This window comes from Blautia sp. AF19-1, assembly GCF_003479155.1.
Classification (GTDB): domain Bacteria; phylum Bacillota; class Clostridia; order Lachnospirales; family Lachnospiraceae; genus Fusicatenibacter; species Fusicatenibacter saccharivorans.
In genome coordinates this window covers 20,497-135,839 of record NZ_QUGQ01000009.1, presented here as the reverse complement: position 1 = coordinate 135,839, position 115,343 = coordinate 20,497, and the positions used below count along the sequence as shown (strand labels likewise).

General features: G+C 48.8%; 106 protein-coding genes and 1 tRNA gene. 9 read left to right on the top strand and 98 right to left on the bottom strand.

Annotated features, from left to right (window positions below):
- Nucleotides 1-93: 93 nt before the first annotated feature.
- The 17 genes from smpB to DWX26_RS08115 form a co-directional block, all read right to left on the bottom strand.
- Complete coding sequence (smpB, locus tag DWX26_RS08195) at nt 94-564, bottom strand: SsrA-binding protein SmpB (protein WP_022463315.1); 471 nt, start codon at nt 562-564, stop codon at nt 94-96.
- A 19-nt stretch (nt 565-583) separates the two neighbouring features.
- Nucleotides 584-2,413, bottom strand: coding sequence for a ribonuclease R (gene rnr, locus DWX26_RS08190; protein WP_055226555.1), 1,830 nt, complete (start codon nt 2,411-2,413; stop codon nt 584-586).
- Nucleotides 2,414-2,636: 223 nt separating this feature from the next.
- Nucleotides 2,637-2,873, bottom strand: coding sequence for a preprotein translocase subunit SecG (secG, locus tag DWX26_RS08185; RefSeq protein WP_055226503.1), 237 nt, complete (start codon nt 2,871-2,873; stop codon nt 2,637-2,639).
- An 85-nt stretch (nt 2,874-2,958) separates the two neighbouring features.
- Nucleotides 2,959-4,302, bottom strand: a complete 1,344-nt coding sequence (eno, locus tag DWX26_RS08180) for a phosphopyruvate hydratase (RefSeq protein WP_118601218.1) — start codon at nt 4,300-4,302, stop codon at nt 2,959-2,961.
- Between the two features lie 577 nt (nt 4,303-4,879).
- Nucleotides 4,880-6,421 carry a 2,3-bisphosphoglycerate-independent phosphoglycerate mutase gene (gene gpmI, locus DWX26_RS08175; RefSeq protein ID WP_117760394.1) on the bottom strand — a complete coding sequence of 514 codons (1,542 nt, stop codon included), beginning with the start codon at nt 6,419-6,421 and terminating at the stop codon, nt 4,880-4,882.
- A gap of 180 nt (nt 6,422-6,601) precedes the next feature.
- Entirely contained in the window at nt 6,602-7,891 is a 1,290-nt protein-coding gene (locus DWX26_RS08170; RefSeq protein WP_055267016.1) for a homoserine dehydrogenase, read from the bottom strand.
- 15 nt (nt 7,892-7,906) lie between these two features.
- Complete coding sequence (locus DWX26_RS08165) at nt 7,907-8,290, bottom strand: RidA family protein (protein WP_055218381.1); 384 nt, start codon at nt 8,288-8,290, stop codon at nt 7,907-7,909.
- Nucleotides 8,291-8,637: 347 nt separating this feature from the next.
- Nucleotides 8,638-10,146, bottom strand: coding sequence for an ATP-binding protein (locus DWX26_RS08160; RefSeq protein WP_117814072.1), 1,509 nt, complete (start codon nt 10,144-10,146; stop codon nt 8,638-8,640).
- Nucleotides 10,147-10,230: 84 nt separating this feature from the next.
- Nucleotides 10,231-11,511, bottom strand: a complete 1,281-nt coding sequence (locus DWX26_RS08155; RefSeq protein WP_442857767.1) for a type I restriction endonuclease subunit R, EcoR124 family — start codon at nt 11,509-11,511, stop codon at nt 10,231-10,233.
- A 247-nt stretch (nt 11,512-11,758) separates the two neighbouring features.
- Nucleotides 11,759-12,511: a triose-phosphate isomerase gene (gene tpiA / locus DWX26_RS08150; protein WP_022463322.1), complete on the bottom strand. Its 753-nt coding sequence runs from the start codon at nt 12,509-12,511 to the stop codon at nt 11,759-11,761.
- An 81-nt stretch (nt 12,512-12,592) separates the two neighbouring features.
- Nucleotides 12,593-13,786 carry a phosphoglycerate kinase gene (locus DWX26_RS08145; RefSeq protein WP_022463323.1) on the bottom strand — a complete coding sequence of 398 codons (1,194 nt, stop codon included), beginning with the start codon at nt 13,784-13,786 and terminating at the stop codon, nt 12,593-12,595.
- A gap of 214 nt (nt 13,787-14,000) precedes the next feature.
- A complete protein-coding gene (gap, locus tag DWX26_RS08140) occupies nt 14,001-15,014 on the bottom strand; it encodes a type I glyceraldehyde-3-phosphate dehydrogenase (protein WP_022463324.1) in 1,014 nt (337 codons plus the stop codon).
- Between the two features lie 264 nt (nt 15,015-15,278).
- Nucleotides 15,279-16,079, bottom strand: a complete 801-nt coding sequence (locus tag DWX26_RS08135; RefSeq protein WP_022463325.1) for a histidinol-phosphatase HisJ family protein — start codon at nt 16,077-16,079, stop codon at nt 15,279-15,281.
- The gene (mnmA, locus tag DWX26_RS08130; RefSeq protein ID WP_118601216.1) at nt 16,076-17,170 is read right to left on the bottom strand and encodes a tRNA 2-thiouridine(34) synthase MnmA; all 1,095 of its coding nucleotides are present in this window, start codon (nt 17,168-17,170) and stop codon (nt 16,076-16,078) included. Before mnmA ends, DWX26_RS08135 begins: the two co-directional genes overlap by 4 nt.
- Before the next feature lie 2 nt (nt 17,171-17,172).
- Nucleotides 17,173-17,610, bottom strand: a complete 438-nt coding sequence (gene nifU / locus DWX26_RS08125; RefSeq protein WP_022463327.1) for a Fe-S cluster assembly scaffold protein NifU — start codon at nt 17,608-17,610, stop codon at nt 17,173-17,175.
- Nucleotides 17,611-17,717: 107 nt separating this feature from the next.
- Nucleotides 17,718-18,899, bottom strand: coding sequence for a cysteine desulfurase NifS (gene nifS / locus DWX26_RS08120; RefSeq protein WP_022463328.1), 1,182 nt, complete (start codon nt 18,897-18,899; stop codon nt 17,718-17,720).
- A gap of 6 nt (nt 18,900-18,905) precedes the next feature.
- Complete coding sequence (locus tag DWX26_RS08115; RefSeq protein ID WP_022463329.1) at nt 18,906-19,361, bottom strand: RrF2 family transcriptional regulator; 456 nt, start codon at nt 19,359-19,361, stop codon at nt 18,906-18,908.
- 158 nt (nt 19,362-19,519) lie between these two features.
- Here DWX26_RS08115 and DWX26_RS08110 point away from each other — a divergent pair, with 158 nt between their 5' ends.
- Nucleotides 19,520-20,881, top strand: coding sequence for a polysaccharide biosynthesis protein (locus DWX26_RS08110; protein ID WP_055218215.1), 1,362 nt, complete (start codon nt 19,520-19,522; stop codon nt 20,879-20,881).
- Nucleotides 20,882-21,092: 211 nt separating this feature from the next.
- The gene (locus DWX26_RS08105) at nt 21,093-22,127 is read left to right on the top strand and encodes a 3-deoxy-7-phosphoheptulonate synthase (RefSeq protein ID WP_118601215.1); all 1,035 of its coding nucleotides are present in this window, start codon (nt 21,093-21,095) and stop codon (nt 22,125-22,127) included.
- A gap of 115 nt (nt 22,128-22,242) precedes the next feature.
- Here the strand turns inward: DWX26_RS08105 and DWX26_RS08100 are convergent, their stop codons facing one another.
- From DWX26_RS08100 to DWX26_RS08055, 10 genes are all read right to left on the bottom strand, one after another.
- Entirely contained in the window at nt 22,243-23,589 is a 1,347-nt protein-coding gene (locus tag DWX26_RS08100) for a glycoside hydrolase family 30 protein (protein ID WP_118601214.1), read from the bottom strand.
- 38 nt (nt 23,590-23,627) lie between these two features.
- Nucleotides 23,628-24,452, bottom strand: a complete 825-nt coding sequence (locus DWX26_RS08095; RefSeq protein ID WP_118601213.1) for an MBL fold metallo-hydrolase — start codon at nt 24,450-24,452, stop codon at nt 23,628-23,630.
- Between the two features lie 332 nt (nt 24,453-24,784).
- Nucleotides 24,785-26,323: an ABC transporter substrate-binding protein gene (locus tag DWX26_RS08090; RefSeq protein WP_118601212.1), complete on the bottom strand. Its 1,539-nt coding sequence runs from the start codon at nt 26,321-26,323 to the stop codon at nt 24,785-24,787.
- 46 nt (nt 26,324-26,369) lie between these two features.
- On the bottom strand, nt 26,370-27,278 hold the full coding sequence (locus DWX26_RS08085; RefSeq protein ID WP_118601211.1) for a carbohydrate ABC transporter permease: 909 nt from the start codon (nt 27,276-27,278) through the stop codon (nt 26,370-26,372).
- 24 nt (nt 27,279-27,302) lie between these two features.
- Nucleotides 27,303-28,235, bottom strand: a complete 933-nt coding sequence (locus tag DWX26_RS08080; RefSeq protein ID WP_118601210.1) for an ABC transporter permease — start codon at nt 28,233-28,235, stop codon at nt 27,303-27,305.
- 331 nt (nt 28,236-28,566) lie between these two features.
- Nucleotides 28,567-30,369, bottom strand: coding sequence for a sensor histidine kinase (locus tag DWX26_RS08075; protein ID WP_118601209.1), 1,803 nt, complete (start codon nt 30,367-30,369; stop codon nt 28,567-28,569).
- Nucleotides 30,369-31,895: a response regulator transcription factor gene (locus tag DWX26_RS08070; RefSeq protein ID WP_118601208.1), complete on the bottom strand. Its 1,527-nt coding sequence runs from the start codon at nt 31,893-31,895 to the stop codon at nt 30,369-30,371. Before DWX26_RS08070 ends, DWX26_RS08075 begins: the two co-directional genes overlap by 1 nt.
- Before the next feature lie 288 nt (nt 31,896-32,183).
- A complete protein-coding gene (xerD, locus tag DWX26_RS08065; RefSeq protein WP_118601207.1) occupies nt 32,184-33,065 on the bottom strand; it encodes a site-specific tyrosine recombinase XerD in 882 nt (293 codons plus the stop codon).
- A gap of 111 nt (nt 33,066-33,176) precedes the next feature.
- Nucleotides 33,177-33,752, bottom strand: coding sequence for a stage II sporulation protein M (locus tag DWX26_RS08060; RefSeq protein WP_022463333.1), 576 nt, complete (start codon nt 33,750-33,752; stop codon nt 33,177-33,179).
- A 214-nt stretch (nt 33,753-33,966) separates the two neighbouring features.
- Complete coding sequence (locus DWX26_RS08055; protein WP_118601206.1) at nt 33,967-36,549, bottom strand: glycoside hydrolase family 3 protein; 2,583 nt, start codon at nt 36,547-36,549, stop codon at nt 33,967-33,969.
- 187 nt (nt 36,550-36,736) lie between these two features.
- On the opposite strand from DWX26_RS08055, the gene DWX26_RS08050 reads away from it, so the two are divergent.
- Complete coding sequence (locus DWX26_RS08050) at nt 36,737-37,567, top strand: helix-turn-helix transcriptional regulator (protein WP_117760398.1); 831 nt, start codon at nt 36,737-36,739, stop codon at nt 37,565-37,567.
- A 112-nt stretch (nt 37,568-37,679) separates the two neighbouring features.
- Here DWX26_RS08050 and rny read toward each other — a convergent pair whose 3' ends face one another.
- The 27 genes from rny to DWX26_RS07915 form a co-directional block, all read right to left on the bottom strand.
- Nucleotides 37,680-39,245: a ribonuclease Y gene (gene rny / locus DWX26_RS08045; protein ID WP_022463336.1), complete on the bottom strand. Its 1,566-nt coding sequence runs from the start codon at nt 39,243-39,245 to the stop codon at nt 37,680-37,682.
- Nucleotides 39,246-39,393: 148 nt separating this feature from the next.
- On the bottom strand, nt 39,394-40,020 hold the full coding sequence (locus DWX26_RS08040; protein ID WP_117760399.1) for a regulatory protein RecX: 627 nt from the start codon (nt 40,018-40,020) through the stop codon (nt 39,394-39,396).
- Nucleotides 40,021-41,088 (bottom strand): recombinase RecA, encoded by a 1,068-nt coding sequence (gene recA / locus DWX26_RS08035; RefSeq protein WP_022463338.1) that lies wholly within the window; start codon nt 41,086-41,088, stop codon nt 40,021-40,023.
- A gap of 273 nt (nt 41,089-41,361) precedes the next feature.
- A complete protein-coding gene (gene glgA / locus DWX26_RS08030; protein WP_118601205.1) occupies nt 41,362-42,804 on the bottom strand; it encodes a glycogen synthase GlgA in 1,443 nt (480 codons plus the stop codon).
- 192 nt (nt 42,805-42,996) lie between these two features.
- Complete coding sequence (gene spo0A / locus DWX26_RS08025) at nt 42,997-43,797, bottom strand: sporulation transcription factor Spo0A (RefSeq protein WP_055218233.1); 801 nt, start codon at nt 43,795-43,797, stop codon at nt 42,997-42,999.
- A gap of 205 nt (nt 43,798-44,002) precedes the next feature.
- A complete protein-coding gene (gene spoIVB / locus DWX26_RS08020; RefSeq protein WP_070103244.1) occupies nt 44,003-45,223 on the bottom strand; it encodes a SpoIVB peptidase in 1,221 nt (406 codons plus the stop codon).
- Nucleotides 45,224-45,388: 165 nt separating this feature from the next.
- Entirely contained in the window at nt 45,389-47,080 is a 1,692-nt protein-coding gene (gene recN / locus DWX26_RS08015; RefSeq protein WP_118601204.1) for a DNA repair protein RecN, read from the bottom strand.
- A gap of 64 nt (nt 47,081-47,144) precedes the next feature.
- Nucleotides 47,145-47,621: an arginine repressor gene (argR, locus tag DWX26_RS08010; RefSeq protein WP_055218239.1), complete on the bottom strand. Its 477-nt coding sequence runs from the start codon at nt 47,619-47,621 to the stop codon at nt 47,145-47,147.
- A 29-nt stretch (nt 47,622-47,650) separates the two neighbouring features.
- Complete coding sequence (locus tag DWX26_RS08005; RefSeq protein WP_055218241.1) at nt 47,651-48,508, bottom strand: NAD(+)/NADH kinase; 858 nt, start codon at nt 48,506-48,508, stop codon at nt 47,651-47,653.
- A 19-nt stretch (nt 48,509-48,527) separates the two neighbouring features.
- Nucleotides 48,528-49,337, bottom strand: a complete 810-nt coding sequence (locus DWX26_RS08000) for a TlyA family RNA methyltransferase (RefSeq protein ID WP_022463346.1) — start codon at nt 49,335-49,337, stop codon at nt 48,528-48,530.
- The gene (gene dxs, locus DWX26_RS07995; RefSeq protein ID WP_022463347.1) at nt 49,334-51,211 is read right to left on the bottom strand and encodes a 1-deoxy-D-xylulose-5-phosphate synthase; all 1,878 of its coding nucleotides are present in this window, start codon (nt 51,209-51,211) and stop codon (nt 49,334-49,336) included. The genes DWX26_RS08000 and dxs overlap by 4 nt, the downstream gene beginning before the upstream one ends.
- Nucleotides 51,212-51,222: 11 nt before the next feature.
- Nucleotides 51,223-52,137: a polyprenyl synthetase family protein gene (locus DWX26_RS07990; RefSeq protein ID WP_330422993.1), complete on the bottom strand. Its 915-nt coding sequence runs from the start codon at nt 52,135-52,137 to the stop codon at nt 51,223-51,225.
- A complete protein-coding gene (xseB, locus tag DWX26_RS07985; RefSeq protein ID WP_226906307.1) occupies nt 52,115-52,360 on the bottom strand; it encodes an exodeoxyribonuclease VII small subunit in 246 nt (81 codons plus the stop codon). Before xseB ends, DWX26_RS07990 begins: the two co-directional genes overlap by 23 nt.
- Before the next feature lie 22 nt (nt 52,361-52,382).
- Complete coding sequence (xseA, locus tag DWX26_RS07980; RefSeq protein ID WP_118601202.1) at nt 52,383-53,609, bottom strand: exodeoxyribonuclease VII large subunit; 1,227 nt, start codon at nt 53,607-53,609, stop codon at nt 52,383-52,385.
- The gene (gene nusB / locus DWX26_RS07975) at nt 53,599-54,036 is read right to left on the bottom strand and encodes a transcription antitermination factor NusB (RefSeq protein WP_022463351.1); all 438 of its coding nucleotides are present in this window, start codon (nt 54,034-54,036) and stop codon (nt 53,599-53,601) included. The genes xseA and nusB overlap by 11 nt, the downstream gene beginning before the upstream one ends.
- A gap of 127 nt (nt 54,037-54,163) precedes the next feature.
- Complete coding sequence (locus tag DWX26_RS07970; RefSeq protein ID WP_022463352.1) at nt 54,164-54,556, bottom strand: Asp23/Gls24 family envelope stress response protein; 393 nt, start codon at nt 54,554-54,556, stop codon at nt 54,164-54,166.
- A gap of 70 nt (nt 54,557-54,626) precedes the next feature.
- A complete protein-coding gene (sdaAA, locus tag DWX26_RS07965; RefSeq protein WP_055228454.1) occupies nt 54,627-55,499 on the bottom strand; it encodes an L-serine ammonia-lyase, iron-sulfur-dependent, subunit alpha in 873 nt (290 codons plus the stop codon).
- On the bottom strand, nt 55,489-56,172 hold the full coding sequence (sdaAB, locus tag DWX26_RS07960) for an L-serine ammonia-lyase, iron-sulfur-dependent subunit beta (protein ID WP_055218253.1): 684 nt from the start codon (nt 56,170-56,172) through the stop codon (nt 55,489-55,491). Before sdaAB ends, sdaAA begins: the two co-directional genes overlap by 11 nt.
- Before the next feature lie 38 nt (nt 56,173-56,210).
- Nucleotides 56,211-57,803, bottom strand: a complete 1,593-nt coding sequence (locus DWX26_RS07955) for a peptide chain release factor 3 (protein ID WP_117804017.1) — start codon at nt 57,801-57,803, stop codon at nt 56,211-56,213.
- A gap of 107 nt (nt 57,804-57,910) precedes the next feature.
- On the bottom strand, nt 57,911-58,429 hold the full coding sequence (locus tag DWX26_RS07950; protein WP_022462531.1) for a DUF4364 family protein: 519 nt from the start codon (nt 58,427-58,429) through the stop codon (nt 57,911-57,913).
- The gene (locus DWX26_RS07945; protein WP_118601201.1) at nt 58,426-59,373 is read right to left on the bottom strand and encodes a TIGR01212 family radical SAM protein; all 948 of its coding nucleotides are present in this window, start codon (nt 59,371-59,373) and stop codon (nt 58,426-58,428) included. The genes DWX26_RS07950 and DWX26_RS07945 overlap by 4 nt, the downstream gene beginning before the upstream one ends.
- 14 nt (nt 59,374-59,387) lie before the next feature.
- Nucleotides 59,388-60,710, bottom strand: coding sequence for a replication-associated recombination protein A (locus DWX26_RS07940; protein ID WP_022462529.1), 1,323 nt, complete (start codon nt 60,708-60,710; stop codon nt 59,388-59,390).
- Nucleotides 60,711-60,823: 113 nt separating this feature from the next.
- Nucleotides 60,824-61,516 (bottom strand): polysaccharide deacetylase family protein, encoded by a 693-nt coding sequence (locus DWX26_RS07935; protein ID WP_117509113.1) that lies wholly within the window; start codon nt 61,514-61,516, stop codon nt 60,824-60,826.
- 98 nt (nt 61,517-61,614) lie between these two features.
- Nucleotides 61,615-63,978 carry a DUF2298 domain-containing protein gene (locus DWX26_RS07930; protein WP_118601200.1) on the bottom strand — a complete coding sequence of 788 codons (2,364 nt, stop codon included), beginning with the start codon at nt 63,976-63,978 and terminating at the stop codon, nt 61,615-61,617.
- A 2-nt stretch (nt 63,979-63,980) separates the two neighbouring features.
- Complete coding sequence (locus DWX26_RS07925) at nt 63,981-65,612, bottom strand: ABC-F family ATP-binding cassette domain-containing protein (protein WP_022462526.1); 1,632 nt, start codon at nt 65,610-65,612, stop codon at nt 63,981-63,983.
- Between the two features lie 121 nt (nt 65,613-65,733).
- Nucleotides 65,734-67,803: an LTA synthase family protein gene (locus tag DWX26_RS07920; RefSeq protein ID WP_118601199.1), complete on the bottom strand. Its 2,070-nt coding sequence runs from the start codon at nt 67,801-67,803 to the stop codon at nt 65,734-65,736.
- Nucleotides 67,804-67,834: 31 nt separating this feature from the next.
- A complete protein-coding gene (locus DWX26_RS07915) occupies nt 67,835-68,608 on the bottom strand; it encodes a DUF6062 family protein (protein ID WP_117509116.1) in 774 nt (257 codons plus the stop codon).
- Between the two features lie 237 nt (nt 68,609-68,845).
- Here DWX26_RS07915 and DWX26_RS07910 point away from each other — a divergent pair, with 237 nt between their 5' ends.
- A complete protein-coding gene (locus tag DWX26_RS07910) occupies nt 68,846-69,079 on the top strand; it encodes a helix-turn-helix domain-containing protein (protein ID WP_118601198.1) in 234 nt (77 codons plus the stop codon).
- Nucleotides 69,080-69,168: 89 nt separating this feature from the next.
- Here DWX26_RS07910 and metA read toward each other — a convergent pair whose 3' ends face one another.
- The 12 genes from metA to nrdR form a co-directional block, all read right to left on the bottom strand.
- Nucleotides 69,169-70,101: a homoserine O-acetyltransferase MetA gene (gene metA, locus DWX26_RS07905; protein ID WP_055228462.1), complete on the bottom strand. Its 933-nt coding sequence runs from the start codon at nt 70,099-70,101 to the stop codon at nt 69,169-69,171.
- 151 nt (nt 70,102-70,252) lie between these two features.
- Nucleotides 70,253-72,208 (bottom strand): NAD-dependent DNA ligase LigA, encoded by a 1,956-nt coding sequence (ligA, locus tag DWX26_RS07900; protein WP_055228463.1) that lies wholly within the window; start codon nt 72,206-72,208, stop codon nt 70,253-70,255.
- Nucleotides 72,205-72,906, bottom strand: a complete 702-nt coding sequence (locus tag DWX26_RS07895) for a pseudouridine synthase (protein WP_117760412.1) — start codon at nt 72,904-72,906, stop codon at nt 72,205-72,207. The genes ligA and DWX26_RS07895 overlap by 4 nt, the downstream gene beginning before the upstream one ends.
- A gap of 75 nt (nt 72,907-72,981) precedes the next feature.
- Nucleotides 72,982-73,860, bottom strand: a complete 879-nt coding sequence (locus tag DWX26_RS07890; protein ID WP_118601197.1) for a hypothetical protein — start codon at nt 73,858-73,860, stop codon at nt 72,982-72,984.
- Between the two features lie 144 nt (nt 73,861-74,004).
- A tRNA-Arg gene (locus DWX26_RS07885) sits at nt 74,005-74,077 on the bottom strand.
- A 127-nt stretch (nt 74,078-74,204) separates the two neighbouring features.
- On the bottom strand, nt 74,205-75,116 hold the full coding sequence (locus DWX26_RS07880; protein ID WP_147398115.1) for a DUF5688 family protein: 912 nt from the start codon (nt 75,114-75,116) through the stop codon (nt 74,205-74,207).
- Between the two features lie 268 nt (nt 75,117-75,384).
- On the bottom strand, nt 75,385-75,942 hold the full coding sequence (efp, locus tag DWX26_RS07875; RefSeq protein ID WP_022462517.1) for an elongation factor P: 558 nt from the start codon (nt 75,940-75,942) through the stop codon (nt 75,385-75,387).
- A gap of 84 nt (nt 75,943-76,026) precedes the next feature.
- The gene (locus DWX26_RS07870) at nt 76,027-76,551 is read right to left on the bottom strand and encodes a YqeG family HAD IIIA-type phosphatase (protein WP_117509173.1); all 525 of its coding nucleotides are present in this window, start codon (nt 76,549-76,551) and stop codon (nt 76,027-76,029) included.
- 74 nt (nt 76,552-76,625) lie between these two features.
- Entirely contained in the window at nt 76,626-77,513 is an 888-nt protein-coding gene (locus DWX26_RS07865) for a patatin-like phospholipase family protein (protein ID WP_055218274.1), read from the bottom strand.
- Between the two features lie 104 nt (nt 77,514-77,617).
- Entirely contained in the window at nt 77,618-78,976 is a 1,359-nt protein-coding gene (locus tag DWX26_RS07860; protein WP_055218390.1) for a citrate/2-methylcitrate synthase, read from the bottom strand.
- 130 nt (nt 78,977-79,106) lie between these two features.
- Nucleotides 79,107-79,742 carry a DUF3786 domain-containing protein gene (locus tag DWX26_RS07855; RefSeq protein ID WP_055218276.1) on the bottom strand — a complete coding sequence of 212 codons (636 nt, stop codon included), beginning with the start codon at nt 79,740-79,742 and terminating at the stop codon, nt 79,107-79,109.
- 14 nt (nt 79,743-79,756) lie between these two features.
- Nucleotides 79,757-80,209, bottom strand: coding sequence for a transcriptional regulator NrdR (nrdR, locus tag DWX26_RS07850; protein WP_022462512.1), 453 nt, complete (start codon nt 80,207-80,209; stop codon nt 79,757-79,759).
- A gap of 142 nt (nt 80,210-80,351) precedes the next feature.
- Here nrdR and DWX26_RS07845 point away from each other — a divergent pair, with 142 nt between their 5' ends.
- Nucleotides 80,352-80,603 carry a YlmC/YmxH family sporulation protein gene (locus DWX26_RS07845; RefSeq protein ID WP_022462511.1) on the top strand — a complete coding sequence of 84 codons (252 nt, stop codon included), beginning with the start codon at nt 80,352-80,354 and terminating at the stop codon, nt 80,601-80,603.
- Here the strand turns inward: DWX26_RS07845 and DWX26_RS07840 are convergent, their stop codons facing one another.
- From DWX26_RS07840 to DWX26_RS07830, 3 genes are all read right to left on the bottom strand, one after another.
- Nucleotides 80,604-80,909: an acylphosphatase gene (locus DWX26_RS07840; RefSeq protein WP_118601195.1), complete on the bottom strand. Its 306-nt coding sequence runs from the start codon at nt 80,907-80,909 to the stop codon at nt 80,604-80,606. It lies immediately after the preceding gene.
- Nucleotides 80,910-80,936: 27 nt separating this feature from the next.
- Nucleotides 80,937-82,103, bottom strand: coding sequence for a GNAT family N-acetyltransferase (locus DWX26_RS07835; protein ID WP_118601194.1), 1,167 nt, complete (start codon nt 82,101-82,103; stop codon nt 80,937-80,939).
- A gap of 192 nt (nt 82,104-82,295) precedes the next feature.
- Nucleotides 82,296-84,836, bottom strand: coding sequence for a heavy metal translocating P-type ATPase (locus tag DWX26_RS07830; protein ID WP_118601193.1), 2,541 nt, complete (start codon nt 84,834-84,836; stop codon nt 82,296-82,298).
- A 253-nt stretch (nt 84,837-85,089) separates the two neighbouring features.
- Between DWX26_RS07830 and DWX26_RS07825 the strand changes: the two genes are divergently transcribed.
- Nucleotides 85,090-85,977, top strand: a complete 888-nt coding sequence (locus DWX26_RS07825) for a LysR family transcriptional regulator (RefSeq protein WP_117509122.1) — start codon at nt 85,090-85,092, stop codon at nt 85,975-85,977.
- A gap of 99 nt (nt 85,978-86,076) precedes the next feature.
- Here the strand turns inward: DWX26_RS07825 and DWX26_RS07820 are convergent, their stop codons facing one another.
- From DWX26_RS07820 to DWX26_RS07765, 12 genes are all read right to left on the bottom strand, one after another.
- Complete coding sequence (locus DWX26_RS07820) at nt 86,077-86,358, bottom strand: hypothetical protein (RefSeq protein WP_022462506.1); 282 nt, start codon at nt 86,356-86,358, stop codon at nt 86,077-86,079.
- Nucleotides 86,359-86,393: 35 nt separating this feature from the next.
- Entirely contained in the window at nt 86,394-87,086 is a 693-nt protein-coding gene (locus DWX26_RS07815) for a YoaK family protein (RefSeq protein WP_242991102.1), read from the bottom strand.
- 249 nt (nt 87,087-87,335) lie between these two features.
- On the bottom strand, nt 87,336-89,234 hold the full coding sequence (locus DWX26_RS07810; RefSeq protein WP_118594687.1) for an ABC transporter ATP-binding protein: 1,899 nt from the start codon (nt 89,232-89,234) through the stop codon (nt 87,336-87,338).
- 2 nt (nt 89,235-89,236) lie between these two features.
- Nucleotides 89,237-91,009: an ABC transporter ATP-binding protein gene (locus DWX26_RS07805; protein ID WP_158578748.1), complete on the bottom strand. Its 1,773-nt coding sequence runs from the start codon at nt 91,007-91,009 to the stop codon at nt 89,237-89,239.
- 330 nt (nt 91,010-91,339) lie between these two features.
- Nucleotides 91,340-92,866: a Na+/H+ antiporter NhaC family protein gene (locus DWX26_RS07800; protein WP_118594685.1), complete on the bottom strand. Its 1,527-nt coding sequence runs from the start codon at nt 92,864-92,866 to the stop codon at nt 91,340-91,342.
- A 34-nt stretch (nt 92,867-92,900) separates the two neighbouring features.
- Nucleotides 92,901-94,148, bottom strand: coding sequence for a 3-isopropylmalate dehydratase large subunit (locus DWX26_RS07795; protein WP_118594684.1), 1,248 nt, complete (start codon nt 94,146-94,148; stop codon nt 92,901-92,903).
- Nucleotides 94,149-94,166: 18 nt separating this feature from the next.
- Nucleotides 94,167-94,658, bottom strand: coding sequence for a LeuD/DmdB family oxidoreductase small subunit (locus DWX26_RS07790; protein ID WP_022462500.1), 492 nt, complete (start codon nt 94,656-94,658; stop codon nt 94,167-94,169).
- Between the two features lie 45 nt (nt 94,659-94,703).
- Entirely contained in the window at nt 94,704-95,954 is a 1,251-nt protein-coding gene (locus DWX26_RS07785) for a 3-isopropylmalate dehydratase large subunit (RefSeq protein ID WP_117509127.1), read from the bottom strand.
- Nucleotides 95,955-95,959: 5 nt separating this feature from the next.
- Nucleotides 95,960-96,442 (bottom strand): LeuD/DmdB family oxidoreductase small subunit, encoded by a 483-nt coding sequence (locus DWX26_RS07780; RefSeq protein ID WP_055218301.1) that lies wholly within the window; start codon nt 96,440-96,442, stop codon nt 95,960-95,962.
- Nucleotides 96,443-96,581: 139 nt separating this feature from the next.
- Nucleotides 96,582-97,226, bottom strand: coding sequence for a pyroglutamyl-peptidase I (gene pcp / locus DWX26_RS07775; protein WP_117509128.1), 645 nt, complete (start codon nt 97,224-97,226; stop codon nt 96,582-96,584).
- A gap of 48 nt (nt 97,227-97,274) precedes the next feature.
- Nucleotides 97,275-97,547: a hypothetical protein gene (locus DWX26_RS07770; RefSeq protein ID WP_191892600.1), complete on the bottom strand. Its 273-nt coding sequence runs from the start codon at nt 97,545-97,547 to the stop codon at nt 97,275-97,277.
- 333 nt (nt 97,548-97,880) lie between these two features.
- The gene (locus DWX26_RS07765; RefSeq protein WP_117509129.1) at nt 97,881-98,876 is read right to left on the bottom strand and encodes an asparaginase; all 996 of its coding nucleotides are present in this window, start codon (nt 98,874-98,876) and stop codon (nt 97,881-97,883) included.
- A 197-nt stretch (nt 98,877-99,073) separates the two neighbouring features.
- Between DWX26_RS07765 and DWX26_RS07760 the strand changes: the two genes are divergently transcribed.
- A complete protein-coding gene (locus DWX26_RS07760; RefSeq protein WP_118594683.1) occupies nt 99,074-99,256 on the top strand; it encodes a hypothetical protein in 183 nt (60 codons plus the stop codon).
- Nucleotides 99,257-99,292: 36 nt separating this feature from the next.
- Here the strand turns inward: DWX26_RS07760 and DWX26_RS07755 are convergent, their stop codons facing one another.
- From DWX26_RS07755 to DWX26_RS07740, 3 genes are all read right to left on the bottom strand, one after another.
- Nucleotides 99,293-99,508, bottom strand: coding sequence for a hypothetical protein (locus tag DWX26_RS07755; protein ID WP_022462490.1), 216 nt, complete (start codon nt 99,506-99,508; stop codon nt 99,293-99,295).
- Nucleotides 99,509-99,778: 270 nt separating this feature from the next.
- Complete coding sequence (locus tag DWX26_RS07745) at nt 99,779-99,988, bottom strand: hypothetical protein (RefSeq protein ID WP_243030585.1); 210 nt, start codon at nt 99,986-99,988, stop codon at nt 99,779-99,781.
- 293 nt (nt 99,989-100,281) lie between these two features.
- A complete protein-coding gene (locus DWX26_RS07740; protein ID WP_118594682.1) occupies nt 100,282-101,583 on the bottom strand; it encodes an MFS transporter in 1,302 nt (433 codons plus the stop codon).
- A 629-nt stretch (nt 101,584-102,212) separates the two neighbouring features.
- Here DWX26_RS07740 and DWX26_RS07735 point away from each other — a divergent pair.
- A complete protein-coding gene (locus tag DWX26_RS07735; protein WP_416388102.1) occupies nt 102,213-103,049 on the top strand; it encodes a 4Fe-4S binding protein in 837 nt (278 codons plus the stop codon).
- A gap of 89 nt (nt 103,050-103,138) precedes the next feature.
- On the opposite strand, the gene DWX26_RS07730 is transcribed toward DWX26_RS07735, so the two are convergent.
- The 9 genes from DWX26_RS07730 to DWX26_RS07685 form a co-directional block, all read right to left on the bottom strand.
- The gene (locus DWX26_RS07730) at nt 103,139-104,173 is read right to left on the bottom strand and encodes an alcohol dehydrogenase (protein WP_118594681.1); all 1,035 of its coding nucleotides are present in this window, start codon (nt 104,171-104,173) and stop codon (nt 103,139-103,141) included.
- Nucleotides 104,174-104,177: 4 nt separating this feature from the next.
- The gene (locus DWX26_RS07725; protein ID WP_022462485.1) at nt 104,178-104,828 is read right to left on the bottom strand and encodes a vWA domain-containing protein; all 651 of its coding nucleotides are present in this window, start codon (nt 104,826-104,828) and stop codon (nt 104,178-104,180) included.
- 186 nt (nt 104,829-105,014) lie between these two features.
- Nucleotides 105,015-106,031, bottom strand: coding sequence for an O-acetyl-ADP-ribose deacetylase (locus DWX26_RS07720; RefSeq protein ID WP_118594680.1), 1,017 nt, complete (start codon nt 106,029-106,031; stop codon nt 105,015-105,017).
- Between the two features lie 467 nt (nt 106,032-106,498).
- Nucleotides 106,499-106,663, bottom strand: coding sequence for an oxidoreductase Fe-dependent alcohol dehydrogenase family (locus DWX26_RS17510; protein WP_022462483.1), 165 nt, complete (start codon nt 106,661-106,663; stop codon nt 106,499-106,501).
- 138 nt (nt 106,664-106,801) lie between these two features.
- The gene (locus DWX26_RS07710; RefSeq protein ID WP_118601192.1) at nt 106,802-108,145 is read right to left on the bottom strand and encodes an MATE family efflux transporter; all 1,344 of its coding nucleotides are present in this window, start codon (nt 108,143-108,145) and stop codon (nt 106,802-106,804) included.
- A 20-nt stretch (nt 108,146-108,165) separates the two neighbouring features.
- Nucleotides 108,166-108,360 (bottom strand): DUF4224 domain-containing protein, encoded by a 195-nt coding sequence (locus DWX26_RS07705; RefSeq protein WP_022462481.1) that lies wholly within the window; start codon nt 108,358-108,360, stop codon nt 108,166-108,168.
- 113 nt (nt 108,361-108,473) lie between these two features.
- On the bottom strand, nt 108,474-109,364 hold the full coding sequence (locus DWX26_RS07700; protein WP_022462480.1) for a LysR family transcriptional regulator: 891 nt from the start codon (nt 109,362-109,364) through the stop codon (nt 108,474-108,476).
- 302 nt (nt 109,365-109,666) lie between these two features.
- On the bottom strand, nt 109,667-110,584 hold the full coding sequence (locus tag DWX26_RS07695) for a radical SAM mobile pair protein B (protein ID WP_118601191.1): 918 nt from the start codon (nt 110,582-110,584) through the stop codon (nt 109,667-109,669).
- Nucleotides 110,585-110,838: 254 nt separating this feature from the next.
- On the bottom strand, nt 110,839-111,342 hold the full coding sequence (locus DWX26_RS07685) for a flavin reductase family protein (RefSeq protein ID WP_118601190.1): 504 nt from the start codon (nt 111,340-111,342) through the stop codon (nt 110,839-110,841).
- Between the two features lie 154 nt (nt 111,343-111,496).
- Between DWX26_RS07685 and DWX26_RS07680 the strand changes: the two genes are divergently transcribed.
- Nucleotides 111,497-111,850, top strand: coding sequence for a winged helix-turn-helix transcriptional regulator (locus tag DWX26_RS07680; RefSeq protein ID WP_055218319.1), 354 nt, complete (start codon nt 111,497-111,499; stop codon nt 111,848-111,850).
- Between the two features lie 82 nt (nt 111,851-111,932).
- Here the strand turns inward: DWX26_RS07680 and DWX26_RS07675 are convergent, their stop codons facing one another.
- From DWX26_RS07675 to DWX26_RS07655, 5 genes are all read right to left on the bottom strand, one after another.
- Nucleotides 111,933-112,496 (bottom strand): DNA-3-methyladenine glycosylase I, encoded by a 564-nt coding sequence (locus DWX26_RS07675; protein WP_055218321.1) that lies wholly within the window; start codon nt 112,494-112,496, stop codon nt 111,933-111,935.
- A gap of 3 nt (nt 112,497-112,499) precedes the next feature.
- Nucleotides 112,500-112,661, bottom strand: coding sequence for a TIGR04076 family protein (locus tag DWX26_RS17865; RefSeq protein WP_416388324.1), 162 nt, complete (start codon nt 112,659-112,661; stop codon nt 112,500-112,502).
- Between the two features lie 216 nt (nt 112,662-112,877).
- Entirely contained in the window at nt 112,878-113,804 is a 927-nt protein-coding gene (locus tag DWX26_RS07665; protein WP_118601189.1) for a ketopantoate reductase family protein, read from the bottom strand.
- Nucleotides 113,801-114,643: a class I SAM-dependent methyltransferase gene (locus DWX26_RS07660; protein ID WP_118601188.1), complete on the bottom strand. Its 843-nt coding sequence runs from the start codon at nt 114,641-114,643 to the stop codon at nt 113,801-113,803. Before DWX26_RS07660 ends, DWX26_RS07665 begins: the two co-directional genes overlap by 4 nt.
- Nucleotides 114,644-114,654: 11 nt before the next feature.
- Nucleotides 114,655-115,343: hypothetical protein (locus tag DWX26_RS07655; RefSeq protein ID WP_243030583.1), on the bottom strand; the 689-nt coding region annotated here is incomplete at its 5' end.

Below are 115,343 nucleotides of genomic sequence, written 5' to 3'. Positions count from 1 at the left end.
GACGCAAACAGATCGTCCCGGTGCAGTGAAAACTCTCTTTCAACTGCCGTATATTGTATTATAGTCTTTCCCCATACTTTTTGTCAAGGATTTTTAATACAGATTTTTAACTTTGAAATCTCTCTCCGCCTCACGTCTCTGATCCTTCTTTGCGATATCCTGCCGTTTATCATACAGTTTTTTACCGCGTGCCAGACCGATCTCGACTTTTACGAGGCTGCCTTTAAAATACACCTGCAGCGGAACGAGCGTGTAGCCTTTTTCCTTGATCTGCGCCTCAAGTTTGCGGATCTCATAGTCGTGCAGCAGCAGTTTCCGGATGCGCAGCGGGTCTTTATTGAATATGTTGCCCTTCTCGTACGGACTGATGTGCATGCCGTAGATGAATACCTCATCACGCTCAATGCGGATGAAGGACTCCTTGATGCTGCATTTTCCCATGCGGAGGGATTTTACCTCGGTACCGGCAAGGGAGATGCCGGCCTCGTATTTATCCTCGATAAAATAGTCATGATATGCCTTTTTATTGTTGGCAATCATTCGATTTCCTTTTTGTTTTGCCATAACTTTTTCCTCCAAGGATTTATTCTGTCTCGGTTTCTTTTTCTACATACGTAAAATCGATTGTCCGGTTGGCAGGCTCGGCGTTTCGGACACGGACACGCACCGGCTCACCAAGGCGGAATACTCTTCCGTGCTGCTCTCCGACCAGACGGTAATTTTCTTCATCGAAATTGTAATAATCGTCTTTGAGTGTCATAATGTGAACGAGTCCCTCGACGGTATTTGGCAGCTCTACATAGAAGCCCCAGCCGGTCACGCCGGAAATGACGCCGTCGTACTCTTCGCCGACATGCTCCAGCATATATTCGGCTTTCTTCAGTTTCACAGCCTCTCTTTCTGCCTCTGCAGCACGCTGCTCCATCGCACTCGACTGCTCCGCCACATGCTGCAAAATGGACGAATATTTGCCGATTCTGCCGCCCTTGTCGAGACGTCCCCGCAGATCATCCTTGATAATGCGGTGGATCTGCAGATCCGGGTAACGGCGGATTGGTGAGGTAAAATGGCAGTAATATGACGCTGCCAGTCCGAAGTGGCCGCTGCATTCCGGGGTATAAATGGCTCTTGCCATCGACCGGAGCAGCAGGCGGCTGATCAGCGGCTCTTCCGGGGTTCCCTCGATGCTGGTGAGAATCTTCTGCACCTCACCCGGCGTAATCTCATGGGAACGCTTTTCGACTTTGATGCCCTGTTCACGGATCAGCGTCAGCGTTGCCTCCATGCGGTCTCCGTCCGGCTTGTCATGCGTCCGGTATAAGAACGGGATTTCGCGTGTGCAGTATTCCTCTGCCACGGTCTCGTTCGCCATCAGCATGAAGTCCTCGATCATCCGTGTTGCCACGTTCGACGGATACGGGCGGATCTCCACCGGCGTCCCTTCTGCATCAAGAATTACTTTGCTCTCCGGGAATTCAAAATCAATTGCTCCGCGTTCTTTCCGACAGCTCCGGATCAGTGCAGACAGTTCCTGCATCTGGCGGAACATCGGAACCAGCTCATGATATTCCTCCAGCAGCTCCGGATGTGCTTCCGGCTCGGTCAGGATTGCATTGACGGCGGTGTAGGTCATGCGGCGGTCCACGCGGATCACCGTCTCAGCGATCTGATGGCCGATCACACGGCCTTTCTCGTTGATCGTCATAATACAGGAGAGTGCCAGGCGCTCCTGTCCTTCATTCAGGGAACAGATGCCGTTTGACAGACGCTTCGGCAGCATCGGAATAACGCGGTCCGGCAGATAGACACTGGTGCCGCGCTTTAACGCCTCACGGTCGAGGGCGGAATTTTCCTGCACATAGTTGCTCACATCAGCGATATGAACGCCAAGCGTCCACGTATCGCCCGCTTTTGTGACGGATACGGCGTCATCGAGGTCTTTGGCATCCTCGCCGTCGATTGTCACCATCTGCCAGCTTTTTAGATCGAGGCGGCCGTTGTAATCGTTTGGAATTACTTCCTCCGGGCATTTTTCTGCCTGTGTGATCACGCGTGCCGGGAACTCCTCCGGGATCTGGTAAGCGTCCACGACTGCCTGGATATCGACAGTCTGGATACGCGGCTTCTTCTCTGTGTCGCCGTCCTTTCCATTCTTTCTGCGGAATCGGTCATCGCGTCCTCTTCTGCCCTGCTCTCCGGCGCGGCGGTCTCTTTTTTCCCGTTTTTCCGTCGTTGTGGATGCACCGCGGCTCTTCTGGTAACGGCCGTCGGAGATCACATCGATTTTTCCTTCTTTTACCAGGATTTCCATAACCTCCGCAAGCTCCGACCGTTTTGCTTTCGGCACCTGCAGCAGCATGGCAATGTCTTTCAGACGCATCGGCTCATAGTTTTTCGAGCTTACGAGATCCATGAGCAGCGTCTTGCGGTTTTTCAGCAGTTTCGAACTTCTGGAACGCGGATGGCCCGCATGACCGCCATGGTTCCCGCTGTTCTGTCCTGCATGGGACGCCGCGCTGCCCTGCGGATATTTCCTCCGATCTTTTTTCTTCTTATTATCTTTCATCTATTATCTCCTCTTTGTAGAAAAAGACACCCTTACGCCTTCTCGTGGGAATAAGGATGTCTTTACTTTGCTAAAAATTCATGTTTAATACAACCGACAGTACAATAAACAGAACTGCCATGATTTTTGTTGCACGGATCAGAGTTCCTTCTGCAGAACGGCTTTTGTTTCTTCCCCAGTAAGTGTCTGAGATACCTGCGATAGCACCGAGACCCTGCTGTTTTCCTTCCTGCATCAATACAACAACGGTTAAAGCAATACAATCAATGACATAAATGACTGTCAAAATCGTTCTTAAAATTTCCACAATTACACCTCCTACGGCCAACTTATATTATTTTACCATAGCGGAAGAACGATTTCAACTGTTATTTGCCTATTTTAGCCGTTTTTCACCACTCTCTTACGCCGGTTCCCTTTTGCGGGAACGGATTCCGGTATTTCGCTTCCTCACCGAGGCGTTCCTCGATGCGGAGAAGCTCATTGTATTTCGCATTCCGCTCCGACCGGCACGGTGCTCCGGTTTTGATCTGGCCGGCGCCTGTCGCGACGGCAAGGTCTGCCAGAAAATCATCCTCTGTCTCTCCGGACCGGTGGGAAATGACGGCGCGGTACCCTGCTCTCTGCGCCATCTCCACCGCATCCAGCGCCTCAGAGAGCGTTCCGATCTGGTTTACCTTGATCAGAACCGCATTTGCCGTGCCAAGTGCAATGCCGCAGGAAAGCCTTCTTACATTCGTCACAAACAGATCATCCCCGACCAGCTGTACTCTGTTCCCGAGCGCTTCCGTCATCTGTTTCCAGCCTTCGAAATCGTCCTCGCACAGCCCGTCTTCGATGGATACGATCGGGTATTTTTCGATCAGTTCCTCATAGTAGGCAACCATTTCTGCGGTATCCCGAAATACTGTCTTTCCGCACTGACGGGATTCCCCGGGAAAGTAGTAGACGTTCCTGCTCTCCTCGTAGAGCTCGCTTGCCGCCGCATCGATCGCGATCATCACGTCGTTTCCGGGCGCATAGCCGGCTTTCTGGATCGCATTGACAATGAGCTGCAGTGCTTCATCGGAATCCTTTAAATCCGGCGCAAAGCCGCCCTCATCGCCGACAGAAGTCGAGTATCCCTTCTCCTTCAGGAGCTGCTTCAGCGTATGGTAAATCTCCGCGCACATGGAAAGACCCTCCCGGAATGAGGGAGCGCCGCACGGCATAATCATAAATTCCTGCAGATCGACGGTGTTGTCGGCATGACGGCCGCCGTTTAAAATATTCATCATCGGCACGGGCATACGGCTTGTGTGGCAGCCGCCCAGGTACTGGTACAGCGGCAGATGAATCGCATTTGCCGCCGCGCGCGCCACAGCAAGTGAGACACCGAGAATGGCGTTTGCCCCGAGGTTTTCTTTCGTTTCGGTTCCGTCTGCCTGGCACAGGATATGGTCGATCCGCTCCTGCTCGAGCGCATTCTCGCCGACAACGGCATCGGCCAGCACGGTATTGACCGCTTCTACAGCCTTTCTCACGCCCTGCCCCAGATAGCGCACTTCCTGATCTCTTTTTTCCAGTGCCTCAAATTTTCCTGTCGATGCCCCGGACGGCACCTGGGCACGCCCCATATGGCCTTCCAGTCCGAGAATCCCCTCCCCGACGGCCACTTCCACCTCTACGGTCGGATTTCCGCGCGAATCCAGAATTTCTCTTCCTGTCACGCTTCGAATTGGTAAATATCGAAACATAGTTTTCCCTCCTGTTTTGCTGCAAAGTGAACAGTAACCAAGTTTCTTCTCTGCGTTCACAGTATGACCGTGCTATGGGAAAAATATGTTGCTCTCTCTGTCGAAACCTCTTTTTTCCAGTCCTTATTCTTTTCAAACATAAAAAAACGCAATATGAAAGCCATCCGATTTTTCCATTTTCGGATGGCTTTCATAAGTTAGAACTGTGCATTGGACTGAATCCTTTCTTTTTTGTTCTTTTGTTCTTTTGTTCTTTTGTTCTTTTGTTTCACTTTGGGGTACTTCGTTACGTTTTCTTGGGTCCATACCTTCGCTTTCTTAGTTTATGGGGTAATTCGTTATGTTCTCGGTGGTCCGTCCTCTCTTTCTGTTTTTTTTCTTCCGTTTTCTTTTGTTGACTTTACTATATCAGTTTTCTCACCGTTTGTCAACACTTTATTTTGATTTTTTATCTGTTTTCCATTTTTATTCTGTCTCTTATTGCGTAATTATTTTTATTTTCAGATTATTATAATAAAATATCCCTGCCGCACCCGTTTCAAAACGAATCCGGCAGGGACATTTTCACGATTTCTCTTTATTTCTTAATCAGCAGGGATTTTCCTGTCATTTCTTTTGGCTGCTCCATGCCCATCAGCTCGATCAGAGTCGGTGCGATGTCTGCCAGGCAGCCGCCCTCTCTTAACGTGTAGGATGGATCTGCATTAACCAGAATGAACGGAACCGGATTGGTGGTATGAGCGGTGTATGGCTCGCCGGTCTCATAGTCTACAAGCTGCTCTGCATTTCCGTGGTCCGCACAGATGAACATCTGGCCGTCAACCTCTTTTAATGCCTCCACTGCTTTGCCTACGCACTCATCAACAGCCTCAACTGCCTGGATTGCTGCGCTCTCAACACCGGTATGGCCAACCATATCCGGATTTGCAAAGTTGATGATGATAACATCATATTTCTGGGAACGAATAGCATCCGTCAGCTTGTCGCATACTTCGTAAGCACTCATCTCCGGCTTCAGGTCATAAGTAGCAACCTTCGGGGATTTTACAAGGATTCTATCCTCACCTTTATTTGGCTCCTCAACGCCGCCATTGAAGAAGAAGGTTACATGTGCATATTTCTCGGTCTCAGCAATACGTGCCTGAGTCATGTTATGTGCTGCCAGATACTCACCGAAGGTGTTGGTGATCTCTTCTTTTTTGAATGCAACGGATTTGTTCGGGATAGTCTCATCGTATTCCGTGAAGCATACGTAGGTCAGATCCAGACGTTTTTCTCTCTCGAATCCGGTGAACTCATCTGCACAGAATGCTCTTGTCAGCTCTCTTGCACGGTCCGGGCGGAAGTTGAAGAAAATTACAGAATCTTTATCCTGAATCGTTGCAACCGGTTTTCCGTCTTTTTTCAGAACGGTCGGCAGAACGAACTCATCGGTTTTTTCAGCATCATAGGAAGCCTGAACAGCCTCTGCTGCATCGGTTCCTTCTACGCCTTCCCCTTTTGTCAGAGCTTTGTAAGCCAGCTCGACACGATCCCAGCGGTTATCACGGTCCATTGCATAGTAACGGCCGGAGATCACGCCGATTTCGCCGACACCGATCTCATCCATTTTTGCCTGCAGCTGCTCAACATAGGATTTTCCGGATGCCGGAGGAGTGTCACGGCCATCCAGGAAGCAGTGTACATAAACTTTCTCGAGACCCTTACGTTTTGCCAGCTCCAGAAGTCCGAATACGTGGGTGATGTGGCTGTGAACACCGCCGTCAGAAAGAAGTCCGAACAGGTGCAGTGCGGAATTATTTGCTTTTGCATTTTCAACAGCCTTTACCAGCTCTTCATTCTCGAAGAAATCGCCGTCCTGGATTGCTTTCGTGATTCTGGTCAGCTCCTGATATACAACGCGGCCTGCGCCCATGTTCAGATGGCCTACCTCAGAGTTACCCATCTGTCCGTCCGGAAGACCTACAGCAAGTCCGCTGGCCTGTCCTTTTACGTACGGGCACTGGCTCATCAGCTGGTCCATAATCGGAGTTTTCGCTTCGCAGACAGCGTTATGCTCGCATTTGTCATTCAGTCCATATCCGTCAAGAATCATTAATACGGTTGGTTTTTTACTCATTGTGAATTCCCTTCTTTACTTAAATTTTGGGTAACAATACAGAGCCCCGTCTCGATTCCGCTTACGCTGCATCTCGATGTTGCTTTTCGCCATATGAAACTCCAGAAAAAGCGCTCCTTCATGCAAGCATGATTCGCGATTTTTCTTCCATTTCGCATGGCTCTGAATTGTTACATTTTGTTAGTATACCCGGATTGTCGAAGAAATCTCCTGGATCATCGACATTCCGCCTAAAATCTGCATGGCATCCTCAAAATGGCGCTCTTTGACCTCGTCCGTAATAACGACGATCTCGGCGTATTTTCCATTGACACGTTTCTGAAGCATCTGTGCAATCGAAACCTTGTTGTTTCCAAAGACAGAAGCTACCGATGCCAGCGTTCCATACCGATTTTCAATCTGCATGCGTACAAAATATTTCGACTTAATTTCGCCGACACGCTTGATCGGACATTCCCGGTAGCATGTGCAGCCGATTCTGCCGCAGCAGTTCCATAAAATATTGCGCACAACATCGAAAATATCGCCCACAACGGCACTCGCAGTCGGAAGCTCTCCGGCACCTCGTCCGTAAAACATCGTATCCTGTACGGCATCGCCTGTCAGGAATACGGCATTGTAGGAATCATTGACAGTCGCAAGCGGATGATTGCTGTCGATCAGCATCGGATGAACGCGGGCTTCGATTCCTTCCGGGGTATCTTTTGCCACGCCGAGCAGCTTGATCGTGCATCCCATCTCTTTTGCGTACTCGATATCGGTCGCCGTGATTTTGGTAATGCCTTCGGTGTAAACATCTTCAAATGTCACTCTGGAGTTGAACGCTGCCGAAGCCAGGATTGCTACCTTGCGGCCGGCATCAAGACCTTCCACATCTGCGGTCGGGTCTGCTTCTGCATAGCCCATGTCCTGCGCCAGACGGAGCGCATCACCAAACTCCATGCCTTCCTGCGACATTTTTGTGAGAATGAAATTTGTGGTACCGTTGAAAATACCCATCAGCTCTGTGATATGATTGGCGGCAAGGCACTGTTTCACCGGACGGATGATCGGAATTCCTCCCGCCACGGATGCCTCATAGAGAAAATCTTTTCCGTTTCTCTTTGCTGTTGCAAGGATTTTTTTGCCCTCGGATGCCACCAGATCTTTATTTGCCGTTACAACATTCTTTCCAGCATCCAGGCAGGCAAGAATGTAATTCATGGCCGGCTGTTTTCCACCCATAACCTCAACAACAATCTCGATTTCCGGGTCATTGGCAATCTCCTCGAAGCTGGTGGTAATGATGGAGGGATCGTCAACCTTTGCAGCTGCTTTTTCCACATTGCGCACAAGAATTTTTTTCAGCTCTACACGTGCTCCCAGCTTCGGAAGCATTTCCTCCTGCTGGCTTTTCAGCACTTTATACACACCGGTACCGACAGTACCAAGACCCAGCATTCCGATTTTAATTACTCTTTCCTCTGCCATACTCATCTCTCTCTCTTATTTCAGGGATACGATGCATTCAATTTCCACTTTTGCTGCTTTCGGAAGAGCGGCAACTGCTACACAGGAACGAGCCGGTTTGGACTCACCAAAGAAAGCACCGTATACTTCATTTACCTTGGCAAAATCGTTCATATCGGTCAGGAAAATGGTTGTTTTCATCACTTTCGTGCGGTCAGTTCCTGCTGCTGTCATGATTGCGTCCAGATTCTTTAAAGAGAGGGTTGCCTGCTCTTCTACGGTTTCCGGGATCACGCTGCCATGCTCTACATCAAAGCCAAGCTGTCCGGAAATAAATAAAAGGCCGTTGTCTGCGACTGCCTGTACATAAGGTCCGATTGCTGCCGGTGCTTTTTCTGTATTAATGATTTCTCTTGCCATAATCATATTCTCCTTTATGCTTTCTTTCGCGTCGTCTGATTTGCCGCGTTTTTTCCCTCTATCATGCGGTTTTTCCGACACTTTTGTCGTTCCCATCATATCACATGTGGGAGATGTCCGCAAGTGCGAAAAAGCCGCTCCCGGACACAAGAAAAGTTCAGAATCGTTCATTTCACATATCCAAATTCTATTAATTCATGTATGAACGCACTCCGTCTAGGATATCTTTTGTGATATGTCGACATAACAGCAATCACTTGTTTCTTTGATAACTGTTCTGTAAGTTCGTCTGATTTTCTTAAAAAAGCCGGTAAATTCATTTGCCTTTTCCAATCAAATCATCAATCCTATTTCATTTTATCCGTCAATATCCATTTTCCTTTTCGATTAGACCCCTCACGGATAACTTTACCTTCATGCTGCATTTTTGTAAGCATACGCTTAATCGTTGCCGTAGAAACTGCAAGCGCTTTTGCTAATTCTTTCTGAGTCAGTTTCGGATTTTTATAAATCATTTCTGACAATTGAATTTCAAGGTCATCTTTGGGATCATGATTGGGGTCATTGGGATCTCGATCGAGGTCAACAGGCTCATGATTGAGATTATCGGGCTCACGATTGAGATCATTTGACCCATGATTGAGGTCATGATCTCGATTTTTGACCTCAATGACCTCATTCTGGCCGCGATAAAGATTGATGCGGAAAGCTACTTCCATATCAATAAATTCCGGTTCACGCAATCCGTATTCCTGCATAGCCTGCATAAGTTTCGGAATACCACTTCCCCATGCTTCCACAAGGTTCATATAGGCAAAAGCATTGGCAAGCGAACGATTTCGGATTTTTGAAAATCCTTCCTTCATCAACTCAATCGTTACGCCAGGAAGCAGTCCACCAGGAGATGTGATCTCCAAGCGATCATCATAAATTGCCACCTGAATATTAGAATTCTGAATGTAACTGCAATTCATAACTGCATTAACGATCAACTCACGGATACTATCCGGCGGCAGTTCATAAATATCCTGTCGATATACTCCTTCCAGCCGACATCCCATACGAATATTTCTAAGGACAAACTGCACCGCTTCCTCTACTTGCTTCCAAAGCGGTCCTTCATAATTACGTCGATCCAAAAAGACAGCTCGCGTCGTTCCCTTAAACACAGCGCACTGTATCATGGAACGGAGTCCACCTTGTCCCGTTAAATAAATATACGCATTTGTCGGATAGATTTTTTCATTCTCATCTTTTTTCAAAATTCCCCAACTGAGCAAAACATTTTTCGTTACATCTTTAACTGCTGATCGCTGAAGATTGGATTTGCAGTTGGCAATAGCAACTTCCTTCATTTGTTCACAGAGACTTTTAATATCTTCATCGGTCACTTCTATATCTCTGCGGATTATTGAATCAAAAGAGCGGGCATCGCATTCATAATATAATTCTCTTGACATATCACGGTCAGCAGGGCGTGTTGTTCCAGAAACTCGAATATATACGCCATTCTCCAGCCCCTCTGCCTTAATATAATATGGTTTCCGACGTCCCGTCCTGATTTCTGCAACAATTACAGGTTTATCATTTATATTTTGCAAATAAACATCCGGGATAATTGTAGGTTCACAACTGTCAGAAATAGCATTCGTAATCGCATCAATCTCCCGAAATACTTTATCCTCCGGAATGCCAACAACTTCTCTTGTTTTATCGTCAATACCAAATATAATCCTCCCACCTTTTCCGTTAGCGAAAGCAACAACCGTTTTCATATATTTCATGCTCTTGTCTGGACGTTGTACTTTGAATTCAACGTTCTTGGATTCTCCAGCAAGGATTTCTTCTATTGTCATCCGATCACCTCCATGATTAAGTTTTGTCCATGATGACTCTATTATTTTGCTTTTTGCTTCCAATGTGGTTCCATTCATTTATGACTATTTTCCGTATGGTGCTTCAGATTCTGCCGCCATCAACACTGTTTCCTGATCGCTCAGATCGTATGTCACGGCTTTATGCTCTGGCTCATTAAAGGAAGACGAACCACCGATACCGAAATATTTTTCAAAAAACGTTTTCAGTTTTTCAATGACTCTCTGTTTTTTCTTGGCTCTTCCGCCACCACCAAAACGAGAAATTGGCGGCATGATTTTATCTATATCCGTTCCCGCTGTTTTGATCTCTCCGTCCCGAAACGCATTCTCTATGAACTTTCGTGTGTCTTTCGGCTTCAATTTTTCTTCCGTAATAATTACATTAAGATCATAATCGCGCTGTTCCACAACAAATTCATGCCACTCATCCATAACATCGTCCACATCATTGATTCCTGCAATAAAGGTTTCAATAAGCTGTTTCTTGCTGCGCAGCTCCGGGCTGGCATCAATCGCTTTATTGATGGTTATCAGCACTTCCTCATCTTCACAGCGGGTATCATGATACTTCTTTACAAGCATCAGAATATAATCAATGTTGATTTCTACCTGCCGGATCAATTCAATTTCAAACACCACATCATCTGTAATATCCGTACTTTCCCGGCGTTTCCGTTTCCACTCGTCACGCAAATCCTGATAACGTCCAAGGTAGTCTTGCAAATTGCGCTCAGAAATCAGCTCATTCCCCTTAAATTCGTCAAAGGAAAGCAGAAGGTTTCTCATACGAAGAATAGCACCAAACAAAGCAATAAAATCCTTCTGGTTCTGCTCTCCGACAATCTGCGGTTCTGACAGCGGAAACTTATGATTCAATTCCTCCATCAGATCCACATACCCTGGCATTGGCTTACCATCTACGGATTCATATCCGTAATAGTAATCCTTAAAGCTCTGCAGCAAAACAAGGCCCCCGGCATTCTTATCCCCAAACAAGGAAATGGCACTATCTACTCGCTTCTGCAGATTTCTGAAACATACAATATTTCCAAAGGTCTTGATAGAATTCAGAATACGGTTTGTACGGAAAAACGCCTGTATCAGTCCGTGCATTTTCAGATTTTTATCCACCCACAGCGTATTCATAGTCGTCGCATCAAAACCGGTAAGAAACATATTGACTACGATCAGAATGTCCAATTCCTTATTCTTCATGCGAAGCGACACATCTTTATAATAATTCTGGAATTTATCACTTGAGGTATCGTAGTTCGTATGGAACATTTTGTTATAATCCTTGATTACTTCTTCCAGAAACTCTCTGGACGGCTGGTCGACAGATATAAAACAAGCATATCACGAAAACGTGAATTTTTCAATCCGCGCAAAAAATCACTCCGCTTCAAAACACAGAAACGAAGTGATTTCTTTTTGCACAAACTGGCACTCTCTATAGCTAAATCAAGGATTATATGTTGCATAAAAAACAGCAAAGCGCCACCAAACATCTCACCTTCAGCATTTCTGCCAAATTCACCGTGTTTGGTGGCGTCTTAGTCTGTTTTATTTATTGATTTCGTATAAAAATCAATTATTTATTGTAGTTTACGATAGCTCCGAAATCTGGTTTCAGGGATGCTCCGCCTACCAGACCGCCGTCAATGTTCTCCTGTGCGAACAGTTCCGGTGCGGTTTTTGCGTTTACAGAGCCGCCGTACTGGATACGGATAGCTGCTGCTGTTGCATCATCATAGATTTCAGCGATGCACTCGCGGATGCCTTTGCAAACTTCCTCAGCCTGCTCTGTTGTAGCAGTTTTGCCGGTTCCGATTGCCCAGATTGGCTCGTAAGCGATAACGGCTGTTTTGGCCTGATCTGCTGTTACATTCAGGAATCCAACCTTTACCTGCTGACGGATGAAATCCATCGTTACACCCTGCTCTCTCTGCTCCAGAGTTTCTCCGCAGCACATGATCGGGGTGATGCCGTGCTCGAAAGCTTTCAGCATTTTTTTGTTTACGGTCTCGCTGGTCTCTGCGAAGTATTCTCTTCTCTCAGAGTGGCCAAGTACAACGTATTTCACGCCAGCGTCTGTCAGCATAGCCGGGGAGATTTCGCCTGTGAAAGCACCTTTCTCCTCAAAATACATATTTTCAGCACCAATCTGGATGTTGGAGCCTTTTGCAGCCTCTACAACCGGGATGATATCGATGGCCGGTACGCAGAAAACAACGTCAACGTCGTCATTTGCCACCAGTGGTTTTAATGTATTAACTAACTCTACTGCCTCGCTCGGAGTCATGTTCATTTTCCAGTTTCCGGCGATAATTTTCTTTCTTGCCATGATCGTTTGATCTCCTTAGTTTTACTTATTGAAACGGTTCAGAGCCATCTCTCGATTCCGCTTGCGCTCTGAATCGTTGTTTTATTTGTCGTTTGCTGCTGCAACGCCCGGCAGTTCTTTTCCTTCCAGGAACTCCAGGGAAGCGCCGCCGCCAGTGGAGATATGAGTCATCTTATCGCCATATCCAAGCTGGTTTACAGCTGCTGCGGAATCTCCGCCGCCGATGATCGTAACTGCATCTGTTTCAGCCAGTGCTGCTGCAACTGCTTTGGTTCCTGCTGCAAAATTCGGCATCTCGAAGCATCCCATCGGTCCGTTCCATACAACGGTTTTAGCAGTTTTAACAGCATCAGCGAACAGTTTTGCAGTTTCCGGTCCGATATCCAGACCTTCCCAGCCATCCGGAATCTGTCCGGCCGGAACAACCTGTGTATTTGCATCGTTTGAGAATGCATCTGCAACAACGTTGTCTACCGGAAGAAGCAGTTTCACGCCTTTTGCTGCTGCTTTTTCTTTCATTTTGTTTGCATAATCCAGATAATCCATCTCAAGCAGAGAATCACCAACGGTGCCGCCTGCTGCTTTTGCGAAGGTATAAGCCATACCACCGCCGATGATCAGGACATCAACTTTATCGATCAGGTTGTCGATAACAGAAATCTTGCTGGATACTTTGGATCCACCAAGGATGGCAACAAACGGACGCTCCGGATTGTTGACAGCATTTCCAAGGAATGCGATCTCTTTCTCCATCAGATAACCAACAACTGCAGTGTCAACATATTTGGTAACACCAACATTGGAGCAATGAGCACGATGTGCGGTTCCGAATGCATCATTTACGAATACGTCGCACAGGGAAGCCAGTTCTTTGCTGAACTCCTCACCGTTTTTGGTCTCTTCTGCACGATAACGGGTGTTCTCCAGAAGGATTACATCTCCGTCTTTCATAGCCTCAACAGCTGCTTTTGCGTTCGGTCCTACAACCTCAGGATCTGCTGCAAATTTAACTTCCTGTCCGAGAAGCTCGGAAAGGCGAACTGCAACCGGTGCAAGAGAAAGCTCTGGTTTTGGTTCTCCTTTCGGTTTTCCAAGATGAGAGCAGAGAATTACTTTTCCGCCGTCAGCGATCAGTTTTTTGATCGTCGGAAGAGCAGCTACCAGACGGTTCTCATCTGTGATTTTTCCATCGATCAGCGGAACGTTGAAGTCGCATCTTACAAGGACTCTTTTTCCTTTTACGTTGATATCATCTACGGTTTTTTTGTTTAACATGGGCGTTTCCCTCCATATATCCAACTGCATCTGCCGCGCCGTTTCTTTGTTTTTGCGGCATCGCGGTCCTTATTTAAAAATGCAGTTTATAATTTTTGCACACGGAAAATGGCTGTTTTTATGCCGTATTTTTCCGCCGCATTCGCAAAAAGGGCCCGGTCCTTAACAGACCGGACCCTTTGGGCTCTGAAATTTTGCCGTTCAGTTTGTTAAATTATGCTAACTCGCTGAAGTATTTGATGGTACGAACCATCTGGCTTGTGTAGGAGTTCTCGTTATCATACCAAGAAACAACCTGTACCTCTGTTGTTCCGTTGTCCAGCGGAAGAACCATGGTCTGAGTTGCATCGAACAGAGAACCATATCTCATACCAACGATGTCGCTGGATACGATTTCATCTGTGTTGTATCCGAAGGACTCGGTTGCAGATGCTTTCATTTTTGCGTTGATCTCATCAACAGTTACAGTTCCTTCTACAACTGCTGTAAGGATTGTGGTAGAACCGGTTGGGGTTGGAACACGCTGTGCAGAACCGATCAGTTTGCCGTTCAGTTCCGGAATAACAAGGCCGATTGCTTTTGCAGCACCGGTGCTGTTTGGAACGATGTTAACTGCAGCTGCACGGGATCTTCTCAGATCGCCTTTTCTCTGCGGTCCGTCCAGAGTCATCTGATCTCCAGTGTAAGCATGGATAGTAACCATGATACCGGATTTGATCGGAGCCAGTTCGTTCAGAGCTTTTGCCATAGGTGCAAGGCAGTTTGTGGTGCAGGATGCAGCGGAGATGATGTTATCGTCTGCTGTCAGGGTCTCATGGTTTACATTGTAAACGATGGTCGGAAGGTCGTTACCAGCCGGAGCGGAGATAACTACTTTACGAGCGCCTGCATTGATGTGTGCCTGAGCTTTTGCTTTGGAGGTGTAGAATCCGGAGCACTCCAGAACTACGTCTACGCCAAGCTCTCCCCATGGGCAGTTGTTAGCATCCGGGAAAGCATAGATTTTGATGTTTTTGCCATCTACTGTGATGGAATCTTCATCGGATGTTACGGTATCAGCCAGAGCATATTTTCCCTGAGAAGAGTCATATTTTAACAGATGAGCTAACATCTTCGGGGATGTTAAATCGTTGATTGCTACTACTTCATAACCTTCTGCTCCAAACATCTGTCTGAATGCAAGACGTCCGATACGGCCAAAACCATTGATTGCTACTTTTACTGCCATGATTTTCAATTCCTCCTAAAAAGTGAATTTTAATTTTGAGTCTCTGTACTTTGTTAAAGAAACATCAACCTTATCTGTATAATACCTAATTTCGTCGGAAAATTCAAGTTCTATTTTCAAGAAAATACGAAATTATTTCTAAAATTTGTGAAGAGGCCGGATGCCGATCCGTATTTCTGCAAAATTCCGAAAGCTCCGTCTATTGCAGGAAAAGCCGGAATCCAGCCTTTCTGGGGCTTTTTTCCGGCTTTTCCTGCGCGTTTTCTATTGGATCGGCAGATATTCCGGCTTTTTCTCTTTAAACCGCACGTAGTACCGGAATCCGGCTTCCTGCGCGATGGCTGCCGCGTCCGCGAAATGAAACGCTATATGTTCCGGTTTGTGGGCATCGGCACCGAAGGTGATCTTTTCGCCGCCCAGTTCCCGGTATCTTCTGATAACATCCGGCGTCGGATTCGGCACGCCAAGGCCTGCCTTGTAGCCGCCGGTGTTGATTTCCAGCGCGATATCGTACTGAATCAGCTCTTTTAAAATGGTATCGATCTCGTCCGCAAATGCGCGGTAGCTGTAATCTTTTCCCTTTTCTCTGCAGTAGCGTACCACATAATCCAGATGACCAAGCGTCTGGAAATTGTGGAAGAACCGGATATTTTCTGCTGTAGCCCGAAAATACGCCCGGTACAGCTCTTCTGCTGTCCAGTCCGGGAAAGCATCCTCATAATAGGGGTCTTTTCCGTCAATGACATGCATGGAGCCGATCACATAGTCGAACGGCCACGCATTTACATACTCTTCCATCCGTTCTTTTAAGTGGAGCTGCAGTCCCAGTTCCACGCCGAATCGGATATCAATTCTGTCGTGGTATTTTTCCTGCAGTTCCCGGATTTTTGCCGCATATGCCGGTGTATCGAGCTGGAACTCGCCGGTACTGTAATCCATATCGTAGTGATCCGTCAGGCAGATTGCCGGAAGTCCCAGCTCGACTGCCCGTTTTACCATCTCTTCTGTTGGTGCTTCGCTGTCACTTGAAAAGAAACTGTGCATATGACAGTCCGCTATCTTCATCTTTCGGCCTCCGTAATCGTTCCGCCTCCGCCGACACAGCCGTCCACGTAGAAGACAACAGTCTGTCCCGGTGTCGGAGCACGCACGCCGTCCGGGAAGGTACAGGTAATCTCATCTTCCCCGGTCCGTTTGATCACGCACGGGGAGCCTTTGTGCCCGTACCGGATTTTTGCGGTGCAGGAGAGCTCTTCTCCAAGTTCCAGCGGCGGAATTGCCATATAGTTTACTTTGTTTGCTTTTACTACTTTTGCGAAAACCTCTTCATTTTCGCCGACCACAACCTCGTTCGTCTCCGGACGGATTTCCAGTACGAACACGCGGTGTCCCATCGGAAGGCCGAGTCCGCGGCGCTGTCCTACGGTGTAATGGGTAATCCCCTCATGGGTACCGAGGATTTCACCCTTTGTATTTACGAAATTGCCTTTCGGTGCCACGATTCCTGTCTCGTTCTGGATAAAGGAAGCGTAATCCTGATCCGGCACGAAGCAGATTTCCTGGGAATCCTTCTTTTTTGCTACCGGAAGACCGATTTTTGCTGCAATCTCACGAATCTGATCTTTTGTGTAGTCTCCGACTGGCATCAGCGTATGCGAAAGCTGCTCCTGGGTCAGATTATACAGTGCATACGTCTGGTCTTTTGCCGCTGTTACCGAATTTGCAATCGCATACCGTCCATTGGCAAGCTGTTCGATTCTTGCATAATGTCCGGTCGCAATGTAGTCCGCTCCAATGGAAAGACTGCGCTGAAGCAACGCTTCCCATTTCACATAGCGGTTGCAGGCGATACACGGGTTCGGTGTTCTGCCGCAGAGATATTCGTTCGTGAAATAGTCCATGACGTTCTCACGGAACTCTTTTTTGAAATTCATGACATAATACGGAATGTCCAGCACCTGTGCCACGCGCCTTGCATCATCAACAGCAGAAAGGCCGCAACAGCCCCCGTTTTCCTCCTGGACTGTCTCGGCCTCATCCTGCCAGATCTGCATGGTCACCCCGATGACATCGTATCCTGCTTTTTTCAGGAGATACGCTGCCACCGAGGAATCTACGCCGCCGGACATTCCAACGACTACTTTCTTTTTTCCCATACTTAGTATTCTTCCTCTTCCTCGCCCTCGCTGATATCAGACTTCGGTTTTGCAAGACCTTCGATCTTGATGTGGTGTTTCTCTGCGTAATCCCAGAGCGCAGCGTGAATTGCTTCTTCTGCAAGCAGAGAACAGTGAACTTTGACCGGCGGAAGTCCGTCGAGTGCTTCCATAACGGCTTTGTTGGTTACTTCCAGAGCTTCCTGGATGGTTTTTCCTTTTACCAGCTCAGTTGCCATACTGCTGGTTGCAACTGCGGCGCCGCAGCCGAAGGTTTTGAATTTGCAGTCCTGAATGATTCCGTTATCGTCGATGTCAAGATACATTCTCATGATATCGCCGCATTTTGCATTTCCAACGGTACCTACACCGCTTGCGTTCTCAATTTCTCCTACATTTCTCGGATGCTGGAAATGATCCATTACTTTTTCACTGTACATTGTTATTCTTCCTCCTGAACTATTTCAAAGCAGTCCTCCTCCGGCACAGCTTTTACCTGAATTTTTCTGTACCGGCTTTCTGGATGGACTGTCTTATTTTTTTAAACTTATTTACCCTGCTGTTTTTTGATGTAATCCTCATACAGCGGGGACATGCTGCGCAGACGGTCTACGATCGCTTTGATCTGCTCTACAACGAAATCAACGTCCTCTTTTGTGATCTCCTCACTTAAAGTCAGACGTAAGGAACCGTGCGCTTTCTCGTGCGGCAGTCCGATGGCCAGCAGTACATGGGACGGATCCAGGGATCCGGAAGTACATGCAGAACCGCTGGATGCGCAGATACCTTTCATATCCAGCATGATCAGAAGGGACTCTCCCTCGATGAATTCAAAGCTGATGTTGCAGTTGTTCGGCAGACGTTTTACCGGATCGCCGTTCAGACGGCAGTTCGGAATCTCGGTTAAAATACGGTTGATCAGATAATCACGTACTTCGATTTCTTTTGCGGTACGCTCCGCCATAGTTCTTGCCGCACGCTCTGCCGCAACTCCATATCCTACGATGCCCGGTACATTTTCCGTTCCGGCACGGCGTTTTCTTTCCTGCGCACCGCCGTGTACGAAGGAGCGGATTTTCACACCCTTTCGGATGTAAAGGAAGCCGATTCCTTTCGGTCCGTTAATCTTATGACCGCTGGAACTGAGCATATCAATATTGCACTCATCCACATTGATCGGGATCTGGCCAAATGCCTGTACGGCATCTGTGTGGAATAAAATATTGTGTTCTTTTGCAATTCTTCCGATTTCCTTGATCGGCTGAATCGTTCCGATTTCGTTGTTTGCCGCCATAACGGAAATCAGAATGGTCTCCGGTGTGATGGCTGCTTCGAGTTCATCCAGATTGACAACGCCGTTCTCATCGACGCCGATATAGGTGATTTTCGCACCGCGCTCTTTTTCCAGATACTCACAGGTATGAAGAATCGCATGATGCTCGATTTTTGTGGTGATAATGTGGTTTCCTTTATTTTTATATGCTTCAAAGGTAGCTTTTAACGCCCAGTTATCGGACTCGCTGCCGCCGGCTGTAAAATAAATTTCCTCCGGTTTTGCGCCGAGCACGTTTGCGATCTGCTCTCTTCCTTTGGTGATGGCTTCTTTGCTTTTTCCTGCAATTGCATAAATACTGGATGGATTTCCGTAGTATTCGCTGAAATAAGGAAGCATAGCCTCGACAACTTCCGGGGCTGTTTTTGTTGTTGCCGCATTGTCCAGATAAATCATTGTTGTTCACTCCTTGTCATTTCTATCGCTGTTTCTGTTTTTCTCTAATTGCCGGCTCTGCTGAACCAGCTCTCCGAGGCTGATGGAATCCACAGCGTTCGTAATTCCCTCATTGATCCTCTGCCACACAAAACGCGTGACGCAGAAATCGGCCGCATCGCAGCCGCCCAGGCCTTCATTGACCGAGCACGTGACTGCCTCGAGTCCGCCCTCCAGCACACGGAGAACATCTCCTACCGAAATGGAATCTGCCGGTTTTGCAAGTACATATCCACCGCCTGCTCCCCGCACACTCTCAATGAATCCGGCTTTTCGAAGCGGACGCACCAGCTGCTCCAGATAGCTCTCTGAGATATTCTGGCGTTCTGAAATGCTGGCAATGGACACTGCACCCTCTTCTTCGTGACTCGCCAGATCGATCATGGCACGCAGGCCATATCTTCCCTTGGTCGATAATTTCATTCCTGGTTCTCCTTTTTCCTGTGCTGTCGTTTTCCAATTCCGACAGTTTTAATCGGATTTATTTCTCACTCAGAATAGCACCTCTCACGGGGTTCTGTCAAGGAGTTTTTTCGCATATTTTAGACTATCTGCGCAATGCCGTGAAAGGAGTCTATCCCATGCTGAAAATCACAAGAAAGAACACGCTTCTTCTTGGCACACTGATCCTGACCGCGTCCGGGATCATCTGCAGAATTCTTGGATTTCTCTATAGAATATTCCTGTCGCGCCGGATCGGTGCGGAAGCCTTTGGTATCTACCAGCTCGCCACACCACTCTACGCACTGATGCTCTCCCTTGGCGCAGGCGGCATGCAGACGGTGCTCTCGCGCTTTGTCGCATCGTACCTTGCCAAAAAGGATTCCAGACGGGCAAAGATCTGTCTGGCGGCCGGATGCGGCATTGTAGTGATACTTTCCTTCTCCGCCTCCATCTTTCTCTTTTTCAGCGCGGATTTTATCGGAACACGGCTTCTTTTTGAGCCGCGGACGATTCTGCTCCTCCGGATTTTATCACTCGGCATTCTCCCCTCCGGGATCCACAACTGTCTCTCGGCATGGTATCTTGGCCAGAATCAGACGGCACTGCCTTCTTTTTGCCAGCTTTTGGAACAGTTCGTGCGCATGGGCGCTTCCTACCTTGCCTGGCTTTTCTGTCTTTCCACAAGCCTCCCCTCTGCCGCTGTCGCTGCATTCGGTACTGCCGCCGGCGAACTCTTTTCGTGTCTCTTTCTGATGGCCTGCCTGTCCGTCTCGCACAGCAGGTCCCCTCAGAAACACCGCCCGATTTCTGTTTTTTTCAAAGAAAAGACCCTCTGGTACGATACCTTCCGAGAGCTTGCCGTTTTGAATCTTCCGCTTACGCTGAACCGTATTCTTCTGAATGTCCTCCACAGCATTGAAAGTGCTCTGCTCCCCGGCTGTCTGGTCACCTTCGGTCTTTCCCGGAAAGCAGCGCTCTCGCAGTATGGCATTCTCACCGGTATGGCACTTCCTATGATCTTTTTTCCATCTGCCATCACCCACGCGGTGTCCGTCATGCTTCTGCCCGGCGTAGCAAAACAGCAGGCCGACGGTACGCCGGAGCAAATATCAGACACGATCCGTTATACAATTTCTTTCTGTGTGCTGCTTGGCACTTCCGCTGTTTTTGCCTTTTTCTTTTTCGGTCCGTGGCTTGGACGTTTCCTTTTTCAAAACGAAGAAGTCGGCGTTTTTCTGCGTATCCTTTCATTTTTAAGTCCTTTTCTCTATCTGGAAACGACACTTGGAAGCATTTTAAACGGCCTTGGAAAAACTTCTCTCGTTTTTTTCCAGAACCTTGCCGGAGATGTAATTCGTATTCTTGCAATTCTTTTTCTCGTCCCGGTTTTCGGCATCCGTGGCTATCTCTATGGTATTCTTGCAAGTGAACTTACCATTATGACAATGGCACTTTTGTTCCTGCATCGGGAATCTGCAAACGGATTTGCTGTTCATTGATACCTTTTTTCTATCTTTTTTAAGAGAAACAGAATTTTCGCCGAAAAAACATCGACAATCTTCGCGTTATGTATTATAATTTATAGATAGTTTGCGACGGAGCGCACCTGCAGAACCTGCTGCCGGCAGCTTCTTTCGTATGCAAAGCAGTAACATGCCTTTTCTGTCCGCAAACGAAAAAGAAGTGCATCTAAGATAAAGGAGAAACAAAATGAGCCTTGAATTTGTAAGAAAACTTCCCACCCCAACAGAGATCCGGGAGCAGTACCCTTTAAGTGCCCGCGCAACCGAAATCAAAAAACAGCGCGACGCAGAAATCGCAAAAGTTTTTACCGGGGATTCCGATAAATTTCTTGTTATCGTAGGACCTTGCTCCGCAGATAACGAAGACGCCGTTCTGGAATACAACCACCGTCTGGCAAAAGTAGCTGACAAAGTATCCGACAAGCTGATTATCATCCCGCGTGTGTACACCAACAAACCGCGTACCACCGGCGAAGGCTATAAAGGCATCGTTCATCAGCCGGATCCGGAAGGAAAACCGGACCTGCTGCACGGACTGATTGCCATGCGTAAAATGCATATGCGCGTGGTCGAGGAGACCGATCTGACTTCTGCAGACGAGATGCTGTATCCATCCAACTGGAGCTATCTGTCCGATATTCTCTCCTACGTTGCTGTCGGCGCACGTTCCGTAGAAAATCAGGAGCACCGCCTGACCGTTTCCGGCATCGACATTCCGGCCGGCATGAAAAACCCGACCAGCGGTGACCTTTCCGTTATGATTAACTCCGTCATCGCCGCACAGGGCTCTCACTCCTTTATTTACCGTACCTGGGAAGTAAAGACAAGCGGAAACCCGCTGGCACACACCATTCTCCGCGGTGCGACCAACAAACACGGAAATTCCGTACCGAACTATCACTACGAAGATATCCAGCTTCTGCTGGAGAAATACAACGAAACACATCTCGTAAACCCGGCTACCATCATCGATGCCAACCATTCCAACTCAGGAAAGAAATACGAGCAGCAGATCCGTATCGTCAAAGACGTTCTGCACACCAGACGATGCAATAAAGACATCGAAGGTCTCGTAAAAGGTGTCATGATCGAGAGCTATCTCGAGTCAGGCAACCAGAAAATCGGATGTGGAACCCATGTCTATGGAAAATCCATCACCGATCCATGCCTTGGATGGGATCAGACAGAGCGCCTGATTTATGATATCGCTGAGGAGTGCTAACTTGCACCGCATGATAGAAAAACCTCCGCTACAGATTTTTACCGGTCTGCAGCGGAGGTTTTTGCTTATCTCTGATATTTTTTAAGGATATTTGCAACCCACTTCTTTAATTTCGTTAAATCAATACGGTCGCAATGCTGTTGCCCCAGAAGGTCAGACGGGTCGTGGTTCCGTTCATACGGAGATTGACCAGTTTATCCTCTTCTGACGTATTCATCACAACAAGGACAATCGTTCCATCCGGGTTCTTTGCCGCAGTGATTTCCAGATCCGGTGAATAAACGGAGCTTGCAATGCGGACAGCACCTGGTTTGATGTATTTTGAGAAATGTGCAATCGCGTGGAACATTGGTTTCACCTCAATGGTATCCGTTGTTCCGTCGCAGATGATCGGTGCACCGCAGAAATTGTCTACGTGGTTCGGTCCGCCGATTTCATCCAGCACAAGGTTCCAGTCGATCCAGTAGTTCATACCGTGGTTCAGATCCCCAATGATATCGTGTGCGTACTGTTTGGCATGGCGCAGGGAGTTTCCGGCTGCCGCGCCATAGCGTGCCAGTTCCACACAGCCCTCGCTGTGCATCAGCATCAGATCCGGGTAATCTTCTTTTACCATGGAAAGGGTGTCAAAATGATCGCCGGAATACCAGTGATATGCAACACCGGCAATCATGTCTTTTGTCGTCTCATCTACGATATCTCGCGTTCTCTCGTACGTTCTCTCTTTGTTATGATCCCAGATATACAGTTTTACATACTCCAGGCCTTTTTCTTTTAAGGTTGGATACAGATAGTCACGAAGGAATTCTTTTTCCTCTGCCGCTGTATACTCGCAGGAATCCCAGGTCTGAACGGCCAGCGGCTCGTTCTGTACGGTCATCCAGGAAATCGGCATGCCAAGTTTTTCGTACTCGGTGATGTACTTTGCAATATAATTTGCGTAATCCTGGTAGCACTCTTTTTTCAGGTGTCCGCCGCCGTTTCTTACGCCTGTCTCTTTCATGAAGGCCGGCGGGCTCCACGGAGAAAGCAGAAGCGAAACTGATTTTCCAAGTGTTTTGGATACTGCTTTTACAAGCGGCTGTACGTATTTTGCATCCCGTTCCAGATTGAAGTCTTTGAATTCCGGATCGTCCGGATTTTCAACTGCGCAGTAGTTGCCGACGGAGAAATCGCAGCTGTCCATGTGAATACGGCCGATCGTATAGCCAATGCCGTCTTTTCCATAGTAAGCGTCTACTACTTTCTTCTGATTTTCTTTGCTCATGCGGGACAGCGCATAGCCTGCAGATTCCGTCAGTGCTGCTCCAAATCCTTCAATTTTCTGATACGTTTTGTCCGGGTACAGGTTAATGACCTGCATTTCCTGATTTTTCGCGTCCGGAATCAGTGCTGTCTCATAGTCTCTTGTTTTGATGCCATCTTCCCCAAAGATGGTTGCATGTAATGTTACTTTTGCCATACAATTACCTCTCCTTTTCTCTGCTTTTGCAGATAGATTTATTGCTCCGGCGCCTTTTCCAGGCAATCCGGGTAATAACTAAGTCTTGCGGTTCCATACTCCGCGTAAAGCATGCCTTTGCGCGGCGCTTCTCTTCCCGTCACTTCACCGGACAGGATCTGTTCCGCTGTTCTGATACAGTCATCCAGAATCGTCTCCGGCTGACTGAAAAAGCACAGTTCCCCGCCAAAGCCAATATGACCGCTGTAGGAGCGTTCATAACGGTTTTCATACGTTTTCAGATGATATAAGCCCTCCAGTGTCTTTCTCACACTGCATCCGAGCACAAGAAGGTTCTGGTTGCAGGCGTCTCCCGAAAACAGAATCTTTGTAATTTCGTCCAGAAAACAGATGCCGCCCGGTGTATGGCCGGCAACCGCAATACATTCCACACGACGGTTTCCAAGTTCAAAGCAGTCACCCTCGTGCAAAGCATGAAACTTTGGTAATCTTTCAAACGGCTGAATTTTTTTCGGATCATAGGAAAACGCTTCGTAGCCGCCTGCTCTTCCAAGCTCTTCTGCAAAATTACGCCGCACCTCCACATCTACATTCCGCACCATTTCAAAATCGTCTTCCTGAAGATAGACATCCGAAAATGCACCAATCCCTCCAATATGATCGTGATGCCCATGTGTCAGGACAACATCATATGGTTTATCTGTCAGACTTGCTGCAATACTTTTTAAATCAGAAAGTCCGCACGCGGTGTCAATCAGAAGCGCCCGTTCCTCTCCAATCAGGAAATAGCACGCAGACAGGCCAAACTCGTTAATTGCATACGTATTTTTTGCTATTTCAATGACCATTGGTTCTTTTATCATGTTTTGTTTCCTTTCCTTTCGGATCGCTGTTTCCTTTTACTATTGTTTGTCCGAAATTTTCTGGTAACGTCATTATATAAAATTCCATATTGCATTGGTAGGCTACAAAACTACGTTTTCTAGTAATATCCTACGTTTTTCCGTTATTTTGTATAGTTTTCAAATCGTTTCCCTTTATTTTTGCAACATTTTATAGAATTTTATCTGTCCTTTTGCTTTCGCCGTCACCGGCAGAGCTGCCGCCGGCAGTTTCTTTCGGATGTATGGCACCACAAAAGACCCGACAGGATTTCTCCCGCCGGGTCTTTTGCTATTTTTATTTTATGGAAGTCTTATTTCAGGCTTGCAATATAATCGTCAAGCTGTTTCTGAGCTGCCTCTTTCATAGTCTCGATACCAGCTGCTTCCATCTGGGACTGATAATCGGCTAAACCAGACTCAGCTTCGGTATATCCGAGCTCCAGTGGCCACCAGTACTGCTGCTGTACGTTGTTGCATGCAGCAAGCTGGGTCTCAAAGGAAGAAGTATCCAGTACGAAACCTGCAAATTTCTCATTTCCCTGTCCGGAAACAATTTTGGACTCGAAATCATCTACATTTGTCTGATAATCATCCGGAGTTCCCTGCTGCTGACGGTTCAGAGCGTCACTTCTTGCAGACCACATTGCGTTGGTGCCATATTTGTCAGTATCCAGGATCTTGAACTGTCCCTGATCGTTCAGCTCATAGGAAGTTCCCTCGATACCATAATAGAATGCATCATATACTTCCTGATCGTTGGTGATCAGATCCCACAGAGCCATTGCTCTTTCCGGATGTTTGGATGTGTTGGAGATAACCATGCAGTCCTGAGTATATGGAAGATGAGCAACATCTTTTACCATATTGGCGTAATGGATATCATTTTCCGGATGAAGAATTGCCTGTCCTACGTAAGTATCAATGTTGTGGATCTTCAGAGCAGCTTTGCCGTTCTGGAATTTGGTGCTGTCGGTATCAGACAGAGCAGATTTGGAATAGAAGCCTTTCTCATTCCATCTTGCCATCATTTCCAGGAACTCAGGAGTTTTCTCCAGCTCATAGGAAGTCATAACGGTTGGATTCTCTGCTGTCGGATCATACCACAGATAACGGATACCATTGAAGGTAGCCAGTCCCTGATTTTCCATGTACATGAAGAAGATTTCCGGTGCGGTAGAGTAAAGATCGATACACTCCATCTCCGGATGAGTCTCTTTAACAAGATCGCAGTACTCTTCAATATCTTCAAAAGTTTCCATCTTTCCGTCCCAGTCGGTTCCCTCTACCAGGTCGCCACGCCACATTGGACCGTATGCATTGTAGGTAGACAGAAGAGATGGTACGCAGTAGTAGCTTCCGTTTACAGTAGCCTGCTGTTTTGCTTCCTCAGACTGTGCTGCAAAGTTCTTCGGAGCGTAGGTTGGCCAGAGCTCATCCAGGCTCTTGAATGCACCTTTCTGTGCCAGAGATGCAAAGTTCAGCCATGTTGCGCTGTATGCCATATCGAATTCCTCTCCTGAAGAGAACAGCAGCGGATATTTGTTTGCATACTCTGCCCAGCCGATCCAGTTGATCTTTAAGGAGCAGTTCAGTTTCTCTTTTAACAGTTTGTTCAGGTTCTCATCGATCTCATCCTGTCCGGATGGACGGTCACTGATGACATACATCGAAAGTTCTACAAACTCAGATGTATCGAGTTCTCCATCTGCGGATGCGGTAGAACCGCTGTTTGTGGTTCCGCTGTTAGAAGATCCGCTGGAGCTGCTGTTACCGCAGCCTGCAAGCAGTCCGCCTGTCATGGCGATTGCCATGGAAACAGCAAGTGCTTTTCTTAAATTTTTGTTCTGCATATTTCTTTTTCCTCCTTTTTTGTGTTGCCTTTATAAAATCAGTCCATCAACCTTTGACAGAACCGATTGTAACACCTTTAACAAAATATTTCTGTACAAATGGATATACCAGAATGATCGGACCGGTTGCTACGACTGCCATCGCCAGTTTCAGGGAGTTGGACGGCATATCCTGCAACGGAATGTTTGCGGAGCTTGCCATCTGGGACATCGCCTGTGTTTTCTGCATCAGGGCGTACAGCATGTACTGCAGCGGGTATTTTGTTTCTGAGTTCATGTACAGCATTGCGTTGTACCAGTCGTTCCAGTAGCCAAGGGCAAGGAACAGACCGATGGTTGCCATTCCGGATTTCAGAAGCGGCAGGATGATACTGAAGAATGTTTTAAACTCACCGGCGCCGTCGATCTTTGCAGATTCGATCAGTGCAGTCGGGATTGCAGATACGAAAGTTCTCATAATCAGCAGATAGAAGACATTGAATACACCTGGTAAAATCAGGGCCAGATAGCTGTCTTTTAAGTGCAGGTACTGAATGTAGAAAATGTAAGAGCAAACCATACCGCCGTTGAACAGGGTTGTAAAGTAGAAGAAGAAAGACAGAGCGTTTCTGTACTTGAAATCTTTACGGCTGATAACATAAGCGGTCATTGTGGTAAGCAGAAGGCCGATTGCTGTTCCGACTAAGGTGATGAAAATAGATACGCCATAAGCACGGACAACGGTCATCGGGCTCTTAAAAATCAGTGAGTAAGCAGCGGTGGTAAAGTCTCTTGGGAGAATGCCATAGCCCTGGAACCGAATCGCCTGCTCAGATGAAAATGATCCGGAAACTACCATAACAAACGGCAGGAGACATACAAGAGCCATCAGTGCTACGAATACATAGCAGATTACGTAAAATACTTTTGTCGAAGTACTTTTCTTGATTTTCTGTGATTTTGCAACAGCTTGCATAACGAATTCCTCCTTTTCTCTGTCTTAGAACAGTGCCAGATCTTCTTCTACATGTTTTACAACTGCATTGACGATCATGATGGTTGCAAAGCAGATGGCGGACTGGTAGAAGGACGCTGCTGCTGTCATACCAAGGTTAGAGTTCTGAAGCAGGGAACGGAATACATAAGTATCGATAACGTCTGTCTTGTTGAAGAGCTGTCCGTTGTTTCCAACGATCTGATAGAACATCTCGAAGTCACCACGAAGGATACGTCCTACCTGCAGAAGAAGCATGGTAATGATGGTTGGAAGGATGCACGGGATGGTGATGTAACGGATTCTCTCAAAAATGTTTGCTCCGTCGATCGAAGCTGCCTCGTGAATCTCGGCATCTACACCGGTAATTGCTGCAATGTAGATAACGGAGTTATATCCACACCATTTCCATGAGTTGAACAGGCAGATGATCCATGGCCAGATGCCTGCTTTGGAAGCATCGTACATGTTTACTTTTTCAGCTCCGAAGAAAGTAAGAACGCTGTTCAGGATACCGGTTTCGTAGTTGAAGATGTTGTAAACGAATACACCAACGATAACCCAGGAAATAAAGTACGGTAAGAAGATAATGGACTGTGTTACTTTTTTGAACACTTTTTTGTTGATCTCTGAAATAAAAATCGCGATCAAAACGGCAAGAAGCTGTGAGGTAACCAGGTTTAACAGGTTATACACAACGGTATTTTTCGTGATTAACCATCCGGTTCCGGATGAGAAGAGGTACTCGAAGTTTGCAAATCCATTCCACTCACTTCCGAATACACCAAGGTCATATCGATAGTTCTTAAATGCCAGTACCAATCCGGACATTGGAAGATACTGCATAATCAATACCAGCAGAAATGCAGGCATCGCCATAACAAAAAGGGCTCTGTTTTTCTTTACTTCTGTTACAAAACTCTTAACATGCTTTCCCATTTGTTGACTTCCTTTCTTTTTCATAGTTCCTGCACTTAACTGTTTTTTGCCGGCGATAACTTTAAGTGCTCCCAAGACCCTCCACACATCGCTTTGTCTTGGGGCTTGTTCTTAACTGATGAACTTATTATACCGGACAATTTGGTTATTTTGTACCCAACAAAACTTTGATTTCTAGTAATATTTTATGTTTTCCGTGATCTCGTACAGGAAAATTCTTGTTTTTCTCCTGCTTTTTTGTGAACTTGTATAGTTTTTTCTGGTTTTCTGTATCGGTTTTCTTTCCTTTTGTGCAAAAAAAAGAGAGAACAAATGTCTCTCCTTTTTTCTGTCAGATCTTCTCTTCTGCTTCTTCCATAGTCATGGCCGGAATTTTTACTTCTACGCACGTTCCTTTTTCACTTTCTTTATATGTTACGCCGTATTTTTCTCCGAAGCAGAGTTTTAAACGGAAATTGATATTCCGCACGCCGTACCCGTGCCGGGCTTTCTTGATATCCTGTTCCGTTTCTTTTTGCATTTGTTCCACATTTACGCCCGGGCCGTCATCCTGTATGGTAAAGATAATATCCTCTTCCTCTTTCCGTGCCCGGATTGCGATGCTGCAGCTTTCGATTTCGCTGTATTCCGCAATGCCATGGACAATCGCATTTTCCACAAAGGGCTGTAAAATGATGTTGAGGCAGGCGAAGCCTTTTAATTCCTCCGGGACATCAACATTCAGTGAAATCTGATTGTCAAAATGGTAATTCTCAATGTTCACATAAACCTGTACATGTTCCACTTCTTCCCCGATCGTAATCAGGCTCTTTCCGTGATTCAGGCTCAAACGGTAAAAGCGCGCCAGGTTCCAGGTCAGCGTGCCAATCTCCTCTGCCCCATAATCCATGGAAATCCAGTTAATCAGATCCAGCGTATTGTAGAGAAAATGGGGATTGATCTGTGCCTGCAGGGCCCGCACTTCCGCCATTTTGACTTCTTTACCGAGCTTGTAATGTTCCTGCATCAGACGCTGCACTTCCTGTACCATGCCATTGAAGTTATGGTAAATTTCTTCGATTTCATCCCCTTCTGTTTCGAGCGGCAGATTCGCATTTAAATTTCCATTTTGCAGACCGGCCATTTCGCTTTTCAGCTTTTTCAGCCTTCCGACATAATAGCCGGAAAGAACATAAGATATCATCACAATGACAACAATCATGCCGCCCATCATCAGAATCGCCGAAAGCCAGAGAATCCGGTACTGATCCTCATATTCGCTCTTTGGAATCATGGAAATCATCTGCCAGGCGGCACCGTTTACGTTCCGGCGGACTGCATAATATTCCATCTGACCTTCTTTTTTCTTTTCCATCGAAATTTCCGGCCCGTAACTTAAGATTCCTCCGCTCCTCTGCATTTTCTGCAGGATCGTACTGCTGGAACTGGCAATCAGACGTCCGTTTTCACTCATCAGATAAACCAGACCTTTCGACGTGATATTGGCATTTTGCATAATATCCTGAAAACAGCTCACGGATACGCTGATGCTGCAAATACCAATTTCCTGATCCTTTGCTTCTTTCGAAACAATCCGGTGATACAATGTAACCATCTGTGATGTTTCCTGTTTATCAATCCCCGAACGTTCCTGACTCAGTGCAACGTAGTCTTCTCCCTGATTTAATGTATATCGCAAATCGACATAATCACTGCGTTCTTTTAAACGGGAGTTTTCGAAAAAGAAATAATGATTTCCTGAATATATCACGTCATCCGGCACATACAGACAGAAACGGTAAATCGAGTTCGACAGCTCATACGAATTAAATTCCCGATTCAGTTCATAATATTCAAGCCACTGGTCAAAATAAGGCCGGTTTCCGCCAAAATCCTTTGCTGACAAAGTGTCCTGAATCACCCAGCTGTTTTCCACCATGTCTGCCAGATAGGTCATGTTCTGCAGATAACTTTCGGTAAAAGAAATCGTCTGATTAATGGACTGTTCTACCGTGTAATCTGTCTTCTCCCGATATCTGCGAATCACCTGCGGATAGCAAAGAAAACAAAGGATAATCTGTACCAGAATCAGTGGAACCGCGAAGTACAGCATCATCCGCTTTTGCATCGATAATTTCTGTATTGGATTTCTCATCACAGCCGCAGACTCTCCTTATATTCTGTTAGTGTCATGCCTGTCATCTTTTTGAAAATTTTTGCAAAATAGTTGGCATCCGCATACCCAACCTGCTCTGAGATCTGATAGAATTTCAGCTGCGGATCTTTCATTTTCTGTTTAGCACGCTCCACACGGATTCCCAGCAGATACTGTCCGATGGTGAGCCCGGTCTGCTTTTTGAAAACAGCGGACAGATATGTTGGTGTCAGATAAACCGAATCGGCAATTCTGGCAATCGACAGATCCGTCTCTGCATAGTGTTCCTGTATGTATTCCGTCACCTTGCTGATGGTAAAGGAATTCTCTGTTTTCTTTTTCTCTTTTCCATCCTCAGACCGCTCCAGAAGCTGTTCGATCCGCCGGATCATCTCATCGCGCATCTCCGCAAAGGTTTCTGCCTGCCAGAAAAAGTCGGTTCCGTTCTGTTCCCACGGTTTTTCCATGTTTCCGGGATAAAAATACTCTGCGGCTTTCTCCAGCATTTCCTGCATCTGGCAGTAAATATAGCGAACCGTACTGCTCATATGCATATGACGCTGCACCAGCTCTTCGTATAAGTTTTTCTGAAAACGACAGGCTTCTTTTTTCTCTTTTTCCATTAACAGATGATAAAAAACATCCAGCTGTTTTTTACCATCCTGTTTCCACTCCGATTCCCAGGGAAGTTCCGGCGGCACTTCTTCAAAGCACACACTTTTTCCCCATCCAAGCCAGGAAAGCGCTTTCTCTGCCTCTTTTGCTTCGTGGTAGGAACGCAGAATTTCTTCTTTTCCGCTTCCTCTTGTTCCGTTGGAAACAAAATATCCGCCCAGTGTGCCGTCCGATGTGAATTTGTTCAAAGCGGACAGCAGGATGGGTTCTATTTTCTTCCACCGCTTTTCTTCCTCACTTCCAAGAAGAAGAATCAGGCAAAACGGATCAAGAAGTGTTGCTGTCATCGAAATATCATGCTGTAAAAAGACCGCTTTCAGTTCCTTTTCGAACATTGGAAGAAAGCCATTTCCACAGCCTTCCCTGTCGAAATGAATTCTGACAATCCGGAAGTACGTACCCTCTGCCTGTTCCATGGAAACATCGGTATCCAGCTCCAGCAGATAATTTCGGAGTTTTGCGCGCTCATTTTTTCTGCGCTCTCCGACGCGTTTTACCGCCTCTTTTACATTTTCTGCCAGAAGATTCACATTCACCGGCTTTTCCACGTATCCAACCGCATGCAGATCGATCGCTGCTTTCAGATATTCTTTATCTGCATAGCCAGTGGAAAAAATAATTTCTATTTCCGGATATTTTTCTCTTAATGTTCTGCAAAGCTCTATTCCGGACATGCCTGGCATCCGGATGTCAGAAAGAACGATGTCCGGATGAAACGTTTCCGCCAGTTCCAGCGCTTTTTCTCCGTTTTCTGCTGCCTGCACTTCCAAAACGCCAAGTTTCTGCCAGGGCACATGCTTTAAAAGACCATTCCGAATTACTTTTTCGTCTTCGACTACCATCAGTTTCATAGGATACCTCTTTATCTGTTATCATTCTAAATGAATACGTCCGCTTACGCAGACACCGCTGTGCGTGAAAGTCCGTTTTTCTACTATATATACAAAAAATCTTTCGTTTACCCTTACACACACCGTAAAACTAAGTATATCATATTTTTTGTACTCTGTGAACAAGAAAAAGTTCCACTGATCCCTTTTCTTGTATGTATGACAACAAAAAAAGCAGCGTACACGCCAAACTTTTTGTTAAAAATTTGTCATACACGCTGTTTCTTTGCTTTTTTTCTGGTAAAACTGCTACTTTCTCGGGTGTGCTTTCTGGTAAACATCACGGATTTTGTTGACGCCAAGATGGAGATACATCTGTGTCGTCGAAATATCGGCATGTCCCATCATCTCTTGGACGCTCTTTAAATCCGCACCATTTTGCAGCAGATGGGTTGCAAACGAATGGCGCAGGGTATGCGGCGTAATATCCGCCGTAATGCCTGCGGATTTCGCATAGGATTTCAGGATTTTCCAGAATCCCTGACGGCTCATCGGACCTCCGGAACAGTTGACAAACAGTACATCATCATCCCGTCCATGCATCAGGGCTGCGCGCGCACTCCCCAGATACTGCTCCAACGCCTTTTTCGCCGGTCCGCCGAACGGAACGATCCGCTCCTTTTCATCGCGGCAGGTGATGTAGCCCATCATAAGGTTGACATCCTGTATCTTCAAATGGATCAGCTCACTGACGCGGATACCGGTCGCATACAGCATTTCCAGCATTGCTTTGTCGCGGATCCCCTTTGGCGTGTCGGTTTTGGGCTGGCGAAGCAGCAGATCGACCTCTGCGATGGAAAGGATCTCCGGCATTTTCCGCTCAACCCTCGGTGGCTGCAGTGCTTTCGACGGGTCAGATACCATTTTTCCCTCCTGACATGCATATTGGCAAAACATATGAATCGCCGCAATGCTGCGCGAGATCGTTGCCGGGGAGAAGTGTTCCCGCTCCAGATATAATAAATAAGAATTTAAAACCGTTGCATTCATCTGCTCCGGTTTTTCTATTCCGTGCTCCTTCAAAAAAACTGCCAGCTTTCGAAGATCGCGCTGATAGGAGACTTCTGTATTTTTTGACGCTTTCTTTTCCGTCTGTAGATAGTCCGTAAATGACTGTATCGTTTCCTGCATAGCTTTTTTCCTTTTTGCTTTTTTCTCCCTCTCACTGCCCGATAAAGGGTAACAATGCTTTTAATTATATACACGTTTTTTCAAAAATGCAATTCCCTTTTCCGACCGTTTTTACAGGATTTTCGCAAGAAACCACGGATTGACATAACTCTCAAGCAGAATACCCCACAGAAGCAGGATCAGTGCAAAGAAGTAGCGCACGCCGAAGCAAAAATATTCCTTTTTCTGTATGCCGCCGGCAAGGTGATTCGTCTCTGCCATCCGGCTGCACGCAGCAGCCATCAGAAATAACGCGGCAAGGTAGAGGAAAATCTGCGGAAAAAGAGCCAGAAAAAAGAATAAAAGACCTGCCATTCCGTTCTGCAGATAGGCAGCCGAGAGAAAGACGCCACACAGAAAACCATATGCCCAAACGGCAGCAGTGGCAAAATACGCACCGATTGCCGTCAATCCAAAGAGAAGTCCCGCAAATGCCGGTGCTAACCGTACCTTTAGAAGATAGGAAAAGCAGGCCTTTGCGGAAATTTTTCTTCCAAAAAACGCCTCCGCCTGAAATAGGCGGACGCTATTTCCCTCCTTCATTCCCGTGTGGGATGCCGCAAGCAGCAGCAGTACACCGAGGGTCATACCGGCCGCAAACCAGAGGGCAAAAAAACGAATATATGCATTCTCATCCCGTTCTCTCATTTGCTTTTTGCGCCTCCTTATTTTCTGCCTTACTGTCAATGTATTCACGGTTCATAGACAATATACGTAAAAGAAGTGCCTGCTCCGCAGACCCCCATCTGCGAATGGCACTTCTTTCCTCTTTTCAGGGTCCCCCAATGTCTCACGCACCGAAATGTCCGTTCATTTCAAACCCTGCTTTTTGTATATCCCCATAAGATATTTTTCACTTCTTTTATTTCACGACAAGATAGGTATCCAGATCATCGAACTGATCAAGGTAGCTGACTGCGCCCTCGTACATATTGGACTGCAGTACGATATTTACCGTGTTATAGATGCAGCGTTTCAATTCTGCCATCGTCAGAGTTCCATCTGCAAGTTCTTTTTTGATGTTCTCGTGATCCTCCGGCAGACCCGGCATTACCATGTCATTTCCGGCTCTCATGCAGCCCGCTGCCGTACACTCGCCCTGGATCTGTACGTTGGTGGTTGTCCAGTCGGTCATGATAGCTCCTGCAAATCCCCACTCATCTCTCGCTGCTTTCGTGCAGGTATCGTAGCAGTTTGCAGCGTGTACACCATTGATCAGGTTGTAAGATGTCATAATGGACATCGGCTGTGCATCTTTGACTGCGATTTCAAAGCCTTTCAGATAGATCTCACGCAGGGCACGCTCGGACAGGATGGAATCGGAGCCCATACGGTTATCCTCCTGATTGTTGCATGCGAAGTGTTTGATCGTGGTTCCGCAGCCCGGTACCTTCTGTACACCGAGCGTCATAGCAGCCGCCATCATACCGGCAAGCAGCGGATCCTCGGAATAATATTCAAAGTTTCTTCCGCAGAGCGGATTTCTGTGGATGTTCATGCCAGGTGCCAGCCACAGTGTTACGTTGAACAGCTCCATCTCATGGCCGATCATCTCGCCGACTCTCTTGATCAGTTCTATATCCCAGCTCTGTGCCAGAAGTGTTCCAACCGGAATTGCGGTACAGAACTGATAATAGGTTGTTCCGCGTTTTTCCTGCGGTTTGCTGAAGAATCCGCCTTCCAGTGCCGCCAGGAAATCGCTCGCTACGATCTCTCCGTTGTCTACCTGGTATTCTCTCTTCAGACGAAGACCTGCAGGTCCGTCGACCAGAGCAATCGTGGTTACATTCCACGGCTCCTCCGAAGCACACGGGGATGTCTCCGCTGCTGCTCCCGGAACAGAAATTCCTGCGGAGCCAAGCGCGTTGCCCTGTGCTCTTCCCGGATCACCGGTTGCAAGGAGTGCCAGCTGATCCACAGAAAGGGATTCCACAATCTTTCCTGCTTTTCCAGGAAGCTCTTCCGGTACCGGCTGGTAATCTACTTTCTCAGTTGGGATCTCAGATGCTTTAAGCTCGATCACGCTCATTCTCTTTTCTTTTACTTCCTTCTGCCATGCAGCCTCTCTTGCCTGAACTTTTTCTGCATCAGGAACAATCTCATTCAATTCCTCTTTCAGCGGGCAGATATTTTCACACGCTGTCATGACTGCTTTCTCGTCCAGCTCCAGCGCGCCGGAGAGAACAGATGTATTCAGATCATTTCCAATCCAGATACCATACATGCCCGGCTCCAGAATCCAGGATGCGCTTTCCTCCTCATAGGAAGTCAGCTGATACAGCGGGAAGGTGATGGTCATGGTCTGGGATTCCTTCGGAGCCAGCAGTTTTGTTTTTCCAAAGCCTGCCAGACGGCGGAACTCTTTCACCAGTCTGCCCTGCGGGCAGGAAGCGTAGATCTGTACAACTTCTTTTCCTGCATAAGTATCGCCGGTGTTGGTGACGGTAACAGTCACGCTTACTTTCGGATTCATCATACCGCGGCCGCTTACTTTGATGTCATCGGTTCTGATCTCGAAATCGGTGTAGGACATACCGTAACCGAAGGAGTAACGGACTGGTACTTCAAAGGTATCGAAGTAACGGTATCCAACGAAGATACCCTCTTCGTATTTTTCTTTCATGAGGTCGCCGCTCTTGTAGCTGTAAACCTCTGCACCCGGATAATCATAGTAATCTTTTGCCCAGGTATCTGTCATTTTTCCGGATGGGGTTACATCGCCGCTTACAACATCAGCAAATGCATTTCCGCCTTCCTGGCCTGCCTGTACGTACTGTAAAATAGAGCGGATATTGTCAAATTCTTCTACGAATGCCAGATCCATCAGGCCGCCGGTGTTGATAACAAGAACAACGTTTTTATAGCATCTGGAAACCTGTGCCAGAATAGCTTTCTCTTCTTTGGAGATGAAGTAGTCACCCTCCGTATCAAAACGGTCTTTGTTCTCTCCTGCGATACGTGCCAGAACGAAGAATGCGGTGTCTGCACCGTCGGCTGCTGCTTTCTCTTCATCGATTGGGTTTCCGGATGGCATAAAGAACGGGGTTGCAGAGTACGCATCAAAGAATTTTGTGTCGTCTCCGTTCAATTTTGTGAAAATCTCATTTTTCCAGTCCAGTCTTGCCTGTACGTAGAGTTTATCGTAATCCTCCAGCCATTCACTGCTTGTTACGTCGTAGCCTGCATTTTTCATGCCCTGGAAAATATTAACGCTGTCACGCTCATTGACATCGCCGGAACCGGTGCCTCCTTTGATGGTGCGGATCGCACCTGTTCCGTAAAGACCTACCTTGCTGCCCTTTGCCAGCGGCAGGAAATGATCTTTGTTTTCCAGAAGAACGAATCCCTCTGCTGCTGCCTCGCGGGCAAGTTTGCGGTGATCTGTTTCACGCTGGGTTACTTCCGGAGATGTAGTTCCGTTAAAGGTTCTTACCTTTGCTTTCATGTCTTTGTTCCTCCCAAACTTTGTTTCGTGCTAATGTCTCCATTATCTTCCCTTTTTCGTGTAACTTCTAGTTCCTTTCTTGTCCTTTCTCTGGTTGATATTGATATTTCGCCCAATTTCTGGTACAATATTCTTATCTTTTTTGATTATAATTGACGTATATTTCTATCACATCCTGGAGGTACTTATGGAATCCTGCTTTTACGAAACAATACACGAAACCGATCTGCTGCACGTCCGTTTTGAGCTGCAGGATGCGCCCGCTTTTGTTTTTCCGGCGCACTGGCACGAATATGTGGAAATTCTCTATCTGATCAGGGGACAGTTTTCCGCGATTGTCCAGGCAACGGAGTATCGGTTAAACGAGGGCGATCTGATTATCATCAACTCCGGCGACCTCCATATGACGCGCTCCAACACCTGTACATATCTTCTGCTGCAGATTTCCGCAAGCCAGATGCGCCAATATCTGCCGGACTTTGATACGATGCGTTTCGACACGATCATTCCCTACTCGGAACAGCCGGCTCCGCTCCGCGCACTGCTCTCGGAGATGAACGAGATCCGGCAGAATCCTTCCGATTCATACCAGCTTCTCTTTACCTCACGACTGTACGAATTTCTGTACCATCTCTGCCGGTCGTATTCCCACCAGATCCCTTCGGCATCCCTCACGGGTTCACAGCGCGATCTGCAGCGCGTGACACACGTTATGAACTGGGTGAAAGTGCATTACCCGGAACCGTTAAGCCTCGAAACAGCCGCGGATTCCCTGGCGCTCTCGAAAGAGTATTTCTGCCGGCTCTTTAAAAAGTATACCGGACAGACCTTTCTCGAATATCTGAACGATGTGCGCACGATGCACCTGTACGAAGATTTACAGAATTCCGACGAAACGATCACGGTACTGATGGAGAAAAACGGGCTGTCGAATTACAAAATTTTTATGCGGACCTTCAAAAAGCTGTATGGCTCTACACCTCAGAAAATGCGCTCGAACCGGATACGGCACGTATAAATTCTTTTGAAACTTACTGTTCTTATACACACTGAAAAGGCTGTGGAACATGATTGCTCATGTCCACAGCCTCTTTTTGATTTCGTTATTAAATTGTTTCGTAGAAAGTCTTTTATTTCGCGTAATCCGTTACACGGCTCTCGCGGATAACATTGACCTTGATCTGTCCCGGGTATTCCAGTTCAGCTTCGATCTGTTTCGAGATATCCCTTGCGAGCAGTACCATTTCAGAATCGGATACCTGCTCAGGAACAACCATGATGCGGACTTCTCTACCAGCCTGAATAGCAAAAGATTTTTCGACACCCTTGAACGAATTCGTGATGTCTTCCAACTGTTTTAATCTGTTGGTATATGTTTCGAGTGTTTCTCTTCTTGCACCCGGTCTTGCTGCGGAAATTGCATCCGCTGCCTGAACGATACATGCAATCAGAGACTGGGGCTCTACATCCCCGTGATGTGATTCTACTGTGTTGATCACAATCTGAGATTCTTTGTACTTTTTGCAGAGATCTGCACCGATCTGAATGTGAGATCCTTCTACCTCATGGTCGATGGATTTACCGATATCATGAAGCAGTCCGGCACGTTTTGCCATGCGGACATCGCATCCTACCTCTCCTGCGAGGAGACCGGAAAGCTGTGCTACCTCGATCGAATGCTTTAATGCATTCTGTCCGTAGCTGGAACGGAATTTCATTCTTCCAAGGAGACGGATCAGCTCCGGATGAAGTCCGTGTACACCGACTTCCAGTGCGGCTGCCTCGCCTTCCTCGCGAATATTCTGTTCTACTTCTTTGCGGGCCTTTTCTACCATCTCTTCGATGCGGGCCGGATGGATTCTTCCGTCTACGATCAGTTTTTCCAGAGCAATTCTTGCCACCTCACGGCGAATCGGATCGAATGAGGAAAGAACGACTGCTTCCGGTGTATCGTCGATGATCAGGTCAACGCCTGTCATGGTTTCGAGTGTACGGATGTTTCGTCCTTCACGGCCGATGATGCGGCCTTTCATTTCATCGCTCGGAAGCTGTACCACGGAGATGGTACTCTCAGATACGTGATCGACAGCACATTTCTGAATAGCTGTTACCACATACTCTTTTGCCTTACGGCCTGCTTCCTCTTTTGCTCTGCTCTCCAGCTCTTTGTAGAGCTTTGCTGTGTCGATTTTTACTTCGTCTTCCACAGATTTTAACAGATACTCTTTTGCTTCCTCGGAGGTAAAACCGGAAATTCTTTCCAGTTCCTGTACTCCTTTTTCGTGTAGACCGTCTACTTCCTTTTCTTTCTTTCTGACGCTTGCCTCTTTTGCTGCAATTTCGTTTTCACGACGCTCCAATACGTCCGCTTTTTTATCTACAGATTCTTCTTTCGATAAAACGCGCTTCTCATATTTCTGCAGTTCCGCTCTGCGCTCTCGGGTCTCTTTTTCTACTTCATTCTTCGTACGAAGAGACTCCTCCTTCGCCTCCAGCAGGGCTTCCCGTTTCTTAGTTTCGGCAGTTTTCAGTGCTTCATCTATGATGTTTCTCGCCTTTTCTTCCGCTGTGCCAATTTTCTCAGCATCCTGCTTGATTTTATTGTCCACAGCAATTTTCCTGGTAACAGGAACCGCAATAAGCAGCGTGACTACTACAGCAATGAATACCAGCAGAATTGTAATACCTGTACCCATTACCGGAGCACCTCCTTATTTAGTTTTCATTGCACATTTACAACACTACAATTTTATACTGTTTTCACAAATTTGTCAATGTTTTAAAAATATTCATGTAATTTATTGCACATAATTTCGCGGCATGTGGCGGAATCGCCGGGAATATTCAGGATTCTTCGTCAGCGGAATCTTGGTATTCTTCCAGTGCCCGACGGATTTCGGAACTGCCGAATCCCTTCCGCGTCAGAAAACCGGCGGCACGGCGGTACTCTTTTTCATCCAGCCGGTGCGGCGTGCCGAGCTTTGCGAAGGCGGCACTTTTTGCAAGTTCATACTCATCGCGGGCATCCTCCTGCTCTTCCAGGACGGATTCCACCAGTTCCCGGTCCACGCCTTTCTGTGCCAGCGCATAGAGGACTGCCTTTTTCCCTTTTTTCGCACCGCTGCCCGCAAGATACTGCTCCACGTATGCGCGGTCGTCGATATAGTGAAAGCTCTCCACGTACGAGACAGCCTCTTCAATGGCTCTCTCGGGATAGCCGTCTTTTCGTAACTTATCTTCCAGCTCTTTTTTCGTCCGCATCTGTCTGAGCAGCAGATACATCGCGCGGTGTTTGGCCCTTTTAGTCAGCACTTCCCCTGCCAGCTTTTCGTAAACCTCATCGGGAAGCTCCTCCTGCTCTTTGATGCGGGAAGCGCGGATTTCCCCGTTATAAAGAACCAGATCCTCTCCGTCATCGAAGAGGATCCGTGATTTCTTTTTATTCAGAGGACGAATCTCTGTCACAAACATTTATTCGTCGTCTCCTTCGGTTTCCGGAACTGCTGCTGTTTCTTCTGTGCCTTCCGGCGCTTCTTCCTTGATCAGGCCGTAAGCCACGCGCACTTTGTGCTCGATCTCATCCATGATTTCCGGATGCTCGCGCAGGTATGCTTTCGCATTTTCGCGTCCCTGGCCGATCTTGTCGCCGCCGTATGCGAACCATGCGCCGCTCTTCTGTACGATGCCGACGGAAGCTGCCAGATCCAGAACGTCTCCTTCTTTGGAGATTCCTTTTCCGAACATGATATCAAATTCTGCCTCGCGGAACGGCGGAGCTACTTTGTTTTTCACGACTTTGATTCTGGTACGGTTTCCGACCATCTCTCCGCCCTGCTTTAAGGCTTCAATTCTTCTGACATCGAGACGGATGGAAGAATAGAATTTCAGTGCACGACCGCCGGTTGTGGTCTCCGGATTTCCGAACATGACACCGACTTTTTCACGCAGCTGGTTGATAAAGATAACAATACAATTGGATTTGCTGATCGCTGCAGTCAGTTTCCGGAGTGCCTGAGACATCAGACGCGCCTGCAGTCCGACGTGGGAATCTCCCATGTCGCCGTCGATCTCGGCTTTTGGAACGAGGGCTGCAACAGAGTCCACGATGATGATGTCTACCGCACCGGAACGGACCATCGTCTCGGTGATCTCAAGTGCCTGCTCGCCGTTGTCCGGCTGTGAGATATAAAGGTTTTCAATATCAACACCGATGTTTTTGGCATAGGCCGGATCGAGCGCATGCTCTGCATCGATGAAGCCGGCGATTCCGCCGCGTTTCTGTACTTCGGCTACCATGTGGAGCGCTACGGTTGTTTTACCGGAAGACTCCGGTCCATATACCTCAATAATTCTTCCCTTCGGCACACCGCCAAGACCGAGTGCGATATCCAGGCTTAAAGAGCCGGTCGGGATGGTTTCCACGTTCATGTTTGCTGCGGAATCTCCGAGCTTCATGACAGCTCCTTTTCCGTACTGTTTTTCAATCTGTCCAAGTGCGGCATCGAGTGCACGCAGTTTATCTTCGTTATTATTTCCCATACTGAATATTCTCCTTACCACGCGAACGTCCGTTCGCTTCTGTATACATACTATTACAAATCTGCTTTGTTGTCAACTGTTTTTCTTGTGTCTTTTTTCAGCTCCCAAATCCTCTGCACCGGAGCTGCTTCGAATATATCCTTATGCACAAGTGTAGCATATTCCACTCTCCTGCTGCAACCCAAAAATACTGCAAAAAAATCCCGAAACGGCTTTTCTTTCCTCTTCTGCCATTTCGGGATTTTTTTCTTATTTTTCAGAATGCAGACCAGCTTATCCGATCAGCCAGTTGTACATTTCCTCGTACTGTTTTGCGGAATTCGCCCAGGAGAAATCCTGTACCATTGCGCGGTCGATCATCTTGTTCCACTCGCGTTTTTTGTCGTAATAGATGCGCTCTGCGTACCGCACGGTACCCATCATCTCATGCGCATTGTAGTTTGTGAAGCTGAATCCAGTTCCTGTTCCCTCGTACTCATTGTACGGCTCTACGGTGTCTTTGAGGCCGCCGGTCTCGCGGACGATCGGAAGGGTTCCGTAGCGGAGGCTCATGAGCTGGGAGAGTCCGCATGGCTCAAACAGGGACGGCATCAAGAAGGCATCGCAGGATGCATAGATCTTGTGTGACATTGCATCGGAATAGTAGATGTTTGCCGAAACCTTCTTGTCGTATTTCCATGCGAAGTGGCGGAACATGTTCTCGTAGCGCTCCTCGCCGGTTCCAAGGATCACAAACTGTACGGCATCCTGGCACATCTCATCCATCATATAGCTGATGAGGTCGAAGCCCTTCTGATCGGTCAGCCGGGATACGATACCGATCATCATCGTCTTCGGATTGACCTCGAGTCCTAACTCCTCCTGCAGTGCCAGTTTATTTTTCACTTTCTCTTTACGGAAGTTCTTTACATTGAAATTCTTTGCAATCTGAGCGTCTGTCTCCGGGTTCCACTCATTGTAGTCGAGTCCGTTTACAATACCGCGCAGATCGTTTGCTCTTGCACACATCAGACCGTCGAGTCCTTCGCCATAGAACGGGGTCTGAATCTCCTGCGCGTATGTATTGCTGACGGTGGTGATCGCATCTGCGTAAACCAGACCGCCCTTCAAGTAGCTGGCATCGTGTTTGAACTCCAGCTTATCCGGTGTGAAGTAGTAGTCGGAAAGGCCGGTAATGCTCTGAATCGTCTTGCGGTCCCAGATGCCCTGGAATTTCAGGTTGTGGATCGTCATGACGGTTTTGATTCCCCGATAGAATTCATCTGCCTGGAAACGCTCGTGCAGGTAAACCGGAACGAGACCGGTCTGCCAGTCGTGGCAGTGGATGAGATCCGGGCGGAAGCCGATGGTCGGTAAAATGGAAAGCGCTGCTTTACTGAAGTAAGCAAATTTTTCCAGATCCCACGGCATGCCCGCATATGGAGTGCTTCCTCCGAAATGCTCCTCGTTGTCGATAAAGTAGAATTTGATGCCTTCATATTCCATCTCGAAAATGCCGACATACTGCTGTCTCCAGTTCAGATCCATGTAGAAGTTTGTCACATACTGCATCTGATTTCTAAACTGTTCTTTGATTCCTGCGTATTTTGGAATCACCACGCGCACATCAAAATACTCTTTCGGGAAGTATTTCGGCAGAGAACCTACTACATCCGCCAGACCGCCTGTTTTGATGAACGGTACACACTCTGAAGCCACGAACAAAATATTTTTCATGAAAAGAATCCTCCTGTAATTTCATGCTGATTATCGCATCTTTGTTTTTCTGTAATTCCTTCCTTTTTGTCACGATCCTATGAAACGCGAAAGGATAATCAACGTCCTGTCTGTATTATACCGTACTTTGTCCAGAAAAAAAAGTCTAAACTTCTGTAATTTCTCCGTTTGTTCGGATTTTTTTGTTACTTTTTACTGATTTTTCAGTTCAAGACGTATTTTATCTGCAATTAATGCAATAAATTCAGAATTTGTCGGTTTACCCTTGCGGTTGTTCACGGTATAGCCGAACAGCTCGTCGATTGTGTCCATTTTGCCGCGGCTCCAGGCCACTTCAATCGCATGGCGGATGGCACGCTCGACACGACTTGACGTTGTCTGGTGGCGTTTCGCGATGGTCGGATAGAGAATCTTGGTAATGGAATTGAGCATTTCCGTGTCCTCTACGGAAAGCAGAATCGCATCGCGCAGGTACTGGTATCCTTTGATATGGGCAGGAACGCCGATCTCGTGGATCATATTTGTCACATCGATTTCCAGACTGTTTTCCGGCGGACAGATCGGCTCTTTTCCGGGGTTTGTAAAATTTCTTGGATGGTATCTTCTTACTGCTGTCATTCCTTTTGTTGCTTTGATCCGGTTCAGAAGAGTTTCGTTGTCGAACGGTTTTAAGACGTAATAGTAAGCGCCGAGCCGGAACGCATCTTCGGTGATCCTCTCCTCTCCTACGGCGGAGACAACGATAAAGGCAGGTCTTTTTTTCAGATTTTTATCCTCATTGACTTTCTCCATTACAGTCAGACCATCCATCTTCGGCATGAAAATGTCAAGCAGTACGACGTCCGGTTCTTTGTCGCGGATGATACTGTAGATATCATTTCCGTTTCCGGTCTGCCCGATCAGTTCAAGCGTGTCATCCTGTTTTATGACGTTCCCAAGCATTTCCTGCATGCGTTCGTTATCATCCGCGATGGCAATGTTGATCTTTTCCATAAAGCTCTCCTTTGCAAAAACTCATAGTCTTTCCGGAATTTCACTGCATCCGTTTTCTTCTGAACTTTTTCCAATCACACAGACATTATAATTTTATTTTTTCGCATTTTCAATATATTTCCCGTAATTTTTTGAAAATTCGATCGACATTTTCCGTAAAAATTCGGAAGTTTGTAACAATTTCAACCAAATTAACGCATATTTTTCAGTTCCGTGCAAGCATATTTTCCGCAAAGACACCGTAGCCTTTTTCTGGATGGTTTACGAAAACATGGGTAATGGCGCCGATCAGCCTTCCGTTCTGGAGCACCGGCGAGCCGGAATTTCCCTGTACGATGCCGCCGGTTTTCTGTAGCAGCCGTTGATCGGTAATTTCGAGCACAAAATTTTTGTTCGTATTCTCGCTTCCAAGATCGATTTCTGTAATCTCCGCCTCATACTCTTCTACTGTATTGTCCACGCACATCCGCACGGTGGCCGGGCCCGTCTCGATCTCCTGCCGATAGGCAATTTCCGTCACGGTAAGCGGCAGTGCACTGCTTTTTTCCCTGTCCAGAACGCCGTGGATACCGTAGATGGTATTCTCCGCCACTGATCCGATACGGTTCTTTTCTTCGTAATGGATCACACCCTGCAGTTCACCCGGTACACCCGCTTTTCCCGGGATCACAGACAGAATCTGTGTCAGATACAGTTCTCCGCCGTTCAATTGGAGCATTTTTCCGGTATCGACATCACTGATTCCATGGCCGAGCGCTGCAAAGGTTCCGTCCGGTTCCACGAAAGTCAGTGTTCCGATTCCCTGCATATTGTCGCGGACCCAGGCCCCGAGGCGGCAGGTGCCGTCCTGGCTTTTCTGCGGTGTCACCTGCACTTCGATCGTTTCCCCGTCCCGAAGCAGGGAAAGACACACCGGGGAACCGTTTGATACTTTTACTGCATCAATCAGCTCCTGCTTGCTGCGGATGCTCTGTCCGTTTACTTTTGTGATATAGTCGCCTTCCCGCAGAATATTTTCTGACGGACGGCTGACGGTTCCGTCGGACGAACGGATTTCGGCTGTACGGATCACCATCACACCGTCGGTCTCCATATAGATACCGACCGGCGCGCCGCAGACGGCAACTTTCGGCCGTTCTTCCTGGATCACACGGATCTTTTTCAGCGGGATCCCGGCGGCGGAACATTCTACAACCGTTTCACCCGTTTCTCCGAATTCGGTTTTTTCTGCTTCCTTCGTATCTTCCGAAATCGTCAGAAGCGGATGTTTCGTGAGCGGCTGAAACGGGCTTTCGCTGTTCTCATCCACATACATCGTATCCGGCAGGGATTCGCGCATGGCATCGTAGCCAAGAAGAACGGCGAGGATCAGAAACAGCGCCGCCAGCGCAAGCAGGACTCTTCGGTATTTTTGTTTTCTCGTCATTTGCATTCCCATCCTTTCCGCCGCAGGGCAGAACTGCGGCATTTCTTTTGTTTTCGCGGCGGTCGTCAAGTTCTCGTGCAGGCACGGACTTTGACTCGCCGCCCGCGAAAAAGAGGGAAACCACGCTTTGTTTCGTGATTTCCCTCTTAGTATGCGGACTTCTCTTTATTTGAGTCTTGCAGATTTTTGTACCTGTGCCAATTCCTTCATCTCGCTGGCATTTGCCAGAACAGAATCCGTAATTTTCGCGCCGCCGAGCATTCTTGCCAGTTCTCTGACAGAATCTTCCTCGGATAATGGATGGATCGATGTGACGGTCTCGTTTTCTTCGACGTTTTTTTCGATTTCAAAATGAGAATCTGCCATCGCTGCGATCTGCGGCAGATGGGTGATGCAGATGACCTGATGGCGCTGCCCGATCTGTGCCATTTTTTCGGAAACCTTCTGCGCCGTCCTTCCGCTGATTCCGGTGTCGATTTCATCGAAAATCAGGGTTTCTGTCTCGTCGCGGTCGGCAAGAATCGTCTTGATTGCAAGCATGATTCGCGACAGTTCACCGCCGGAAACAACTTTCGCCAGCGGACGGATCGCTTCGCCCGGGTTTGTGGAGATTAAGAACTCCACAGCATCGGTTCCGTTTTCGGTGTAGCTTTTTGTCTTTTCAAATGAAATTTCAAATGCGACATGCAGGAAATTCAGGTCGCGCAGACCTTCGATAATCTGTGTTTCGAGCCGTTTTGCATAGTTTCTGCGGATTTTGGACAGATTATGTGCGGCCGCATCCAGTTTCTGCTCCGTTTTCTGTAACTGCTCCTGCAGTGCGGCACGGCAGCTCTCAAAGTTTTCCAGTTTTTCCAGTTTTTTCTGCTGTTCTTCGCGATATGCGGTGATCTCTTCCATCGTCTTTCCATACTTTGCTTTCAGGCGGTTGATCTCATCGAGCCGCTTTTCCGTCTCGTAATACTCTTCTTCAGAAAAGGTCAGTTCGGAAAGATATGCGGAAATTTCGCGGTTGAAATCATTCAGCAGTCCGTCAATATCGGAAAGGGTCTGCGACGGACCGGAAAGTGCATCGTCGTACACCGCGGCCTGCTGTAGCTCCCGGATTGCGCGGCCGACCTGCTCCCCAGCGCTGTTCTCTGCACCGTAGCCGGTGATCGCATATACCGTCTGCAGAGATTCCGCGATCTTTTTCGCATGGCCCATTTTCCGGTACGCAGTTTCCAACGCTTCGTCCTCGCCCTCTTTTAGCTCTGCCTGATCAATCTCGTTGATTTCAAACGTAAGAAATGCTGTCTCCCGCTTTCTTGCCTCCTCGTCGAGTTCGTACGCCGAGAGCTCCTTTCGGACATTCTTCCACTCCTGGTACAGCGCCCGGACCTCTCCCTTTGCCGCGGCCGCCTCGGTTCCCGCAAACGCGTCAAGAATCGCGATCTGCCGGTCCGGATAGAGCAGCGACTGGTGCTCATGCTGGCCGTGGATGTCGAGCAGCAGGGACGCAAGAGCTTTTACCTGCGAGATATTGCATGCCTCGCCGTTGATGCGGCAGACGCTGCGGGATCCGGTGATCTTTCTGGAAATAATCACCTGTCCCTCCTCCGCCTCGAGATCCATCTCTTTTAACAGCTCCAGCACATGCGGATTTTCGGTTTCAAAGACCAGTTCCACCAGCGCGCTTGTCTCTCCCGTCCGGATCATCTCGCGGGATATCTTCTTTCCAAGCGCCGCGTTGATCGAACCGATCAGGATGGATTTTCCGGCTCCGGTTTCTCCGGTCAGTATATTCAGGCCCGGACCGAACTCCACTTCCGCTTCGTCGATCAGGGCCAGATTTTTTACGTGTAAGTTTGTGAGCATTCTTTTCCTCCGGTGTCACACCTGCTGTCATCTTTTTGTCTCTTTTTGCAGAGACGTGCGTTCTTTAGAACTCTTCGCCCGTCTCCTCCATGCCGTCCACCATTTTTTTCAGTCGTTCTGCTGCCACAAGCGCCGCATCATCGTCTCTTGCCACGCAGAGAATCGTATCGTCTCCGCCGATGCAGCCGACAATTTCATTCCAGTTCATCTCATCGAAAGCCGCTGCCGCCGCCATCGCCATTCCAGACACGGTTTTGATGACCAGAATATTCTTGGCAAGATCAACAGAAATAAACGCGTCTTTTAACACGCGCGCATAGCGGCTCCCAACCTCGGACGGTGCGTTCTGCAGAACCGCATAGCGGCTTCCGCCGTTCTCTTTTGGTACTTTTGTGAGCTTCAGCTGGCGGATATCCCTCGAAATCGTCGCCTGCGTTACGGCAAAGCCGCTCTCCTCCAGCTTCTTTGCCAGCTCCTCCTGTGTTTCAATATCATATTGGTTAATTAATTTGATAATCTGTGCATGTCTCGCGATTTTCATTTCAAGCATCCTTCCCCAGTAACTATATCTTAAATGTTTGCCATTTTCTTTCTTAATGTCTCCAGAAAACTGATGTTGCTGATTTTCACAATCAGAGTATCCCGTCTGGCCTTTTTGATCACGATCCGGTCGCCGGTTTTCATCGGAACGCGGGTGTCGCCGTCAAAATATGCCATGCCCTGTTCAATGCCGCCGTCTCTCGAAGGCCCGAGCTCCACCTCGATCACATCCTCTGCCGGAAAGACAATGCTTCTCGTATTCAGGGTGTGCGGGGCAAGCGGTGTCATCAGCATCAGGCTGGCTGACGGTGAGATGATCGGGCCGCCCGCGGAGAGGCTGTAGCCGGTCGAACCGGTCGGCGTTGCGATGATGATGCCATCGGCGCTGTAGGAATTTAAAAACTCCCCGTTGACGTAATTGTCGAACCGGACGACACGCAGGTTTCCCTCACGGGTGATCGTAATGTCGTTGAGTGCCGCGTCCTCCGCAATCAGCTTTCCGTCTCGGTAAATCGATCCGCAGAGCATCATGCGGTGCTCAATCGTATACTCATCCGCCATCAAATGATCCAGCGCCAGATAAAGCGTGTCACGGTCGATTTCCGCAAGATAGCCGAGCGTTCCCAGATTGATGCCGAGCAGTGGAATCTGTAAATCCACCACGTCGCCTGCTGCCTGCAGAAGCGTGCCGTCACCACCGAGCACCAGAATGCCGTCGATATCTGACGGAACCTTCGCCGGATCCGTATAATGGTATTTTTCCCCTTTTTCGCTGTTATCGCAGAGAAGACACGTTTTTCCGCGCTCCTCCAGATATTGCCTGATCTGGTCTGTCACGGTAAGGTCCGGGTCTTTTGCTCTGTTTGTGATCAGGTAAAATCGCTCCATATCATGCTCCTTAACCCTTTTATTTATCCAGTGTATCGTGTGCGCTCTTTACAACGGCGTCTACATCGACATTGGTCTCTTCCTCTGTCACGCCGTCCGGCAGCCGGACAAGGTGAACGAGATACTCGATATTTCCCTCCGGTCCTTTGATCGGAGAAAATTCCAGATGGCGCACGCCGAAGGAAATGCTTTTCGCATAGGAAATGACCATCTCAATGACTTCTTTGTGTACAGCCGGATCACGGACAACACCTTTTTTGCCGACTTTTTCGCGTCCTGCCTCAAACTGCGGCTTGATCAGAGCTGCAATTTCGCCGTTCTCTTCCATCAGATTCCGGACCGGAAGCAGCACCTTGGTCAGGGAGATAAACGATACGTCGATCGATACGAAGGACGGTCTCTCCTCGATATCCTCCGTCACGACGTAACGGATGTTCGTGCGCTCCATACAGACAACGCGCGGATCGTTCCGCAGCTTCCAGTCGAGCTGGCCGTGGCCGACATCCACGGAATATACCTTGACGGCGCCGTTCTGCAGCATACAGTCAGTAAAGCCGCCGGTGGATGCTCCGACATCCATGCAGACCTTTCCATCCAGGGTAAGGTTAAAGTTTTTCATTGCTTTCTCTAATTTTAAGCCGCCGCGGCTCACATACGGCAGTGGTTTTCCTTTTAAGACAATCTCCACTTCTTCCGGGAACATGGAACCGGCTTTGTCCTCCCGCTCATTGTCCACCAGAACTTCTCCTGCCATAATCATGGCTTTCGCTTTTTCCCGCGATGTGGCAAGGCCCCGTTCTACCAGTAATACATCTAATCGTTTTTTCATCTTTCTTCCTGCCCCCGTTTTCTGTAGTATTCCTCAATTCTGCCGCAGATATCTTCCGGCGTAAAGCCGACCTGTTTCATCTGGTATGATACACTTCCGTGCGGAATAAAGCGGTCCGGCAGTGCAATGATCTCCACGCCGAACGGAAGGTCTTCTTCCTCGGCAAAAGCAAGGACGCGCTCTCCAAAGCCGCCGTCTTTTACATTTTCCTCGAGTGTTACGACAAGCTCATACGTATCGGCAAAGCTTCGAAGAAGTTCTTCATCGATTGGTTTGACGAACCGCGCATTCACAAGCGCCGCATCCATATCCATCCGCTCTTTTAACTGTTTCTGCACTTCTTCTGCCATTTTTACCATACTGCCGACGGCAAGAAGTGCAACACGGCTTCCCTCATGGATCACTTCTGATTTTCCGAGGCAGATGGGCGCACGGAACTCTTTTAATCCCGTATACGCTTCCCCTCTCGGGTAGCGCACCGCGATCGGGCCGTCGTAATCGACCGCAAATTTGATCATATCCGAAAGCTCCCAGAGGTTCTTCGGTGCAAGAATTGTCATATTCGGCATCGAACCCAGATAGGAAAGGTCGAAAATGCCGTGGTGTGTCTCCCCGTCGTAGCCCACAAGACCGGCGCGGTCAATCGCAAAGACGACATGGAGATTCTGCATACAAACGTCATGCATGATCTGATCGTACGCCCGCTGCAGGAATGAAGAATAAATCGCAACGACAGGCGTAATGCCGCCGAGTGACAGTGCCGCTGCAAATGTCACCGCGTGCTCTTCTGCGATTCCCACATCGAAACAGCGGTCCGGGAACATGTTGGAGAAGCGTTTCAGTCCGACACCGGTCATCATCGCCGCCGTGACTGCCGCAACATCCTTTCTTCGATCTCCCATTTTCCGCATGACCGTGGAAAAGACATCCGTGTACGTCGGATTGGATTTTCCAACCGGCAATCCTGTTTTCACATCGAACGGACCCGCACCGTGGAATCTTGCCGGGTGGCGCATCGCCGGCTCATAGCCGCGGCCCTTCTGTGTCAGGACATGCACCAGAATCGGTCCTTCAAACCGTTTTGCTTCCTGGAAGGTCTTGATCAGCTGCGGAATGTTGTGGCCGTCCACAGGACCTAAATACGTAAGTCCCATATCCTCAAACAGCATGCCCGGAATGATGATCTGTTTGATGCTGCTTTTCGTCTTCCGCATCGCATCCACCATGCCAGGTCCGATGCCCGGAATGCGGTTCAATGCCTTTGTGACATCCATCTTGAAATCCGTGTACGCCGATGCCGTCCGAAGGCCGGACAGGTACGATGACATACCGCCGACATTCTCGGTGATCGACATTTCGTTGTCATTTAAAACGATAATAAAATTCGATTTCAGGCTGGCCGCATTGTTCAGCGCCTCGTACGCCATGCCGCCGGTCAGCGCACCATCTCCGATGATCGAAATAACGGAATAATTTTCTTTTTTCAGTTCCCGTGCACGCACATAGCCGACGCCTGCGGAAATCGAGGTCGAGCTGTGGCCGGTGTCGAATACATCGCAGTCACTCTCGCTCCGCTTCGGGAATCCGCTGATGCCGCCTTCCCGGCGCAGCGTTTCAAACCCGTCTTTCCGCCCGGTCAGAATCTTGTGCGTGTAGGACTGGTGTCCCACATCCCAGATCAGCTTGTCTTTTGGAAGATCGAAGACGCGGTGCATCGCAATCGTCAGTTCCACGACACCAAGATTGGACGCCAGATGGCCGCCGGTTTTACTCAAAGACTCGATAATAAATTCCCGGATTTCCTCTGCAAGCGCCGGAAGCTGGTCCGCCGGAATCTTCTTAATATCGTTTGGTTTCTGTATTTTTTCTAACATGAAATCATCCCTTACTTTTTTCTGGAAGTCAGAGATTCAAACAGCTCTTCCAGAAATATTTTATCTCCCGGACAGGACAGATTTTTCAGTTCGTCTACGGCCTCTTTCGTGAGCCGTTTTACCTCCTGCTCCGCCCCGTCTGTGCCAAACAGCGTCACATACGTTGTTTTTTCATTCTTTTCATCGCTGAAAACCGGCTTTCCAAGCTCCTCCATCGTGGATGTGACATCCAGGATGTCGTCCCGGATCTGGAACGCGATTCCGACTTTGGAGGCAATCCGGCAGAGCGCGTCAAGATCATCGTCGTTTGCTCCTGCAAGTGCCGCACCTGCCATCATGGCAGCCTCTAAAAGCGCCGAAGTCTTGTTCTCGTAAATGTAGTCCAGCATCTCACGGTCGATGGCGAAATGGCCGGCTTTTTCATTCATCACGTCAACACTCTGACCGCCCAACATGCCGGAAATTCCGGTTTTCTGACAGAGAATGCCAAAAGCACGCACTACGCGGTCGGTGTGCTCCTCCAGTGGAAAGGCTTTCCAGGCTGTCTCGTATGCATAGTTTAAAAGGGCGTCTCCTGCCAGCACGCCGACGGCCTCCCCGAAGACGACATGGGTCGTTTTTCTGCCGCGGCGGTAATCGTCGTTGTCGATCGCAGGGAGATCATCGTGGATCAGGGAATGGGTGTGAATCATCTCCATGGCTGCCATAAATGGTTTTACTGCCTCCCCGGTTCCGCCGAACAGACGGAAACTCTCCTGCAAAAGCAGCGGACGAAGCCTCTTTCCGCCCGCTGTCATACTGTAATTCATGGCTTTTGCCAGTTCCTTTGCAAAGCCTTCCTCTTTCGGCAGGTAAGCGGCAATGATACTTTCCGTTTCCCGCGTTTTTTCTTCGAGTACCGCTTTAAAATTCTCTGAATGTTCCATCCTCATTCATCTGGAGCATTTTTTTCTCGACGCGGTCAATTTTCTGACTGCATTCATTCAAAAGCTCCATTCCCTCCTTGTATAAACGAAAGGAGTCTTCCAGGCTGACATCGCTGCTCTCCAGCGTTTCGAGCATCTGATCCAGTTTTCCAAATGCTGCTTCCAGTGTCTCACCGGAAGGGGTTCCTTCTTCTTTTCTCTCTTCTGCTTCCATATTTCCCATGTTTTCTCGATTCTCTGCTTTTTCACGATTGTTCCATCCAGGATACGGCCGATGTCTTCTCTGCGCGCGCTGTGATCTTTCCGTCTGATACACAGATTTCGAGCAGATCACCTTCTTTGACATCCTGCACCGAAGTGATGGCTTTTCCTTCTTTTTCCACGTAGGAATAGCCCTGGTTCAGCTTGTCCAGCGGGGACAGACCCTTCATCGCCTGAATGTAAAGGGCAAGGCGGTGGCGCGCTTCTTTGAGCTTTTCTTCCATCGCATCTGTATACCGACGCTCCAGCTCGGCGTGGCGTGCTCTCTGGTCACGGATCTTATTTTCCGGTCCGAGATACTTCCACTTTGTCTCGTACTGCAGAAGGCGGCTTCTCGCTCTCTGCGTCTGGTTTGCCATCACATGGTTCATGCGGCTTTTATAATTTTCCAGTGTGTTGAGTACCGCGCGGACATCAGCGACCGCCAGCTCCGCCGCTGCGGACGGGGTCGGGGCGCGCAGATCTGCCACGAAATCGATGATCGTTGTGTCGGTCTCATGGCCGACGGCGGAGATCACCGGCGTATGGCAGGAAAAAACGGCACGCGCTACTTTTTCCTCATTGAACGCCCAAAGATCCTCGATCGAACCGCCTCCGCGGCCCACGATCAGCACATCCAGATTCAGTGCGTCCAGACGGCGTATGCCCTCCACGATACTGTCCGCCGCTCCCTCTCCCTGCACCAGGGCCGGGTAGAGGATGATCTGGACAAAGGGATTCCGGCGGAGTGCAATGTTTTTGATATCCTGCACAGCAGCTCCCGTCGGTGCTGTGACAACGCCGATTTTCTTTACATACGCAGGAATCGGCTGCTTGTACTCCGGGGCAAACATGCCCATCTCTTCCAGTTCTGCTTTTAGGGCCAGATACTTTTCGTATAAAAGGCCGGCGCCCTCTTTTGTGATCTCTTTTGCATAGATCTGATACTTTCCGTCCCGCTCATAGACGCTGATGCTGCCGCCGACAATCACGTTATCGCCGTCCCGCATCGGGAAGGCAAGGCCGCGCCGCGAACCGGCGAACATGACACAGGAAATGGTTCCTTCCGCATCTTTTAAGGAAAAATAGATGTGGCCGGACGGATGGTATTTACAGTTGCTTACTTCTCCGCTGACGTAAATCCGGCGGAGCATATAGTCCTGGTCAAAGATGTTTTTGATGTATGAATTGACCTGGCCTACGGTGTAAACATTCTGATTTTTATTTCTCATCTTCTTCTCTTGCCAGTTTTCCAAGAATACCGTTGATAAAGGACGGAGACTGGTCTCTGCCGAAGCGTTTTGCCAGCTCAACGGCCTCGTTGATGGCTACACCGACCGGAACGTCCTCGTCGAATTTCATCTCGTAAACGGCAAGACGCAGGATCGCCAGGTCTACTTTTCCCATACGGGTCGTTTTCCAGCCCTCGGAAGTACGGTTCAGCATCTCGTCGATTTCCGGGATGTGCTCGGTCACATGATGGTATTTCTCTTCCATATAGGTCTGATCTTTTTCGCTTACGGTTACTTCTTCATCCTCGTCGTTGTCGTCAGAGTACGTAAAGTAAAGAGACATCTGCTGCGGCATCTCCTCTTTCTCCTGGAACTCTGCGGTATAGAGAAGTTTAAAAATATTTTCGCGAAGTTTGCTTCTGTTCATTGTCTGTTTTAATTCCTTCCTGTATAGTTAATTAACTATTTTTCTTCCATTTCATCTGGCTCTGAATAGTTAACAAGAACCGCGGGGTTGTAAGGGGTCGCCTTATTCCCTCGCGGTTCGTTGTTTTTTATTTCGTCTGTTCCATATTCACGCCTGCAATGGCTACATTGACATCGGAAACTTCCAGGCCTGTCATATTCTCGATCGCTGTTTTTACTTTTTCCTGTACGTTTTTGCAGGTTGCCGGAATCTCGTATCCATATTTGAGATTGAGGGCAAGATCCACGCAGACAACGCCGTCGAGTACATCAACTTTGACACCCTTGGAAAGATTTTTCATGCCAAGCTTGCTGACTAATTCGTTGGTAATATTTCCGGCCATGGAGGCTACCCCGTCCACTTCCGTTGCCGCAAGTCCTGCGATAATAGCTACCACCTCGTCTGCAATCTGCACGGTTCCGATTCCTTCGTCATCATATATCGTATAAGTGTTTCTTTTCTGAATTTTTGCCTCTGCCATCTTAAAGAACCTCCTCCTTGGCTGACTTTCCTTTATTATACCAAAAGTTTTCCGAAAATAAAAGTTTTTTTTATTCTTCTTCCTGTGCCGCGCACCACTCGCGTGCTGCCGGCGTGTTGGCAAGGCCGCCCTGGCCGGTTTCGCGCAGACTCGGATGCATCTGGTCGCCGACTTCCCGCATCGCATCGATCACCTGATCCGGCGGAATGCGGCTTATGATTCCCGCAAGTGCCATGTCCGCCGCAGAAAGTGCATTCACGGAACCGATCACATTCCGTTTGACGCACGGGACCTCGACAAGACCGCCGACCGGGTCACACACGAGACCGAGCAGGTTCTTTAATGCCATCGCTGCCGCATGCGTGATCTGGGACGGAGTGCCGCCGCCAAGTGCGGTCAGTGCGCCTGCCGCCATCGCGCTTGCTGTTCCGATTTCGGCCTGGCAGCCGCCGGAAGCGCCCGCAATGTAGGCCCGCGCCGCAACGACCTGGCCGATACCGGCTGCCGTGTAGAGCGCACGCACGATCTGCTCATCCGCTGTCCCCTTCTCTTTCTGGTAATTCACGAGCACAGCCGGAAGCACACCGCACGCTCCTGCGGTCGGTGCTGCAACGATCCGCTTCATGCAGGCGTTTGACTCACCCATCGCAAGTGCAGATGCCATAACTTTTCCGACAAACGGTCCGCAGAGCGTGTTCCCGCTCTCGACATACGCGCGCATCGTCTTTCCGGCGCCGCCCACAAGACCGCTTCTCGACTGCAGCGAACCGTCATAATTCCGTTCAGCGCCTTTCATGGCTTCCCACATGCCGCGCATCGTCTCAATGGACTCTTCGCGGCTTACATTTCTCTCATTCATATCGTCCAGAAGGATGACTTCATCAAACGGCAGGTCTTTTTCCTGGCACTCTCGGACAATTTCTTCCAGTGAATTATAAGACATCGTCCTCTTCTCCTTCCGTTACGTTGATGTATGTTACCTTTACAATGCCCTCAAGATGCTCCAGCCATTCCAGCGACTCTTTGGGAAGCGGCTGATCCATCTCCACGACCATGACGGCCGATCCGCCTCTCTTGTCGCGGTAGAGGGACATATTCGCAATGTTGACTGACTTATGTGCCAGCATCGACGTAACCTCGGCTACGTGGCCCGGCTGGTCCAGATTGTGGACGATCAGGGTCGGAATCTCGCAGCTGCAGTTGACATCCAGCCCGTCGAGGCGGTTGATCATGATACGGCCGCCGCCAAGGGAGCACGCCTGCACCTCGAGCGTCCGGCCGCTCTTTCCCTTTACTTCCAGAACGACGCTGTTCGGATGGGCACTCGTCAGATTGGCGATGCCGAATGAATAGGAAAGACCCATCTTCCGGGCAATTTCAAAGCTGTCCGGAATCCGCTCGTCATCCGGCCGCATGCCGAGAAGACCCGCGACGAGACCGCGGTCCGTTCCATGGCCCTTTCCCGTTGCGGCAAAGGAACCGTACATCAGTATTTTTGCTTCCACCGGCTGTTCCCCGAGAAGTTTCTGCGTCATCCATCCAATCCGCACTGCCCCCGCTGTGTGCGAACTCGACGGACCGACCATCACAGGGCCCAGAATATCGAATAAGTTCATTCCTTCTCCTTTTTAAGCGGCATCCCGCTCTTTTGTTCTTAGTTTTTGCTGAATTCGGTCAGCACAAGGTCTTTGTTTCGATCCTGTACCATGCCGACACTCCACGGATTGACAAAGAGAAGCAGCGGATTTCCCTTGAGGTCCATGACCTTCTTCATATCGGATGTACCCTGAATACGGTCCAGGTTGATCTCCTCTTTGTTTGCGATCCAGCGGATGTGCTCATACGGCAGGTTCTCCAGACGGATATCCACGTTGTACTCATTCTCCAGACGGTATTTTAAAACGTCAAACTGCAGGACGCCGACAACGCCGACGATGATCTCCTCCATGCCGCCTTTGTACTCCTGGAAAATCTGGATCGCACCTTCCTGTGCAATCTGGGAAATTCCCTTGACGAACTGTTTTCTCTTCATCGTATCGAGCTGGCGCACTCTTGCAAAATGCTCCGGCGCGAAGGTCGGAATTCCCTCGTATGCGAATTTTCTGCCCGGCATACAGATCGTATCTCCGATGGAGAAGATACCCGGGTCAAATACACCGATGATATCGCCGGCGTATGCTTCATCAACAATATGACGGTCACTCGCCATCATCTGCTGCGGCTGGGAAAGACGCATTTTCTTTCCTCCCTGCACATGGAAGACTTCCATTCCGGCGTCGAATTTGCCGGAGCAGATGCGCATGAATGCGATACGGTCACGGTGTGCTTTGTTCATGTTTGCCTGGATTTTAAAGACAAACGCAGAGAAATCCTCTTTGACCGGATCGATCACGCCGCAGTCTGCCGTACGCGGAAGCGGCGGCATCGTCATCGTGAGGAAGTGCTGCAGGAAAGTCTCCACACCAAAGTTGGTGAGCGCAGATCCGAAGAATACCGGGGAGAGCTCTCCCTTGCTGACAAGCTCCTGGTCAAACTCTGCACTTGCGCCGTCGAGCAGCTCGATCTCATCCATAAGCTGTTCTTTCTGGTCCTCATCGACCACATCGAGAAGATGCGGATCGTCGATATCAATTTCTTCCTCGATACCTTCCTTCGTTCCCTTCATTGTATCGGAGAAGGTAAGGACTTTCTTTTTGTCACGGTCGTAAACACCGCGGAATTTCTTTCCGGAACCGATCGGCCAGTTGATCGGGCAGGTTGCAATGCCGAGCTCTTTTTCGATCTCGTCGAGCAGCTCGAAGGTATCGTTCGCATCGCGGTCCATCTTGTTGATGAAGGTAAAGATCGGGATGTGGCGCATGACACAGACTTTAAACAGCTTTCTGGTCTGTGCCTCGACACCCTTCGATGCATCAATAACCATGACGGCGGAATCGGCTGCCATCAGGGTACGGTACGTATCCTCCGAGAAGTCCTGGTGTCCCGGGGTATCCAGAATGTTGATGCAGTAGCCGTCGTAATTGAACTGCAGAACGGAAGAGGTAACGGAAATACCACGCTCTTTCTCGATCTCCATCCAGTCGGATACGGCATGGCGCGCAGTCGCTTTTCCTTTTACGGAACCGGCGAGATTGATCGCTCCTCCGTACAGCAGGAATTTCTCAGTCAGTGTGGTTTTACCGGCATCCGGGTGGGAAATGATGGCAAAGGTACGCCGTCTTTCAATTTCTTTTGTATAATCAGGCACGGTTTTATCTCCTTTAGAATATAAAATCTTATTTACTATGTTTTCCATGTTTATGCTTTTTAGACATACTAATTTATTCTATTATATGCCACCATTCCTGTCAATCGTTATCTTGACAGTTCATTCATAATCGAAGCATAAATCTTCTGACTCCGGTTTTCCCAGTTGCTGCAGATCTTTTTGGCCGCCTCCTCGGACGGAACCGTCACGACAATCTCAAAAATAGTCGTCTTCCGCTCTCTTGCCTGACAGCGGACCTCGTAGTCATCTCCCGCGGTCTTGTAGTAATCGGCCACAACGGACGCTTTTTTCCGCAGTTCATAGGAGTGTTCCTTCATATAGCGGTCGATTTCCTCCCGGATTTCCGGAGAGATCTCGTTTTCGAAGAAGGAAAGCGTCTTGCTGCCCTCCTCAGTCATGTGGTAGTACGAGGTGTTGCGCACCTTCTCGATCTCGATCAGCTTTGTATCCTGCAGCTCGCTTAACGCCTCCTGGAGATGAAAGTAGTTCGTGTACTCTTTTTCCAGGATAAAATCCGAAATCTGTGTATTTGACAGCGGAAAATTCACATTCTGCAGCATGTAGAGAATAATCAGTTTGTATAACGTAAAGGATGATTCAATCACGGTGTGTTTCCTCCTTTTTCTTCGTCCAGAAGCTGTCCCTGATACGCATGTTCTTCTTTCATGCGATGATGCAGCTCATTTAAGACGGTGCGTTTTGCCTGGCTCCATGTTGGTGCAATCAGAAGATCCCCGGGGCCGTCTCCCGTCACACGGTGGATCACAAGATCGGGACGGAGGCGCCGCAGGCAGTCGATGACAAGGGTAAGATACGCCTCCTGCTCCAGCACCTCAAATTTTCCGGCCGCGTAGTCCGCCGCAAGATCCGTGTTTTTCAGCACATGAAGCAGCTGAAGCTTGATGCCGGAAATGGAAAGTCCATTCAGGTAATCCATTGTTGCAAAGACTTCTTCCTGTCCCTCCCCCGGCAGACCGAGGATCGTGTGGACAATCACGGGAATCCCCCGCCTGTGCAGCTCGTTTACTGCCTGTTCAAAACAGGAAAGCGGATAGCCCCTTCGGATATACTGTGCCGTTTTTTCATGCATCGTCTGCAGTCCCAGCTCCACCCAGACCGGTTTGATCCGGTTCAGCTCTTCTAACAGAGAAAGAACCTCTTCCCCTAAGCAGTCCGGTCTCGTTCCGATCGAAAGGACCACGACCTCCTCGTCCGAAATTGCCTCCCGGAAAATTTTTTCCAGATATTCCACCGGCGCGTACGTGTTCGTATACGCCTGGAAATAGGCGATGAACTTATGCACCGGCCGCTTTTGCTGCAGGAGGGATTTCTGCTCCCGGATCTGTTCCGGGATGGATTTGTTTCTGTCCCCGGCAAAATCACCGGAGCCGCCCGCACTGCAGAAAATACAGCCCCGTTCCCCACAGGTGCCGTCCCGGTTCGGACACGTCATCCCGCCGTCGAGCGAGAGCTTGTACACTTTTTCCCCGAACGTCTTTTTCAGATAGGCGTCCAGCGAATAATACGGCTTTCCAAGCCAGTCTGTCATGATTTCTTCCCCTTTTATTCGATGTCTTTTCCAATTTTTTTGAAGTTTTCCCGGATCTTCTGCTCATAGCCGTTCGTTCCAAGATGAAGGAAACGGCTTCCTAAGATCTCGTCCGGCAGATACTGCTGCTCGACGTAGTGATTCGGGTAATCATGTGCATACTGATAGCCTTGACCGTGGCCGAGTTTGGCAGAACCTTTGTAATGGGCGTCCTGCAGATGCGGCGGAACCGACGTCCGCACACTTCCGACCGTCTTCATCGCCGCAAAGACTGCCTCGCACGAAGAATTACTCTTCGGTGCACAGGCAACATACGTGGCTGCCTCCGCCAGAATAATCTGCGCCTCCGGCATGCCGACGCGTTCCACGGCAAGGGACGCGGAAACTGCTACATTTAAGGCATTCGGATCGGCAAGGCCGACATCCTCCGCCGCGCAGATCATGATGCGGCGGGCGATAAACTTGATATCCTCCCCGGCATACAGCATTTTGGCCAGATAAAAGACCGCCGCATCCGGGTCAGAACCACGCATGCTCTTGATAAATGCAGAGATCGTATCGTAATGCTGATCGCCCGTCTTGTCGTACCGCACGACGCGTTTCTGGATGCACTCCGATGCCGTTTCGAGATCGATATGGATTTTTCCGTCCGCCTGACGTTCCGTCGAGAGGACGCCCAGCTCGATTGCATTTAAGGCCGCTCTCGCGTCACCGCCTGCGATGTCGGCGAGGAACTCTTTTGCATCCGCATCGAGCACAACGTTGTACGTCCCGAGCCCCTTTACCGGGTCCGTCACCGCGCGCTCCAGCAGTTTTTCGATGTCCTCTTTTTCGAGCGGCTTTAATTCAAAGATAATGGAACGCGAAATCAGCGCCCCGTTGACCTCGAAATACGGGTTTTCCGTCGTCGCGCCAATCAGAACGAGTGTGCCGTCCTCCACAAACGGAAGCAGATAATCCTGTTGCCCCTTGTTGAAGCGGTGGATCTCGTCGACAAAAAGAATCGTCTTTTTGCCGTACATGCCGATCCGCTGCTGCGCTTCTTTTACGACTTCTTCCATATCCTTTTTGCCGGCTGTCGTGGCATTCAGCTGGGTAAACTCTGCGCTTGTCGTGTTGGCGATGACGCGGGCAAGCGTCGTTTTTCCCGTTCCCGGAGGGCCGTAGAAAATGACGGAGCCGAGTTTATCCGCCTTGATCGCACGGTACAACAGCTTTCCAGGGCCGATGATGTGCTCCTGTCCAACCACCTCGTCCAGCGTTGTCGGGCGCATGCGCGATGCGAGGGGGGACTCTTTTTCCATTGTGGTTTCTTTCATATAATCAAACAAATCCATGTATTTTTCACCCCATTTTTCTTCCTGCCATTTATCTTATCACATTTTGGCGGGTATCCTCAACCCCTTAATCTCGGATTCTCCGCAACTATGTTCGATGGAATCCGCGAAAGCTATTCTTCAATCAGCTCACGCACCGTCACAAACGTGTATCCCTCTTCTTTTAATTCTTTTACGATCCGCCGCAGCGCTTCCACCGTCGCGCGGTAGCCGTCATGCATGAGAATAATGCTACCATCCTTCACATTCGGAAGCACCGCGCTGCAGATCGACGCAGTGTTCTGGCTCTCCCAGTCGCGGGAATCCACATCCCAGAGTACCGGGATCATCGTCACTGCAAGGTCCAGCCCCTCTCTCCATTCCCCGAACGGCGGACGGATATAGACGGGATATTCCCCTGTGATCTCGTAGATTGCATTGCTTGTTTTCACGACCTCCTCCCTCGCTTCCTCTTCTGATACTTTCGTAAGCTGAACATGATGAAACGTATGATTTCCGATCAGATGGCCTTCCGCATGCATCCGGCGGACGATTTCTTCGTTTCCGGCAAGACACTGCCCCTGCAGAAAAAACGTTGCCGGAATTTCATTTTCTTTTAAAATTTCAAGCACCTCCGGCGTATAGCACGCATTCGGCCCGTCATCAAATGTCAGCGCCGCACGGCGGGGCACACTTTTTTCTACTTCCGCCGCTGTCTCTTTCGCGCCTTCTCTTTCACACCGTGCCAGCTCTGCAAACAGAATAGCCGCCATTATCACAGCCAGAAGCGGCAGAGGAACGTGCCGCACTTTTCGGAATCTCCGCATGGTCTGCCCTTCGCACTTTCTTCTGCATTCTCTGTATTATATGAAAAACAGGAGAAAAGATGCCGCACCCGGCGGTTCTTTTCTCCTGTTTTTGTTCTTTATGTATCCTGCACCTGAAGAATATACGTACCGGACGCAGTATCCTGGTAAACGATATCTCCGATGGACTGCAGCAGCGATTCGTTCAGTGCATCGCCGTATTTCTCCTTTTCTTTGCTTCCCACAAAAATGTAGGTCACATGATACTGCTCCAGCAGGCGCAGCACTTCATTCGTATCGGTCGAGGTGTACATCTGTTTCACGTCCTCGGCGCGGACATTTAAGTCTGCGGGATCCCCTCTCCAGAGCCATTCATGGACATACCATCCAAGCACGGTCGGAAGACCGGTCATTGCGGAAACGCGCTCGTAATCGCTGTAGCTGTCGCCGTTCGCCTCAAGCACAACCGGCTGTCCTTCTATTGTTTCATCCAGCCAGCGGATGGCACCTGCGTCCTCGGAAAAGACATTTTCCAGATACGCTGTCGCATCGAGTCCGCGGTACTCGGACAGATCGAAAATATTTCCGAACCAGGAGTACACGCTCGTTCCAAAATAGCCGAAGGTCCATAAAAACAGTACCAGCCCGATTCCGCCGAACACCTGCAGAATCCGCTCTTTTTTCCAGAGCAGGAACCGCGTGATGATGTAGCTCATGCAGATACCGAACAGGATAAATGCCTGATACGTCAGCTTGAACATCGTGTTGGAGCGCGCATACGATTCTTCGTAGATATCGCGCACATAGACGAGCTCCGGAATGATGATAAGGCCGATGGCACAGAGGCCTAAAATACCGATCACCATATCGCTCACCGCAATCTCTCTCCAGAAATTACAGAAGGCAGAAACTTTTTTTGGCTTTTCCGCCGTTTCTTTTTCGCCCGGCTCCGGTTTTTTCTCTCCCAGAATCAGGGCAACGGCCTGCTCTTCCACCTCTTCCTGCGTCTTTCCATCGGCAAGTACAATCTGTCCCTGCCTCTCCATGCCCGGAAGATGGCAGTTTTTCCGCCATGCTAGCAGAACGGCTGCGATAAACAGCACAACGAGCACCGTCGGAAGGCCCCAGAGAATCGCCAGCTGATACAGCATCGAATGGTGCTTGGCAATGCCGACACCGGAAACCATCGTCTCAAACTTCATTGTAAACGGAAGGGCGACAATCGTTCCAATTGCAAAAGCTTCTGCAGCCTGCAGGAGAACCGTTCCGATCGTCTCTTTCGCCCGCGCATGATACCGGTACAGCGCACCGTACAGAGAGAAGCCTGCAATCACGACGAAATAGATAACAAAATCCCAGTAGTTGGACCAGTGGAACACACCGATCAGAAAGCCCGCCGCGATGATCTGCGGCTGAAACAGAACGTCTTTTAACGACCATTTCCACTCTTTTTCCGGATCACGGCAGGTATTTTTCACGTAGGAATATAAAAGGCCCAGCACCAGCAGGACGAACATGACATTCACCACATGGGCATGCAGGTCGCCGAGCACAAAGGAATACGATGGAAACTCATGAATCGTGCGGTCATTTTCCACAAGCGGGTCATACCCGATATAGCGGGTCGAACTCGGGAACCAGTAAGCCGATTCGTTCAGTCCCAGCCACTGTCGGATGCAGCCGTAAATCACATAGTGCATATTTCCTGCAAGGGAAACGGCGCCTCCCGAAAGAAGACCGCCAAGCACCGGTGCAATCTGGCTTTTATTGCCGCCCTCTTTCCGGATGCAGTGGCACGCACGCGACTCTGCCAGATGGTAGGTGATCGAAAACGGCAGAACAAACGCGAACGATGCCACCATCGTACGCATCAGATGGTACGTCTGCTTTACATCCGTGAAGGTAATCTTCGTCAGAAATACGGCATAGAACTGGCCGCCGTAATAGTAGTTAATACCGCTTCCGCTGTACCAGAGATCCTCTGCCGGAACGGCGGTGCTGCGCATCATGGCCTTCATAAAACCATAATCCATGAATTTTTCGGTTCCGTGTGCCTCCGGGTGAAAGCCCGCAAGGTAGGTCCAGAGAAGGAAAAAGGCGAAAAACAACACTTCTTCCATCATCAGGAAGTCGATTTCCGGCGCATGGACGCGTACCTTAAAGCATCCGAAAATCCAAGAAGCCAGGATCAGTACACCGACTGTGATCAGGCAGACCGGTGCGGTAAACGGAACCAGTCCGAAGCTTCCAAGAGCAAATACAGCAAAACCGGAAACAACGATGCCAAGCACTTTAGAAAACATCCATCCCCGGTCATGAAACCGCGGAAACAGCGCTGCGGCAGCCGGATAAAATCCAATACCGAGCACCAGGGTCATAAGCCACCACTTCAGGAACGAAACGTTGTCCGTTCCAAGAAGCGGCGTTGTGGCCAGCACAAGCAACACCAGCAGAATGCCGGAAACTGTCGTCTTTTTGCTCATCTTTAATTATCTTCCTCTGTCATTGTGTAGACATGACGTTTTCTTGCCATCTCATCGCTTGCAAGATACTCGTCGTAGGTGGTCATCTTATCGATCAGCGCGCCGTTCGGAAGGATCTCCATGATACGGTTTGCTGTGGTCTGTACAAACTGATGGTCGTGGCAGGTGAACAAGAGCACGCCCGGGAATTTGATCAGACCGTTGTTCAGTGCAGTGATGGACTCCATATCCAGATGGTTGGTCGGCTCGTCAAGAACGAGAACGTTTGCACCGGAAATCATCATCTTGGAGAGCAGGCAGCGCACTTTCTCTCCTCCAGAAAGGACTCTGACACGTTTCACACCGTCCTCACCGGCAAAAAGCATTCTTCCGAGGAATCCGCGGACATACGTTACGTCCTTGATCTCGGAATACTGGGTCAGCCAGTCTGCGATCGTCAGGTCGCAGTCGAATTCTGCGGTGTTGTCCTTCGGGAAGTAAGCCTGTGTAGTGGTTACGCCCCATTTGTAGTAACCGGAATCCGGCTCTTCTTCTCCGGTCAGAATCTTGAACAGCATGGTGATCGCCTGCTCGTTGCTTCCGACGAAAGCAACTTTATCTTCTCTTCCGAGGGTGAAGCTTAAGTTATCCAGGATTTTCACGCCGTCTACGGTTTTGGTCAGTCCCTCTACCTGCAGAACGTCGTTTCCGATCTCACGGTTCGGACGGAAATCGATGTAAGGATATTTCCGGCTGGACGGTTTGATATCGTCGAGCTGGATTTTCTCCAAGGCTTTCTTACGGGAAGTAGCCTGTTTACTCTTCGATGCGTTGGCACTGAATCTAGAGATGAAGTCCTGTAACTCTTTGATCTTCTCCTCTTTCTTCTTGTTCGCCTCTTTCATCTGTTTTACCAGCAGCTGGCTGGACTCAAACCAGAAGTCGTAGTTTCCGGCATAGAGCTGGATTTTTCCGTAATCTATATCTGCGATCTGGGTGCAGACTTTATTCAGGAAGTAACGGTCGTGGGATACAACGATAACGGTATTCTCGAAGTTGATCAGGAACTCCTCAAGCCACTCGATCGCATCGAGGTCCAAGTGGTTGGTCGGCTCGTCAAGAAGAAGGATATCCGGGTTTCCGAACAGGGCTCTTGCAAGAAGAACTTTGACCTTCTGGCTGCCGGTCAGGTCTGCCATCTGTGCGTAGTGCAGTTCCGGCTCAATGCCAAGGCCGTTTAAGAGCTGCTCTGCATCGGTCTCTGCCTCCCAGCCGTTCATCTCTGCAAACTCACCCTCGAGCTCGCTCGCTTTGATACCGTCCTCATCGGTGAAGTCTTCTTTTGCGTACAGCGCCTCTTTCTCTTTCATGATCTCATAGAGACGGGCATTTCCCATGATAACGGTGTCGAGTACCGGATAGCTGTCGTATTTGAAGTGGTCCTGCTCGAGGAAGGAAAGACGCTGGCCCGGTGTGATGGTTACGTCTCCGTTTGTCGGTTCAAGCTGGCCGGACAGGATTTTCAGAAAGGTTGATTTTCCCGCTCCGTTGGCACCGATCATGCCGTAGCAGTTTCCCTCGGTGAATTTGATATTGACATCTTCAAACAACGCTTTTTTTCCGACACGAAGTGTCACATTATTTGCTGCAATCATACTTTTTAAAACCTCATTTTCTTATTCTTAATTGTAAACGTGAAGTTACCGCCGGGGTTTCCCGGTCATACGGAGTATAGTCTACCATAGATTTCCGTTTTCTGGCAAGTAGGGAAAGCCCTTATTCTTCGTCTTTTTCACCGGAAATTGTAAAAAAGCTGTCATCCCGGTCTTTTTTGTCGATCAGTTCATTGTACTGCAGGCATTCATACTGCCGTTCGTACTCGAGATCCTCCTCCGGCGCATCGCTGTCGTTCCAGCGGTACCAGGTTCCGTCACTTGCTAAAAAGCCGAGGTGATTGAGCGCCGGCATCTTCTCGCGCAGGTCAAGCAGATACTCGTTGTACGGTGTCAGTTCCAGGCCGGTAAGGCTTAACGCATAGCTTGAGAGATAGTTTGTGCTGATCCAGACATTGCTCTCGGATTTCATGCTGTAGTTGGTCCAGATGAAGAACGGGGTTCCATAGAACTTCTCCTGATCCTCGACCGAAAGATTCTGATAAGCGTCTCCGGCAATCCATGTTTCAAACGCATCCGGCAGTTTCGGGGAATGATCGCCGAACATAATGATCATCGTCGGCTCGTCCACCCGCTGGAAATACCGGATCAGATAGGAAATTGCCTCATCGGAAAGCTTTAACAGGGAGAAATACTGATCGGCCTCATCACTGTCGTAGCCGTTGCAGTTGATATCCGCCTGGAAATAACGGTTCGTGTAGCCGCTGTGGTTCTGCATCGTCACATCAAAGAGGAAGAGCGGGCTGCCCGGCTCCTTGTTCTCGTAGGTTTCCACGATCTTCTCATAGTTCGCCTGATCGCTGATCATGCCGCGGTACCGCTTGGCCGTATCGGAGAACTGATCAATCGAGATGAAATCATCAAAATCAAGGAAACGGTATGCCGTGCTCCGCTTCCAGTTTGTCGCCTTGTTCGGATGCATCGCAATTGCCTGATAACCCTGGTCCTTTAACGTCGTGACAAGGGAATACTGGCTGTGCGTAAAGTAGCTGACGTACGGCACCATGCCCGGGAACCGCTTACAGGAGTTTCCGGTCAGGAACTCATACTCCGTTTTTGCTGTTCCGCCGCCCTTGGTACACGTCAGCGTGTGCCCTTTGATGATATTTTCGGTCAGCGAGTCGAGGAACGGCATGTAGCTCTCGCTCGTCTGCGGATCGCCGACGGAACGGTAGTCAAACCACGACTCGTTCATGATCGCGATGATGTTGACGGGTGTCACGCTATCCGCATTATCTTTTCGAAGATCTTCTGTTTTCGTCTCTTTCTCGCTCGTATCGGCAATCGCTGTCACTTCGTCTTTCGAATAGCCGTCCGGCGGTGTCAGGCGCATGTATTTGGCGACCGCGGTAAAACCGACCGTCGTTCCGTACTGGCGGTATGTCTTCGCCGGATTCCAGAGGTCACTGATGACACCGAACTCGGCGTTCCAGTTCAGATTCATGTACGCCAGGTATGTTCCGAGCGTCAGCACAGCAGCAGCCACGCGGAGCAGAATTTTATTCCTCGTTTTCCGTGCAAAACGGTATTCCCGGCTCTGCAGCCAGAGGCGCACAACGAGCATCATCGTGATAAACGAAGTCACGATTTCACCTGTGATCTCGAATTTGTAGCCGCCGACTACGTCCGCCGCCGTCGCAATGCTGTACAGGTCGATGAGCTGGAACGCTTCTCCGCGGAACAGATAAACATAGTAGAATACCAGACTCATGCAGAAATAAAAGATGTTCATGAAAATCATCGCGCGGCGGATGGAGTTCAGAAAGAGGGAAACGAGAATGGAAAGTACGAAAATGACACCGATATTCAACAACGCATAATACCATTTCATCTCCCGGAACTGGCTGTTTGTGACAAATTCCAGTGTGGCAAACAGATAGGCTGCGTTTGCCAGCATCAGAATCGGCTGTTTCCATCCCACATAGCGCGGTTTTGGTTTCTGGTCCGGCTTTGCAGCAAACCGGCAGAAACTGACAACTGTCGTCAGTATGATACACGCCAGCAGGCACGGGAACAGAAAGTGAATACTCCACTCCCGGTCTGCCGCCGTCGTATCCAGCAGCGGGCGCGCCAGAAACAGCAGCACCGCCAGCACGCCGAAATACAAAACAAGAAACGCGCACCGGGCGCGCTCCTTTTGATTCTCTTTTAATCTCTGATAAAACTTCTGCATCGAAACTTTATGCTCCTTTTATAAACAAGAATTATAATCCTTCCGTAAACGGCTCGTCCGCCGGATAGCCGCCGCCTAATTTTTGCATACAGCGCTGGATGGAATCTTTTGAATTTCCCCAGTCCTTATCCTTGTTGCGGTAATCGAATTTGTCAGTAAACCATGTTACCTCTTCCTGCAGCCGCTGGTAATTTTCTTTCATGATTTTGAACAGAGTCGGGTAAAATTCCGCTTTCTGTTTATCATTCAGCTTTTTCTCCGCCGTTTCTACCAGATCCGCAAAATGCGGCAGACAGAAGCCTTTTCCCTCGCGGAACAGTCTTGCAAACTCCTCGTCTTTTTTGTAGAGATCAAAGAACGTATCAAGATAGCGGTTATAGTTTGCCTTGAAGTGATCGCAGACGTAGCACGAATGCGTCTTCTCATCAATCCACTGGCCGATCGCAGTCTCACGGCCCTGTTTGTCGAGGGATGTCTTCTGCATCCGCTTGAACACCGAGGATTTTCCCGGTGCAAACAGATCCATCTGTGCGGCAAGCTCCTGGTTCAGTTTTTTCAGATGGGTAGATAAAATCAGACCGCTTCCGAGACGGTTTCCGTAATCGTACATCATTTTATAGTGGTGGCGGCAGAATCCCATCGCGTCTGTTTCCGCACGCACATCATCCTCCATATAGGATGCGCCGGAACCGAGCGCAAACGAAATCGCATGCTGCTCTGCTTCCCGCTCCAGATAGCAGAACGGGCACTCATCTTCCGCCTTGAATGCATCCATCAGCGGAATGGTATGGATCGACTCTTTCATATGCAAAAACCTCCGATTTTATTTGTTGGTGCTTTCTACAGCATACACAAAAACCTCTCATTTGTCAAAAGAACTCTTTTTCCTGTTTTCCTATTATTCTGATGGATAATTTCTATATTTTGCACAATTTACATGTGCATTATAAAAATTTAAAGTTGTTTCTTTTTGGTATTTAATCGTTTAAGATAAATATTATATAAGTCTTTGTATCACTCTGTTCAGAAAGGAGCCATAGCAATGGGAGAACGTCATACGGAGGAGATGCGCCTCCTCGGTCTTACCATCGCTTTTTATCGCAGAGCACGCGGATTAACGCAAAGTGAGCTTGCCGAAGCTGTCCAGATCAGCCGTACACATATGAGCAACATCGAAGCGCCAAACAGTCATACCTCTCTGTCTCTAAACAAGCTGATGGATATTGCGGAAACACTCGAAATTCCGCTGAAAACATTATTTGATTTCAAACGGTAAGCCCGGAAAGCTTTCCGTTTTTTATAGCAGATTTTTGCAGCAACCCCCCGCAGCCGGTGTGCGCCCGGTGCGGGGGGGCTTTTTCTCTCTTATTTTCCCGAAAAATCCGGAGTTCCGTCAAGATTATACGGGGTCACCTGGTATACATAGTAGTTCAGCCAGTTCGTGTACAGATTGTTCGCATGTGACCGCCATAAAAGCACTGGTTTTGTATTTGGATCGTCGTTTTTATAATAGTTCTTCGGAATCTCAATCGGGAGTCCTTTGTCTTTATCGCGGTGGTACTCGCCGTCGAGCGTCATACGGTCGTACTCCGGATGACCCATCACAAAAATCTTTCTTCCCTCTTCCGCCATGCCAAGATAGAATCCGGCTTCGTCGGACTCTGCGAGAATCGTGACATCTTTGCAGGCACGGATATCGTCGATCGGTACTTCTGTGTGGCGGGAATGCGGTGCCAAAAACTCGTCATCGAAGCCTCGCACAAGCGGGATCTTGCGGTTGTTGACTTTGTGCCAGAACAGCCCGAATTTCTTCTCCGGAAGCATCCGTTTCTTCAGTCCGTAGAAATGATACAGACTCGCCTGGGCTCCCCAGCAGAGGAACATCGTGGAGGTAACGTGTGTGTTCGTCCAGTCCATGATCTTTGTCAGTTCATCCCAGTAGTCAACTTCTTCAAATTCCATCTGCTCGACCGGTGCACCGGTGATGATCATACCGTCGTAATAATTTTTCCGCACATCCTCAAATTTCACATAGAACGTGTTCAGATGGCTGGTCGATGTATTTTTCGCCTCGTGGCTTGCCACCATCAGAAAGGTGACATCAACCTGCAGGGAGGTGTTGGAAAGGGAGCGCAGAAGCTGCAGCTCGGTATCTTCTTTGAGCGGCATCAGATTCAGGATCATAATCTTCAGCGGACGGATGTCCTGATGAACCGCTCTTGTCTCGTCCATGACGAATATATTTTCGCTTTCGAGTATTTCTTTTACAGGTAAATCTGCCTGAACTTTAACCGGCATATTCTTTTTCCTCGTTTCTATTCTTCTTGATCTGCCGCGCTTTTCTCTGCGCAGACAGGCGGTTTGCTTTTTCCGGCAGGAATTTCTGCCGTCTATTTCCGATTATAGCAGATTCCCGCGCGGGATGCAAACCGCCTTTGCAGATATTTCGTTATTCTTCTGTCATCTTCAGAAATTCCTCTTCTGAGATCACCGGCACGCCGAGTTCGCGCGCTTTCCGGTTTTTGGAGGAACTGGATGTCGTGTCGTTGTTGATCAGATAGCTCGTCTTTCCCGTTACACTTCCGGTGGCTTTTCCGCCGAGCTCCTCGATTCTTGCCTTTAATGCATTCCGGTTCGGGAAATGTTCCACACTTCCGGTGATAACGAAGGTAAGACCGGCTAATTTCTGTTCTTCCTGGCTTGCCTGCGGCTTCTCAATCGTCAGATACGACAGAAGGCGCTCAAGGCGTTCTTTATTTTCCTCATCCGCAAAGTAATCCACGATGCTTTTTGCAATCACTTCTCCGACACCGTCGATCTGCGCGAAATCCTCCGCCGATGCATTCCGGATCCGGTCGAGATCGAAATCGAAGGCTTTGCAGATCATTCTCGCGTTTGCAAGACCGATATTTAAGATGCCAAGTCCGAAAATCAGACGGGGCAGCGTTGTGTTTTTCGCGCGCTCGATGCTGTCGATCAGATTCTGGTATGATTTTTCACCGAAACCGTCCATCTCCACAATCTCGTCGCGGTAGCGGTCGAGACGGAAAATATCGGCAAACTCACGGATGAAGCCGTGGCCCACGAATTTTTCGAGCGTTGCCTCCGACATGCCGTCGATGTTCATCGCGTCGCGGCTTACAAACAGGGTGAATGCCTTCATGAATTTTGCCGGGCACTCCGGATTCGTACAGTAGAGGGTCTCGACATTGTTCATCATCTGAATCCGGGTGGCACCGCCGCAGGCAGGACACGTTTCCGGAATATCGCGCACGCCGCTTCTCGTCAGATTCTCTGAGATCTGTGGAATGATCATGTTTGCTTTGTAGACAAGGATTTTATCACCCACACCGAGATCCAGCGAACGCATGATACTGATGTTGTGGACGCTTGCGCGGGAAACCGAAGTTCCTTCCAGCTCGACCGGCTCAAAAACCGCAACCGGATTGATGAGACCGGTTCTCGACGGGCTCCACTCAATTTCAAGCAGAGTGGTCTCCTTCTGTTCATCCGCCCATTTGAAGGCGAAAGCGTTCCGCGGGAATTTCGCGGTTGTGCCAAGTGATTCTCCGTAGGCGATATCGTCATACAACGCGACAAGGCCATCGGACGGAAAATCGTTTGTCTCGATTTTCGTGGAGAAATATTGCATCGCCTCGTCGAGGTTATCTTTGGTGACAACCTTGTATTCCACCACCTCGAAGCCCTGCTCTTTCAGCCACTCCATCTGACGGATTCTGGAATTTTCGAAATCCTGTTCCGGAGCGCTCACAAGCGCAAATGCCATAAAATGAACGTGGCGTTTTGCCGTAATCTCATTGTTCAGCTGGCGCACAGAACCGCTGCAGAGGTTCCTCGGATTCTTGTATTTCGCATCAACATCCTCAATCTCCTCGTTGATCTTCTCAAAATCGGAATAGCGGATGATCGCCTCGCCGCGCAGAACCAGCTCTCCCTGGTACGGGATTTTTAAAGGAATATTTTCAAACACTTTTGCATTGTTCGTGACAACCTCTCCGATCACGCCGTTTCCACGGGTGACGGCCTTTGCGAGGGTACCGCCGCGGTACGTCAGAACAACGGTCAAACCGTCCATCTTCCAGGACAGCAGCGTTTTGTGATCCCCGATGAAGCTGCGGAGCACTTCCACATCTTTCGTTTTATCAAGGGAAAGCATCGGCGACTCGTGCGCTTCTTTCGGCAGTTCGTCCATCGCCTCGTAGCCGACTTTTGTGGTCGGGCTTCCGGCGAGTGTTACGCCTGTTTTTTCCTCTAATACCTGCAGTTCGTCATACAGCGTGTCGTACTCCAGGTTGCTCATGATCTCCCGGTCTTCCTGGTAATAGGCTTTTGCCGCTTCGTTCAGCTTTTTGACCAGTTCCTTCATCCGTTCTGTCTCGTTCATCGCTTTTCCTCCCCGATCTGCTTTTTCAGTTCTGCTAATTCTTTTTCCGTTAAAGGGCGGTACTCCCCTGTTTTCAGGTCTTTCAAGTGAACATTCATGATCCGCACACGTTTCAGCTTTGTGACACGATATCCTAATGCTTCGCACATCCGCCGGATCTGACGGTTCAGCCCTTGCGTCAGAATAATCGTAAAGCTGCGCTCTCCCGTTTTCCGGATCCGGCACGGGCGCGTCACGGTATCGAGAATCGGCACGCCGGATGCCATTTTTTTCAGAAATTCCGGTGTAATCTCTTTGTTTACCTCGACCTGGTATTCTTTTTCGTGGCGGTTTCTGGCACGCATGATACCGTTTACGATCGCACCGTCGTTCGTCATCAGAAGGAGGCCTTCGGAATCTTTATCGAGTCTTCCCACCGGGTAAATCCGCACCGGGTAGGACAGATAATCGATGACGTTGTTTTTCTCCCGTTTTTCCGCAGTACAGACGATGCCGCGCGGTTTGTTGAAGGCGAGATAGACTTTTTTCTCCTCCGGGACAACAGTTTTGCCTTTCACGACAACAACGTCGCCAGACTCCACCTGCATACCGGTTTCCGCGCGTTTTCCGTTTACCGTAATCTCGCCTGCTTCTGTCAGACGGTCCGCCTCCCGCCGCGAGCAGACGCCCGCATCACTTAAGTATTTGTTTAAGCGCATGGTTTTATCCTTCCAAAAAAGCAGTTTCATAAAAACCAGAAACTGCTTTTTTTGTTTTGTATTATTCTATTGTTCCTACTGAATGCTCTCTACATATGCTCTCAGGGAAGCATCTGCATCGAGTGCATTCTGATAATCGTTCTGAACCTGTTCGATCAGATTTTTGACTTCTTCGTTTTCGAGCGCCGCTTTCATAGCCTCGGTTACGGCCGCATCGCTGTCAGTATCATCCATGATTTTCAGGCTGCCGTCTTCTGTCGTGTAGAGATAATACTCCGAAAGCATCGGCAGGGTCTGGTTGATTCCCAGATATTTGCATCTGCTGCTGACAAACGCGATGTACGTTCCGTCGCTTGGACCGCTGATCGTGTAGGCCTTTACATCTCCGTATGACTCCACATCGCTTTCTGCCTCAATCTGCGCCTGCTCCTCCGCGGTCAGATTATCTGTTACTGCAAAAAGACCGTTGATATTCCTTGCACCGAGCGCGGTGTAATACTGCTCCAGCACGGTGCTTACTTCCGGGACATTGTCCGCGTCAAAGGAGACAGCCGTATTATCGGTATTCTCTGTATTACTGGTATCGTCTGCCGCTTCCGGCTCACTTGTCGGCTCAGCCTCTGCATCCGGCGCGCTGGCGGTATCGGTACTGGAAGCATCTGCACTGGAATCATTCGCGGAATCCGAAACGTCCGATGAAATGCCTGTGCTGTCCTCAGAATCTGCTTTGCTGTCTGCTTTTACCTGTGTCTTTTTATCCGGCACATTGTTTCCGGTGCTGCTGCTTGTTACGGTTCCGCCGCTCGATTTTCCATCGTTTTTTGGTGATACCAGATGAACGATGAGAAGAACCGCTGCCACAATCAGGAGAATTGCTCCGATCAGAAGCATGTAGCGCAGATTATCGGAAATCCATTCCCGGATTTTATCTTTTGTTGTCATTGGTTTTGCCATATTTTTCCTCCTTCATCAAAACTGATCCGCCGGATCAGTTATTGATATGCCCAGTAAGCAAAAAAACCTCTACTTCACACCGAAGCAGGGGCTTTCCTTGTCCTGCGCCGGTCCTGCCCGCCGCAGCATGCCATGTAGCAAAAACGCGTCTGGAGGGATTCGAACCCCCGACACACGGTACCGGAAACCGTTGCTCTATCCCCTGAGCTACAGACGCTGATGTGATCTGTTTTCTCAACCACACTATGACAGTTTACCACAGACTCCTGCAATTGTAAAGTATTTTTCCCACCCAGCCGCCCATTTTTTTCTTAAATTATTCGCAGACTATTCTGCCACGCAGCTTACGTTTCTTTCTCACACAGCGTCAGTTCCCCGCTTTCCCGGTGGTAATAATAAACGTGATCCGACAGAATCTCCTGCGGCTTGACTGTCTTTTCATTCACGTCCCGTACCATGTCGGAAAGACACTCCTCCGGGAACACATCATAATCCGGAATCACCATGCACTCGTGGATACTGCTCGGAATCACATAAAGACTTGCCTCAAAGCGCTGCGAAAGACTCTCCAGCACGCCGGGATAGCACATGCAGATTGCACCCAGCTTTCCTCTGCGATTGCTGACCAGGTAAAACTGTTCCGCCAGCGGACCAAGCTCGAACCTGGGAAACGTTACTCCGTACTCCTCTTTCAAATACACCATAAGGCTGTCTGTGCGCACCGGCAGATCCCGCAGGGTGTTCTCCCAGGCACGGGCATCCAGCTCCTCCGCCGAAATTCCCCACAGCTCCCGGTGCGTCTCGTGGATCAGAATTGTCGCATCCGGCACGCGGTTTCCCCGCATCTGGTAATAGTACACAACCGCGAGATCGAGAAATTTTCTGTGCGGAACTTCGGAGAGCAGCGTACGGTTTTTCTCCGCATGAATGAGCTCGCAGTAGATCTGCGGCGCAGCATTTTTCCAGTTGGTAAAAAAGGCAGCTTTCTCCGGTCTTCTCGCCTCCGCTTCCACTTTCCGGTACTGCTCCAGTACCTTTTCTGCAATCTGAGAAAGCGGCACGCCCTGCAGACAGCATTCATACAGAAGCTCCACGTAGATCGTCGGTGCAATCCAGTCCTTCTTTCTGCTGATGACAAACGCCTCTTTTTCGATACCGTTCAGCTTCTGCACCGATTCTACCTTCACCTCAAAATCATCACCGGCTTTTCTTTTCAGCAGCGCGGCAAGCTGCTCTTTGAACATCTGATAGTCCATTTTTTCCCACCTTTCCTGTTTGATCGCCTTTTGTATTTTTGCTTTACGGAACAAAAAAGCTCCGGAAAACACAACTTAAAAACCTCTGTACAGATCTGTATATGCCAGAGATTCGTTGGTTCGCGGAACTTCGAACGATGAGAAAAACGGGCCCGGGCTGCTTCCGACAGCCTTTATCAGCCATTTTTCAGACGAATATTCTATTTATTTAGAAAACCGTGTCCGCCACAAAGAAAGTTGTGACGGACAACGGCGGGAACAGTCTTACTTATACACGGGACAGATATTCACCTGTTCTGGTATCAATTTTGATTTTGTCTCCCTGGTTTACGAACAGCGGAACGCTTACGGTAGCACCAGTCTCAACGGTAGCCGGTTTGGAAGCACCCTGTGCGGTATCTCCCTTGAAACCTGGCTCAGTCTCGGTGATCTCAAGTTCTACAAACAGAGGCGGTTCGATTGCGAATACATTTCCGTTGTAGGAACATACTTTAACCATTTCGTTTTCTTTTACAAATTTCAGAGCATCTCCGATGGTCTCTTCGTTCAGAGCGATCTGCTCATAGTTTTCTACGTTCATGAAGTAGAATAAATCACCATCGCTGTACAGATACTGCATGTCTACACGCTCGATACGAGCCTGCGGGAATTTCTCAGTCGGACGGAAGGTACGCTCTACCACACCACCGTTGATGACATTTTTTAATTTTGTTCTTACGAATGCAGCTCCTTTACCAGGTTTTACATGCTGAAATTCAAGAATCTGAACGACCTGACCATCGATCTCGAGGGTAACGCCGTTTCTAAAATCTCCTGCTGAAATCATTCTGATTTTTCCTCCTTAACATAGTACGATGCGCCAAATGCGCACCATAGGCTTATCTTATAATATAATATTTTTCCCGATTTTTCAACTGTTTTTTTTCGTAATCCTGCCGCGGGCCAGATCACGCTCATAAAAGAACAGTACAATGTGCTCCAGATACCGTTTCAGAACGATCTGAATTTCCTCTTTCGGATTGATCGGCTCGGTCAGAATATTGTAAAGTCCGGTCCGTTTTGCACCGTACACATCGGTGAAAAGCTGATCCCCGACAAAGACCGCCTGCTCCTCTTTGATCCCCATTCTCCGGCATGCCTCCTGGTAGTTTTTCACCGAAGGCTTGTGCGCATTTTCGATATAGATAGAACCGACCGCATCGGCAAACGGAGCCACACGCGGTTTCTGATTGTTGGAAAGCAGACAGGTGGAAAAACCAGTCTCCCGAAGAGACGCAAAGAACGCAGCCGCCTCCTTCGTTGCCGGCGCACCGTGCGGAACAAGCGTATTATCGATATCAAAAATCACGCCCCGGTATCCTTTCCGGTACAGATCCGCGTAATCGATCGTATAGGCACTTTTTTCTCTCCGGTCCGGGTAAAACATCCGCATCAGTATAGTTCCCCGGTTCTTCTGGTTTTTTCCACTCATCTTCTTTCTCCAATCCTCTTTTCGTTTATACAGTAACTTTATTCTTCTTTCAGAAACTCCTGCAGAGCCTCAAAATTTGCTTTCATCTGGTCATAGCCGTGCTGGTAAAATTCCCGCAGCTTCTCCTCGTCCTTTTCGAGACGCGATACCGCCGGTATCTCCGGGCGGATCACAAAGACGGAGCCTTCTTCTTCCCATTTTTCGATGCATTCGAGCACCTGGTTATAATGTTTCGCGCGGTTTACAAGCGCACGCACGAGATTCGGGTATTTGCGGAATGCCGCCACATACAGCTCCCAGCCTCTCGTTCCCTCTTTTTTTCGGTAACCGAAATTCCGTGTCAGAATAATGACATTTTTTCGGTGTCCCGTCTTTAAGGAACGGATAATCGGGATCGAATCGGCAACACCGCCGTCGACGTACTCGTTTCCGTCGATCTCCACCATCGGGCAGGCGATCGGCATGCTCGATGATGCACGGCCAATTGCAAGCAGACGTTCTTTATTTTCGCGGTCATCCAGATATTCCGCGCGTCCCGTCTCACAGTTTGTCACAACCAGCTCACACGTCTGCGGCGATGCAAAATACGTATCAAAATCAAATGGAAAAATCTCATACGGATACCGTTCGAACACCATATCCATGTCGAGCAGTGCTTTTTTCTCAACGATTGTCTTGATATTCTTATTGACGTAGCGGTTTTTCTCATCCGTGACAATCATACAGTCCCTCGTTCTGCCAATCTGGCGCGATACATAGTCCAGCGCATTGCAGGCTCCGGCGGAAACGCCAATCACATGAGGGATATAATACTCCTGCTCCATCAGAAAGTCCAGCGCTCCTGCTGTAAAGACGCCGCGATTGGCCCCTCCTTCCAGTATGACTGCTCCGGATTTTGTTATGCTGTAATTTTTTGTCTCATTCATTCTCCTGCACTCTCCTATTTTTCACAATGACACATTACTTCCTGCACAGAGCAATGCCGGAGCAGATCGGAAAATCCCGACACGCTCCGGCCCTTCTGCCTGTTTTATCTGTTTTCCAGCGGAACATAGTCCACTTCATCTTTGACACTCTTGTACGCCGGGCGGATGATCTTGTCGGTGTTGATCAGTTCCTCCATCCGGTGTGCACTCCAGCCGACGATACGCGCGCAGGCGAACATCGGGGTGTAGAGCTCCAGCGGAAGATCCAGCATGCTGTAAACGAAGCCGCTGTAGAAGTCGACGTTTGCGGATACACCTTTGTAAATATGGCGCTCCTCGCCGATGATCTTCGGAGCCAGTTCCTCGACCATAGCGTACAGCCGGTAATCTTTCTCTCTGTGTTTTTCTTTTGCCAGCTGCTCAACGAAGCTCTTAAAGATGCGCGCACGCGGGTCGGAAATGGAGTAAACCGCATGGCCCATACCGTAAATCAGACCTTTCTGGTCGAACGCCTCTTTGTGCAGCAGCTTTCTTAAGTAATTCGATACTTCTTCCTCATCCGTCCAGTCTTTGACGTGTGACTTCATATCGTCGAACATCCGCACAACCTTGATGTTTGCACCGCCGTGCTTCGGTCCCTTTAAGGAGCCGAGCGCCGCTGCAATTGCGGAGTACGTATCGGTTCCGGAAGAAGAAACAACATGTGTTGTAAAGGTCGAGTTGTTACCGCCGCCGTGCTCCATGTGGAGAACGAGGGCAAGATCGAGGATCTTCGCCTCCAGCGGAGTGTACTTCTGATCCGGTCGGAGCATCAGAAGAATATTTTCTGCAGTCGAAAGCTTCTTCGACGGGTTGTGGATATATAAACTTTTTCCCTTGATATAATGGTTGTACGCCTGATAGCCATAGACGGACAGCATCGGGAAAACAGAAATCAGGTTAATGCACTGGCGAAGCACATTCGGAAGGGAGGTATCATCTGCGTGGTTGTCGTACGCGTACAGGGTCAGAACGCTTCGGGACAGAGTGTTCATCATGTCCTTGGTCGGCGCTTTCATAACAACGTCACGCACAAAGTTCTTCGGCAGGGACTGCTGCTGTTTTAAGATTGTCTTAAAATGATTGAGCTGCTCTTCATTCGGCAGATTTCCAAATAAGAGCAGATACGCAACTTCTTCGAATCCCATACGGTTTTCACTTAAAAAGCCCTGGGTCAGTTTTTCCACGTTGATGCCGCGGTAGTACAGACGTCCGTCACACGGCGTTTTGACGCCGTCAATGATATCCGAAGACACAACGTTTGAAATCTGTGTCAGTCCCGCAAGGACGCCAACGCCGTTGATATCGCGCAGTCCGCGTTTTACATCGTATTGCCCATACAGCGAAACATCCATTTTGGAGTTATCCAGACAGATGTTTGTCAGTTCCTCTATTTCCGGTGTTACTTTCATGCTAAAAGCCATATGCATTCCCCTTTCTCTTCTCTCTTTTTACTTACTTTCACTCATTATAGCATTAAACCAGGGGATTCGTATACTGAAATTTTTATAAACATTCGGAAAATTTTCGTAAGATTTTGTCTCACAAAAGGTATCAGGCTTCTGTTTTACATGCATCGAAGGCTTGATCCAGTGCGTCCAGGAAGTCTCCCATCACGTAATACAGCGTCTCAAACCGCAGATAATCGAGGACGTTTTCATCCCACATAAACTTCAGCACCGGCGGGAATTCCTCATCGGACTCCCAGAACTGGAAGACGAGCGGCAGAAACGGAAAGACATGAAAAACAAAAGCAGCGTCTCCCGGGGAATATGGTTTTCCGCTAAGGGAAACGCATGCTTTTTTCAGCTGTTCCACATGCCCGTCATACCGTGCGGCGCGGCTGTCGTGAACGCCGGACGCAATCGTGCGGCCTTTGATCGTTCCCTTTAAGGAATTGGTACGCGCATACGTGCCGGCGAGCACAATCTCCTTCTTTCCGCAGCAGAGCAGGTCGAAAATCGTCAGTGTCTCATTGAAACTGCCCTGGTGCACATGAAGAAAATGGTCTTTTGAGCCCTCCACAACGCCGGTATGGCGGTTCACTCTCCACTCCTCAAAAAGGTACGGCACATAGAAATAATCGTCATCAAAGGCAAAGCCATACTTCCCTTCGATCTCCTTCTGATCGTACGTCAGAAAGCGCTCCTGCATCTGATCGCGCATTTTAATATAGTTCGACACTTCCATTTTTTTGCCTCCCGCTATTTGTCGAGCATCTTTTTCAGCTCGTCCATGAACGTGTTGACATCCTTGAACTCGCGGTAAATCGACGCAAAACGGACGTACGCTACCTGATCCAGGTCTTTTAAGTAATGCATGACCTTCTCTCCGATCACAGAGCTTGGAATCTCGCGTTCCTCGCCGTTGAAAAGCTCCGTCTCCACCTTGTTGACCATCTCGTTGATCTTCTCGGCGGACACCGGCCGTTTGTGGCAGGCGCGCAGGATGCCGGTCTCGATTTTCGAGCGGTCATACTGCTCGCGGTTCATATCTTTTTTGATGACGATCAAAGGGATCGTCTCCACTTTTTCGTATGTCGTAAAGCGTCTGCCGCAGACATCGCACATCCGGCGGCGGCGGATCGCATTGCTGTCTTCAATCGGGCGTGAATCCACAACCCGGGTATTATCCTGATTACAAAATGGACATCTCATATCTTTCGTCCTCGTTTCTAAATAAGTATTTCGGAAAGTTTTCTACTTTTACAGTATACGCATTTTTCCGTGAAATTCAAGTCAACTGCAGCAACATTTTCGCATATGTTTTTCCATAGGAATCTGTAAAAAGGAGCACCGCATGCGCGTTGTAGATCTCCGCCAGAAAGAAGTTATCAATATCTGTACCTGCAAAACGCTCGGCTGTCCGATTGATGTGGAATTCAATCCAAAAACGGGACATCTTACCGGACTCGTTCTTCCGGGTCCTGTGAAATTCTGCGGCTTTTTCTGCCACGGCGAGGATTTTGTGATCCCATGGGACCGCATCTGCCAGATCGGCAACGATATCATTCTCGTCGAAATTCCGGAAAAAGAGAAAAAACAGCCCTGATCAACGGATATAAAAACCGAATTCCGATTCCAGCGGAATCTTCGTCCATTTTGCATCCGTGATTTCGATGTAGCTGGAGGTGCGGATCCTTTTGATCATCTCCGTGATCGTCTCCTCATCACCCTGCACCTCCATCTCCACCGTCTCATCCCAGCAGTTTCTCACCCAGCCGGTCAGTCCGAGCTGGTAGGCAGCATAATACGCCCGGTAACGGAACCCCACGCCCTGCACCTGGCCGTAGAAAATCACATGGTACCGGATTTCTTCTTTTTCGTCCCTTCTGTCTCGTTTCGCTGTCTCGTTCATATTTCTCTGCCTCCCAACAGTCATTGCCTAAAATTCGTCTGCCGTCGCACAGTACAGCGGAAGCGGGAACCAGTCGGATGGAATGTTCTTCCAGATTTCAGATGGAACCTTGCTTCCCTTACTTGCCAGCGGTGAAAGAAGCAGTTCCTGCGCCTGCTCCCGGTTGAGTACATCTGCCCCCGGATGGGCTTCCCGTGTCACGGTCACAGTTCCATCTTTTACCGTCACGGTCAGCGGCTGTCCCTCCAGTACGGCGAACCACGTTCCATCGCTGATGCCCATCGTCTCTGCTTTCATGGTCAGCATTGCCTCGATGACGTCTGCAAATCGGAAAATACGGTACATCGCGGAACCGCAGCGCTCTTTTGTGAAGCTTTCGCAGACTTCCGATAACGCTGCTGCTTTTCCGGTCTCATACACCGGAATGGAAATGAAAAGAGAGTCAAGCGCATTTTCTTTTAAATAAGCGGCAAGTGCAGGAACGAAATCCTGTTCCTCCAACACTTCTGCTTCCACAACCTGGTTTCCGCCGCAAAGTGCCAGATATCCGATCCGCTCACCGTTTTTCCAGATTGCAATTGCCTGCTCGCCGAACGTTTTCAGGCAGGCTTTCACATCCTCTCTTACCACGTAAAGCGGTTTTTCCTCATTCAGCTTCTTTGCAAAGGCTGCCGCCTCTTCGTCCGCTTCGCCGTTTTCCGGAAACAGCGGCGCAAAGGTGTAAGCGGAGAGTTCCCCGTTTTTCCAGGTATGGCGCACATTTGCCACATCCAGGTAAAACGTGTATTTTTCACTTCCCGGCGTAAAGCCAAAGTAGGCATACCGCTGTCTCTGGCCGTCCAGTGCCAGAAGATCACACGTTCCTTCCAGATCCGTAATCCAGTCGCCAAGAAGACGCTTCATGTGGCCTTCGCCCCTTGCCTTTGGATGCACGGAAACGCTTCCCACATATCCTGCGCGGAGCAGCTTACCCCCTGCCGCCATTTGCTGCGGAAGCACCGCAATCTCGGCCCGGAGTCTGCCGTTTTCCGCAACAGCGACGCGGTGGATCCGTGCCATTTCCGGTCCTGCCTGATAAACCCTTGGAATTAACTGCTCAAAGTCGTGCGGACGGTGTGCCGTGCTGAACACGTAGTTTGCAAGTTCAATGCAGTCCTCCCACTCTTCCGGCTTTGCAAGTCTGTACTCTGTCATAATGTAAAAACCTCCTGATCCTAAAACCCTTTTGTTTTTGCTCTTCTTTTTCTCTATCCTAACGGATTTTTGTCCTTTTGTCACGAAAATTCCGAACAAATTGCAATATTTTTGCTATATCTGGTAAAAAAAGGAAACGCGCCCGGAAATTTTCATTCCAGGCGCGTTTCCCTTTTCTCTATGTTTCCTGTTTTACTGGATTCCTTTTACGGTGTAATCCTGTGCCTCTACGGCTGTTTTCAGCACATCGTCTGATACCGGGGCTGTCAGTGTTACAACGGCTGTTCCTTTTTCATGGCTTACTTCTGCGGATGCAACACCCTCAATTGCCTCAAGTGTTTTCTTCACTCTTGCCTCGCAGTGGCCGCACATCATGCCCTCGATTGTCATGGTTTTTACCATTCCCTGTTCTGTTGTCATGTTCAGATCCTCCTTTGGAATTTCGTTTTTGATTCTTTTATCTTTTGACGCGTCGTGCATCCGAAACAGATTCAGACGCAGGGCGTTTGTCACAACGCAGAAGCTCGAAAGGCTCATCGCCGCCGCACCGAACATCGGGTTCAGCTTCCAGCCGAACAGCGGGATCCATACGCCCGCAGCCAGCGGAATACCGATGATATTGTAAATGAAGGCCCAGAACAAATTCTCGTGAATGTTCCTGAGGGTCGCACGGCTTAAGCGGATCGCTGCCGGTACATCGGAGAGGCGGCTCTTCATCAGGACAACGTCTGCCGCATCGATCGCGATATCGGTTCCTGCTCCGATGGCAATACCGATATCCGCACTGGTCAGAGCCGGTGCATCGTTGATGCCGTCTCCTACCATCGCTACTTTTCCTTTTTCTTTCAGGCGGCTGATGACCGCTTCTTTTCCATCCGGCAGAACGCCTGCGATGACTTCGTCCACACCCGCCTCAGCGCCGATGGCACGCGCGGTGCGCTCATTGTCTCCGGTCAGCATCACGACACGGATTCCCATATTCTGCAGCTCTTTCACCGCACGCGGGCTGTCCTCTTTGATGACATCCGCAACCGCGATCATACCGAGCATCTTTCCATCTTCACTGAAGAACAGCGGTGTCTTTCCTTCTTCGGAAAGTTTTGCTGCCTGCTCTTCCATCTGTTTCGCGAGAACCGCTTTTTTCGTAATCAGTGCGCGGTTGCCTCCGCAGAGCTCTTTTCCGTTCCGTTTTGCCACAAGACCGTTTCCAGGAAGCGCAGAGAAATCACTGACTTCTTCGCGGGCCAGGCCTTTTTCCTCTGCAAGTGCAAGAATCGCACGGGCCAGCGGATGCTCACTTTTCTGCTCCAGTGCAAAGGCACCTTTTAAAAGCTCCTCCTCACTTACACCGTCCGCCGGGACAAGATCGGTTACCTGCGGCTCTCCGCTTGTGATGGTTCCAGTCTTATCGAGTGCAACGATCTGTGTTTTTCCTGTCTCCTCGAGAGAAACTGCGGTTTTGAACATCGTTCCGTGTTTTGCTCCCATTCCGTTTCCGACCATGATCGCAACCGGTGTTGCAAGGCCGAGCGCACACGGGCAGCTGATAACGAGAACGGAAATACCTCTTGCAAGAGCAAAGCCGACGCTCTCTCCTGCAAACAGCCAGATCACAATCGTAGCAAGTGCAATGCAGATAACGGCCGGCACAAAAATACCGGAAACTTTATCGGCCACTTTGGCGATCGGCGCTTTTGTCGCTGCCGCATCGCTGACCATCTGAATGATCTGGGAGAGTGTTGTGTCTTCTCCGACTCTCGTCGCCTCACAGGTCAGGAAACCGGACTGGTTTAAGGTCGCCGCCGATACGCGGTCGCCGGCCTCTTTATCCACCGGAATACTCTCGCCAGTCAGCGCGGATTCGTTGACGGCACTCGTTCCCTCCAGGACAACGCCGTCCACCGGAATATTTTCGCCCGGGCGGACGATGAAATGATCGCCCTTTTTCACCTGATCAATGCCGACTTCCACTTCTTTTCCGTCTCTTAAGAGAACGGCGGTCTTCGGAGCCAGCTTCATCAGACTCTTTAACGCATCGGTCGTTTTTCCTTTGGAAATCGACTCCAGCATTTTTCCGACGGTAATCAGGGTCAGAATCATGGCTGCGGACTCGAAGTAAAATTCATGCATATAGCTCATGACTGCATCCATGTCCCCCTGTACCTGCGCTCCCGTCATGGCAAACAGGGCGTAGACGCTGTATACAAACGATGCGGTAGAACCAAGCGCTACCAGTGTGTCCATGTTCGGTGCTTTATGCCAGAGACTCTTGAAACCGCTGATAAAGAATTTCTGGTTGATGACCATGACCGCAATGGTAAGCAGGAGCTGTACCAGTCCCATTGCGATGTGGTTTCCTTCAAAGAATTTCGGCAGCGGCCATCCCCACATCATATGGCCCATGGAGAAATACATGAGCGGAATCAAAAGAAGAACGGAGCTCAACAGACGGCGTTTCATGACCGGTGTTTCCTTGTCTTTCAGCATCTCTTCGTATTCTGCTGTGGAAGCCGACTGTGATGTGCTTCCCTTCTCGCCTTTTTTCGACGCACCGTATCCTGCATTTTCCACGGCGGCAATAATCTCTGCCGGGGAGGCCGTTCCCTCCACGCCCATGGAATTTGTCAGAAGGCTGACTGCGCAGGATGTGACACCGGGTACCTTTGACACGGCTTTTTCGACACGGGTCTGGCAGGCGGCGCAGCTCATGCCGGTTACATTGTACTGTTCCATCGTATGTCTTCCTTTCTGTAGTTCTGGATTTTCTATTTCATATACCCTAATGGGGTATCTTGTTTTCTTCTACACTATATACCCTGTCCGGGTATTTTGCAAGTGTTTTTTCAAAAAATTTCCACTTCTCTTCTGCCATCCCCCGCACAATCCGGCCGGACCATCCTCAGAAATCCCTTGACAACCCGGCGCATGTATTTTATATTGAAGCAATCATGGATGATTTTTTCTTCTTCATCCTTCGGAGGTTTTTATGATTACATATGATTATTATCGCATTTTTTACTTCGTAGCACAATATCACAGCTTTACAAAAGCCGCGGAAATTCTGAAAAACAACCAGCCCAACATCACACGGTGCATGAACAATCTGGAAAGTGAGCTTGGCTGCAAACTTTTTATCCGTTCCCACCAGGGTGTCACACTGACAGCGGAGGGCGAAAAGGTGTATGAGCGTGTGGCCGTTGCCTACGAACAGCTCCGCACGGTTGAGGAGGAGCTGGCTCTTGAGCGGTCTCTTGAGAGCGGCCTTATCACAATCGGTGCGAGCGAGACGGCACTTCGTCTGATGCTGCTCTCCCGCCTGGAGCACTTCCACACCCGCTATCCGCACGTCCGCCTGCGCATCTCCAACCACTCGACGCCGCAGGCCATCCAGGCGCTCGAAAACGGTCTGGTCGACTTCGCAGTCGTCACAAGCCCGGTGGAAATCCGCAAACCGCTGCACAAGATCCCGATTTTCCCATTCCAGGAAATTCTGATCGGCGGATCGAAATATGCATCCCTTTCCGCAGAGCCGCATCATCTCGGCGAATTGTCAGAATATCCTTTTATCTCGCTTGCCAAAGACACCGGCACGCGGGAGCTGTACGCCGAGTACTTTCTGAATCACAACCTCGCCTTCCACCCCGATATGGAGGCGGCGACGACGGATCAGATTCTTCCTATGGTCGAGTATAACCTCGGCATCGGATTTTATCCGGAGGAGCTGGCACGCGATGCCTTAAAGAGCCGTACCGTCTGTCGGATTCCGCTCATCGAGGAGGCCCCCAAACGTGAAATCTGTCTTATCATCAACCCGCGGCAGCACCAGAACGCGGCGGCAAAAGAGCTGATCGAGGAGCTTCTGGAACGCGTATAAGATTTTATGAACTTTTGTTTGAAACAGAAAAAGACCCTGTCTACCGGCGAACGGAACATCGCTGCTCCATCCTTCCCGTATACAGGGTCTCTTTTTTATTTATGCCTGCTGTCCGGCAATCTGCTCTTTTTTATGCGGCATGGCAAATACCATCGCCGTGTAGGAAAGCATTGCGCCTGTGATGTAGAAGAACATCAGAAATCCGCTCCGGTTCAGCACAGCGATGCGGACAATTCCAATCCAGAAACCGACGTTGGACGCCAGGGAGAACACACGCGCAAACATCATGTTTTTCTCCTCACCCTTTGCCAGGCGGACGATCAGCAGCAGCATGGCCGCTGAAAAGAATAGTGTCATACAGCACTCCAGAAATACTTCCATTTTTTCAGCCTTCTTTCTTCACTCTCTCTTATTTCTCAGCGGTACTTTTCCAGTGACATCAGAAGGAAGCTCACCAGAAGAAGTCCGCAGGAAATCCAGATTACATGGATTCCATACAGCATGGAGAACACGCCTCCGATTCCGGCGCCGATGGCGAAAGCCAGAATCACGCCGAAATAGTATCCGGCCTGACGGAGCTGTTCTTTTTTCTTATCCCGCATATACATAGACAGCGCTGCGGTTCCGCTTCGCAGGTTTCCGATGCACATGGTGCTTGCATACGAATAACCGCCGACCTTGCGGAAGGTCTGTACCTGAATCGCGCACGCAAACGATACAAGCATCGCCGCGAGCATATTATAAGAAGACGGAATAAATCCGACGATCGCAAGGATCACAATTTCCGCCGCGAGAAGTACCTGCCGCCAGTGCAGCCTCTTTGCATACCGGTAATGCTCCTGGAAATTTTCTGCCAGAAATACACCCATCGCAAAAAAGAGGATCGGGAAGAGATACCGAAGGCCTGCCGTAAAGTTTCCTTCCAGAAAATTCTGGCTCATCAGCACAACGTTTCCCGTCTGGGCATTTGAGAATACTTCATCTCTGCAATTGTACGTGTAGGCATCCTGAAAACCGCCGGACAGCGCCAGAAACATACTGTTGATAAATGCTTCCGACATCTGATTTTCCGAGAGCAGGCGTCCTACAAGGCTTGCTTTCTTTTCCATAAATTTTCCCTTTCTTTCAACAGACGGCCCGGCTTTTTGGTGCCTGCCGTTTTGCTTCCCTTATTATAACCGCCCGCTTTTTGAGATGGAAAAACGGATATCGTATTATGCTCATATATTTTTCATATGACTATATTGATTTAAAATCATTTTAATATGATACACCGTAAAAAATGGAGAAATTTTGTCACTTTGCACAAACAAAATTTCTCCCTTTTTGTAAATTGTCTTTATTGTTCTAAAATTTTCTTACTTTCTTCCTCTCTGTTTCTCACTCTGCTCGCGGTGGTACTGCAGCGTGTAGAGCTGGTAATATCTTCCCTGCGCTGTTAAAAGCTCCTGATGCGTTCCATGCTCCACGATTTTTCCGTGGGACAGTACGATAATCTCATCCGCATGCTGGATCGTCGAAAGACGGTGCGCTACGATCAGCATCGTTCCGATGTTCTTCATCTTTTCCATGGAATCCTGGATCAGAAGCTCGGTTTCGGTGTCGATGTTCGCCGTCGCCTCGTCAAGGATCATGACCGAAGGCTTATGGATGATGGTACGCGCAAACGAGAGAAGCTGGCGCTGTCCGGCGGAGAAGTTGTTTCCTCTCTCCCGCACCGGCTCGTCGAGGCCGTGATCCAGCTTGTTGATAAACTGGTCAGCATTCACGTAATGGCAGACGTCCATGATCTCCTCATCGGAAATCCCCTCCTCACGGAGAATAATGTTGCTACGGATCGTTCCCGAGAACAGGAAGACATCCTGCAGCATCTGGCCGAATTTTTTCCGCAGGGAATCGATCTTGATCTTTCGGATGTCGATGCCGTCGATCAGAATCTCACCCTTCTGGAACTCGTAGTTCCGGCAGATCAGGGAAAGAATCGTCGATTTTCCGGAACCGGTGGAACCCACAAATGCGATTGTCTCTTTCGGGTTGACGTGGAATGAAACGCCTTTTAACACCCACTCGCCCGGGATATAGGAAAACCATACGTCGCGGAACTCAATTTCGCCCCTGATGTCGGTAAGCTCGATCGCATCCGGCGCATCCTGCATTTTTGGCTCGAGATCCAGAATCGAGAATACTTTCTCGGCGGATGCAAATGCGGACTGCAGCCAGTTGAACTGCTCCGCCAGGTTCTGGATCGGGTTGAAGAATTTTGAAATATACATGTAAAAGCTGACGATCATACCGCTGGTAAGCGTCTGGCCGAGGAACGACATTCCCTCCAGATAGCCCTTGCCGCCTAAATACAAAAGGCAGAGCACGGAGCTGATATACAGCATGTAGACGAGCGGACGGAAAATACCAAACACGAAAATCTGCTCCTGCTGTGCGCGGCCGAGTGCGTTGCTCTTGTCGGTAAACTCGCGCATCTTGGCATCCTCGCGGTTGAAGATCTGTGTGATTTTCATACCGGAAAGGTTCTCCGACAGATACGTATTGATGTCCGTAGTACAGTCTTTTACTTTTCGGTGTGCTCTTCGCGAGAATTTGCGGAAAATAATCGAGAACAGCACGATAAACGGCACGAAGCAGAGCACCATCAGCGTTAGCTCATAGTTCAGAAACAGCATCGCAATCAGAATACCGATGATCACGAAGAAGTTCTTCAGAAGATTGACCAGAAGGTTGGTGAACATCAGTGAAATCGCGTTCGTATCGTTTGTCGTTCTCGTGACAAGCTTTCCGACCGGAATCTCATTTAACTGCTCGTGGGAAAGGCGCTCGATGTGGACGAACAGATCCTCCCTCATATTGGAAATAATTTTCTGACCCGTCTTCTGCAGAATCACGGCCTGGAAATACGTGCACGCCATCGAGACAAGAAGGATTGCCGCATAGCCCGCTACCCACAGAAACAGGGCATTCAGCGCGAATTTTCCAACGACGAGCTCCTCAATTTTGCCGACGATCAGCGGCGAAATGATATCGTACGCGATCGAAAACAGCATCAGAAAACCAACAACGATAAACTGGCGGTAAAACGGCTTTGCGTAATCCATCAGACGCTGCATGATTTCACTGTCTTTCATGTTCCGCTCAAAGCCGGTTTCTTTTTCTCCATCTTTCACTACAAACGCGGCCACAATCAGCAGGGTGGAAATCACGCCGATGATCGCGCCGACCCAGAGAATCGGATAATAATTGTGCATTTCTACTCCTCCCCCGCTTCCTCTTCAAGTTTCTGCAGATCGACCATCTTGCGGTACGCCGTGCAGGTCCGGTACAGATCCTCGTGTTTTCCGACTGCATGGACTTCTCCGTCCTCGACGAACACGATCTTGTCCATCTGCTCCACCGTTGAAATCCGGTGTGCGATCAGAATTGTCGTCAGTCCCTCACGTTTTTTGAGATTGTCGAGAATCGTGCGCTCTGTTCTGGTATCGACCGCAGAGACGGAATCATCGAGAATCAGAATCGGTGCGTGTTTCATCAGCGCACGCGCAATCGAGATTCGCTGCTTCTGTCCGCCGGAAACCGTCACACCGCGCTCGCCAAGAACGGTGCGGTAGCCCTCTTTGAACTCTGCGATATTGTCATGGACATCGGACATCATCGCCGCATCCTCAATGGCCTCCTGGTTTTCGTCATCAAAGGCGAAAGAAATATTGCCGGAAATCGTGTCGGAGAACAGGAAGTTGTCCTGCGGCACGTAGGCACAGCCCTCACGCACGGAGTGGATGGAAACGGTGTTGACATCGTGGTCATCAATGAACAGCGTTCCGTCCGGCACGTTGTAGGTGCGGAGCAGCAGATCGACGATGGTCGTTTTTCCGGAACCGGTCTTTCCGACGATGCCGACACTCTCGCCCGGCTCAATGGTAAACGATACGTTTTTCAGCACATCGTACTCCCCGTCTGGATAGCGGAAGGTCAGATTGCGGAACTCGATTTTTCCATGGATGGACGGCAGATCCTGCACACCGCCGCGGTCCTTCACATCGACTTTTGCGTCAAGCAGTTCCGTAATACGGTTTAAGGACGCTTTTCCACGGGATGTCTTCTCAATCAGCATGGAAACCGCCATGATCGGCCATACAACGGCCGAGAAATAGCCGATATACTCGACAAGCTGGCCGGCGTCGAAGCTTCCGCAGTAAACGAGATAGCCGCCGTAGCCTAAGATTACGCAGATAACGGACTCGACGAACAGCGTTACCATAATGTTCAGCAGTGTGGAAATTTTGGTATATTCTACGTTGATGTCCTCGTTCTCGCGGTTCAGTCTACGGAACATCATCAGCTCTTTCGTCTCTTTGACGAATGCTTTGATGACAGCAAGACCGGAATAGTTTTCCTGCGCGAAATCGGACAGCTCGGAAAAAGCCGCCTGGCGCTCTTCCCACTTTTTCATCAGGTATTTGCCGAGCGTTGTACCGGCGGCCATCAGAAATGCCATCGGGATCATGGAAAGGCCGGTCAGGAAGTGGTTCATGCGCCACATTTTGATCACGGCAAGCAGGCCTAAAAACAGCGCATCGCAGAACATCAGAATACCGTCGCCGAAGCACTCCTGCACGGTATCGAGATCGTTCGTGTAAAGACTCATCAGGTTTCCGACTTTGTTGACCTGATAATACTCCTGGGACAGCTCCTTGCTGTGCGCGAACATGCAGGTACGAAGATCGGTCACCACGCGGATTGCGGAGCCGAAAAAGCAGACTCGCCACAGGAAACGGCCGACTACCATGACGATAATGGTAATAATCATGGGCCGGCAGACCTGATCCAGCAGAAATTCCATATCAAACACCGCCGCCTGGCCGTTGACCAGAACAGGGTCGCCGTTCATGCCGTTGATGACCATGCGGTACAGCTCCGGTATGAAAAGCTGGAAATAATCTACGAGAATCAGCGCTGCAAGACCGAGAATCAGAATGGGCGCATTCTTCAGGTAGTATTTGTTAATGTACTTTCCAAATATCATATATTTTCTCCCTCTTTTTGTTTTTGCCATTGTCTGCTATGATCTTTCTGACCATAACAGTCCTTCCCTTTTCCAAAGCGTTTTCGCCCCGGAATGCCTCCTTTCTTCTCCTGCATTTCACAGCTCCGATGCAATTTTAACAGAGATAAACAGAAGGAACTGGACTTTGAAAAATCCAATTCCTTCTGTTCCAATTCACATTCCTGCTCCAAAAGCGTTCCGCTTCTTCTTTGCAGGACACCGTTGTCCTGTGAATGTTTGTTCTATTTTTTAGTATACGGTTCTTTTTCTCTCCCGTCAAGCATTTCACGCGTTTTTCTGTTTTCTTTTTTATTTTTTGCCGTTTTCCGCTTTTTTTGCGCAAAATCTGCGCATTCCGGTTAAAACACCCAAAAGAAGAAGAAGGCTGACGCCAAGTGTGATCCACCACGTTCTGGTCACGGCTGCAATCAGATATCCCACCAGGCAGACACACGCTGTAACGGCCGCATACTGCATCTGCGTCGATACGTGGTTCAGATGGTTGCTCTGCGCACCCGCACTTGACATAACCGTCGTATCCGAGATCGGCGAAATATGGTCACCGCAGACCGCCCCTGCCAGGACGGCGGATACCGAGATAATCATCATCTCCAGATTTGTTCCGGCGGCGAACATGCCCGTTGCAATCGGCACAAGAATCGCGAACGTTCCCCAGGAGGTTCCCGTCGAAAAGGAAAGGAACACCGCCACGGCGAACAGCACCACCGGGATAAAAATACTTGCGGATGCATGGTCTCCCACGACGCTTCCGACAAACTGGGCCAGGCCCATCGCATCACCGACGCCTTTTAAGGTCCACGCAAAGACGAGAATCGTAACCGCCGGAACCATCAGCTTGAAGCCCTCGGACAGGCTGTCCATAAAGCTCTTGAAGGTGATGACCTTCCGCGGCAGATACAGCGCCATCATAAACAGGATCGTCACGACGGAGGCAAAAATCAGACTCGTTTCTGCATCACATCCTGCGAACGCGGAAATCACATTGTCCGCGCCGCCGAGGAAGCCAGTGTAAACCATCGCTCCAATCGCTGATACAATCAGCACGGCAACTGGGAGCACGAGGTCGATGACTTTTCCGTTCGGATTGACCTCCTGCTCGGAAACCTGCTCAAACTCCTCGCCTCCGGTCGTGAAAAGATCACCTTTGGCGGCATTATCCTCGTGGAGCTTCATCTGACCAAAATCAAAGCCGGTGTAGCAGATGTAAAAGACCATCGCAATTGTAAGGATCGCATACAGGTTATACGGAATTGTCCGCAGAAACAGCTGGAATCCGCTGATTCCCGCATCCGCCGGCACATACGAGTTGACGGCTGCCGCCCAGCTTGAGATCGGCGCGATAATGCAGATCGGCGCTGCGGTGGAGTCGATGATGTATGCGAGTTTCGCGCGGGAAACCTTGTGGCTGTCCGTGACCGGGCGCATGACAGAGCCGACTGTCAGACAGTTGAAATAGTCATCCACAAAAATCAGAACACCAAGCCCCATCGTTGCCAGAAGCGCACTCCGCTTCGTTTTGATCTTCGTCCCCGCCCATTTTCCATACGCCGCCGAGCCGCCGGATTTCGCCATCAGCACGACAACCATGCCAAGCAGGATATCGAAGATCAGAATGTTGATGTTCATGCTGTTCCGTAAAATTTCAAAGAAGCTTGTGAACGCATCCCACGGATGGAAGCCGGTGTACAAAAGGACACCGACTGCCGATCCGATGAACAGGGAACTGTAAACTTCTTTTGTTACAAATGCAAGCAGAATTGCAAGCAGCGGCGGGACGAGTGCCCACCAGGTTCCGATAAACATTGAACCATTCATGTCGTCTGTTTTCCCTTTCTGCTGTTAAGTTCGTTTACACTTCCGGCGTCACAATTTTTCCAGCTACTGCACATGCTGCCGCTGTCTTTGGAGATGCCAGATAAATTTCAACTTTAGAAGTACCCATTCTTCCAAGAAAGTTTCGGTTGTTCGTTGCTACAACACGCTCGCCGTCAGAGAGGATTCCGCCCGCTCTTCCGCAGCACAGACCGCAGCCTGGATGTGTAATCATGGCGCCTGCCTCTGCCAGTGTATCGAGAATGCCCATTTTGCTTGCCTGCAGATAAATCTTGCGGCTTGCCGGTGTTACGATCAGTTTTACGTAGTCGGCTACTTTTTTGCCTTTTAAAACCTCGGCTGCCGCCTGCAGATCCTCGAGACGGCCGTTCGTACAGGAACCGATGAAGACCTGATCGATCGGGGTTCCCTCGAGAACGCTGGTATCACGGATCTTGTCTACCTGGGACGGGCATGCCATCACCGGCACGAAGTCCTCAGCACGGTAAGTGATAGTGCGCAGATATTTCGCATCCTCATCGCCTTTTAAGCTCTTCTGATAGTCATTGAGTTCGATCTCGCAGTATTCTGCGGTCTTCTCATCCGGGGTAAAAAGTGCACATTTGGCACCTGCCTCGATCGCCATGTTGGCAATCGTCATACGGCTTGCCACGGTCATATTTTCTACGGTGCTTCCTGAGAACTCCAGTGCGCGGTACGTTGCGCCGTCTGCACCGAGGTCACCGATCAGACGCAGGATAATGTCTTTTGACATCACATTTTTCGGCAGCTCGCCTTCGATGACAACTTTGATCGTCTCCGGCACTTTGATCCACATCGTACCTGTTCCAAGGATGCTCGCCATCTCTGTGTAGCCGATTCCGGAAGAGAATGCACCGACACAGCCGTATGTCGTCGTGTGGCTGTCGGTTCCGAAAACAACGTCGCCCGGTTTTACGTAACCTGCCTCTGTCATTAACTGATGGCAGATTCCGTCGCTTCTGTGTACGTTTTTCATGCCATATTTCTTTGCAAATTCATCGCCTTTGTGGAAATGTCTCGTATCGTCCACCTGGCTTGCCGGAACGAGGTGGTCGTAGATCAGAACGACTTTATCCGGGTCCCACAGTTTGGTAAAGCCCATCTCCTCGAATTTATCGCCGACAAACGGGATGAAGATATCATGAATCATGACTCTGTCCACGTTGACCGTCACAATGTCGCCCGGTTTTACGTCTTTTCCGGTGTTGTGGCGGATGATTTTTTCAATTACTGTATTGCCCATCGTTTCTTCCTCCCGCTCTTAGTCCAGTCCGTTGCGCTTGCGCATTGCCTTTACCAGGCCGCCTGCCTGAATGATATCCATCAGGTTCTCCGGCAGAGCTGCGATCGGGTATGTTTTTCCGTTGTAATCGACATGCTCATTCATCTTGACGGTGATGGTGTCGCCCTCTTTGATATCGTCGTGCAGATCCGGCTGCTCGATCAGAAGAAGACCGTTGTTGATAGAGTTGCGGAAAAAGATCCGGGCAAAGGACTTCGCGATGACGCAGGAAATGCCGAGCGCCTTGATGATCTCCGGTGCCTGCTCTCTCGAGGAGCCGCAGCCGAAGTTCTTTCCTGCCACGATGATGTCGCCCTTTTCAATCTGTCCGGCCAGTTCCGGGCGGAGCGGGGAAAAGCCGTACTGTTTCATATCGTCAATTGTCTTTAAAGCAAGATACTCGGTCGGGATAATGATATCGGTATCAATATCGTCTCCAAGCACCCATACTTTTCCTGTAAATGCTTCCATATGTTTATTCTCCCAAAAATATTATGTATCCCTCAAAGAAAATGGTCAGATCTGATCTGCCGTCGCAATCTTTCCGGCAATCGCGGATGCGGTTACCGTAGCAGCGGATCCCAGGTATACTTTGGAGCTTGGATGACCGGCACGGCCCTTGAAGTTACGGGTTCCGGTGCTGATCAGCACTTCGTTCTCGCCGATGACACCCTGGCAGCTTCCCCAGCAGACGCTGCAGTTCGGGTTCATGACGATGGCTCCGGCCTCCATGAAGGTGTCGATGATGCCTTCTTTTAATGCCTGACGGTAGATCGTCTGGCTTGCCGGAACAACGAGGAAACGGACACCCTCTGCGACCTTCTTTCCGCGGATGATCTCTGCGCCGACACGGAGGTCTTCGATTCTTCCGTTGTTGCAGGAACCAAGGAATGCCTCATTGATTGGCGTTCCGCACGTTTCCTCTGCCGGAACAACGCGGTCCACAAAGTCTGGCTTTGCAACAACCGGGCGGACTTTGGAGAGGTCAAAGGTATACTCTCGGACGTATTTTGCATCCGGGTCGCTGTGGAAGACTTCTTTTGGCTCTCTTCCGTGCTCTTTCAGGTATTCCATGGCTTTCTCATCTGCCTCAAAGATACCGGTCTTGGCGCCGGCTTCGACTGCCATATTACAAAGTGCCATACGGTCACTGATGCTCAGCGTTTTTGCACCCTCACCGGTAAACTCCATCACCTGGTAGTTGCATCCGTTTGCGCCGACCTCGCCGATGATGGTGAGGATCAGGTCTCTCGCATAAACGCCCTCCGGCAGTTTTCCTACAAGATTGAATTTTACGCTTTCCGGTACGAGTACCCAGGAAGTTCCCGTTACCATGCCGTACAGGAAATCGGTACAGCCGACACCGGTGCCGAATGCGCCGAGTGCTCCGTAAGAGCAGGTATGGCTGTCAGCGCCGAAGATCAGCTCGCCCGGGCGGACATAGTTCTCGATCATCACCTGATGGCATACGCCTTTTCCTTCCCAGAAGTCAATGTTGTTCTCTCTTGCAAAATCACGCATCTTTTTCTGGGATGCTGCTGTTTTCGGGCTGTCGGACGGCACGTTGTGGTCGACGATGAAAACGAGCTTTTTCGGATCCGCAATGTGCGGGTGGTTTAATTTGTTGCGGTACATATCAACCGTCAGATGAGTTGTTCCGTCGTTGCTCATCAGACGATCCAGTGTTACGGTGTGGATATCTCCCGGTTTTACTTCCGGAACGCCGGCTGCAGCGGCGATAATTTTCTCTGCAATTGTCATTCCCATGGTTCTTACTCCTCCTCGCGGTTCAAAGAGGCAATCAAGCCTCCCTGATTCAGTATGTTCTGCATATATTCCGGCAGTTTGGTGCAGGTGTACGTTTTGCCGTTCACCTCTGCGGTTCCCTCGGACATATGGAGGACCATGGTGTCCCCGTCTTCTACGGCATCCGGCAGGTCTTTACAGACAATCGCCGGCAGACCGATGTTGATGGCGTTGCGGAAAAAGATTCTGGCAAAGGATTTTGCGATAACAGCCTGTACACCAAGTGCCTTTAAAACGCCCGGTGCCTGCTCTCTTGAGGAACCACAGCCAAAGTTTTCTCCTCCTACGACAAAATCTCCCGGTTTTACTTTTTTTGCAAAGTCCGGATCTAACGATTCAAACGCATGACCTTTCATCTCATCCAGATTCGGCAGAAGCAGATACTGGGATGCGATGATCTGGTCTGTATCAAGGTCATTATGAAATTTAAAAATTTTACCCTGTTCCATTTTCTTTCTTTCGTTCCTTTCGCATAAAAATTCTGACGAATCTTATTGTATCACAAAAGATATAGTTTGCAAAAGAGAAAATAGCAAAAAAAGCAGACCGCCGCACCAAAATTCCGGTACGACGGTCTGAAAGTCTGTTTTAGTGGGTAGTTCCCATTGCTTCTTCTACTTCTTCTTTGTTGGTTACGACTGCCTCGATGCAGTATTCCAGAGATTTTGCAATCGTTTCCAGCGGCATGCTTGCCATGGTGCTTGCTTTTCCGACTACCTGCTCGCATGCGAACGGTACGTGGATGAAGCCTGCGCGGATGTTCGGATATTTCGTTGCGCACAGGTGAAGCACATTGTACATGACGCAGTTGCATACGTAGGTGCCTGCGGTGAAGGATACGTGGCACGGAAGGCCGTGTTCGCGGACGTTCTGAACCATTGCTTTGACCGGAATCGTTGCAAAGTATGCGGTCGGGCCGTCTGCCTGCAGCGGTTCATCGGACGGCTGCTCTCCGGCGTTGTCCGGGATTCTTGCGTCTGCAAGGTTGATGCCGACTTTCTCTACGGTTACGCATGCGCGTCCGCCTGCCTGTCCGACATCGATGACAACGTCCGGATTGTGCTCTTTGATGGCTGCTTCCACGCAGGAAATACTTCTGGTAAACTCGGTCGGGATCTCAACTTTTACGATCTCTGCTCCGGCGATGGTATCCGGCAGAAGTTTGATGGCCTCGAATGCCGGGTTCACGCTCTCTCCTCCAAATGGGTCAAATCCTGTTAATAAAACTTTCATCGTCTTTTCTCCTTTTGTCTCTTAATTTTTGTCTCCTGGTTCTGTCCTTTAGTATAACACAGGCTCGGGTGCAATAATCTTTCCCCGGTCCATAATCTGACGGTTATCGGTAAAAATATCGGGTTCCCGGCAGACCAGGTCGAAGTGGCCTTTCGCATTCTGCACGCCGCCGAGCGCGATATTGCGTCCAAGCCCTACGTGGAAAGTTCCATACGCGGATTCATCCTCAATGTAGCAGTTGCCGAGGCAGTTCGAGCACGAATTCAGTCCGATGCCAAGCTCTCCTGCGATATAAATCCGTGGATCGAAATATTTCTCCATATACTTCTTTAAGCGGATGCCGGTCGGTGTCTCCTCGATATCGACATATGTTGTAACTGTAACCAGCGGTTGGATTCGTCATCCAAAATCCGCCGTTTTCCGCACTGCATCATGAATTCAATTCTACTAAAATGTTCAAAAGATATCAACCTGTTTCTGATTTTTCTATGAAATTTGCACAATTCTTCCAATAAAAATCAATTTTGCGTCCGTACTGTCTGAAAATTTTGCAGAAAATTTCTTTTTCCTCAAAAAGAAAAAGAGGCGTTCACAGCCAGCAGAAACATTTCTTTCCTGCGGACCGTGACAGCCTTTTTGCCGTCTTTCTTTTTCTTATTTCCAGACCGTATCGTAGTTGATCGGTTTATAGAATGCTTTTTCCCGGCTCTCATGATCATCCGGACGGTTGCCGAGAAGCCACATGGTTTTAGTTGCGACTGCCTCCGGGGTCATATCGTATGACTCGAGAATGTTGCACAGGGTTTTCATCTCATGGCCGACTTCATAGACGGTCATATCGCTTCCCTCGTGAGAAACCTGGGTACACATGATGATGAGTTTTTCCGGGTACTTCTGGCAGAGCTCGTAAAACGGCTCCTTGATGCTCGCCGGAATACCGCCGACACCGAAGCTCTCCACAATGATCGCATCGTAGTGCTCAAAAATCGCCGGAAGCAATACCGGGCTGATTCCCGGGATCAGTTTCAAGAGAAAAACGTTATCGCTTAAGTTTTCATAAAAACGAACCGGCTTTTCATACGGCAGCATCGGCAGATACCGCAGAATCCTGCGGTCCTGTATTACCGCAAGGTACGGGAAATCGATGCTGGAAAAGGCATTGTAGCTCTTCGTCCGCACCTTCTTCGCGCGCGTTCCCGCGATGACTTTTCCGTCGAACACAATCTGTACACCCTGGGATGCATCATCACAGGCGTAATAAAAGCTATCGGACAGGTTTGTCTTTGCATCCGTGATATCCAAATTGATCGGTCGCTGTGCTCCGGTGATGACGATCGGCTTTTCCGAATTCTGAATCATATAGGAAAGCGCCGCCGCGGTGTACGCCATCGTATCAGTTCCGTGCGCGATGACGAAACCGTCGTAATCCTCGTAATGCTCCTTCGCCACTTTCACCAGCGTGCTCCAGTTCTCCGGAACCACATTCGAGCTGTCCAGATTAAACGGATTCACCGCCGTAATCTCACAGAGGCCTTCCACCTCCGGAATATAAGACAATAACTCCTCCGGCGTAATCTGCGGAGTCAAACCATTTTCCGTCTTCTTCGAAGCAATTGTGCCGCCGGTTGCGATAAATAAAATCTTTTTCAATGTAAATCACTCCTGTTTTCTCGTTTGGTAACAAGTTTTCTTTATCTTAGCAGACTTTGGGGACGGCGTAAATGATGAATTTGGGAATCGAGAAACCAATCCTTTCCATTGACGCGAAAAATTCCGTTTGCTATACTGAATTTTAGACACAGAAAATCCTTATCTACGAATTTTACATTCAGAAAGCCAGGCTTCCTATGAATCATGAAAATCATCCCGGTCATCCATATCTTTATTCTTTTCTTCTTGTTTTCGGTCTGACGCTGATCTGCGCTCTGCTTGCGGGATCTTCGTATCGATCGGAGCGTGAAAAACAGGAAGCTGCCGAACAGCGCAGAATCCAGGAGCTGCATAATGAATTTCTGACTCAGAAAGATTAAACACATGTTAAACATGCGTGAAACGCCCTTTACCGGCTACGCCTTCAGCAGCACCTTCTGCCCGCAGACCGGGATTTCCTCGAGATACTTAAAATACCACTTCTTCCTCCGCGCCGAATACCGCACCACCACCGGAATCCAGCAATTTTCCACTTTCAGATACACATACTGCCCGGAAGCCACTTCCACCTCGCCGTTCTGCTGCTCTACAAATGCACGGTTTTTCTTTATTTTTACAATGCCTTTCGTCATAATGATCATCCTTTCTGAACGGGTTTGAAAAGATACTCTACCTGTATTGTATGCAGAGGGGATAGGAAATTTCCACTTTTCAGGGGCAAAAAAACAGGACACGGGATTCCCCCATTGTCCTGTTATCCTTTTATCACACACCTGCTTACCCCTCAGCATCGTTCTGCTGCCAAACTTTATCGCTCGAATCAGAACAGCTGCCCCAGCAGTTTCAGCTTTTCCTTTTTGAGGAATGCGGCTTCAAATTTTTCAAAAGCTTCCGGGTTCTTGTCACAGATAAAACTCCAACGCCAGCTGCATGGCCGTTTCATCAGAATCCGCCAGCTTACGAAAAATCACCGCCATATATTTCAATGGTCCGCCCGCCAGATAATCATGATGAAGCTGCGCAAGTTTTGGATCGCGGTATTGTTCCAGCGTCAGCATTTTGCGAAAATTGGCAGAGAATGTTTCTTTCGTCCAATGCTCAAACTGCGCCATGCTGTAATCATGAATCTGTGCAATCGGGGTCTGCAGATAGAAGTGTAATGGGGTCTGGTACCAATGTGCAGCTCCTCGGTGTCCAGAGACGCATCCTTGTGATCGACTCTTCCGGCTTTCCGGATCTGGCCTGTCTGTGCTTTTTTCAGGCAGCCACATTCCCGGCAGCCCGACTCACTGATTATCGTAACACGTAACCTCTCTTTGTGAAACCCCGGAGTCAAAAGCAAAAAATCTCAAAACCAGTTGCTCTTGTTCTCCTGGTTTTGAGATTTTTTTATGCTGTGTATCTTTTATTTTTCACCCGCCATCGGCTGATGGTCTGCAATTTTCAGAAAAACAAATCCAAGTGCAAAGAAAACCGCCAGACATGCAACCGCTACGTTGATCGTTCCTCCCGCCAGCTTTACAACTGCAATGACTACAGATCCAAGGAAGGAAGCGCCCTTGGCAAAAATATCGTAGATGCCAAAATATTCTCCCGAATTCTCCGCCGGAATAATTTTAGAATAATACGAACGCGACAACGATTGAATTGATCCCTGAAAGCATCCCACTCCAAATGCCAGAATCGCAAAGTGCACCAGCGTCCGCAGTGTCAGCGCATAGAGGCAGATGACAAAATAGCCTGCGATGCAGATCAGAATCAGGGATACCGTATCTTTTTTCCGCGACAGTTTTGCAAAAAACAGAGATCCTCCAAAAGCGACAACCTGCGTGGCAAGCAGGAAAACAACCTGTCCGACCGTATTCAGGTTCAGATCGGTTCCGATGTTGATGCAGTTGTCAATGATGGTTCCTACCCCATCAATATAGAGAAAGAATCCAATCAGAAAGAAAAATACTTTCCGGTCCGAAACTGCGATTTTTTTCAGGGTTCTGAATATTTTTCCAAATGTCTGACCGACGGTAACCGTTCTCATTTCCACGTAATTCTTCTGCCGATACTCCTTCAGCAACGGCAGCGTCACCACCAGCCACCAGAGAGCCGTCACGCCAAAGCCAATCATCTTAGAGACAAAATCCGGCAGCACCCCGACCATATCCGGCCCCAGAATGTAAGCAATCAGTGCTACAAGAAACGGAATGCAGGATCCCAGGTATCCCCACGCATAGCCATAGGAGGATACCTCATCCATACGTTCCTCCGTTGTCACATCATTCAGCATGGAATCGTAAATCGTCAGCGATGCATTATAGCAGACTCTTGTCACAATATAAATGACCAGAAACAGCACCCAGCTCGTTGCAACGCCATTCAGCACACATCCTGTGATGCCAAGACCTGCCGTTGTGGTAAAAAAGATCTTTTTCTTATCCTTACGATCCGCCAGCACACCGCAGACAGGACCGATCAGTGCCACCACCACCGTAACAATGGAAATGGCAATCGAATAATACGCCGTCGCCTGATCCGAACTGATTTTTCCCGGCCCTGTACCGATTGCCAGACTCTTAAACCAGATCGGAATCAGCGAACAGGCAAGCATAATAAATGCCGAATTTCCCACATCATATAAAACCCATGCAAACTCCTGCTCCGTCAGATTTCGAAACACTTTTGTCCGATGAAGAGCCCGAAACAGACCACTCATACTACAATCCCCACTTTCTTTTATTTTGTCATGCAGTATCAGTGTAGCATAGATTTCTTGATATTCAAAGTATTTTTTGTATGAAAGTAGGCAAAATCATTTGCAAAACGCCAGTTTTCCCATCCTTCCATGATCCGCCGGAAATTTCACAGCAGATCATTTCGATTTCTCAGATTAATGCCGGTGTCTGCGCCAAAACGGAAAGGATCGCAATCACCGCAAAAATCACAGCAGCTGCCACTGCAGCAATCATAATTTTTCTTTTCATAGCATACCTGCTTTCTCTATCATGTTTGCGGAATATTTTGTTTTCGTAATCATATCTTTTTTTCTAAAGACATTATACCCTATGCATAGGAATACATCAAACTTTTCCAGTCCAGGCCATTTCCAGACAGCTTTTAAAAACAGTCTGGCATGACTCCAAACGATTACAGGCGCAGGCGGTCATAACCGTCTGCGCCTGTAGTCGTTTCACTTTTTTTGCAGATGTTTTATAAGAATCTGATTACTATTTTTTTATTTCTCTGCTATACTTATGCTAAGATACCAGACACGCTCTTGCACCGGCCTGGCAGTCCGTGCATTGAGAAAAAATAAGAAAGCAGAGGATCAAAGAGATGACGAAAATCCCAAACAGACTTCACAAATACGTGCCATCTATGCTGCTGTTTCTGCTGTTTGAAGCAGTGGCAGTTACGCTGTGGCTCACAAAGGACAATTTTTTCTATCTGCTGAATTTCAGCTACATCGGAGCCTGCCTTGGGCTTGGAACGGCACTGTTTACCGCCGGGAAACGGTATGCCCGGCATTTCGTCCAGTTGGCGGTGGGCAGCTATATGTTGCTGTACCTTGGCGTGATTTCCCGTGAAAATATGCAGATCGAAGGGTTCTGGTACTACCTGTTTCTCGGCGTTTTCGAAGCAGCAACTATCCACTACGCGGTTGCAAAAATTTTCGGACCGTTGCTTTTTGGGCGTGGCTGGTGCGGTTACGCCTGCTGGACAGCTATGGTGCTGGACTTTCTGCCCTACAATCAGCCGCAGAAGCCACGAAAAGAAAAGCTGGGCTTCCTTCGCTATGTGATGTTTCTTCTGTCTCTGGCGTTGGTGTCCGGGCTGTTTCTGATGCAGGTGGCACATCTGGAGCAAATCATGTTCTGGCTTTTCCTGGCCGGAAATGCGCTTTATTACCTTGTCGGTATTGTGTTCGCCTTCCTGTTTCAAGATAACCGGGCATTCTGCAAGTACCTGTGTCCCATTACGGTTTTTCTCAAACCTATGAGCTATTTCTCTCTTCTGCGCGTCCACTGCGATGAGGATAAGTGCGTCCATTGCGGGAAGTGTCTGCAGGTCTGCCCCATGAACGTGGAGGTTAATAAGGAAACCCGCAAGCGGAAAAACGGAACAGAGTGTATTCTCTGCTATGAATGCACGAAAGTTTGCCCCTCAAAAGCACTGCATTAACCGTTTTTCCTCATCCGTAAGTTTATTCCTCGCTTCGGCTGATTGATCATATATAGTACATTAATGATTGGAATTATCTATATCTTCTTTTAGCATTCTACTGCTACCTTAATTACACCATCTCTCTTACCTTCAAAGAGTTCATAAGCTTCCTCTATCCTTTCTAAGGGATAGGTGTGGGTGATAAGCGGCTCTGTGTTCAGTTTTCCCTCTGCAATCAACCGTAATGTTTCTTCACAGTCACAGCCATCCACTCCTCCGGTTTTAAAGGTAAGATTTTTTCCATACATATCCGGAAGCGGCAGGATCTGTGCCTGATCATAAAGAGCAACCACCGTCACCAGACCATTGGGTCTCGCGCATTCCCAGGCCAGACGGAAGGTAGCTTCCGCCCCCGCAACCTCCAGCACAACGTCAGCTCCCCCATGATCGCTGTTTGCCCGTACAAACGCTTCACACTTCTCCGGAGAAACCAACAAAATCTCCGGATAATGCTGTCGGATAAACTGCAGACGATTTTTATCCTTTTCACACACAATAATCCGTCTTGGTTTTTTCAGCATTACCGAAAGCAGGGTACAGATACCGGTGGGGCCGGCTCCGATGATCAGCACCGTGTCCTGCTCTGAGATCTCTGAAATACGCGCTGCCCAGTAACCGGTAGCCAGAACATCGCCCACCAGCAATGCCTGTCGATCCGTAACGCCATCCGGAATCTTATTCAGTCCCTGATCTGCAAAGGGTACACGCACATATTCCGCCTGGCCGCCATCGATCCGGCAGCCCAGCGCCCAACCGCCATTTTCATCTGTACAGTTATTCACATACCCTTTCTTGCAGAAAAAGCATTCACCGCAGAAGGTCTCCACGTTTACTGTCACCCGATCTCCCGGTTTTACCCTGGTAACTGCCTTTCCAACCTCTTCCACAATCCCCACCATCTCATGGCCAACCGTGATCCCAGGTACTGCCCGCGGAACGCTGCCATGCTTGATATGCAGATCGCTGGAGCAAATGCTGGCGAGTGTCACTTTGACAATAGCATCCCGCTCCTGCATCAGGGTCGGTTTTGGCTTCTCTCTTAATTCGAATTTTCCTTTTGAAACGTAGGTATACGCCTGCATATTTCTATTTTCCTCCACGTTTTTTATAATCCTCGTCTATACGTTTTTTCCAGTCTGCATTCAACGGGGCACTGCACCGGACAGAGCTGATTGCTTCGCTGACCACTTCATAATTCAACGCAGTTCCTTCGCTGTCGCACTGATAGTTGACTGCACGGTCTGCACCGATTCCGAACTGGCTTGCAGTCTCTACCGCGTCAATATTTGCACCGAGGAACAAAAACTCCCAACCGTATTTCGCTTTCTGCCGCTCGATCATCTGCTTCACTTTTTCGCTGTCATACCGGCGGCTGGCATTTTCCATTCCGTCCGTAGTGATTACAAACATGGTATGCTCCGGGACATCTTCCGGTCGTGCGTACTTATGAATATTTCCAATGTGATGAATCGCACCGCCGATGGCATCTAAGAGTGCCGTGCATCCGCGAACCGTATAATCCCGGTCAGTCATTGGTCGGATGTCCTTTACATCTACACGGTCGTGCAGGACTTCACTCACATTATCAAACAGTACCGTTGAAATCAGTGCTTCGCCCTCTGTTTTTTTCTGCTGCTCAATCATGGAATTGAATCCGCCGATGGTGTCCCGTTCCAGTCCGTTCATGGATCCGCTGCGGTCTAAGATAAAAACGATCTCTGTTAAATTCTTTCTCATATGCTTATCCTCCTAAAAGATCTCGCCCTTACGGGCTCGCTGTCGCAGTATTCGCCAAGGTTTCGAGCAAGCTCGAGCTTTGGCTCATTCCTCACGCAAATGACTGCTCGATTTCGTACCTTACAGCCATAGTATAGCGATTTTCTTTTGCGGAGTGGTCGCATGGAAAGCGACATTTCTTTTTCCTTATGCTCCGATCAGACTCTGGTCAAAGGCAAACAGTGCCTCGTTAATTTCATACACATTATAGTTTCCCCGTTCGACAAAATATTCTACAATGATGTCAAATTTACTCGAATGGGACAATGTGAATCCTGCCTTGCCGAGCATCTCCTGCATCTGGGCAAGCGGTAGCTCCAAAGCGAGGGCAAATGCCAGCACCGTAGGTTTGGATGGCTTATAGAATCTATCCGAACGGATTTTTGAGAAGAGCTTCCTGTCAATATTTGCTTTCTTGTAGCACTGTGCATCCGTCATACCGCTTTCCTCAATCTTTCGAAGCAGCATTTCTGAAAAGCTCTCATCCATCTGCCCCAGCGCCTCTTCCAGAGACTGACTACTGCAGGATTTACAGATTGCTTCGGGCGGCAGCGGGACAGATGCAGCTTCAAAGCAGGATTCCTCTTGCCATGCTTCGGAACACCGACTCTGTTCTGCCCTCCTGTCGGTATGTTCTTCCACATACCTGTCATCTATGTACACTGCGATGTCATCAAACAGCTTTCCGCTAATCTGATATGTCTTTCGGTCAAAAATAACGATATAGACCATCATCTCGTTTTCCAGCAGAAATTCGCTGATGGTATCGACTGCAACCTTCAGAGCCTGGTCTTTTGGATAGCCGTAAACACCGGAGGAAATCAGCGGAAAGGCTACAGACTGACAGCCATTTTCTTTCGCCAGATTCAAAGATGTCCGATAACAGGATTCCAGAAGCTCCTGCTCCCGATGCCTGCCATCCCTCCAGCGCGGACCGACTGCGTGGATCACATATTTGCAGGGCAGGCGGTATCCCTTTGTAATTTTTGCACTGCCGGTTTCGCAGCCATGCAGCGTACTGCATTCTGCAAGCAGTTCCGGTCCGGCCGCACGATGAATGCAACCGTCCACACCACCGCCGCCCAAAAGGGACGTGTTGGCAGCATTGACGATTGCGTCAACGTTCATTTTTGTAATATCGTTTCTGATTATTTGCAACGGCATGAAGCACCCCTCCCATTCGTTCAGCAGTTGAAAATCAACATTAGTAAATAGAATATCCCCTAACATAAGCTTCTTTAAAAACACTTTGATTCTTGACTCCAGGAACTTTATCGAGATATTCCATGTCATTACTTGCAATCTTAACTCTTTTTAAGTTAAGATGCAATATTTGAGTTAAAAGTAGTTGAAAATCAACATTATTAAAAATCATTTTCGAAAAAAGTCCGGTGTAGCATGAGCATTACACCCACACTGCACCGGACATTCCACATCATCAACTGCTCTGTCTATTTTCTTCTTCCTGCTCATGCAGCTGCTCTTTTTTCTACTCGTCCCCTTTCAGGATTTCTTTGCCACAATGTCAAGTGATGAATTAAAAAAAGACAAGCAACATCAAAGAAAAATTTCTTTCACAGCACTTGCCTTTTTCTATTATATTATCGTTATAAAAGCTCCTACTTGAATGCTTACAAACTGTTCTTCAAAATCTCCAATACCTCATCATGATTCAACACCTTATATCCACCTTCCATGATGATGGTTCCATTTGCAATACCATGTAACATTTCTTCTGTTGCCCCCAACTCATGGAGATTCATTGTAAGTCCCAGTTCTTTCATCCAAACTTCCATACAGGAAAGCCCTTCTCTGGCAACCTGTTCATCAGCTTTTCCAGCAGGATTGACCTCCCACACATTCACAGCAAAACGGCAAAACTTGCTAAGACCATAAGGCATAATATACCGATATTGAACTTATTATAAATGAATCTATATCACCTGAAATGTTTTCCATTTTCCGGACTTCTGCCTCCAGAAGAAAATGACCGCCCGAATGCTCCAGTCACAAACCATTGCAATAGCAATCCCGATCACGCCCATTTTCAAAACAATTCCCAAGAGCCATGATAAAAGCAGACGCACCGCTATCGTGGAGATAACCGAAACATACATGGTAAATTTCACATCACCCGCTGCCCGCAGCCCATTACTAAGCGCACCGGAAAAGGGATATGCTGCTGCATTAAACACGTTATGGATTAAAACCAGCCAGATTACAAGCCGTTTGGTCTCCGGCTGCAAAGCATAAAATTTCATAAAGAATGGAGTCAGAAGAAAAATCAAAAGATTCCATGCCGATGAAATCAGCAATGTGATTCTTGTCAATCTCTTAAAATAATGCTCCGCAGCATCTGCATTCCCATTTCCCATACACTGTCCAATGACCGTTATAAATACGGGACCCATAGCGACTCCCGCCAGCGCAGCCAATGACCAGATACTTTGTGCAACACCATTTGCAGCAATCTGATATGTTCCAAAAAGTGCAACGATACCGCTTAATGCTACTTTGACTAACTGGAATATACCGTTTTCCATCCCATTTGGAATAGCGATTTTTAGAATTTGTTTCATGAAATCCACATTCCACCGGAAAATCCACTTGCAGCGATAGAACACTTCATTTTTTCTCTGAAAACAAAGTACTGTAATCATCACGGCTGAAAATGTCCGAGCGATCAGTGAAGGGTATGCAACACCTGCAACACCTGCACGCAAAACAAATACACCAATGAAATTTCCAATAACATTGATGATATTGGAAATTACCGACAAATACATGGTCACACTGGTTTTTCCAATACTGCGAAAAAGGGCAGCGCCAGCATTGTAAACCGCCAATGCCGGATAGGAATATGCAGAAATCCTAAGGTATGTAATACAAGAGTGCATCACAGAATCTTCCACTTTACCGAACATCAGACGAAGCATCCCTTCATTTCCAATTAGAACCATCACTGCGATCAGTATGGAAAAAATCGCAGAAAATGAAAGAAGCTGACTGGCGGATTCTCCAGCGTCATCATTTTTCTTTCTACCAATATACTGGCTGATCACAACCGCCCCTCCAGATGCCAATGCTGTAAACAGATAAATAAAAATAGTATTGAACTGATTTACCAGTGAAACACCGGATACTGCCGCTTCTCCTGCGTAGCTGACCACCAGTGTGTCCGCCATCCCTACAAGCATTATCAGCAGCTGCTCTAAAAACAGGGGAATAATCATAGCCATCAACTTCTCGTTTGAAAACAGAGTTGTTTGCTGATTCACGCCTTTTCCTCCTCTTATTGTTATTTTTTTGTTTTACAGATCATATAATCGATTGCATCAAGTGACTGCTGCTTTTCATGTACCTCATCAAGCAATTTGTACCGATATTTTCGCAACATCCTTATCTGCATTTCTTGATCTTCGCATCCTGAAATTTTTGCGATTTCTTCTTTGCTTAATCCGGCGTTTATACGGGAATCATAATCCGGTTTCATGAAATGGCACTCCCTCCTCAATAAAAAATATAGGTGCAGAAATTAAAGCTGTTTGCTTTATCTCTACACCTATATTATAATTTTCTAATTGAATTATATCAAATACTTAGTTTTTATGGTTTGTCCATGCCTAAAAAGCATTGAATATGTTTGATGAATTTTGTGGTTGCTAAGCTAAACGGCTGACCACGTTTCCATGCTAATACACTTGTTGCTGTAAGTGGCGGATCAAGCGGTCTGAATGTAACCTTTGATTGATTCCAGAACGGTACAGCCCCTTCAATCACCAATGAATATGCCAAGCCTCCATTCACCATAATTGCGCTGTTCGTACTTAAATTGCTGGTAAAAACAATATCCAGTTTCTCATAGTAGTTACCAAACCAACTTGCCAACTCACTCTGCACATTCATACGCCTAGGAAGAATCAAAGGCAGTACAGACAAATCTTTTGCGCTTACCGTTTCTTTCTTGGAGAGTGGATCATCCGATTTCATCAGAACCACCCATTTTTCCCTTATATTCAAGCGAATAAATTCATATTTTTCCATATCAACCGGCTCAAGAAGCAAACCAATATCCAGTAGTCCCTTCTCCATTTGTTCCTTTACCAAATCTGCTGTGGCTGTAAAAATGTCAAAAGTAACACGGGGATATTTCCGACGAAAGGACTCAATTATTTTAGGAAGAAGTTGTACAGCAGCAATTTCTCCACACCCAATGGAAATTTTACCTTCCACCTGTTCCTCTTGCTCCACTAATTCTTTTTCTGTCTTATCTACAAGCTGCAAAATTTCTTCCGCACGACGGCGAAGAAGTATTCCTTCATTTGTCAATTTGATTTTCCGTGTCCCTCTATCAAACAGCTTTACACCAATATCTTCCTCCATCTGTGCAAGCTGACGTGAAAGTGTCGGCTGCGTGATATGTAAAACTTCTGAGGCTTTTGTGATACTTTCTTCCCTTACTACAGTCAGAAAATATCGAAGAACTCTAATTTCCACGAAAAATACCTCCCAAATTCATCATGCTTAATAAGTATATTTTAACGTATCTATACTCGAAAGGCAATAAAAAACATCTGCTCATCGTATGCTTACCGGTAATATAATTTTATGTAAAACTTGATAAACCCCTATCATTTAATCGTTCTGTCTACATTGTAGAGCGGGGAAAATCGAAAAACAATGGACGGAGTACAAGTCCTTCCAAGAGGGATAAGAAAACTTCTGAATGGGTAAACAGTGCTAAAAAAGGTTCTGACATTGAAGCACAGCTCCATGTCAGAACCCATTTATTTCACAAATTATTTTTTGGGGTTGCGTCTCCCAGTGTTTTCCGAGCCACGCACTTCCTCATGGTAAAAGTAATCCACAATGACCGGGTGCCCAGGCTCTGCCCGGCCGTAGGGCAGCTCGTTGTCCACGAAGGGACAGCTGTTTTCTTTCGCCAGCCGTTCCGCTTGATCCTCCAAACCACGGAAGTAGCTTCTGTCTCTCTTGTTGTAGATAGCGTTGTACAGCGGAACCAAGTCAGGATGTTTTTTACGTATATAGTCAAGGATGTCTTTTTTGAATCCGCCTCGCAGGTTTAGATTTTCCAGCCACACCAGGTCGCACTGATTTCTGACCTGATGGAAGATAGCCTCAAAATCCGTGATACCGGGAAAAACCGGAGCGATAAAGCATACGGTGCGGATACCTGCGTCATAAACCTGCTTCATGGCATCCAGCCGTCGCTTAATGCTGACGGCATTGTCCATATCGTTTTTGAAATCCTCGTCCAACGTATTGATCGACCAGGAAACCGTGACCTTTCCCAGTTCTTTCAGGAGGTCGATGTCACGGATTACCAAGTCTGACTTGGTACAGATGAGAATTTCTGCCTCACTGCCCCGGAGCTGTTCAAGAAGCTTTCGGGTGTTCTGAAACTGAGCCTCCTGGGGCAGATATCCATCGGTCACTGAACCGATGACTACGCGCTGCCCTTTGTATTTTTGCGGATTTTTGATTGCCGGCCAATGTTTCACATCCAGGAATGTACCCCACGGTTCGGTGTGCCCGGTAAATCTCTTCATAAACGAGGCGTAGCAGTATTTGCAGCCATGGGTACAGCCCACATAAGGATTGACGGAATAGCCTCCCACCGGCAGGGTGGATTTTGTCATAATATTTTTGGTTTCTACATCCTGAATCAGAATGCCGCTCTCTTTTACTTCTGCCATGTCTTTTGTTCCTCCAATACCCGGTAAAAAGCCGTGGGAAATTCTTGTACCATCTGTGCCTCTCCCATGATAGGTAGCAGATCTTCTTTCATAAATACAGGGATGCCAAGCGCATGGGCCTGATGTGTCAGGTTCCACACCCATTCCGGTTTCGATACGGCTTTGCCCTTCCTATGTCCGGTCTCAGTCCCAATGACGATCCACTCAATTTAATACAAACAGCCACCGCTGATGCCTCCTTACCGTTTTAAGATTTAGCCTTCTGCCGCAGGTGCAACTTTCCCGAAGCCGTTCCAGGCATACAGGCCCTTCTTGTCCTCATCGCCCAGGAACTTGTCCACCTGACAGATGTGCAGGATATGGTCGCCCACCTCCACCGACTGCTGCAAGGTAGCCACCATCGCCAGCCGGGTGTCCGCCGGAATCTGGATGTCGCTGCCCTCCACAGCCATCATCTCGATGTTGTTGGCGGCCGCCTTGTCGGTCTCGGCTCCGGTAGATGCTCCGCAGGCCATTACTGCGCCAGCCAGACTCTCGCCGGGAACAGTGACGACGACTTTGCCGGTCTCACGCACACGCTTGCCGGTGTGGGACTGTTTGCCAGTGGCGAAGCCCACCATAGGCGGATTGAAGGAGAGGTAAGACACAAAGCAAATGGGAGCCAGGTTCGTAGAACCATCCTCCTTTTTAGAGCAGATCAGTGTCAGCGGATTGGGGGAGGTCAGAACAGTAGCCTCCATAATGTTCAGTTCTTTCATAAAATTCAGACCTTTCTAAGAGATTTCAGTCGTTGACTGTATGGCCAACCAGTGATATATTTATTATATCTGATAGCAATTTTTGTTCAAGTACGCAAATTATTTATACCTGGTATCAAAAAATATACTGCAAAAGACGAGGAACGATCCAATTATGACTTATGAAGAATTCAAAGAAAAGGTTGGCAGTGTCATTCTAACCGGCGAGGGAAACTGCCCGGTCACGCCGGTGGTTCAAATGCTGCAGGGCAAATGGAAACTCCAAATTCTCTATGAACTGTGCATCAAGTGTCCTATGCGGTTTGGGGAACTGAAGAAGATGCTAAAGCCAATTACAAATACGGCGCTGACAAATGCCCTCAAAGAGTTGGAAGCCGATGATTTGATACAGCGAATCCAATACAACGAGATGCCCTTGCGGGTGGAATATTTCCTTACTGAGAAAGGTCGTGACCTGCTGCCGGTCTTTTACGCCATTTCCCAATGGGGAATGAAATATATACCATGATTCTAACTATATTAATATCTGTATGATAATAGCCGGGAGGCATTGACAATTTGAGTCAACTTCCCGGCTTTTTATGCATTCTCTACTGCTGCAAAGGATTCAGGAAGCAACCTGATTCATGAGAGTTGATAACTCCCACCGCCTGCAAATAGGCATAGATGATTATGGTCCCAACAAACTTCATGCCCCGCTTTTTCAAATCTTTTGAGACGGCATCAGATAATGGTGAGCTAACCTTGTCTACTTCTTGGATGATTTTTTTCTCTGTCCAATGCCATAAGTATCGGTCAAAACTGCCCCACTCTTGCTGTATCTTTTGAAACACTTGTGCGTTGACCACTGCAGCTCGTATTTTCAGCCGGTTACGGATGATTCCAGAGTCAGCTTGCAGAGCCGTCAATTTTTCTTCGCTATAAGATGCCACTTTCCGTAAATCAAACCCATCAAAAGCACGGCGAAACGCTTCCCGTTTATTTAAGACACATTCCCAGGTGAGACCTGCCTGAAAATTCTCCAAAATCAACATTTCAAACAGCATATGGTCATCGTGGACCGGTCTGCCCCATTCCTCGTCATGGTATCGCAGATAAGTGGTATTAGTTGGGCTCACCCAATGGCATCGAATCTTTCCGTCTGCCCATTGCATTTCTTACTCCGCCTCCAAGAGAAAAATAACAGGTCGGATGCCGTCTGGACATGCAAACACACCAATCGTATCATCATTGAGCCAAGTGCCAGACGGCTGAACCAGTTCCCCCAAGGATAACTGACGCACCATGGGAGCAATCACCTGCCAAGCAACGCCACACATCCCATCCGGCGGATTGATGCCATCGCTGTACAGCACTTGACCTTTCTGATGAAAAGGACGTTAGTGAGCAAGATAAATCGCCGGACATCCCACACGCAGTTTTAAATCTTTGTATGGCTTTTGCAGTGTCTGCATCATAGCACAGCACCGCGATCAGCTGCTTTTGAAAGGAACCGGCAAACAACGCCCACATTCCAAAGGGCATTCCAGCGTATTTCATTGCAGATACCTCCCGGCTTCCGCTTCCAGTGCCTGCCATACTGGGTAGGCTGCGCCGTTCGCATCGAAAAATTTCTTGAGATCCCGGTTCAGCGCACTCATTTCATCGATGGCGTTCATTGCGTGGTCGGAGGCGCAGAGCTTGCCCAGCGAGGTGACACACATCAGCTTGAAAAAGCGCAGGCAGGTCTTGCGGTATTTCTCCCCTTCAAAGTCTGCATCCTCCTTGGGCAGAATGGTGTGCCCGGCATCTCGGATGGCGCGGTATCCCTCGATGTTGGCATCCAGCACACGGTTCAGGTACGCGGTATCTCCCCTGAGCTTTTTCAGGTCGCCGTCTGTCTTATAGCAGGCGAAGGCCGCAGGCATCACAAACGCGGCATGGCAGAGCAGATAGTCCTCCATGTTCGGCTCGTAAACAACCTTATATTTTGTGCCATGGAAGATGCGCCCGATCAACTGTTTATTGGAGGTTGCACCCGTCAGCTGCCCGATGGTAATCTTTTTCAGGTCGATGGAGACCACCCGGTCAGCCTCCCGATGCCCGGCAGAAAGCGCAAAGGCAAACAGGACGTTCTTTTCCGGCAGTGCCGCCGCCTGCGCCCTCGCCTGCACATTGTTCCCCACAAAAACGATGTTCTTCGTCCGGTTCACCCGCAGCGTGTCCAGAACGGAATCCAGCTGTGTATAGCGCAGGACTACAAAGATCACATCGTACATTGCATCCGGTGCAAGTTCAGTCACCACCGGAATGCGGCTGACCGAGGTGCGGAGTGAAAATTTGTCCTTGATCCGCAGGCCGTTCTGCTTGATCTCCGCAGCCCAGTTTTCCCGCGCAAGCAGAGTGACATCCTTTCCGGCGCGCAGCAGATTTCTTGCCAGATTGCACCCCAGAACGCCTGCACCATATACCAGAATTTTCATAGCTTGCCTCCAAATCCGATCTTCACGATCTGCATTTTCATCCCGTTGTCCCCGACCTTGGCGAGAAATCGGAAAAAGCCGCTGACGGAAGCGTCTTTCAGGTCGTTGTAGCCCATCATATAGCCCCTGCTGGATACTTGCAAACGGCTGTCCCATGGGGAAAGCTCGCTTTTCGCATCCGAAACCGCGAAATATGCTCCCACATCCTTGATTTTCGCCGTCCTGAGCCACGTTTTGGCGATCATCTTCACCGCCGTACGGTTGGCAGCATCAAAGACCAGCACTCCGCCTGGGAAAGCGTCCGCCATCCCCTGCACCAGTTCCCGAACCTGCTCCGTCAGGAAGTAATAGAACACCCCGGAGGCAAAGAACACCGCCCCGCCGGAGGCATCGATCTTGTCAAACCATGCGGGGTCTTTCAGGTTGCAGGGGATGTTTTGCTCCCGCTCCCCGGCGGGCAGCAGCTGCTGCCGCAGGGCAATCACATCCGGGAAATCCAGATTGTAGATCTTGTATCTGCCATTGTCGCAGGCTCTACCGGTGTTATCCAGCCCGCAGCCCAGATTGACCACTGCCGCGCAGGGGTGATTTTTCAGGTACGCCTGCACTTCAAAGGCAAGGTCATTCTGCCGCATGGCGACCTCCAGCGCACCGAAACGCTGCATCAGGCTGCGGGAATTTTTCTCTGCCTCTGAAAAGTCGTAGTCGATCTGGTCGATCAGACGCACCGCCGTTTCGTCCCGGTAAAGGTTCGGATACAACTCCGTACACAGCTTCCGTGAATACAGCGGGAGGATCAACGTCTCCTGCACGGTGTTTTTCTCGATTTTGTATTTCATATCGGGTCCTCTCACTTTCTGATAAACGGCAGCTTCGGCATACCGTCCTGTTCAGCGATAAATGCCAGCATCTCAGCAAAGCCCTTCGGATCACGAATCTGATATTGCATGTGATCGTATCCCTCAAATACGGGATAATTGCCGCAGGGATAGGCTTCTATCACCGCTTGACGGTATTTGAAATGATCTTCTATGCTGCCAAACTCGAAATAGAGATGCTTTTGCAGTTCTTCGGAAAGTGCTGGAAAGGGTTTATCCTCCAGGCTGTCCAGAATCTGTCGCCGCAAATTTGTGTAGGTCAGATTTTTCCCAGCGTCTATAAAATACGACTTTATGGAATCGTCGTCACACCACAGTATCTTTTTCAGCGTACCGCCCTTCGACCAATATAGGCTCTTGATGGCAAAATACAGAAACGGCGTCATGATACGGCGCGTGCCCTTTCCGATTTGGGCGAACTGCCCGCCGTCAAAGAAAGCGTGCTCCACGGGCAGCTTCGTCTGCGTCAGAAACGCCATGGCAAGGTCTGCACCAATGGAAGAAGCGACCACCATCGCCAGCCGCTCCACGCCCTGTCGATGCAGAAAGTCCTCCACCTGCCGTATTTCGTCCTGCTTGCTGACATATTTCTGCCCCTCGCAGTAAACGGTGGAGGTGGGCAAGATGCAGAAATATCGATCCTGCAAATACCTCGCAATCG

Coding starts and splice junctions, on each gene's coding strand:
- smpB (WP_022463315.1), bottom strand. CDS start 564: ATGGCAAAACAAAAAGGAAATCGAATGATTGCCAACAATAAAAAGGCA.
- rnr (WP_055226555.1), bottom strand. CDS start 2,413: ATGGATCTCGTAAGCTCGAAAAACTATGAGCCGATGCGTCTGAAAGAC.
- eno (WP_118601218.1), bottom strand. CDS start 4,302: ATGTTTCGATATTTACCAATTCGAAGCGTGACAGGAAGAGAAATTCTG.
- gpmI (WP_117760394.1), bottom strand. CDS start 6,421: ATGAGTAAAAAACCAACCGTATTAATGATTCTTGACGGATATGGACTG.
- DWX26_RS08170 (WP_055267016.1), bottom strand. CDS start 7,891: ATGGCAGAGGAAAGAGTAATTAAAATCGGAATGCTGGGTCTTGGTACT.
- DWX26_RS08165 (WP_055218381.1), bottom strand. CDS start 8,290: ATGGCAAGAGAAATCATTAATACAGAAAAAGCACCGGCAGCAATCGGA.
- DWX26_RS08160 (WP_117814072.1), bottom strand. CDS start 10,146: ATGACAATAGAAGAAATCCTTGCTGGAGAATCCAAGAACGTTGAATTC.
- tpiA (WP_022463322.1), bottom strand. CDS start 12,511: ATGGCAAGAAAGAAAATTATCGCCGGAAACTGGAAAATGAACATGACT.
- DWX26_RS08145 (WP_022463323.1), bottom strand. CDS start 13,786: ATGTTAAACAAAAAAACCGTAGATGATATCAACGTAAAAGGAAAAAGA.
- gap (WP_022463324.1), bottom strand. CDS start 15,014: ATGGCAGTAAAAGTAGCAATCAATGGTTTTGGCCGTATCGGACGTCTT.
- DWX26_RS08135 (WP_022463325.1), bottom strand. CDS start 16,079: ATGAAGATAGCGGACTGTCATATGCACAGTTTCTTTTCAAGTGACAGC.
- mnmA (WP_118601216.1), bottom strand. CDS start 17,170: ATGGGAAAAAAGAAAGTAGTCGTTGGAATGTCCGGCGGCGTAGATTCC.
- nifU (WP_022463327.1), bottom strand. CDS start 17,610: ATGTACAGTGAAAAAGTAATGGATCATTTCCAGCATCCGAGAAATGTA.
- nifS (WP_022463328.1), bottom strand. CDS start 18,899: ATGATTTATCTGGACAATGCGGCAACAACAAAAACAGCCCCGGAAGTT.
- DWX26_RS08115 (WP_022463329.1), bottom strand. CDS start 19,361: ATGAAATTATCGACCAAGGGAAGATATGGCCTGCGTGCCATGATCGAT.
- DWX26_RS08110 (WP_055218215.1), top strand. CDS start 19,520: ATGCTGAAAATCACAAGAAAGAACACGCTTCTTCTTGGCACACTGATC.
- DWX26_RS08105 (WP_118601215.1), top strand. CDS start 21,093: ATGAGCCTTGAATTTGTAAGAAAACTTCCCACCCCAACAGAGATCCGG.
- DWX26_RS08100 (WP_118601214.1), bottom strand. CDS start 23,589: ATGGCAAAAGTAACATTACATGCAACCATCTTTGGGGAAGATGGCATC.
- DWX26_RS08095 (WP_118601213.1), bottom strand. CDS start 24,452: ATGATAAAAGAACCAATGGTCATTGAAATAGCAAAAAATACGTATGCA.
- DWX26_RS08090 (WP_118601212.1), bottom strand. CDS start 26,323: ATGCAGAACAAAAATTTAAGAAAAGCACTTGCTGTTTCCATGGCAATC.
- DWX26_RS08085 (WP_118601211.1), bottom strand. CDS start 27,278: ATGCAAGCTGTTGCAAAATCACAGAAAATCAAGAAAAGTACTTCGACA.
- DWX26_RS08080 (WP_118601210.1), bottom strand. CDS start 28,235: ATGGGAAAGCATGTTAAGAGTTTTGTAACAGAAGTAAAGAAAAACAGA.
- DWX26_RS08075 (WP_118601209.1), bottom strand. CDS start 30,369: ATGAGAAATCCAATACAGAAATTATCGATGCAAAAGCGGATGATGCTG.
- DWX26_RS08070 (WP_118601208.1), bottom strand. CDS start 31,895: ATGAAACTGATGGTAGTCGAAGACGAAAAAGTAATTCGGAATGGTCTT.
- xerD (WP_118601207.1), bottom strand. CDS start 33,065: ATGCAGGAAACGATACAGTCATTTACGGACTATCTACAGACGGAAAAG.
- DWX26_RS08060 (WP_022463333.1), bottom strand. CDS start 33,752: ATGAGAGAACGGGATGAGAATGCATATATTCGTTTTTTTGCCCTCTGG.
- DWX26_RS08055 (WP_118601206.1), bottom strand. CDS start 36,549: ATGAAAGCAAAGGTAAGAACCTTTAACGGAACTACATCTCCGGAAGTA.
- DWX26_RS08050 (WP_117760398.1), top strand. CDS start 36,737: ATGGAATCCTGCTTTTACGAAACAATACACGAAACCGATCTGCTGCAC.
- rny (WP_022463336.1), bottom strand. CDS start 39,245: ATGGGTACAGGTATTACAATTCTGCTGGTATTCATTGCTGTAGTAGTC.
- DWX26_RS08040 (WP_117760399.1), bottom strand. CDS start 40,020: ATGTTTGTGACAGAGATTCGTCCTCTGAATAAAAAGAAATCACGGATC.
- recA (WP_022463338.1), bottom strand. CDS start 41,088: ATGGGAAATAATAACGAAGATAAACTGCGTGCACTCGATGCCGCACTT.
- glgA (WP_118601205.1), bottom strand. CDS start 42,804: ATGAAAAATATTTTGTTCGTGGCTTCAGAGTGTGTACCGTTCATCAAA.
- spo0A (WP_055218233.1), bottom strand. CDS start 43,797: ATGGAAAAGATCAACATTGCCATCGCGGATGATAACGAACGCATGCAG.
- spoIVB (WP_070103244.1), bottom strand. CDS start 45,223: ATGACGAGAAAACAAAAATACCGAAGAGTCCTGCTTGCGCTGGCGGCG.
- recN (WP_118601204.1), bottom strand. CDS start 47,080: ATGCTCACAAACTTACACGTAAAAAATCTGGCCCTGATCGACGAAGCG.
- argR (WP_055218239.1), bottom strand. CDS start 47,621: ATGAAAATCGCGAGACATGCACAGATTATCAAATTAATTAACCAATAT.
- DWX26_RS08005 (WP_055218241.1), bottom strand. CDS start 48,508: ATGGAGCGATTTTACCTGATCACAAACAGAGCAAAAGACCCGGACCTT.
- DWX26_RS08000 (WP_022463346.1), bottom strand. CDS start 49,337: ATGAAAAAACGATTAGATGTATTACTGGTAGAACGGGGCCTTGCCACA.
- dxs (WP_022463347.1), bottom strand. CDS start 51,211: ATGTTAGAAAAAATACAGAAACCAAACGATATTAAGAAGATTCCGGCG.
- DWX26_RS07990 (WP_330422993.1), bottom strand. CDS start 52,137: ATGGAACATTCAGAGAATTTTAAAGCGGTACTCGAAGAAAAAACGCGG.
- xseB (WP_226906307.1), bottom strand. CDS start 52,360: ATGGGAAATATGGAAGCAGAAGAGAGAAAAGAAGAAGGAACCCCTTCC.
- xseA (WP_118601202.1), bottom strand. CDS start 53,609: ATGAGAAATAAAAATCAGAATGTTTACACCGTAGGCCAGGTCAATTCA.
- nusB (WP_022463351.1), bottom strand. CDS start 54,036: ATGAACAGAAGCAAACTTCGCGAAAATATTTTTAAACTTCTCTATACC.
- DWX26_RS07970 (WP_022463352.1), bottom strand. CDS start 54,556: ATGGCAGAGGCAAAAATTCAGAAAAGAAACACTTATACGATATATGAT.
- sdaAA (WP_055228454.1), bottom strand. CDS start 55,499: ATGTCTTATAATTCACTGGAAGAAATTGTCCGAGAGTGCCAGGAAAAA.
- sdaAB (WP_055218253.1), bottom strand. CDS start 56,172: ATGAACTTATTCGATATTCTGGGCCCTGTGATGGTCGGTCCGTCGAGT.
- DWX26_RS07945 (WP_118601201.1), bottom strand. CDS start 59,373: ATGACAGACTGGCTTGGAAAGCCGTATTATTCGCTGGACGCCTATCTG.
- DWX26_RS07940 (WP_022462529.1), bottom strand. CDS start 60,710: ATGGATTTGTTTGATTATATGAAAGAAACCACAATGGAAAAAGAGTCC.
- DWX26_RS07935 (WP_117509113.1), bottom strand. CDS start 61,516: ATGCGGAGATTCCGAAAAGTGCGGCACGTTCCTCTGCCGCTTCTGGCT.
- DWX26_RS07930 (WP_118601200.1), bottom strand. CDS start 63,978: ATGAGCAAAAAGACGACAGTTTCCGGCATTCTGCTGGTGTTGCTTGTG.
- DWX26_RS07925 (WP_022462526.1), bottom strand. CDS start 65,612: ATGATTGCAGCAAATAATGTGACACTTCGTGTCGGAAAAAAAGCGTTG.
- DWX26_RS07920 (WP_118601199.1), bottom strand. CDS start 67,803: ATGCAGAAGTTTTATCAGAGATTAAAAGAGAATCAAAAGGAGCGCGCC.
- DWX26_RS07915 (WP_117509116.1), bottom strand. CDS start 68,608: ATGAAAGAGTCGATCCATACCATTCCGCTGATGGATGCATTCAAGGCG.
- DWX26_RS07910 (WP_118601198.1), top strand. CDS start 68,846: ATGGGAGAACGTCATACGGAGGAGATGCGCCTCCTCGGTCTTACCATC.
- metA (WP_055228462.1), bottom strand. CDS start 70,101: ATGCCGGTTAAAGTTCAGGCAGATTTACCTGTAAAAGAAATACTCGAA.
- ligA (WP_055228463.1), bottom strand. CDS start 72,208: ATGAACGAGACAGAACGGATGAAGGAACTGGTCAAAAAGCTGAACGAA.
- DWX26_RS07895 (WP_117760412.1), bottom strand. CDS start 72,906: ATGCGCTTAAACAAATACTTAAGTGATGCGGGCGTCTGCTCGCGGCGG.
- DWX26_RS07890 (WP_118601197.1), bottom strand. CDS start 73,860: ATGGCAAAACCAATGACAACAAAAGATAAAATCCGGGAATGGATTTCC.
- DWX26_RS07880 (WP_147398115.1), bottom strand. CDS start 75,116: ATGGACTATCAGATGTTCAAAGAGCAGCTTGCCGCGCTGCTGAAAAGA.
- efp (WP_022462517.1), bottom strand. CDS start 75,942: ATGATTTCAGCAGGAGATTTTAGAAACGGCGTTACCCTCGAGATCGAT.
- DWX26_RS07865 (WP_055218274.1), bottom strand. CDS start 77,513: ATGAATGAGACAAAAAATTACAGCATAACAAAATCCGGAGCAGTCATA.
- DWX26_RS07860 (WP_055218390.1), bottom strand. CDS start 78,976: ATGGCTTTTAGCATGAAAGTAACACCGGAAATAGAGGAACTGACAAAC.
- DWX26_RS07855 (WP_055218276.1), bottom strand. CDS start 79,742: ATGGAAGTGTCGAACTATATTAAAATGCGCGATCAGATGCAGGAGCGC.
- nrdR (WP_022462512.1), bottom strand. CDS start 80,209: ATGAGATGTCCATTTTGTAATCAGGATAATACCCGGGTTGTGGATTCA.
- DWX26_RS07845 (WP_022462511.1), top strand. CDS start 80,352: ATGCGCGTTGTAGATCTCCGCCAGAAAGAAGTTATCAATATCTGTACC.
- DWX26_RS07840 (WP_118601195.1), bottom strand. CDS start 80,909: ATGAACGAGACAGCGAAACGAGACAGAAGGGACGAAAAAGAAGAAATC.
- DWX26_RS07835 (WP_118601194.1), bottom strand. CDS start 82,103: ATGACAGAGTACAGACTTGCAAAGCCGGAAGAGTGGGAGGACTGCATT.
- DWX26_RS07830 (WP_118601193.1), bottom strand. CDS start 84,836: ATGGAACAGTACAATGTAACCGGCATGAGCTGCGCCGCCTGCCAGACC.
- DWX26_RS07825 (WP_117509122.1), top strand. CDS start 85,090: ATGATTACATATGATTATTATCGCATTTTTTACTTCGTAGCACAATAT.
- DWX26_RS07820 (WP_022462506.1), bottom strand. CDS start 86,358: ATGGAAGTATTTCTGGAGTGCTGTATGACACTATTCTTTTCAGCGGCC.
- DWX26_RS07815 (WP_242991102.1), bottom strand. CDS start 87,086: ATGGAAAAGAAAGCAAGCCTTGTAGGACGCCTGCTCTCGGAAAATCAG.
- DWX26_RS07810 (WP_118594687.1), bottom strand. CDS start 89,234: ATGCACAATTATTATCCGATTCTCTGGGTCGGCGCGATCATCGGCGTG.
- DWX26_RS07805 (WP_158578748.1), bottom strand. CDS start 91,009: ATGATATTTGGAAAGTACATTAACAAATACTACCTGAAGAATGCGCCC.
- DWX26_RS07800 (WP_118594685.1), bottom strand. CDS start 92,866: ATGAATGGTTCAATGTTTATCGGAACCTGGTGGGCACTCGTCCCGCCG.
- DWX26_RS07795 (WP_118594684.1), bottom strand. CDS start 94,148: ATGGGCAATACAGTAATTGAAAAAATCATCCGCCACAACACCGGAAAA.
- DWX26_RS07790 (WP_022462500.1), bottom strand. CDS start 94,658: ATGGAAGCATTTACAGGAAAAGTATGGGTGCTTGGAGACGATATTGAT.
- DWX26_RS07785 (WP_117509127.1), bottom strand. CDS start 95,954: ATGGGAATGACAATTGCAGAGAAAATTATCGCCGCTGCAGCCGGCGTT.
- DWX26_RS07780 (WP_055218301.1), bottom strand. CDS start 96,442: ATGGAACAGGGTAAAATTTTTAAATTTCATAATGACCTTGATACAGAC.
- pcp (WP_117509128.1), bottom strand. CDS start 97,226: ATGAAAGTTTTATTAACAGGATTTGACCCATTTGGAGGAGAGAGCGTG.
- DWX26_RS07770 (WP_191892600.1), bottom strand. CDS start 97,547: ATGGAGAAATATTTCGATCCACGGATTTATATCGCAGGAGAGCTTGGC.
- DWX26_RS07760 (WP_118594683.1), top strand. CDS start 99,074: ATGAATCATGAAAATCATCCCGGTCATCCATATCTTTATTCTTTTCTT.
- DWX26_RS07755 (WP_022462490.1), bottom strand. CDS start 99,508: ATGACGAAAGGCATTGTAAAAATAAAGAAAAACCGTGCATTTGTAGAG.
- DWX26_RS07745 (WP_243030585.1), bottom strand. CDS start 99,988: ATGGCGCAGTTTGAGCATTGGACGAAAGAAACATTCTCTGCCAATTTT.
- DWX26_RS07740 (WP_118594682.1), bottom strand. CDS start 101,583: ATGAGTGGTCTGTTTCGGGCTCTTCATCGGACAAAAGTGTTTCGAAAT.
- DWX26_RS07730 (WP_118594681.1), bottom strand. CDS start 104,173: ATGCAGGCGTATACCTACGTTTCAAAAGGAAAATTCGAATTAAGAGAG.
- DWX26_RS07725 (WP_022462485.1), bottom strand. CDS start 104,828: ATGAGAAAGAATTTAACAGAGATCGTTTTTATCTTAGACCGCAGCGGA.
- DWX26_RS07720 (WP_118594680.1), bottom strand. CDS start 106,031: ATGCCGTTGCAAATAATCAGAAACGATATTACAAAAATGAACGTTGAC.
- DWX26_RS17510 (WP_022462483.1), bottom strand. CDS start 106,663: ATGGAAGTTTGGATGAAAGAACTGGGACTTACAATGAATCTCCATGAG.
- DWX26_RS07705 (WP_022462481.1), bottom strand. CDS start 108,360: ATGAAACCGGATTATGATTCCCGTATAAACGCCGGATTAAGCAAAGAA.
- DWX26_RS07695 (WP_118601191.1), bottom strand. CDS start 110,584: ATGGCAGAAGTAAAAGAGAGCGGCATTCTGATTCAGGATGTAGAAACC.
- DWX26_RS07685 (WP_118601190.1), bottom strand. CDS start 111,342: ATGAAAGAACTGAACATTATGGAGGCTACTGTTCTGACCTCCCCCAAT.
- DWX26_RS07680 (WP_055218319.1), top strand. CDS start 111,497: ATGACTTATGAAGAATTCAAAGAAAAGGTTGGCAGTGTCATTCTAACC.
- DWX26_RS07675 (WP_055218321.1), bottom strand. CDS start 112,496: ATGCAATGGGCAGACGGAAAGATTCGATGCCATTGGGTGAGCCCAACT.
- DWX26_RS17865 (WP_416388324.1), bottom strand. CDS start 112,661: ATGTGTGGCGTTGCTTGGCAGGTGATTGCTCCCATGGTGCGTCAGTTA.
- DWX26_RS07665 (WP_118601189.1), bottom strand. CDS start 113,804: ATGAAAATTCTGGTATATGGTGCAGGCGTTCTGGGGTGCAATCTGGCA.
- DWX26_RS07660 (WP_118601188.1), bottom strand. CDS start 114,643: ATGAAATACAAAATCGAGAAAAACACCGTGCAGGAGACGTTGATCCTC.